The organism is Cystobacter fuscus DSM 2262, from assembly GCF_000335475.2.
Lineage (GTDB): Bacteria > Myxococcota > Myxococcia > Myxococcales > Myxococcaceae > Cystobacter > Cystobacter fuscus.
On the sequence record NZ_ANAH02000015.1, the window covers coordinates 226505 to 341346 of the forward strand.

Consider the following 114842-nt stretch of genomic DNA (forward strand, 5'->3'; position numbering starts at 1 on the left):
CAGCCGCACCTCCTTGCCACTCGCGCGCGCCGCCTCGCGCGCCCCCCGCGCCGACTCCTCCAGGAAGGGCTGCAAGGGCATCAACCGCAGCTCGCGAATCCCCTCCTCCAGCGCCGCGTCCACCCCCGCCTCGTGCGCCAGCAGCGCCGGCGCCTCGCGCGCCACCGCCGAGAGCGCCTGCCACGCCCCCCTCATCGCCGGGCCACACGCGTCCCGCGCCGCCTTCAGTCCCGCCCACTGGGCCCTCGGCAACGTGCGCTTGCACGGCTCCAGCCGCGCCCCCAGCTCGCGCCACCGGTCCATCGCCTCGCCCAACTGGTCGCGCGCCGACACGAGCCGCCGCGCCAGCGCTTCCTGCCGCAGCCGGCCGAGCACCAACTCCCCCACCAGCGCCTGCAACGCGTCCACCCGCGCGGGCGGCACCCGCAGGAACGCCTCCACCTCGCTCGCCGACGCTCCTCCGGCGAAGGCCATGCCCGGTGCCGACGCCGCGGCGCCCGCCGCCGCGGGCACGGGCTCCAGCGCCTCGTAGACGCGCTCGAGACCCGAGAAGAGCCCCTCCAGCCCCACCCCCTCCAACGTGACGCGGCCCGCCTGGACCCCGTGCACCATGTCCTCCAGCGCATGGGTGGCGTGCGCCACCTCCTCGTGGCGCGAGGCCGCCGCCGCGCCCTTGAGGGTGTGCAGTCCGCGCAGCATGTCCCGACAGCGCGACTCGCGCTCGGACGCATCTCCTCCGGCGAGCCCGTGCAGGGCCCGCTCCACCTGGCGCAGCAAGTCCCTCGCCTCGGTGGCGAAGGTCATGCGGATGGCCAGCTCCAACTCCTCGCGCGAGGGGGGCATGGGCAGAGGGCCTCACGCCATCCGGTACTCGGCGGACTTGGGCACCTTGGGCCTCGAGAAGGAGTCCACGAGCTGGTTGACGCTCCGGGTCAAATCGTTGAGCTGGTTGGCCGACGTCTCCGTCTGGCCGAGGCTCGTGAGCGTGCTGTTCATCGCGTCGCTGATGTCGCCCATGGCCTCGGACACCTGCTGCACGCCGGCGGTCTGCTGGCGCGCGGCGCTGGCGATGAGGCGCGCGGCCGCCGAGGACTCCTCGATGGAGCCTCCGAGCTGCTGGATGCTCTGGCCCGCGCGGTTGGCCAGCTCCACCCCGGCCTCCACCTTGCGCGTGCCCGCCTCGGAGGCCACCACCGCCGAGTTCGTCGCCGACTGGATGCTGCCCAGCAGCTTGCGCACCTGCCCCGTGGCCTGCTTGGACTGATCCGCCAGGCTGCGGATCTCCGTGGCCACCACCGCGAAGCCCCGGCCATGCTCGCCCGCGCGCGCCGCCTCGATGGCGGCGTTGAGCGCCAGGAGCTTGGACTGCTCGGCGATCTCGTTGACCGAGGCGATGATCTCCCCGATCTGCTGCGTCTGCTCGCTCAACGAGAGGATCTTGTCCGCGATGGCCTCCACCTGCTCGCGGATCTCCCGCATGCCCTGGATGCACGCCTCCACCGCCTGGCTGCCCAGGCGCGAGGACTCGATGGAGCGCTCGGACACGGTGATGACGGCCTCGGCCTTCTCCAGGGCCTGCATCGACGTGAGGCGCAGCTCGCTCAGGGTGCTCGTCACCTCGGCCACGGCGCTCGCCTGCTGCTGCGCGGCGCTGGTCTGCCGGGACGCGGCATCGAGGATCTCCCCCGAGGAGGACGACAGGCTCACGGACAGGCTCTCCAGCGCGCTCACGAAGCGGCGCACCTGGGTGGTCTCCCGGTCCGTCATCGCCTCGATATAGGTGTCGATGGCGAGCGACATGTCCAGGCAGATGATCTTCACCAGGGACTGGAGCGTCTCGGACAGCTCCTCGTTGCCCGGCTGGCCCCGCCCCAACACGATGGGGATGAGCGAGCAGAGGTACTGGCTGTAGGAGCCCACGTACCACATGGGCCCCAGGCCGATGCGCTCGTGCGCCCTGCCCACGCGCAGCCGGTCCTCCACATAGGCCGGGTCGTACTTGCCCTGGAAGAGCTCCAGGAAGTACTGGGACTGGGCGCGCTTGAGGGCCGCGATGTGCGCCTCGCTCTGGAAGTGCGCGCGCATCTCGGCGTGCGACATGAGGTGCGCGTAGAAGCGCTCGATGATGGCGTCGTTGCTCGACTCGGCCACGGGGCGCAGCTCCGCCAGGCGCCGGGCGTCGTCGTCGGTGAAGCCCAGCACGCGCCGGCGCCGCTCGAGCTCCTCGGCGGCGGAGCCCAGACGGCCATCATGGGAAGGGGGAAGGGGAGCCATGGGCGGGAGTCCTTTCGAGGTGAGCGCTAGAAGGCCCTGAAGAAGGCGGGAGTGGAGAAGAGCCGTTCGGGCTCGATGAGCAGGCGCTGGGCACCCAGCACCCCACGAAAGCACACGCCGCGCTCCCCGAGCAGCACCGGCACGGCGCCCAGCTGGCCGGCATCCCGCCGCTCGATGCCCTCCACGGCGTCGGCCACCAGCCCCAGACGCGCCCCCTGGTGCTCCACCACCACCAGCCACTCCCCGCGCGAGCGCGCGCCCGGACCCGGCTCCCGCCAGCCCGCCAGGTCATGCGCGCTGAGCAGCTCGCCCCGGAACTGGAAGACGCCCGCCACCACGGGCGAGGCCCCGGGCACGCGCGCCACATGGCCCCGCGGCCGCACCTCGCGCAAGCTCTCCAAGGGGAGCGCGTACTGGCCCGCGCCCCGGCTGAAACACAGGTGCTCGGCCACCTCGAGCGCCCCGGGTGCGCCCCGCGCCGCGTACCGGGCGGCACGCCGGCGCAACAGCGCCTCGTCCGGCTCACCCGCCATGCGCCGCCACCTCGCCGGGCTCCAGCACGCTGAAGACTTCCTCCCCCACCAGCGCCATCCGCCGCGTCCGGCCGCCTCCCACCGGGCGCGGCGCGAGCGCCTGCTCGGGAAGGAACACCACCTCGTGGGCCTCGTCCACGATGAGCCCCACCCGCGCGCCCCCGGCCTCGCGCAGCACGAGGATGAGCCGCGAGGGCTCCAGGGGGGCCTCGGGCCCATTGCCATCGAAGACGGGAATCAGCTCGCCGCGCAGGTTGAGCACGCCCCGGCACCCGCCCCACTGCCCCTCCACCTGGGCCAGGGTCATCATCGGGACCACCTCCTGCAGGTCTTCCACCCGGACGAGCCACCGCCGGCTCCCGGTGGAGACGCGCACGAGCGGTTGGTTCATCCCAGCGCCCTGGCCGTGCGGCGCAGCGCGCTGTTGATGATGCAGCGCGCGGCGTCCGGGGCGGCGCCCTTGGGGATGATGCCCACCGCGCCCACCTGCTGCGCCGCGGCCTCCATCTCCTGCCACGGCAGGCCGGAGTGGATGATGAGGGACAGGCGCCGCTGCTGGACACGGCGCATGAACGCCGCCCACTCCACCCCGGGCAGGCTCGGCATCTGCAAGTCCAGCAGGATGAGATCCGGCCGCATCGTGCTCAGGTACCCCGGCAGCTCCGACACGGTGTCGACCGTCTCCACGACATGCCCGTCGTCCATGAGGAGCCGGGACATCGACAACGCGACCGTGGGGCTGTCATCAATGACGAGGATACGGGCCATGGCTTTCCCTGGAGCGGTTCAAGCGGGGGATTCCCTTCCAAAACCGGAAGGAACTGAAGCTCCGAGAAAATTGATAACGCTCGGGACAATTGTCTGCTGCCGCCGTGCACCTACCTATCGTGCACTGACCACTGGGGGTCAATCCCGGAGCGGAGTGCCGAAGGTCCGCGGTCGCGAAGTGTTGGCTTGGCGAAACTGCGCGAACTTGCCGAAGATGGGCGCCTCGACCAGGAGCCCCGACCCGTGACCCTCCGATGGGTTGTCCCTCTCGCCGCCCTGCTCCTCGCGGACGTGGGCGAGGCCCAAGCGCCCTCCCCCCTGCCCTCCTTCGGGCTGCAGCGCCTGCACCTGGAGCCCTCCGGACTGGGCTCGCTCGTGGTGGGCACGGGCCGCACGCTGGCGCCCGGCGTCGTGCGGGTGTCGCTCCAGGCGCACTACGAGCACCTCCCGCTGAACTTCCTGCGCACCTGGGATCCCGGCGTCAACGCGACGGGGCTGGTGGAGAACAAGTTCTCCGGGCATGTCGCCGCGGCCGTGGGAGTGCTGCCCTGGCTGCAGTTCGGCGCGCACCTGCCCTACATCATCGGCCAGCGGGGACAGCGCTTCCTGGACCTGGCACCGCCCGAGGGCTCGGGCCTCGACGAGCCCTGGCTCGAGGTGCGCGCGGCGCTGTGGCGGATGAGCGAGGGGGCCCCGGTGAACGTGGCGGCGGAGCTGTCGGCCGCGCTGCCCGTGGGACGCGCGGAGCTGCTCGGCCGGGACCGCTACGCGCTGGCGCCCCGGCTCCAGGTCGGCTTCGTGGGCGAGGGCTTCCAGGTGGGCGGCGAGGTGGGCGCCCTGCTGCGCCCCCGGAATGACCTGTCCCCCTTCACCCACCGGGAGCACGACGTGGAGGGCAGCGAGCTGCGCCTGGGCGCCACCGTCACCTCGCGAGGACAGAACGACACCGCCACCCGGCCCGAGGTGAGCGTGCTGCTCAACGTGCCGCTCCAGGGCGGGCGCACCAGCGCCGAGGTGCTCATCGGCGTGCGCAAGCACCTCGGACCGGGGGTGGCGCTCTACTTCCTGGGTGGCCCCGGACTGGGCAGCGCCGTCGACATGCCCACCCTGCGGCTGCTGGCGGGCGCCGCCTTCGCCACGGGCGAGGCCGACTGACGGCCCCACCCTCTGGCGGCCCGGCGCTTCAGTGAACGGGAGAAGCCCCGGCATCGTGCGCCGGAGGAGGGGGCGCCGCCTCGGGGAGCGGGAGCGCGGGAGGCTCGGCGTTCTTGGAGAACGGCGGCAGGTTCGGCGCGTACGAGCCGGTGATGAGCCGCACGTCGCGTCCCCGGGTGAGGAAGGTGAAGGCCCAGTTGAGCATCACCGCCAGGCGGTTGCGGAAGCCCACGAGGTAGGCGATGTGGATGCCGGCCCACATCAGCCACGCCAGCGGGCCGCTCATCTTCAGCTTGTTGAAGACGAGGCCCACGGCGTAGCCCCGGCCGATGACGGCGAAGCTGCCCTTGTCCACGTAGTGGAAGGGCCGCAGGGGCTTGCCCTCCAGGCGCAGGCGGATGTTCTTCGCCACGTGCCGGCCCATCTGCATGGCCGCCGGGGCGATGCCGGGCACGGGCTTGCCGTCCTGCACGAGCGACGCCACGTCCCCCAGCACGAAGATGTCCTCGTGGCCCGGCACCGTGAGCGTGGGGTCCACCTTCACGCGGCCCGCCTTGTCGAGCGGCACGTCGAGCGAGCGCACGAGCTTCGAGGCCGCCACGCCCGCGCCCCAGAGCACGGTGCGCGCGGGGATGCGCTGCTCGCCCACGCTCACGCCCCGCTCGTCCACGCCCGTCACCATGGAGCCGGTGTGCACCTCCACGCCCAGCTTCTCCAGGTCCTTGCGCGCCGTGGCCGACAGCTCCTCGGGGTACTGGGTGAGCACGCGCGGCAGACCCTCCAGGAGCAGCACGCGGGCCTTGGCGGTGTCGATGCGGCGGAAGTCCCGGGGCAGCGAGTGGCGCAGCATGTACGAGATGGCTCCCGCCAGCTCCACGCCCGTGGGGCCACCGCCGATGATGACGAAGGTGAGCCACTCGGCCTGGCGCTCGGGATCCGTCTCGCGCTCGGCGGCCTCGAGCGACAAGAGGACACGCTCGCGGATGGCCACCGCGTCGTTGAGCGTCTTGAGGCCCGGGGCGACGTGGGCCCACTCGGGGTGGTTGAAGTACGAGTGCGTGGCGCCCGTGGCGAGCACCAGCGTGTCGTAGGGCACCTCGCCGCCGTCACACACGAGCACCTTGCGCGCCACGTCCACCGAGCGCGCCTCGGCCAGCAGCACCTGGGTGTTGCGGCCGCGCAGGATGCTGCGGATGGGCGCGGAGATGTCCGCGGGGCTGAGCACGGCGGTCGCCACCTGGTAGAGCAGCGGCTGGAAGAGGTGGTGGTTGTAGCGATCCACCACCGTCACCTTGACGGGCGCCTTCTGCAGCTTGCGCGCGGCCTGGAGTCCTCCGAAGCCCGCCCCGACGATGACGACGTGATGCTGATCCTTGTGGTCCATGGCCCCAAGAGTGGGGAGCATCGACCGAATCGACCACCTGCCGCGCCGCGTCAGGTTTATTTCCGGATAATCGAGCGCCCGCCCGCCTCCCTGTCTACAGGGTCCGCCAGGTCCCTCGCGCGGCCCCGGGCGGCCCTCAGCGCACCAGATGGAAGGCCGTCTGCCGCGGATGGGCCCAGTGCACGCGGCCCTCGGCGTCGAGGACGACATCCTCCTCCTGCGCCGAGCGCACGCGCTGCCCGTCCCACTCGGGCACGGGGCTCGTCACCTGCAGTTCGATGGAGAACCAGGAGGAGGGCATCACCCGGTGGTCCCCATTGCCCGGCACGCCCTCCTGCCGGTCCCACAGGCCAATCATCGGCCCCGCCCCGTGTCCGTTCAGCCCGATGGGGTGCGAGTACACCGTGCCGTCGAGCCCCTCGGCCTTCATGCGCTCGCGCGAGGCGCGGAGGATCTCATTGCCCGTGCGGCCCGGGCGCAGCTCCCCGACGACGATGTCCTGCAGCCGGTTGGAGCGCGCGAGCGCCTGCTTCAGCCCCGCGGGCACGTCCGTCTCGCCCTCGCGCAGCACGTAGCCCATGTGCTGGGTGTCCGTGTGGAGCCGCAGCGCCGTCACCCCGAAGTCGCAGTGCAGCACGTCACCCCGCTCGATGACGGGCGACTCGCCCAGCTCCTGCTCCGTCCTGCCCCGCCGCTGCACCTCCACCGACGGTTGGAACCACGTGCCCAGGCCCAGGTCGTTCACCCGCTGGCGCATCCACCACACCACGTCGCTCGTGCGCGTCTTGCCCGGCTGGATGACCTCGCTGGAGAACCCCGTCTGGATGATGTCCCACGCGAGCCGGGTCAGCTCCGTGTAGAAGCGCGCCTCGTCCACGCCGCGCCACCCGAGCACGTCCACCGCGAGCCCCTCGGAGGGCTTCATCCGGGACAACCACTCGGGGCCCAGCGCCCCGGCCATGCCCTCGTATTCGCCATGCGTCAGCCCGTCCGCGAAGGCGAACGTGCGCGACACGTCGATGGCGATGCTCTTGGGCTGCCGCTCCTCGAGCACCGCCTTGAGCATCTGCCATTGATCCGAGCCCCACGGCTCCGCCTGCCGCGTGGTGCCCCCTCGGTCCACCTGCTGCGCCGCGCGGCGCGACTCGTACACGCCGCCCTGCGTGCCGCCTCCCAACGCGAGCCGCTCCACACCCCGCTCCGGGCCGCGATCATGGAAGACATAGATGGTGCGACGGCGCGCGGCGAACGTCGTGGGCGCCACGAGCGCCGGGAAGACGGGATCCTCGTTGTACTCGCGCATGGAGACCACCCACATCTCCACGCCGTACTGGCGCATGAGCGCGGGCAGGGCCTGGTCCATCCGCTCGCGCAACCACGCCTGTTGCCGCTCGGCCTGCTCGCGCAGGGTGCCGAAGGGACGCTCTGGAGTGGAAGGGGAGGCCGGGCGCGCGGCGGGCGCGGTGACGGCGCAACCGGAGGAGAGGAGGAAGAGGGGGGCGAGAAGCCGGAGCCAGGGAGTCGTCATGGGCCGCGCAGCTTCGCACGGGGCCCCCGCTCTCGCGCTCACCGCGTGGTGAAGACGAGATCATCCACGTCGTCGAAGACGCCCTCGGGACACGGCGCGGCACTGCCCGCGTAGCGGAACACGCCCCGGAGCGCCTGCACCGTGCCCACCGGCAACACGTACGTGGCCGTCAGCACCTGGGCCCCCGCGCGGCCCGGCGTGAGCGTCGCGAGGTGTGTCCACTCCGGAGCGCGCGCATCCGCCGCGGCGTACAGGTCCAACCGGTTCACCCCCGGCCGCGCGTACGCCCAGACCGTGGCCTCCACCCGCACGCGCCTTCCCGGTGACAGCCCCTCCCGCTCCTCGGCGATCACCCGCAGGCCGTCGAGCGCCTCGTCCCGCGCGTGCGTGCCCCCCTGCCCGTCCGAGCACGAGCCGCCCAACGTGTTGGGCGCGTGGGGCTCCGGACCGAGCAGCCCGCGTCCCGCCAACAGGCCCACCGAGTCACACCCCGCGCCCGCCTCGCCACAGCGGGGCACGCCCAACACGGCATCGAACACGGCGCGCTCCACGCCACACCCCTCCTCGCCACACCGGGACGGCGCCTCCTCGCAGGGGCCGCACGACAACGTGCCCCCACAGCCATCCGGGGGCTCGCCACACGTGCGGCCCGCGCTCGCGCAGGTCAAGGGCAGACACCGCTCCGGCACGTACCGCTCGCTCGCGGGTGGGCCCCCCGGCAGCTCGCTCGAGCCACCCACCACCAGCACCGCGCCATCCGGCTGGGGCACCAGCACCGCCCCCCTGCGCGCCGCCCCGAGCGGCGGCTCCACGCTCCAGGTGTCCGACACCGGATCGTACGTCTCCACCGACGCGAGCGCGCCCTTCTTCATGTGGAAGCCGCCCGCCACCCGCACGCGTCCGTCCTCCGTCACCATCGCCCCATGCCCCTCGCGCGGCACGCCCGGCGACGCCACCTGCCGCCACTCACCGCTCGCGGGCTCGTACACCTCCGCCGTGGCCGCCGCGCGCGCCGTCGTGCCCCCCACCACCAGCACCCGCCCATCCGGCAGGCGCGTCACCGAGTGTCCCGAGCGGTGCGTGCCCGCCGCGCCCCCCACCGGGCCCGCCTTGCGCCACTGACCGCTGGCCGGGTCGTACAGCTCCGCGAGCAGTCCGCCCACGAAGAGCACCTCGCCGCTGTCGAGCACCACCGCCGTCCCAGCGCCCTGCCGCGACGACGCCGGCGAGCCCGTGCGCGTCCACCGGCCCGTCGCCGGGTCGTACAGCTCCGCCGAGCGCACCGGGAGCCGATCCGCGTCGACCCCGCCCGCCACCAGCACCCGTCCGTCCGGCAACACCACCGCCACCGCCTCCGCGCGCGCCTCGTTCAAGTCCGCCACGCGCGACCACCGGCCCGTCGCCGGCTCGTACACCTCGCAGCTCGCCAGCGCGCCCGAGGCCGACACACCCCCCACCACCAGCACCCGCCCGTCCTCCATCCGCACCGCGGCGGGGTGGCGCCGGGCGGTGCGCAGCGCCCCCGTGGCCCGCCAGGAGCCCGTGCCAGGCTCGTACAGCTCACAACCCGCGAGCGCCCGGCCGCCCTCCTGCCCTCCCATCGCCAGCACCCGGCCGCCCTCCAACGCCACGAGCGGCCCCCCGGCCCATGCCGGGAGGCACACCCACACCAGCGCGAAGAGCGCCGACGCGGCGCGCCCAACCCTCGTCATGACCTGGTCCTCCCCTCTTCGGGTGAAGGACGGTTGTACCCGCCGGGTCTGACATCTCCGGGGCGTACTTTCCCAGTGATTCCAATGGTTTATCGCCCGACATCCCACCCACTCCAGCGGTGGGACGAGGGGCCCTGCCGCGTCGCGTCGCCTCGCGGGAGAACACGGCGGCGCCACGGCGGAACGAGCGTCGTCCGGGCACCCATCCGGACACCGAGGAAGGGAGCGTGGAGGGCGCGGACCCATCCTGGGCGTGAGATGCGCGCGCCCTGGATGTCCGGCATGATCCGCGGTCTCGGCACGTGGGGGGATGCTTCAGACCGGAGTCCAGCAGGAGAACCGCACCCCATGAGCCTGACGGCCAAGCCCATCCGCTTTCTTCTCTCGCCCTCGCTGGGAGAGGTGAAGGAGCACGTGCGCGCCGAGCTGTTCGGCCGGGCGCTCGCTCAGCGGCTGGGGCGCCCCATCCTGGTGGAGCTCGCGCCGTCCTACGAGGTGTTGGAGGGGGAGCTGGCCGAGGAGCGGGTGGAGCTGGTCTGGGGCACCGCCGAGCAATGCACCCACTTCGAGTCACGTGCCCGGGCGGTGCTGCGCGCGGTGCGGGCCGGACAGGGCAGCTACTACTCGGCGCTCCTGTGCCGGGCGGCGCGGCCGCTCACGTTGAGCACGCTCCGGGGCACGCGCGCCGCCTGGGTGGCGCCGCGCTCCACGGGCGGCTACCTGCTGCCCACGCGCTACCTCACGGACAGGGGCCACCCGCCCGCGGACACCTTCCGCGAGGAGCGCTTCTTCGGCACCTACCGCAAGGCCCTGCTGGCGGTGCTCGAGGGCGAGGCGGACGTGGCCGCCATCTACGCGAGCCACCCCGAGGAGGACACCGTGCGGGCCTACCTCGCCGAGCACGTGGGCGCGGACGAGCGCCGGCTCATGCCCTTCGCCTTCACCCACGCCACGCCCGCCGACGGCCTCATCCTCACCTCCCGCATGAGCGAGGCGGACACGGCCACGCTGGTGTCCGTGCTCACCTCGCTCGCGGGCAGCACGGGCGGACTCGAGCCGCTGCTGGGCCTCTTCGACAGCGAGGGCTTCGTGCTCGCCTCCGAGGCCACCACGCGCGTGCCCCGCGCCGTGCGGCAGACGGACTACCTCGCGGCGGAGCTGGATGCCGAGCAGCGCTGCCTGCGGCTCTGGACGCCCACCGGCAGGGCATTCGGACGGGACGTGCGCGAGGCGGAGGGACGGCCCCTGCGGGAAGCGCTCGGCATGGAGGCGGGAGGCGCGCTGGGGGCGCTCGCGCGCTCGGCGCGGCACAGCGGTGGTGGCCGGGTGGAGTACCGCCTGGAGGTGGAGGGGGAGACGCGCTGGTTCGCGGCCGAGGCCACCCTGCGGACTCCGACGGACCCAGCGCGGGAGGCCACCACGGCGGTCCTGGTGTGCGACGTCACCGAGCTGCGCGCCCAGGAGGAGCGGCTCTACCGCCTGGCCTCCTTCCCGCTGTTGCACCCCGAGCCCATGCTGGAGCTGGGCCCGGACGGCGTCCTGCACTACGCCAACCCCGCGGCGCACAAGGCCTTCACGGATTTGTTCCCGCTCGGCCCGCGGCATCCGGTGGTGGAGGCCTCGCTCGCGGCGTCCCGGCGCGCCTCGGCGGGCGACACGCCGGGCGTCCACTGGGAGGGCCGCCACTGGGAGCTGACGGTGACGCACCTGGTGGACCCCGAGGGCCTGCGGGTGTTCGCCAAGGACGTGACGGTGCGCAAGCAAATGGAGGCGCAGCTCTTCAAGGCGGACCGGCTCGCGGCGCTGGGCTCGCTGGCCGGAGCGGTGGGCCACGAGATGGGCAATCCGCTCGCCTACATGCTGGCCAACATCGGCTTCGCGCGCGAGGAGCTCACGCGCGTGGCGGAGGCGCTGCGCTCCCAGGACCATGCCCTGTCCACGGACGTGGCCGACGTGCTCGAGGCGCTGACCGAGGCGGCCGATGGCGCCCACCGGCTGAAGACAATCGTCCAGGATCTGCGCACGCTGTCACGCGCGCCGCCGGAGCAGCACAAGACGGTGGACGTCATCCCCCTGCTGGAGCACGCGCTGGGCCTGGTGCGCGTCGAGCTGCGCCATCGGGCGCGGTTGGAGACGGACTTCCAGCCGGTGCCACGGGTGGAGGGCGATGAATCCCGGCTGACGCAGGTGTTCGTGAACCTGATGCTCAACGCCTTGCAGGCCATGGACGAGCCGGACGCGGCGAACAACGTGCTGCGGGTGTCGGCGTACACGGCGGAGACGGGCGAGCTGGTGGTGGAGATCCGGGACACCGGCCGGGGCATGTCCCCGGAGGTGGTCGCGCGCATCTTCGAGCCCTTCTTCACCACGCGCAAAACGAACACGGGCCTGGGGTTGTCGGTGAGCCACGCCATCGTGACGGGGCTGGGCGGCACGCTGCGCGCGGACAGCCGCGAGGGCGAGGGCACGCTCCTGACGGTCGTCCTGCCCGCCGCCCAGGAGATGTCCCCGTTCGAGGCCGAGTTCGGAGACGAGCCGGACCGCGCCGCCGAGGGCAAGTGACGCCGGACCCGGGGGTGGTTACAACCCGCCCATGCTGGTGCACATCCCCCACGTCCTCACGGCCGCCCAGGTCGCCCACTGCCGCGACGTCTTCGCCCAGGCCCCCTGGGAGGACGGCCGCGCCACCGCCGGCCACCAGTCCGCGCGGGTGAAGCAGAACCTGCAACTGCCCGAGGACAGCCCCCAGGCGCGAGAGCTGGGAGAGCTCGTGCTCCGAGGCCTCGAGCACAGCCCCCTGTTCATCTCCGCCGTGCTACCCCAGCGCGTCTTCCCCCCGCTCTTCAACCGCTACGAGCCGGGGATGACCTTCGGCTCGCACGTGGACAACGCCATCCGCCCGCTCGCCGGCACGCCCCTGCGCCTGCGCACCGACGTCTCCGCCACGCTCTTCCTGTCCGAGCCCGACAGCTATGACGGCGGCGAGCTCGTCGTGGAGGACACCTACGGCAGCCACTCGGTGAAGCTGCCCGCCGGAGACCTCATCGTCTACCCGGCCTCGAGCCTCCACCACGTCACCCCGATCACCCGCGGCGCCCGGCTCGCGTCCTTCTTCTGGGTGCAGAGCATGGTGCGCGATGTCTCCCAGCGCGCCCTGCTCTTCGACCTCGACATGGCCATCCGCCAGCTCAACCAGGAGCTGCCCACGAGCCCCACCCTCGTCGTGCTCACCGGCGTCTACCACAACCTCCTCCGCCAATGGGCCGACCCCTGAGCGCTCCTTCTGAGACCGAGAAGCGCCACCCTCCCCCCTCGTTGACGCCCCCAGCTTCGTGGGATATTGCTCGTCCGAGCAGAAATGAGAATGATTCTCAATTTCCCCATTGAGATGCCCCCGCCCGGCACCGACAGCGCGAGCGTCCCTCCGGTCCGTGAGCGGCTCTTCCGCATGGGAGAGGCGTCGCGAGGCGAGCGGGAGCACTGGGGTTGGGCGCTGCTGCTCGCGGCGCTCGTGCATGGGGGAGTGGTGGGAGTGACGGCGGTGGGGCTGACGCTGCCCTCCGCGCCCCGGGAGGCAGCGCCCGAGGAGCCGGAGCTGGTGTTCATGCACTTCGCGCCCCCGCCCCCACCGGCCGCCAGCGCCACGGCCACGCGCGCGGTGCAGCCCGAGCGGGTGAAGTCCCGCCCGCGCACGCCCACCCCGCGCCCGGTGTTCCCGCGCGTCATCCCCCAGCAGACCCTGCCCGAGAAGCCCGTCGAGACGCCCCCCGAGCCCGAGCCGGCCGTGTCCGAGCCGGAGACGGCCACCGAGCAGGCCCCGGCCCAGGAGCTGGCCATGGACGGCGCGGGCCTGGGCAACACCGTGGCGGGAGTGCTCGGAGGCGTGCTCCATGGCCAGGAGGGTGGACTGGTGGGCGCCACCGGGGGCGCGCTCGAGCTCAAGCAGGTGGCGAGCCCGCCGCGGGTGCTCCAGCAGATCAAACCCCAGTATCCCCGGTCCGCCCGGAACGATGGCATCGAGGGACTCGTCCTCGTGCGCGTCATCATCGGCGTGGACGGACGCATCGAGCCCGGCAGCACGCGGGTGGTGCGCTCCGTGGCGGCGCTGGATGCCGCGGCCGTCTCCGCCGTCAGCCAGTGGCGCTTCTCTCCGGCGCTGGGCCGTCAGGGCCGCCCGGTGCGCGTCATCGTCGAGATTCCCGTCCAGTTCTCCTTGAAGTGAAGCACGCGCGGGCGGGGCCCTCCCCTTTCCGCGCGCACGAGCAGCCATGCGCATCAGTGTCCACACCCTCGTCTTCTGGCCCCACCTGATCGTCGGCCTCCTCGCCGGGCTCATCATCGCGGTCATGTCCTTCACGGGCATCGCGCTCGCCTTCGAGCATGAAATCCTCGACTGGGCGGACCAGGAGACGCGGCGCGTGGAGGTGCCCTCGCCGGGCGCGCCCCGCCTGCCTGTCGACGAGCTGCTCGCGCGCGTGCGCACTGCCCGCCCCGAAGCCCAGCCCTCGGCGGTGACGGAGTACCCCGAGCCCACGCTCGCCGTGACGGTGAGCACCGGGCGCACCGGCGGCGTCTACGTGAATCCCTACACGGGCGAGGTGCGTGACTGGGGCGCCACGGGCTGGCGCTCCTTCTTCCACCTCATGGAGGACTGGCACCGGTGGCTGGGCGCGCAGGGCGACAGCCGCCCCATCGGCAAGGCCATCACCGGCGCGAGCAACGCCATCTTCCTCGCGCTCGCGGTGACGGGCCTCTACCTGTGGTGGCCGCGCAAGTGGACGTGGCGCACCGTGCGGCCCGCGCTGTGGTTCCGGCGCGGCCTCAAGGGCAAGGCGCGCGACTGGAACTGGCACAACGTGATCGGCTTCTGGCTGCTGCCGGCGCTCGTCGTCATGACGGCCACGGGCATGGTCATCTCCTACAAGAGCGTCTCGGACCTCGTCTTCAAGCTCGCGGGCGAGACGCCTCCGGCCACCGGGGGACCGCCGCCCGGGCCCACCGTCCAGGTGCCCACGCCTCCGCCGGGAAGCGCGCCGCTGCCGCTCGAGGCCGTCTTCGCCCAGGCCCGCCAGCAAGTGCCCGCCTGGGAGAACATCACCCTGCGGCTGGGCGGCGGTGGACCTCCGCGCGGCCCCGGTCCCCGGCCCGGCGGCAACGAGGGCAAGGGGGAAGCTCGCAAGCCCGCCCCCTCCGCCCTCACCCTCGCCGTGCGCGAGCCGGGCACCTGGCCTCCCTTCGCGACGACGCAGGTGTCGCTGGACCCGTACACCGCCCGGGTGCTGCGCCAGGACGCCTTCTCGGACCTGTCCGCGGGCAACCGGGCGCGCCGGTGGATGCGCTTCCTGCACACGGGTGAGGCGCTCGGGCTGATCGGCCAGTTCCTCGCCGCCGTCGGCTGCCTGGGCGGACTCTTCCTCGTGTGGACGGGCTTCACCCTGTCCTGGCGCCGCTTCTTCCCGGGCAAACGCGCCGCCTCCGCCTCCGCCGAAGACACCGCGGGTGCCGAGCGGGTCGAACCCACCGTCTGATCGCCTCTCCCCTCCAACCGTCCTGCGAAACGCCCCGCTCCACCGACGCGCCCTACCCGGCGCGAGCGGCCGGGGTGCGCCACGAAGGACCGAACTCCCCGCACGCTCAAGGACCGAACATGTCATCCAAGCTCAACCCCCCTGGCATCCGCGCGACGAAGGGCCTCGCGGGAGGAGTCCGCGGCAAGCTCTGGCCCCTGGGACAGGCCGCGGTGGGCCTCGCCTCGGCGCTCGCGACCGGGGGCGCGCTCGCCCAGGAGTCCACGCCGCCCGCCGAGACCCCACGCACCGAGAGCCCCGCCGCGCCAGCCGCCCCGCCCGAGGGCACGGAGAACACCTTCGTGCTGCCCACGGTGAAGGTGCAGGAGGCGGCGGACCCGCGCGAGTACCACACCGAGCAGAGTGGCCTCGCGCGGCTGCCCCAGCCGCTCCTCAACACGCCGCAGTCGGTGACGGTGGTGCCCGAGAAGGTCATCGAGGAGCAGAACGCGACGACGGTGCGCGATGCGCTGCGCAACGTGTCTGGCATCACGGTGAGCGCGGGCGAGGGCGGGCGCCAGGGAGACACCTTCAACCTGCGCGGCTTCTCGGCGCAGAGCGACACGTTCCGCGATGGCGTGCGTGACCTGGGCTGGTTCACGCGAGACACCTTCAACCTCGGCGGCGTGGAGGTCTTCTTCGGTCCGTCGGCCGTGCTCTTCGGCCGGGGCTCGACGGGAGGCGCCGTCAACCTCACCACGAAGCGTCCGAGCAAGCGCGCCACGAGCAGCGTGAGCCTCACGGGCGGCACGGCGCCCTCGGGCCGGCTGGAGGTGGACGTCAACAGCGTGATCAACGAGCGCGTGCAGGCGCGCATCAACGTGCTCGGGCAGCTCGCCAACATCGCGGGCCGCGCCGACGTGAGCGAGAACCGCCTGGGCTTCGCGCCCTCGCTGACGATCGCCCTGGGACAGAACACGTCGCTGGACGTGGACTACTTCTACCAGCACGAGCGGAGCGTGCCGGACTACGGGCACCCCTACTACCAGGGCGGCCCGGTGGGCATCACCTACGGCGTGGGGCGCGACGTCTTCTACGGTGTGAGGGGCGAGGACCAGGAGCGCGTGAACGCCCACGTGGCCACCGCGCGCTTCCAGCACCGCTTCGGCGAGGGGCGTGAGAACAGCCCGCGGCTGACGAACACGCTGCGCCTGGGCGGGGTGGACCGCTTCTCCCGGCCCACGTCTCCCCGCGGGCTCGTGCCGGCCATCAATCCGGAAACGATTGGCCGTGAGCGCTACCAGACGGACACGGACCACCTCTATCTCATCAACCAGACGGACCTGCGGGGCGAACTCCAGACGGGCATCGTCAAGCAGACGGCGAACATCGGGCTCGAGCTGTCGCGGGAGTCGCGCGACCAGTACCGGGACAACCTGACCGCGACGGGCGCCTCGCCGAACCTGCCCGCGGACCTGTTCGACCCGGAGCCCACGCCGGACCTGTCCACCGTCAACCGCGTCTTCTCCGGCTCCAACGAGAGCCGCCAGTGGGACGTGGGCGTGTACGCGGCGGATCAGATTTCCATCTCCCGCTTCGTGGAGGTGCTCGGCTCGGCGCGCGTGGACATCTTCCGCACGCGCTATTCGGCGGTGGACCGGGCGGGCGTGCGCACGAGCCTGCGGAACAAGGACACGCTCTTCAACTGGCGCGTGGGGCTCGTGCTGCACCCGCTGGACAAGACGAGCGTGTACGCCATGTACGGCACGTCCTCGAACCCGTCGGCGGAGGCCGGAGCGCTCGCCAACAACAACGCCACGCTCGAGCCGGAGACCAACCAGACGTACGAGATTGGCGCCAAGGCGGAGCTGCTCGAGTCGCGGCTGGGATTGAACGCGTCGGTGTTCCGCATCGACAAGACGAACGCGCGCGTGGCCAACAGCGACCCCACCCTGCCGCAGCTGGTGCTCGAGGGGGCGCAGCGGGCGCAGGGCTACAACGTGGGGGTGACGGGGCAGATCACCAGCGCGTGGAGGGTGCTCGCCAACTACACGCACACGGACTCGAAGATCCTCGAGCACACCAACCCGTACCTGGTGGGCCAGCCACTGCCGAATACGCCCAAGCGCAGCCTGTCGCTGTGGACCACGGTGAGCCTCTTGGACGGCCTGACCCTGGGCGGCGGCGCCGTGTACCAGGACGTGGCGACGGTGAACAACCCGACCTCGGCGGCGCAGAGCTACAACAAGGTGCCCAACTACTGGCGCTTCGATGCCTTCGCCAGCTACTCGCTCTGGGAGCGACTCGACCTGCAGCTCAACGTGAACAACCTCACGAACAGGTTCTTCTACGACCAGTACTACTCGGGCCAGGCCATCCCGGCCGCCGCGCGCTCGGCGTTCCTCACCGCGCGCGTGCACTTCTAAGCCCGCACGGGTAAGGCGGCGAGGCGGAAGACTGAGACCGCCTCGCCCGTCTTACACGTAGTGGTTCAGGTCGTTGGAAATCAACGCGGCCAGCAGCGTTGAGCCACTGGGTGGGCAGTGCTCGATCTCCACGTCGGGCACGACCACCAGGGCCTCTTCTGGCGAGAGCGGCTCGTAGTTGAACACCTCCTGGATCGCCCGCTCGATCAACGCGATTCCCTCGGTCACTTCAGGAGGATGCTCTCGCGGCAACACCTCGGGATCGTGCTCCAGCCCCTGGAGGCCGTAGCAGAAGAAAACCGGGGCGAGCACACTCACGCATCCCACCGCGATGAACGGCGTGCCTTCACGCAGGAGCGCCACCCTCCAAGACGGGTGCATGTACGGCACCGTGAGATCTCGCACGCGATAGGCTGGCGCGGCTCGTTCCCGCAGAAGCGCCAGCACACGTTGCCAGGGCTCCGCGTTCCGCGATGCGCGCTGCCACGCCTCACGGGCACGGAGGTACTCGGGGGTCTCGGTGTACCGCTCATCCGCTGGACTGATGCCGCGAGGATGGAATTGTCGAGCGGTTTCGATGAGCGAGGCAAGGCGGTCGCTTGTCATTGTCCATCCGGTGAAATGGGGATGACTGGGATGTCGTGCACACAGGTATTGTTGACGCGGGATCCAGGTAGACTGATTTTGAGAATTCGATTGTACTCTTCGACGAAGGCCCCGCAGAGCACAGCGGACATTACCTCGGGTGAGGCCTTCGAGAGCACGAGATATGCGGCTTGATTGGCTGCACTCGCCCCTGCTACTTGTGCCCGCTCTCTCGTGATTTCTCGCGGAGGTGGTGCACCCGGACGAAGTCGGATTGGCGTGCCAACCGTGAACGTACAACGAACGGTATTTCCTGTGTTCCCATGGATAAATGCCGCACGAAAGCAGACCGCTTGCCATCCCCCATCAACATCGACCGGGACAATTTGTCTGTCATCGAACTTTCCTGGCGTGATGAATCCCCGTACCTCATTGGGTCCTGCGCCACATAAAGCGAAGGTCATCAACAGGATGAGGAGCCACTTCAAAGATTTCATCATTCGCGCTCCAGGGGACGCAACGTGGAGAGGAAAGAGGCGAGAGTACGAAGAGTAAGGGCGGCGCGACAAGACCAGGCGCAGTTGTCCAGGACGGAATAGAGGTCAGCCCGCCTCTCCATCCTGTGAGCCGCGAGATCCCCCACCAACGAGCACGCAACCGGAGTGGGGCAGGTCGAACCTTCGTGGTACATCCCCTGCAAGTAGCGCCGAGATAGGCACCCGAGAGGAGCGACATGGCCACGAAAAGCCGGGGAAGAGCACAGCAGGCCAAGAGGGTACGGGCGGGCTCGCGCAAGCAACTCCCCTCGAGGCCCCTGCCCGTCTACCTGCTTTCGTTGACCCTCGAGAACGTCCGCTGCTTCGGGCCCTCGCAGACCCTACGGCTCGCCGATGCGCAGGGACGTCCGGCGAAGTGGACGGTGATTCTCGGCAACAACGGCATGGGCAAGACGACCCTGCTGCAGGCGCTCACGACGGTCGAACCCGAGTCGACCTCCAGTGGCGGGAACTTCTACATGCCCAAGGCATTCACCTCCCAGTGGCATCCGAATCGTCATCAAACGGATGTAGCCCGTTTGTCTGTCGAAGCCATGATGGGCGGACTCCTGGCAGGTGATGAACAAGAAGAACCTGCCCGGATGGAATGCAAATTCGGCCCCAAGGGGCAAAAATACTCATGGAAAGGTGTCTTTGAGCCCTATCTCTCGCTGGTGTGCTACGGCTACGGAGCGACTCGCCGCATGGGAGCTGGCGCATTGTCCGCGCCGAAAGAAGCCCAGCGCAACGACAGTCTCTTCTTGGAAGATGTACCCCTGAGAAACGCCGAGGAGTGGCTCCTGCAAGCGGATTACGCCGCCAGCAAGGCCTCACCCCAACGCGGAGGAGCCGCGCGAAAGCGCGACCGAATCAAACAACTTCTCATTGACCTGCTCCCAGAGGTGAGCGACCTGCGCTTCACTCCTCCCGATGCGAGCAACCCCGATGCCAGGGTGGAGGTCCAAACGCCCTACGGATGGGTCCCGATGCGCGGCTTGAGCCTGGGATACCGGACGCTCATCGCCTGGCTGGTAGACCTCGCGAGCCGCCTGTTCGAGCGCTATCCCGAGAGCCCCAACCCGCTCGCCGAACCGGCGGTGGTCCTCGTGGATGAAATCGACCTCCACCTGCATCCGACCTGGCAGCGACAGCTCATCGGCTACCTGACCGAGCGCTTCCCTCAGACCCAGTTCATCGTGACCGCGCACAGCCCGCTCGTCGTTCAGAGCGCCACGGATGCGAACATCGTGGTCCTGAGACGAGAGGGCGACCATGTCGTCATCGACAACGACGTGGAATCCATCCGGGGCTGGCGGGTGGACCAGATCCTCACGAGCGACCTGTTCGGACTGGAGACGGCCCGGCCGCCCCAGATCGAGGAACTCCTCAAGGAGCGGACCGCGCTCCTCTCCAAGCCCCGGCTGACCCAGAAGGACAAAGCCAGACTGAACGAGTTGGAGTCCATGATCGGCCCTCTTCCCACGGGCGAGACGAAGACCGAGCGCGAAGCCCTCGAACTCATCCAACGCGCCGCCGAGCGCCTGAAGGATGGCCGGAAGTGATCCGCGTCCTCAAGCCGACCGAGCCGCCCGAGGTCCTTCGGACGAAAGGAGCGCGCGCCCTGCGTGCCATGAGGGCGGCGCATTCACGCGCGCCCCGGAGCTACGAGACCGGCAAGAAGTCGTTCGAGTTCGACCCGGGTATCCATGGACATGAGACCGTCAAGGCGGCGCTCCGCAAAGCACAGCACCTCAAGTGCGCCTTCTGTGAATCGAACTTCGCCCACATCTCCTACGGGGACGTCGAGCACTTCCGCCCCAAGGCGGGGTGGCGTCAGAAGGAGAAGGAGCCCCTCGGTCGACCTGGCTATTACTGGCTCGCCTACGAGTGGACGAACCTCTTCCTGTCCTGCACGCTCTGCAATCAGCAGTTCAAGAGGAACCTGTTCCCCTTGAAGACGCCCAAGCGAAGGGCTCGCAACCACAAGGACGATGTGTCAGTGGAAGACCCTCTGCTGCTCGACCCGGCGGCGGACGATCCCGAAACCTTCATCTCCTTCCGGCAAGAAGTGCCCTACGCAGTGGAGGGCAACAAGCGCGGGGAGACGACGATTCGCACCCTGGGGCTCCGGCGGGAGGAACTGGCCGAGCAACGGAGAAAGCACCTGAGTCATGTGAAGGCGCTCCGAAGCCTCATCAGGCTCGGAGCCCCCGAAGCCCCAGAGGCACAAACTCTGCTCCAACGCATGCAGCAGGACTCCGGTGAATACGCCGCGATGACCCGCGCCTTCCTGCGCTGACGTCCGCTCCTCGCACGGCCCCGCCAGGGGGAGTTGCGCCGCTGTGCATGGGGACGACCCCTGTCTGGTCTCGAGGGAAGCGCTACAGGAGCGGGAGCCTCCGCGCCAATCCACGTGCCCTCTCGGGGTACAGCGGCCCCCCCTGCATGACCAGGACGGGCCACCGCATTCGCGGAACGGCAGGTGTTACCTCAGCGGCAATGGCCTCAGGAGCAGATGCCGCCGCGCTCGTTTTCGTTGCAGTAGCGGCCACAGAAGATCGCCGTGTTGATGCATTCGGTGCTATCGCAACAATAGAACAAGTGAAAGCCGGCTTCGGTGCGGGTGGGCTCAGCCGGCTCCACCTTCGCACCAGACAGGCCGCACTGATGTTCGCACTCGACGGCGGAACCGATACACGTGGCGCCGTTGGCGCACGAGATCTCCTCCTGTCCGTCGGACATGCCACAGCCCGCCAGCAGACCCGCCGCCATCAGCCCTGCAATGATTGCCGCTCGCATGTATTTCTCCTGGTCCTGACAGCTTTTGCTACCTTTCCAGGATATCCATTCCAATGGCGACAGGGCAAGCGCCGTTTCCGTCCTCTCCCGGCTCCCACCCTCCCGAGTTCACGTCCCGGGTAGCGGACCCTCCGTCCCTCGGATTCTCCAGCGTCCGCATCGTACCCGACAGGACCCGCCAAGGGCCTTGACTCGAGAGGTCAAGTCCGCTTCCTATCGTGGAAAAGGAGCGGCACATGGCGGACGAGCAACACGGGACGAGCATCAGATTGGGACCCTTCCACCTCGGCGCGAGCCATGACGACCTGGGACCGGGTCTCGGGCGTCTCTACGAGGCGTGGCACACGGACACGGGAGCCCCGGTGCTGCTGTTGCGGCCCGGTGGCGACGTGAACTGGCAACCCGAGGGCCCCTGGCGGGTCCAGCTCTTCTTCGACCCGAACTGGTCCTCCGTCGTGGTGAAGGTGGAGCAGGCGCCCGCCCCGCTCGATGTCTCGGACCTGGCCAACCTCCTCGTGATGACCACCGCGGCGGTCACGCGGGTGGAGGACAATCCCCAGGTGCGCGCCCACCTCGCCGCCTCGCGCGGGGGAGATGCGAAGCCCTCGGCGCCGCACACGGGCCGCAAGTCTGTCTTCAGGCAAGAAATAGCGCTCGCGGGTCTCGCCATGCTCTCACTGGGGCTGGGCGTCTGGCTGTACCTCGAGAAGCATCCCAACACTCCACCTCAGCCCACGGCCAGCCTGGATTCCGAGGTCCGCTCCCCGAAGAAGGCAGTGTACTTCATCGACTCGGAAGAGTCCGGTGCAACCGCCATTGCCTATCCCTTGCCAGAGAAGCCATTCCAGAATCAGTTGATCCCGCCCTGCAATGTCAAAAAACGAGGGGAAGTGGCAATCAACAATGGGTGTTGGGTGGCGCTCGAACAGCGTCCTCCGTGCGAGGACGATCACGCCGAGTACAAGGGCAAGTGCTACCTGCCCGTCGCGCGGAAGGACCGTCCGCCCCAATCCGCCCAACCCTGAGGTCACTTCCGCTCGCTCGGCAGACGATTCGAGCGTGTGCTCTGGGCAAGGTGCCACGCGGCCAGGGCAACGCTCCTCCGTTGCCCCGGCCGCTTGAGCATCAAGGCTGTCGTGCGCCCTGCTCAGCAGCGGTCATCACAGCGCATCGCGAACGAGCACGAAGGACCAGTGGTCGCTCCCGAGGCCCGGGTTGTCGATGCTTCCCGTCACCACCAGCTGGTTCTGCGGGCCGGCGTAGCACACGACGTTCTGCAACTGCAGCCAGCTGCCGCTCCAGGTGACGGAGCGGAGCCAGAAGCTTCCGCCGCGCGCGACCCACAGGGAGGTGCGGTCCTCGTCGCCGTTGCCACGGTCGGTGAACACCTCGGTGAAATCCCCCGTGAACACGTCCGACGTCGCGTTGTACCCGAGCGCGAACGTCGCGCTCTGGGGGGCCGCCGGCGTGTGAAGCGGAGTCGTCTCGATCTGATAGCCCTGCGCCATCGCGAAGTGCGTGAAGCCGAGGGCTCCACGGGCGGTCACGGCCGACCCGATACCCAGGACCCGCCTGCCGTCGGACCGCGAGGCGTTCAGGAAGGAATCGACGCGGGTCCCGCACGCAATGGGCGCGCTCGCGTACGCAGGTGCCGCGGACAGGACAATGGCCAGAGCAACACCCGAAATGCTCGATACGACGTTCATGTGGACTTCCTCCAAATATTTCATCGAAACTGGATGGAACCGCACTCTCACCGAGGACCCACGCGCCCCCCCTCGAGGACGACCCATCGACTCGTGGGTACCGGTGGAGTGGGCGCTTCATACGTTGGCCGCGTGATGGGCGCGTGACGGGCCGTGGCCTCGTGACGTTGGCCCGAGTGATGGGCGCGTGACCGGGGCGTGGGCGAACAGATGGCGGCTACGAGGAACTCATTCCGGTGGAGTTCGTCGCCGAGTTGCCCAAGGCGCCCACCGGCAAGGTGCAGGACTCCAAGCCACGCACCGGCGGGATTCCTGAGAGAATTCCAAGGTCCCACAGGCCCACGGCCGTGGAACGGCGGGTCCTTCGTTCCGAGCATCCTGATTAAGCGGCTTTGTCCAAGCTTCCTTGACAACCTGGATGTTGGTTTGTACTCCTATTCGGAATGAATGCGAGACGAGCGAATGGGTTGTTGCTGGCGGTGTCCCTAGCGGTCAACGTGGCGGGCTGCGTGGAGCAGGATGAATCCATGCATCCGCCCCCCTCGGAACCAGCGGGCGAGACGACACAAGCGGTCGTCTCGCAGGGGATCAAGGACAAGGTCATCGCCGGTTACCAGGGGTGGTTCTCGGCCTATGGTGACGGGTCGCCGGTCGAGCGGTGGTACCACTGGTCGGGGGGAACCTACCGGTCCAACCAGGGAATGCCCGCTCCGGGTTATCAGAGCTTCGATTTGTACCCGGACATCTCGGAGTACCCGCCCGGGTCGCTCTTCCAGACCGGCTATGCGCCGCTTGGGAACGGAGCGCCAGCGAAGCTGTTCTCCTCGTACTCGGCGGACGTCGTGAACAAGCATTTCCAGTGGATGCAGCAGTACGGCATCGACGGGGCCGCGGTGCAGCGGTTCATGACGACGGATGGCGTGTTCATGGCGCATCGCAACAGTGTCGCCACCAAGGTGAAGACCGCCGCCGAGGCGACCGGACGCCTCTTCTATATCATGTATGACATTTCCGGCATGGACGATGCCACCTTCGTCCAGATGATCAAGGACGACTGGACGAAGACGATCGTCGGCCAGCTCCAACTCACCGCCTCCCCCCGCTACGCGGTGCAGGATGGAAAACCGGTGGTGGCCATCTGGGGGGTGGGCTTCACGGACCGGTCGAACTCCGCGGCACGCTCCGCGGAGCTCATCGACTGGTTCCGCGCCCAGGGCACCTATGTCATTGGAGGAGTGCCGACGAACTGGCGCACCAGCAGCGGAGACTCGAAGCCGGGCTTCACCGAGGTGTACAAGAAGTTCCACATGATTTCTCCGTGGACCGTCGGGCGCTACAAGCACGACGTGGAGATCGACAGCTACAAGGACACCCACGTCATTCCCGACCGCGACTACTGCGCCACCCACGGCATGGCCTACCAGCCGGTCCTGTTCCCCGGCTTCGCCTGGTACAACTGGAACGGCGGGCCGAAGAACGAGATCCCCCGGCGCGGGGGTGCGTTCCTGTGGAAGCAGGCCTTCAACATCCGCAGCGCGGGCATCCCCGCGGCCTACATCGCCATGTTCGACGAGTACGACGAGGGAACGGCCATCGCGAAGGCGGCCGAGGACTCGTCGATGACGCCCACCAACCAGTACTTCCTCACGCTGAGCTCCGACGGCATCTACATCTCCTCCGACTTCTACCTGCGCCTGGCGGGCAAGGCGACGCGGATGATCGAAGGGCTCGATGCGCTCACGCCGACCGTGCCCATCCCCTACACGAACGGACCCGTCTGGTTCCGCACGGGCGGGGAGGAAACGGATGCCGCGCTCACGTGGAGCAACACCATCGACCCGACGGGAGGGGGAAGCGTGGGGGTGACAGGCCCTGGAGGCACCGGTAGCGTCGGGTTCGGCGTCGTCTCGGGCGAACGCGCCCACGGCGGAAGCAGGGCCCTGCGCATCTCCGGGCGCGATACCGCGGCCACGGGCTCCTTCGCGTACTTCAAGGCCTACGACGTCCACATCCCGGTGCAGGCCTCGACCCAGCTCTCCTTCTGGACCTACCCACAGAACAGCCTGTCCCAGCACGTGACCGTGGATCTCATCATGACGGACGGCACGTCCCTCCGGGACTCGGGCGCGACGGACGTCAACGGCCTCGGCATGCACCCGGGAGCCAGCCGCGGCACCGTCAACGCGTGGACGCAGACGAAGTCCCGGATCGGTCAGTGGCTCGCCGGCAAGACGATCGACAGGATCTTGATCACCTACGACTACGGCCCCCTGACGGGTGACTTCGTCGGGTACGTCGACGACATCGAGATCAGCAACTAGGCCCGGGTGGGTGCGAGGGCCGGGGGGCCCCCGGAAGGAGCCCCCCGGAAGGTGTCAAACACCTCGTACAGCTCAGGGCTCGGGGAAGCCGCCGCGCACCCACTCGTTGGCGACGTCTCTGTTGAACTTGAAGTTCACGGGCACGCGATGCTTCGCGACGGTCGCGCCCGCGTCGTCGACGGCGGAGAGCAGCGCGTGGGGCTCATACTCATCGGCCACGAGCTCGAGCCGAACCTCGTACCAGCGGCCCTCCCAGGCGATGGAGAGCTTCTTGGTCATGGCCTGTTCGCGCTGTCGCGCGGAGCGGTCGAGGACCTCCGAGGCCGTTTTCACGAAGGTCGCGAACGCCGTCGCATCGAAGGGCTTGGGGTTCTTCTTGTCGCGGCCCATCACCCACGGACTGATGAGGACGGGCTCGGCGAGCCCCTGCTTGCGGATTTCCACGGCCCAGCCGTCGTCCTCCTCGTTCTTGATGACCCTGGCCGTCCAGCCGTTCTTCCGCCAGAACGTGGGCTCCATGACTTCGGGCTCGGCAGGCGTGCGCTCGTCGCTCATGGGCGTTCCTCATACCCTTCGATTGCCATTTTCTCCGCATCATTTTCCACCTCGATGGCTCATCTCGTATGGACAGGGGGGCGACCCGGGTCTCGGGGAGGTGCCCACTTTGTCCGTTAACGAGTCCAACGAAGCTCGAGCTGGAGTTCGAGGATGATGAAACGGAAGATTCCCACGGCGGCACTCTTCATTCTGTGCTTCTTCGCAGCCAACTCCGCCTGGGCCCAGGCGCGGGTGTTCAATTTCACGGTGCCCGACACCATCACGGACCCGCTCAGCGGTTTCCAGGTCGAGTACACCCTGGGTGGGAGCAACTATGGTGTGGGCGCCGCCTACTCCGAACTGCGGTTCTATATCTCGGCCAGTCCGAATGGGAGCACCGGCGTGGCGCTCCTGTACTCGACGGGGGTCCACCTGAGCGGCACCGGGTGGGGACCCTATTATCCCCCTTCAGGGAAGCAGACGCGGACCATCACCCGGGGGAGCATACCCGCGAGCACGGTATCGTTGCTGGAGAACATCGCGGCGGCCTGCACACCTCAGACCTGGTACATCCTGGCGGAGCTGGGTTGGAGTGGCTACAAGTATGACGATACGGTGATGGGCACCACCAAGCAGCCCGACTTCTACTTCATCGGTGGAACGATCAGCCCAGCGGCAATCCAGCCGGGCGGCACCACGAACATCTCCTTCGACCTGCATACGCGGTGTCCCGCGAGTTCCGAGTCGGCGGTGGGCATCTACCTGGCCGATGCCAACTACCAACTGCTGTCCTTCATTGGGGCGGTCAATATCGCGAGTGGGGCGGGGACATCCACGCTGCCCCCCACGGCCATCACGTTCTCTCCGTACATGCCCACGGGCACCTACCACATCGTGCTGTTCGCCGATGAGTATGGGTCTATTGCCGAGAGCAACGAGGACAACAATGTTGGCGCCTTCCAGCTGGATGTGAAGGGGAGCGCGCTGGTGGCCGCTGACAGTGAGGGAGGCCAGTTGGAGCCGGAGCTCCAGCCTCCGTTCGCTCCCAAGACGGCGCTTTACAAGCTCGGGTCTGGCGCACCTGACAACTACGTGCGGAAGTTCGACTACGCGCCGGAGCGCTGAGCCGAGGCGAGCCGCGCGCTCCCAGGGACGGCGCGCTCGGCGTGTTCTTCACCTCGGAGAGGTACTGGGCAGCTGGATACGGACGGTGGTCGCGCTATGAAGACACGATGAGTCCAGCACGAGGAGAAGGTGTGGGGTTTGTCGGCGACTGGTCCACGCGAATCGTCACCCTCGCCCTGCCGCGTCCGAGCGTGGAGCGGATGCTCGCCCGCGAGCCGCGCCTGGGGCGAGATCTGGAGTTGCTGCCCCAAGGGCTGACTCCCGAGGGGAGCCACCCCGTGCTGTTCTCCTTCGGCACGCTCCACCGCTCGCGCATGAGCTGGTCTTCCGCGTCCTCCTCCTCGCTAACGTACGAGGAGATGGCCGTGGTGGTGCCCTTCGTGGCCTCGCGGCGGCGGTCGGCGCGCACGGGCACGCCGCTCCCGTGGGTGTATCTGCCCCGGCTGTTCCTCAATGCCACCGTGCCCACGGTGGGGGGATGGCTGTACTGGGGCTTCAACAAGGTCCTGGCGCGCATCGGCGACACACAGGAGGATCCGGGGCGCTATGACGTCCGCTCGCTCGTGGCCGGGACTCCCCTGCTCTCCTTGCGGTGGGAGGCACCCGCGCAGCCCTACCAGCCCGTCTCCGAGGTGCCTGCCTTCCAGGCCATGCAGGAGATCCACGAGCAGTCCCTGCTCGGCACGGTGGGTCCGCTGCTGACGTCCGCGCCGTGGACGAAGGATTGGAGCCAGGGCACCGTCCGCGGCCTGTCGGCGGAGCTGCGGATCTCCGCTCCGTTCGTCCCCGGACTCGAGCCGGGACATCACACCTGTGCGCCGTTGGGACCGGAGCATGTCCTGGGCGCCTACCAATTGCGCGTCCCCTTCGTGCTCTCCCTCCCCCAGCTGGAGTGACCGCGCTCCCGTGATGGGGGTTAACGTGCCAGGCGAGCACTTCAGCTCTGGGAGACAACTGACACATGCGAAAATCCAAGTTCGTCCTGACGGCAGTGTCCGCCGCCCTCCTCGCGATCGCTTGCGGTGGCGGCACCCCGCCGGGCGCTGGCAATCCTCCCGGGACGGAGCGCCCCGTGGACCCGGCCGTGCTCGCGGCACAGCCCAAAGCCTCGAACACGCCGATGGACGAGATCGTCACCCAGCAACTGCTGCCGACGATTGAGCACCTGTTCGACCAGGTGCGCGCGCAGGGACTGGACACGGAACTGCAGGGCGTGAAGGTCTTCGCTCCGAACAGCGGCGACAAGTTCCTGCCGGGCAAGGTGGCCATCGGGTTCTCGTACCTGCTGCTCAACGCATCGCCTTCGGACGCCAGGTACCAGACCTACCTCGACGGCTACCGCGCGATCTCCGACATGACGATCAACGTGACGAACGAGACCTGGGGCATCTACTACTACCTCTCGGCCCTCTGGAAGCTCAAGAAGGCGGGCCACCTCGACGGCGAGAACCCGGCCGTCAGCGCCGCCACCCTGGACAAGCTCAAGACCCGGCTCGACTGGCGCACCTTCGTCAACCCCGATTACTCGTTGATCAATCTGCCGACCAACTACTACGGCGTCGCTTTCAGCGTGGCACGTCTGCGCTACCTGCTCGGCTGGGAAGGCCCCGAGGCCAGCGAGGCCCTGCTGCAGAAGATGATCAACCACTACAAGACCTTCTCGGCCTTTGGCTTCTCGGACGAAACCGATGGCAGCGGCCGCTTCGACCGCTACAGCATCCTGCTCATCGGCGAGATCGTGCAGCGGCTGATCGAGACCGACATGCAGGTCTCGCCCGAGGATCTGGCCGCGCTCAAGGGCTGGCTGCGCCAGTCAGTGGATGTCATCAAGCTGCGCTTGAACCCGGCGGGCAACGGCATCGACTACGGCCGCAGCCTGAGCGCCTACGCGGACACGTCCTTCGCCGAGGTGCTCTCGGCGGCCGCGCACATGAACGTGCTGACGGCCGAGGAAAAGGACATCGCCTACGCCTTCGCGACACGCATCACGGCGAAGTACACCGAGTTCTGGTACGACGCCGAGACCGGGTCGCTCAACATGTGGGACAAGGGCCGCCGCACTGATGGCTACCGCGGCAAGGCGCGCATCCTGGGCGAGAACCTGAGCCTGTCGCACCAGTTGCTCTACACCAACAACCTCTGGAAGCTCAGCGGCCATGCACAGAAGCCGCCGGTGTCGACCCGCGCCTTCATCGACTACCTGGACACGTTGCCGCGCACGGCGCTCACCCGGTTCGCCGGCTTCGACGGGCAGTCCGCCACCTACGACCGCGGCCTGGTCACCTACCGCGACGGCCTGCGCATCATCAGTCTGCCGGTGGTCAACGGCGCGGCCACCTACCACCGCACCAATCCGTACTTCGCGATCCCGTATTCGTACAACATGCTCTCCGGTGTGGCCGACACGCAATGGCCGCAGTTGCAGCCGATGTTCACCCTGGCCGATACGAGCACGGGCACCCCACAGGCGCTGATTCCCGCGGCGTACCAGAAGAACCTGCGGACGCAGGAGTCCGCGGACGGCAAGGTGCTGCGGGTGAGCTACGAGCAGGACGCCATGGACCGGGTGACCGGCACCGGCAGCGGTGGCTCGCCCTTCAAGGACAAACGCATCACCTCCACCACCACCTACACCTTCGAACCTGGCCAGATCACACGCGAGGACACCTACACACCCGATGGCGCCCTGAGCCTGTCGAAGATCGAGATGGAGTTCGGCTCGTTCTCCGACGGCGTGAGCACCAGCGGCGACAAGCGCTTCAGCTACGCCAGCGGCGATGTCTACGCCTTCGAGGTGGAAGGCCTGCGAGACTGCACCGTGGCCGACGTGCGCGGCGACGCGAACTACAACACGCCCGTCGGTGCGCTCAAGACCAGCATCCGCTGCTCCACGCCGGCCCAGACCTTCAGCACGCCGCTGACCATCAAGTGGCTGCTGAAATACCACTCGCCCGGCGTGGCTTCGCTCGCGCCGCACTGAGTGTCAACCCTCCACTCGGAGCTCCTGCTCGCGACGCTCCCGCCGAGGGCGGCGGGGGCGCCGCTGTTGGGTCACCTGGCCCCGAGCATCGACCTCATGGAGCCGCACCCAGGACAGGCAGACTCAGCGGGCCGCCTGCAGCGGCTTGCGCTCCTTCACGCACACCTGGATCAGCTCGAGCACGCTCATGCTGGTGCCGCTGACGTCGAACTTGTGATCCTTGAAATCGGGATACTGGTTCTGCAGGATGCGACCCTCCGCGACGCAACCGTTGTACTGCTCGAGCGCCTCGTTCTTGCTCCCCTTGGACAGCAGGGACTTCGCCAGGGTGTACGCCTTCCTCGGCCCGTCCTCGAACCGGAGCTGCACGTCGACCTTCTTCTGGGGCTCCTGCAGCGACGCGGCCTTCTGGGCACACTGCGCCATCACGTCCTGGGGCCGCGTGGGCATTCCGCCGATGAGCACGTCGATGCCAGCGAGGCCAGCGTTCTCCTTCACCATCCTGGCGCCCTCCTCCTGGCAGGCCTTCAGCTTGTCCATCGCGTTCGCGTACAGATCCTTCTTCTTGCGCAGGTCCTTGGCGGACGCGGCCGACTCCGACGTCGCGCTGGCGGCGGCCAGGGCCTCACCGGTGATCTTCCGCAACGCCCGCGCCTGCCGCGCGAACTCGAGCGCCTCCATCAGCTTCACCATTTCGTTGCGCGCCCGCTCCGCGTACGACGCGTAGCCCGCGTCCTGCCGCTCCAGCTCCGCGCGCGTCTCGAACATCTGCATGAGCTCGTCCACGACCTTCGAGGCCGCATCGATGTCGCCGTCGGTGGAGGTAGCGGGCTTGGCGGCCTCGAGCTTCTCCTTCGCCGTGGCCAGGCGCTCGGAGAGCTGAACACGGGCGTCCGCCGCGGCCAGCACGATCTTCCGCCGGTTGACGCGATCGGTCAGCTCCGCCATGCGCTCCTTGGACTCCTTGGCGTACAGCGCGTAGTCGCGGTCCTTCTTCACGAAGGCCACGCCGGCCTCCAGCACCACGCCGATCTGCTGGATGGCCTTCTCCGCCTCCTGGATCTGCGCGTCCGAGGGCTTCTCCTTCTGGATCCCGGCGACCAGGGCCGTCGCGTTCTTGCGCGCCTCGTCGACCTTCGCGCGCTGCTGCTGCAGATCGACCTCGTACCGGCGCCGCTCGATGGTCGCCTTCCCATCCTTGAGCAGCTGGCGCGCTTCGGCGGCGGAGGGGCTGACCGCGGGGTTCTTCGTGTGAGCCGTCTCGAGCGTCTTCTGCAGGATGACCATCGCCGTGTTGGCCTCCTCGAACTGCTCGGGGGTCACGCTCCGCCTCTCGAGATTGCGCAGGGCCTGCGTGAAGTCGGCGCGAGCTGTATCGAGGCCGCGAACCTCGAGTGACACCTCCACCTCGGTGAGCGTGTTCTTCACCTCGGTGAGGTACTGGGCGATGGGCTGGCTGGCCGCGGCCTGCGGCTCGTACTTCTCCACCAGCTTGCGGACGACGAACGCCGCGGTCTTGGCCTCGGCGAACTGCTCGGGAGTCGGCTTCCGGGCACGGAGCGCCTTGGCGGCCGTGGCGAGCTCTTCCTGGGCAGGCCCCATCTCCGCCTTGACGCGCGAGACACCCGCCTGCGCCACCGACTCCTCCATCTTGCGCCGGGCCTGCGTGACCTCGGCGCGAGCCTTGTCCGCGTCCCCGCGATACGCCCTGTCGCGCTCCTCGAGCGGCTTGCCCTCGTCGAGCTGCTTCTGCAGCGCCGTGATCGCCTTGTCGGTGGCCGAGAACTTCTCGTCCGACCAGGCCTTGCCCAGCTCGGCGACCGCGGCGGCCAGCGCCTTGCGGCTGTCGTCCAGGAGTCCGCGCTGCTTCTGCGCCGACTGCGCCAACCACCGGTCATCGATCGCCTTCTGGTGACGGGCGAGGGTCGCGTCGACCTCGGAGATGTACGCGGCGAACTTCTCATCCTGCTTCGTCAGGGGCCGGCTCTCGTCCGCCAGCTTCTTGAGCGCATCGACCGAGGCCCGGGCATCGTCCATCTCCTTGGGGCCGGGTTCCTTCCCCGAGAACTTCGCCATGCGCTCGTTCAGGGTCGCGAGCGCCTCATCCATGCGCCGGCGAGAGTCGAAGATGTGCACCTTGGCGCGGCGCCCCTCGACGTACTCGCGCTGCGTCCGGAGCTCCTTGCGCGCCGCGAGGACGGCCCGGGCGTAGTCGAGATCCGCCGTCTCGAAGCTCGCGCCCGCGTCGAGCGCGCTCTTCAGCGCTTCCACCGCCGCGAGGGCCGCATCGAGGTCGGCATTGCTCGGCGGATCCTTCTGGATCCGCTGAACGGCCGTCGTGAGAGCGGCGCGAGCACTCTCGAGCCGCTTCGAGGCCTCCGCCACGGACTTCGCGGCAGCCGCCTCAGGCGGCGCGGCGGATGCGTCGAGGGTGGCGAAGGCGAGAAACCCCATGAACACCAGCACTGAAGTACGTACCATTCCCACCAACTTACTACAGTGAAGCGGCGGGCTCCCCGACATAGTGCAGGAGCCCTCCAGTCAGGAGGACAGCCCGGCGGCCCCATGCGAGGCCCCTCCCCCGCCCTGCACTCTTGCTGGGGGGGCCGTGTGCTCCCCTGGGCGCTGGACCCGAGTTCACTTCCGCTCACTCAGGGGACGATTCGACCCGAGGTGTCCGGTCGCGAGGGTCTCCCCTTCGCGCTCCTGGGTGAGCCCGGTGGCACTGGAGAGCTTCGTGTCCCCATGAGGATTGTCCGTGCGCGCCACGGACTGGGATTGCGCCCGCTCGGGGCTGGCCTCGGACAGGGGATGCGTGCTTCCCGGCCGGCCCTCCGCGAGTGTCCCGCGGCTCGGCTCGAGGTGGACGGGCTCGAAGCGCTCGCCGGACTCGCGGGGCGAGAAGAGGGCGCCCATGGGCTCGGGGAGCTCCTCGCGGAGCCGGTGCAGCGTCCCCGGGCTCAGCGCCTCCGCGAGGAACCGGCAGACGACGCCCGTGAGTTCCACGGCGCGTCCGAGCGGCACCCGCATCCGGTCCGCGACACGCGCCTGGAACTCCGCGAGGTTGAAGTCCTGGCGGTCGACCCCTTCCCTCATGCCCGCGGTCAGCGAGCCAGGAAGGTCATCCGCCACGGCCTCGATGACGGGCCAGCTCAAGCGCTCGCTCAGGACTTCGAGCACCGTGTGCACGGTGTGCTCGGCCTCCTGGGTGCCAGCTTGTCCGGTGTGCTCGGCCACATCGGATAGAAGTTCCTCGTTCATCATCGCCATCCCTCCTCGCGAGCGGTGGCACCCAGGCAGGCGAGCCACGAGAGTCGCCCGTCGGGAGCACCCACTCCGAAGATGCGCACCGACGTCCGCGAAAGCGATCAGCCCCCGTGAACCGAGGACTCGTCCGTCGGGTGGACGGTTCGTCCGTCCCAGTCAGACCAACCCCGGAAGGAACCACCCGCTACCTTATTTCAGAGGTAGGGTGTAGCTTGTTCGCATGAATGCCGAATCCAAGCGCAAGGCGACCTACGCGGACCTGGAAGCGGTCCCTCCGCACCTCGTGGCGGAGCTGGTCGACGGCGAGCTGTACGCCAGTCCCCGGCCCCCCTCCCCTCACGCACTCGCGCATAGCGCGCTGTTCGGAGAACTCTACAGCCCCTTCCACCTGGGAAGGGGAGGCCCGGGCGGATGGCTGCTCCTCTTGAAGCCCGAGCTGCACCTGGGCGACGATGTGCTGGTGCCGAACCTCGCCGCCTGGCGCCGTGAGCGCATGCCGGAGATGCCCGACGTGGTGGGCTTCACCCTCGCGCCCGACTGGGTCTGCGAGGTGCTCTCTCCTTCCACGAAGTCACTGGACCGGGAAAAGAAGATGAAGGTCTACGCCCGCGCGGGTGTGCGCCACCTGTGGCTGGTGGACCCGCTGCGGCGGTCCTTGGAGGTCTACGGGCTACACGGCGAGCACTGGGAGCCGCTGGGCACGAACACCGGTCCCGCTCGCGTGCACGCCGAGCCCTTCACGCCCCTTCTCCTGGAGCTGAGTGTTCTCTGGGCGAGGTGACTCCGCCCAGGGTGCCGCGAGCCCGGCCCCCCGAGCCCTCGCCCGCCGTATGCTCCGCGCGGACCAGGAAGGGAGGGCACATGGAGAAGCGCGTGTTGGGAAGCACCGGGGTGGCGGTCCCCGTCATCGGGCAGGGGACCTGGCAGATGGAGGAGGATGACCCGGAGAGCGCCATCCGGGCCCTCAAGGCCGGGATGGATCTCGGCCTGACCCACCTCGACACCGCCGAGCTCTACGGGCAGGGCCGCGTGGAGGAGCACATCGTGTCCAAGGCCATCGCGGGCCGGCGCGACGAGGTGTTCCTCGTGTCCAAGGTCATGCCCTCCAACGCCACCGAGAAGGGCACCCTCACCGCGTGTGAGCGGAGCCTCAAGCGGCTGCGCACCGACCGGCTCGACTGCTACCTGCTGCACTGGCCCGGCTCCCACCCGCTGGAGGGCACCGTGCGCGCCTTCGAGCGCCTGGTGAAGGACGGCAAGGTGCTCTCCTGGGGCGTGAGCAACTTCGACGTGGACGAGCTCGAGGAGGTGCTGGCGATCGCCGGCCCGGGCCGCATCGCGTGCAACCAGGTGCTCTACCACCTGGAGGAGCGCGCCATCGAGCACGCGGTCATCCCCTGGTGTGAGAAACAGGGCGTGGCCGTCGTGGCCTACAGCCCGTTCGGCAGCGGGAACTTCCCCGAGCCGGAGAGCCCGGGAGGCCAGGTGCTCGAGGCCATCGCCGGCGCCCACGGTGTCACGCCCCGCCAGGTGGCGCTGCGCTTCCTCGTGCGCCGGCCCTCGCTCTTCGCCATCCCCAAGGCCAGCCGCGAGGCGCATGTGCGTGACAACGCCGCGGCCGCCGCCCTGTCCCTCACCGCGGAGGAGCTGCGCCGCATCGACGAGGCATTCCCCCTCGGGCCCGAGCCCGCCTCTCTGCCCGTCAGCTGAACGCTCCGCGAGGCGCCACCGCCCACGGCGCGCTATGCTCGGCCCCCACATGGCACCCCGCATTGGCTCGCTCTGGGATTCAGTTGGAAACACGCCGTTGCTGCGCATCGGCTCGCTCTCGCGCCTCACCGGTTGTGACGTTCTCGGCAAGGCCGAGTTCATGAACCCCGGCGGCAGCATCAAGGATCGCGCCGCCAAGGGGATGATCCGCCGGGCGGAGGAGGAAGGGCGGCTCGTCCCGGGCAGCACGATCATCGAGGGGACGGCTGGCAACACGGGCATCGGGCTGGGGCTGCTCGGCCGCGAACGGGGCTACCGCGTCGCCGTCACCATGCCCGACAACCAGGTGCGCGAGAAGTACGAGTACCTGGAGGCCATGGGCGTGGAGGTCATCAAGGTCCCCGCGGTGCCCTTCTCCAATCCCTCGCACTTCTACCACCGCGCCCGCGCGCTCGCCGAGGAGCGCGGCTGGGTGTGGATGAACCAGTTCGAGAACACCGCCAACGGGGACTTCCACTACGAGACCACCGGGCCCGAGCTGTGGGAGCAGTGCGAGGGCCGCGTGGACGTGCTCGTCTCCTCCGTGGGCAGCGGCGGCACCCTCTCCGGCGTGAGCCGCTACCTCAAGGAGAAGAACCCCGCCCTGCGCGTGGTGCTGGTGGATCCGCACGGCTCGGGGCTCTACTGCCAGGTGCGCGAGGGGAAGATGGAGGGCTCGGGCAGCTCCATCACCGAGGGCATCGGCATCATGCGCCTCACGGAGAACTTCCGCCGCGCGCGGGTGGATGAGGCGATGCGCCTGTCGGATCAGCACATGATCGAGATGCTCTACCACCTGGCCCGCGAGGACGCGCTGGTGGTGGGCACCTCGGCGGCCCTCAACGTGCGCGCGGCCTACGAGGTGGCCCGGCAACACCTCGGCCAGGGGCTGCGCATCGTCACCCTGCTGTGTGATCACGGCAGCCGCTACAGCTCGAAGATCTTCAACCCGGACTTCCTCGCCACCCGGCAGCTCGAGGTGAAGCCCCTGCCTCCGCCCGACGCCCCGGTCTGAAGACAAGCGCGGGGCTCGGCGAGGAAACGGCGAGGGCCGCCGTGTGCACCGGAGGCCCTCGGGCGTCCGTCTAGAAGCGGCAGTAGCAGCGGCCCGAGTGGCACGCTCCGGCGCCCACGGCCCCACAGCCCGCGTCACACTGGGAGTCCCGCGCACATTCCACGAGCCCCGCCGAGGAGGGCGCCGGCGTCTCCGCCCACGCACCCGCGGTGAAACCCGTCCCCACGCCCACCACGAGCGCCGCCACGGCCCACAACCCCTTCAGCTGCTTCGTCATGTCATCGCTCCCGTGCAGAGAAGTCCGGTCATTCCGGACATACTGGATTCTACAAGGGTTCACGCCGGGGGCCACGCACCTTTCCGGCGGGGAATTCGCGAAGAATCCCTCTCATGGGTGCTCGCCCGGATGCTGGACGGCCCACGGAGCGTGAGACCGGGGCGGGTGAATCCCGGAGAATCGGTGGAACTGTTCAAGCTCCACCGATTCTGCCAGGATGGCTCCTCGCCCCCCTCCCCCCAGGTATATGGACCCCGGCCACAAAATGTCCCCGTCCGAGATGGCGGAATCCGAGGCGGAAGCATCCAGCCCGGAGGGACGCAAGGTCCTCGTGGTCGATGACTACGACGATGCCCGGGAGATGTACGCCGAGTACCTCGAGTATCTCGGCTACGAGGTGCAGACCGCTCGCGATGGACGGGAAGCGGTCGAGCGCGCGCGGGAGTCCCATCCCGACGTCATCCTGATGGACCTGTCGCTGCCCGTGCTCAGTGGCTGGGACGCCACGCAGCAACTCAAGACGGACGAGGCGACCCGCGACATCCCCGTGATGGCGCTCACCGGCCACGTCTTCGAGCCTTCGTCGGAGCGGGCTCGGGAAGTCGGCTGTGATGCCTTCGTCACCAAGCCCGCCCTGCCCGACACGGTCGCCAGTCACATCCAGGCACTCCTGAAGAAGACGGGCAGCAAGCCGCCCTCCCGGTGAACGAGTCCGCGCATCAACCCCCGGGCCCGCGCCTCCGCGGCGACTGGCAACCGCCCCCCGAGGTTGATGAGTACCGGCTGCTGCGCCTGCTGGGCCAGGGACGCACCGGGCGCGTCTACCTCGCCCAGGACACGCTGCTGGAGCGCACGGTCGCGGTGAAGTTCATCCCGGCGCTCGACGCGGACGCCCTGCCGCGCTTCCTCATCGAGGCACGCGCCGCCGCCCGCATCCAGCACCCCAACGTCGCCACCCTCTACCGCGCCGGCCAGTTCGAGGGGCACCCCTACCTCGTCTCCGAGTACATCCGCGGCACGAGCCTGGACCGGCTGCCCCGCCCCCTGCCGTGGCGGCGCGTGTTGGAGATCGGCGTGGGGCTGGCGCGCGGGCTCGCCGCCGCCCACCGCCGCAACGTCCTGCACCGCGACATCAAGCCCGGCAACGCCATCCTCGAGGAGTCCGGCACGGTGAAGCTGCTGGACTTCGGCCTGGCCAAGCTCCTCGACGAACCCGGAACGCTGTCGCCCGAGTCCGACGCGCCGGGGGAAGAGCTTCCCGCCCAGGCCCCGCCCGGGCTCGAGCTGCCCTCGCTCACCCGGGGCACGCTCGTGGGCACGCCCTACTTCATGTCCCCCGAGGCCTGGGCGCGCGAGCCCGTGTCGGCCCGCGCGGATCTCTTCTCCCTGGGCGCGGTGCTCTACGAGCTCGCCGCCGGGCAGGGCCCCTTCCGCCACGTGCCCCCCCGGGAGCTGGCCCGCGCCGTCCGGGAGCAGGACGCACGCCCCCTGCACCTGGCCTGCCCGGACGTGGACGCGCGGCTCGCCGCGGTGGTGGACCGCTGCCTGCGGCGGGATCCACTCGAGCGCTTCGCCTCCGCCGACGCGCTGCTGGAGGCGCTGGAGGACGTGCGCACCGGCGACACCCACCTGCGCGTGCCCGAGGGCAATCCCTACCGCGGCCTCAACGCCTTCCAGGAAGAGCACCGGGCGCTGTTCTTCGGCCGCCAGCGCGAGGTGCGCGCCGTGGTGGAGCGGCTGCGCGCCAGCGCCTTCGTGCTCGTCACCGGTGACTCGGGCGTGGGCAAATCCTCGCTGTGTCTGGCGGGCGTCGTTCCGCTCGTCGTCGAGGGCGCGCTGGAGGATGGCTACACCTGGCGTCCGGCGCGGATGGTGCCCGGACGCCGCCCCATCTCCCTGCTCGCCGCCGCGCTCGCCCCGCACTTCCCCCTCGGGGAGGCACGCATCGAGCAGCTCGCCCACGAGGAGCCCACCGCGCTGGTGCGGGCCCTGCGCGCCTCGCTCGGGGAGAACACCCGCCAGGGCCTCTTGCTGCACGTGGATCAGCTCGAGGAGCTGGTGACGCTCAGCGAGCCCGGGGAAGCGCTGCTGCTGGCGGAGCTGCTCGCGCAGTTCGCCTCGGGCGTGGCCGGGGTGCGCCTGCTCGCCACGGTGCGCAGTGACTTCCTCACCCGGCTGGGCGTGCTGCCCGGCCTGGGCGAGGCGCTCTCGCGGGCCCTCTACCTGCTGCGCCCCCTGGGCCGCGCCGAGGTGCGCGAGGTGGTGACGGGCCCCGCCCGCCTCAAGGGCGCGCGCTTCGAGTCCGAGGCCCTCATCGACGCGCTGGTGGACTCCACGCTGAGCGCCGAGGGAGGGCTGCCGCTGCTCCAGTTCACCCTGGCGGAGCTGTGGGAGGCCAGGGACGCGGCCCGGGGCCTCATCCCCGCCTCGGCGCTGGAGGCGCTGGGCGGCGTGAGCGGAGCGCTCGCGCGCTACGCCGACGGCATCATCGCCCAGTTGCTGCCGGACCAGCAGGTGGCGGCCCGACGGCTGCTCATGCGGCTCGTCACGGTGGACAACCCCCGCGCCCGCCGCTCCGAGGCCGAGCTGCTGGGCCAGGAGCCCGCCGCGCCCGCCGCGCTGGAGGCCCTCATCCGCGCGCGGCTGGTGGTGGCCCGCCGCTCCGAGGAGGGCTCCTCCTTCGACATCGCCCACGAGGCGCTGCTCACCGGCTGGCCCACGCTCGCCCAGTGGCTCGCCGAGGCTCACGAGGCACGCCAGCTCCACGCCCGGCTCGAGCGCGCCGCCTCCGAGTGGGAGCGGTTGGGCCGTCCCCGCGAGGCCCTGTGGGGCGCCCGTCACCTCGCCGAGCTCCAGGCCCACCCCCAGCAGGCGCTGTCCGCCCGCGAGACGGCCTTCCTCGAGGCGTCACGCGGGGCGCTGCGCCGGGGCAAGCTGCTCACGCGCGCCCTCGCCGTGGGCTTCATCGCCTCCCTGGCGCTCGTGTACGCGGGGCTGAGGGTGAACGCCTGGTACACCCTGGAACGCCAGGTGCGCGCGCGTCTGGCCGAGGCCCGCCCCTTGCTGGAGCACGCCCGCGAGCAACAGCGCGCCCTGGAGCGGACGCGGGCGGAGTCCTTCGCCCTCTTCGACGCGGGCAAGCTGGAGGACGCCTCGGCGCGCTGGGCCGAGGCGCTGCGGCTGTCGCGCGACACGGAGCGGGACTACCTGCACGCCAGCGAGGCGATGGAGAAGGCCCTGGTGCTGGCACCGGACCGGGCGGAGGTGCGCGAGGCCTTCGCCGACGTGCTCGCCGAGCGCGCGCTGCTCGCCGAGCGCGCCTTCCACCCCGGAGACCGGGACGAGCTGCTGCAACGGCTGAGCCTCTATGACACCTCGGGCACGCGGATGGCGCGCTGGAACGCCCCCATGCGCCTGAGCGTGCGCACCCGGCCCGCGGGGGCCACGGTGACGCTGGCCCGCTACACGCTCGTGGACGACCAGTACGTCCCCACCCCGGTGCCCACCCCGGGTGCGACACCGCTGGAGGGACTGGCCCTGGAGCGCGGCTCGTGGCTGGTGGAAGTGCGCGCGCCCGGCCATGTCCCGGTGCGCTACCCCCTGCGCGCCGAGCCGGGCACGGAGCGCGTCCTGGAGCTGATGCTCCCCGAGGAGCGCCAGGTGCCCCCGGGCTTCGTCTACGTGCCGCGCGGCTCCTTCCTCTTCGGCACCGCCGCGGAGGAGAGCATCCGCCGCTTCTTCAACACCACGCCGCTGCACCCGGTGGAGACGGGCCCCTACCTCATCTCCCGCACCGAGGTGACCTATCGCGAGTACCTCGAGTGGCTGGAGACGCTGCCGCCCGAGCGCTTCGCCCGGCATGTGCCGCATGGGGCCTCGGCGACGTCGGTGAACGCCGAGGTGAAGCTGACGCGCTCGCCGGAGGGCCGGTGGAGCCTGCGCATCATGCCCAACGTGGTGGCCCACGAGGCGAAGGAGGGCGAGCCCATCCGCTACACCTCGCGCCCCCGCGACGTGGAGCAGGACTGGCGGCGCATGCCGGTGGGGGCCATCGACTACGAGGATGCCCGGGCCTACGCCGCCTGGGTGGCGAGCACGGGCCGGGTGCTCGGGGCCCGGTTGTGCACCGAGTGGGAGTGGGAGCGCGCCGCCCGGGGCGCCGACGAGCGCGAGTTCCCCCAGGGCGACGTGCTCCTGCCGCACCAGGCCAACTTCGACGAGACGTACGGCAAGGTGGGCGCCAACTTCGGCCCGGACGAGGTGGGCCGGCATCCCGGCTCGCGCAGTCCCTTCGGGCTGGACGATATGTCGGGCAATGTCTGGGAATGGGCCGACTCGGTGCTGGCGCCCGGCCGGCCGGTGGCTCGCGGAGGGAGCTACTACTACGCCTCCAGCACCGCCCGGGTCACCAACCGCGAGTCCCCCGAGCCCAACTTCAGGGATTTGAGCGTGGGCCTGCGCTTGTGCGCGTCGGCTCCACCCGGAGTGCACTGACAGCCAATAGACAGTCGCAGCGTCCAATCAGCGACGCCTCACTTGTCGTTGAGTCCACGGATGACTTCCCTAGTGCCCGTCCATTGAACACCCCCTCCGTCTCCCGAGGACATCCATGCGTTCCCTCCCGACTTCTCCCTGGCTCCTTGGCGCCTTGCTGCTGGGTGCCTGCGCGGGCCCCATCGAGCCCGACAGCAACCCGGACGCCGAGCTGGCCATCGCCGCGGATCCGCTCCAGGCGGAGAACGGGGGCAACCTCAACGGCGGCAACCTCAACGGCGGCAACCTCAACGGCAACGACCTGTCCAACTTCGTCGTCAGCGTGAACTTCAATCCGGCGCGCAAGAACGGCTACACGGTGGACAACGTGTGGCTCCAGGGCACCACCTTCTATGGCTATGAGAAAGGCCAGGTCATCCGCGACCGGGAGTTCACCGGCGTGGAATTCCTGGGCAACCTGGGTGACGGCGAGGGCGGCACCGTGCGCATGCGCATCGCCGGGATGAACCAGGCGCCGGCGCCCAACACGGACATCACGCTCTACAGCGTGCAGTACTTCGACCCCACGGACTACGGCTGGAAGCCGGCCTGCCGCGATGCCGCGGGCACCGTCGTGCAAGCCATTCCCACCGCGGGCGTGTGGAACTACCAGCAGGACGTGCCCGGCGGGGGCTCGAAGTACAGCGACCCCGAGCGCTTCACCTTCGCCTGTCTGGGTGGCGCCATCGCCAAGTGCACGCTGTGGGGCTACCGGCCCTGGGCCAGCTACAACGGCACCCCGCTCGAGCAGTACCACCAGGCCTGCACGCGCCTGGTGCGCGCGGACTATTGCGGCAATGGCAAGACGTATACGGTCCCCGGCAACCGCATCAACCTCTTCGATCCGCTCGGCATCCAGCAGGACACCGAGGGCTGGTTCTTCGAGGCGGCGTGGGACGTGAACGGCGCGAAGTGCTTCTACGCGCTCAACCGCACCCACTCGTCTCTGCCATGCTTCAGCTCCCGGCAGGACCTGCTGTGCGGTCTGGACCTGGGCTCGAGCAACATGGGCATGCTGCTGGCCAACGAGACGCCCGGCACCCTGGGCATGGATCCGGGCTGGTAGTCCGCCCGGACCCGGAGGCGCTCAATCACAGTCGTACTTGAAGTCGCGGCGCACGGGACCGTCGTCCAGCCCCGGCGTCCCCGAATACTCCTCGTGCACGAGCCGTCCCTGGTCATCGCGCTCGTGGGTGCGCCGGGCATCCACGACGCCGTCCCCGTTGCCATCCCACTCGTCGAGCCAGACGATCTTCGTGCCACAGATGTACGTGAGCCGGCGGGTGGTGCGCAGGTGGGTGGTCACCCTCGGGGAGCTGGGCTGGTCCCCCGACGGCTTGGTGGTATCCTTGCCGAGCCGCTCGAGCAGCAGCAGGCCCGAGGCGTCGTAGTAGGAAGTCCTGACGAGCTCGTGCTCGTAGAGTTCCCTGCCGTCCTGCTCCCAGATCCGGAACTGACGGCCGGCCGAGTCGTGAGAGTAGACGGTGTGCCGCTGCCCCCCGACGCCGCCCTCCTCCTCGTCCACGAGGTAGCCGCGGTCATCGTATTGCCTCGTGACGCCCCAGGTCCCGGTCTCCCAACTGTCCTCGCGCAGCTTGCCGTTGGACCAGTAGGTGAAGGTCTCGCATTTGGCGACGTCCCGGTTGCAGTTGGGCTCACTGTCGATGGCCACCAACTGCCCCGCCGCGTTGTAGCGGTAGAAGATGGGCGTGTTGCGGTCGCTCGCGGGCAGGCGGTCGATGCGCTGGAGCCGGCCATCCTCGTCACGGACATACTGGTACACCACGGTGTCCTGGGACGCGGCCGTATCGGTGCGCTTCTGGAGCCTGCCCTCGGCGTCGTAGACCCACTCGCTCTGCGTCCAGGAACCATTGGGCTCGAGAGACTCGATGCGGCGGAACGTCTCGCGGCCGTTCTCCCAGGAGTGCCGCTCGAGGCGGTCCGATCGATAGGGCTGGTTGGAGATGCGCAACTCCAGCAGGCGGCTGTCGGCGTCGTAGCGGGCCACCTCGCGGTGGCCGTCCCGGAAGACCGAGGTGCCCTCGCAGGCCGTGGCGCGCTTGGGCGGAACGCGCCCCGTCCACGGCACGCAAGCCACGGGCTTCAGGGTGGGCTCGCCCTCCAGGCCCGCCTTCACGGGCGGGACATCGCCTGGTATCGGGGGCAGGGGCTGCACCTGGGGCACGGTGGGCTGCTGCGAGGGCGTCTCCGGCGTGTCCGACGGCGTCTCGCCCGTAGGGGGCGGCGGGGTGTTCGGCGTGGGCTCGGAGGGAACGGGCGCGTCCTGCCCCGGAGGCAGCTCCTCACGCGTCGAGCCACAGCCCACGAGCAGCGCACACAATCCCCAACTCAACACTCCCTTGTACCCGTGCATCACGGTCCCCCCTCGTTCGACTGACAGGGGACCAACGTGCGCACTCCGGGTGCAGGCACCAGGAGCCGGAGGAACGCCTGCCTGGTGGGCGAGCGCGGAGTTGGAGTGAGGAACCTGGTGCTCGTCGGTGCCCTGGCCGTGTGCGTCTGGGGCCAGGGCGTCGCGGACTTCATCGCGGACTGAGACCGGGCAGACGCATCATTGCGACACCCCTTGGGGGCGTATGCCTCCCCCCAGGGTGCACGGATGCGGCAGTTACGCCGCCGCAGCTGCTTCGGCCTTCCAGTGGGCCCGTGATTCACGGAGCATCATGCGCAGGGGAATGGCCTCACCCTGAGCAACCTCGGCCAGCTTCTCGAGCGGATACTCGGCAACCGGGTCGCGGACGAAGACCATCAGCCGGAGCGCCCGCTCCGCGACCGGGCTCATCTGCTTCTTCCCGGTCTCCCACCTCGAAACAGTCTCGGGCGTCACGTCCAGAACCGCGGCGAAATCCGTTCCCGAGAAGCCCAGGTACTTGCGCAGAGCCCTGACCTCTTTCGGAGTGAGGCGAGCCTTCTTGGATGCCACTTCCTGGGCGATGAGTCGATGGAGTTCGTCGATGCGCGGAATGTCCACTTCGTACTCACCACAATCGGGGCAGCGGCGAACTTCCACGTTCATGAGCGTCACGGAGTCGAGGCCACACTCCGTATAGAGGTAGTTCTCCCGGCCGCTCTTCATCTGGGCACCGCAGTTCTCGCACCTCATTTCTTCTTTCTCCAAGCCGTGACGATCTTCAGCTTGGACTCGGACACGAAGGCAACCACCACGGCCATCAGCTCCGTATGGACTCTGTACCGCCACGTACCGTTCTCCAGTTCCGGCTCCTCCAAGATCTTGCCGGCACGCAGCACGTTCCTGACATCGAACATGGTCAGATCATCCTTGGCCAGTTCCTCCTTGGCGTGCCGGGAGGACTCGACAATCCCAGTGGCACAAATTTCCTGGATGAGCTTCCTGGCTTCGTTGCGGTTGAACGGCTCCTTCATGAGAAGAACGGTAGACCGCCCCCTCGCCCCAGATCAAGCCTTGATCTCAGGTCAATAACATAATCGGTTATGGCCGTATTTGTCAATACCTCTTCAGAGGTATGGACCATGGGCACCGCCCCCCAAGGCTCGCCGAGGACCAGGAGAGAAAGCGGCCCGGCGAGCGCCCGCATCCGCGTCCAGACTCGCTCTGCCAACCTCGGCGGCACGGCTCACCACCACTCCCCCCATGCGCTGCCCGGTCTGCCCTCCGCCCTCCAGGAGCAGGCTCGAGCGGGAACTGCTCCGGTGAGAGCGGAGCCGCGGGTAGCTCGGAAGCGCCAGCGTCTACCGCTCCCGCGAGGTATGCCTTCGCGGCGCTCGGCCTGCCCCGAGGAGGATCAGGAGCACGAGAAGGAACGTGGAACTCTGCGCACCCGCCCCGCAGCCGCAGCCCGGGAGGGGCGGCCGCGGCTCCTCGACTCCCGCATCCGGCGTCGTTCCCCCATCCGCCTTTGGTGGCTCGACTCCGGCATCAGAGCCCCCATCAGGGCCCGCATCGCTTCCCCCATCGAACGGGCCCGCATCCCCGGCGAGCACCCGGATGTCCACCGTATCGACGGTTGCCCGGTTCCCCTGGCCCACGGTGACCCGGAAGGTCAGCAGCGTGTCCACGGGCACCGCGGGCGCGATGAAGGTCGCGGCGCTCTTCCCACTGTCCGCGAGCACCACGGGGGGACCCGCGACCTGGTGCCATAGGAAGGACAGGGAACCGGCCTTCGGAGAGGAACTTCCGGAAGCATCGAGGTCCACACGCCGGCCCCCCGGAACCGTCTGCTCCGGACCCGCCTCGGCCACCGGGTTGCCGGAACAGGGGCTGTTCACGGAGAAGTCCTCGACGACTCCCTTCAGGTCCACCGAGTCTCGCGCTGGAGACCTGGCACACGGCCCCGCCCCGCGGCGGGCATACGCCTCGGCCAGGAGCGCATGGTCCGTCAGGTCATTGGCGGCCGCCACCGCCAGGAGCGCCTGGAACTGCTCGGTGTAGGTCGCGTTGGCGGGGGCGAGCTTCATCGCGCCCACGAGGTAGTCGGCCATGCGTCGCCTGGCCGTCTGGAAGCCGTAGCGTGGGGTGGGAATCCGCGTGTCCCGGAGCAAGGAGATGTACCCCTCGAACAACAGGCTCGCGAAGATCTCTCCCGCGTTGTGGATCTCCGGGTTCCCTGGCACCCGGCTAGCCATGGGATGGTGGGTGGGCAAGGGCTCGCCCTCGGAGATGTGCCGCAAGCGCAAGTCATTGATGCTCTTGTTGACCGAATAGGGCACCCGGCGGAGACCGAAATAGGCGCTGTTGCCAAGCGCGACGGACGCGAAGGGGGCGACCGCGTAACTCCCCTCGAGCGAATCCCCCTCTCGAAGCATCATGTGCAGGGCGATGAAGTCCGCCCAGCCCTCGCTCATGGCGAGACACTGAATCGAGGTGCAGGAGGTCATCAGCCGCTGGTGCAGGTAGTGCCCCCACTCGTGTGCCACGAGGGTGTTGTCCAGGGTGCCGTCGCGGTTGATGACAGCTCGCCGCAGGGTCGCGGTGAGCGGGCTCTGGCGCGCCACGGCCTGCTTGAGGGCCGCACCATCTTCGTAGGTGACCGAGAGGACCGGAATCTTCACCACGATCGACGCATTGTCGTTCGACATCTTGGGCGGCGGGTCACCTGGCGTGTTGTTCAGGATGAGCACTCCCGAGGCTCCCGCCTGCTCGGCGTTCCAGACCTTGAGCGCGAGCGGGCACGTCCCACGATCGATCAACACGAGGGCCCCACCCAGGTCGGCAGTCGGGGTCTCACACCCATCATGGAGACTCGGGTTGGCGATGCCATCATTCATGAGCACGGCGCGGCGTGTGACCTGGAACATCTGTGGACCGAACAAGGCGAGGCCCGTCACGTACCGTTGGCCAGAAACCTCCACGAAGTGCTTTTCCAGGCCCGTCCAGGTGAAGACCTCCATGCGCGGTGACATCCCGTCCGCGGGAACGCTGATCGTGGCGTTGTTCGACCCCTGATAATCCTGTGCCTCGGCGAGGAGAGGATCGGCCTCCACGCCACCTCGCCCGAAGTTGTTGACCTGCGCGTTTCCAGCGGCCTCGTTGAAGCCGGAGACGTAGAAGTCATCGTGAAGCCAGTTGGTCGTGTAGAAGAGCTGGATGATGGCGGCTTGCGTCTGAGCGGTGCTCGCCCCGGGCCCCTCACTCATGTCATAGAGATGGTCGAATCGTCGGACGGCCGTGACCTTCGCACGGACATCGAGCCCAGCCGAGAACCCGTCCGGAGGCTGGAGATCGGTATAGGCATCGACGTTGTTTCCCCGGCTCTCGGTCGCATCGGACGGCAGCCAGACATCCCCTCTTCCGTTGAAACCCTCGATCGACAGCAGGCGAGGAGAGATGAACCCGGGCTCGACACCATCGGGCTTGCCCGTGGGATGAGGCGTGAAGTCGGCCTGCGGACCATCGAGTGGAGTCATGGCCCCGTCGGCCTCGGCCCAGACACGATACTGGAACGAATCCGAGCGGGTGAGATCCTCGCGAAGCAACACGGTGCCGTCCTCCGCGGAGATGACGGCGGCGGACGCACTGGAGGTGGTGCGGGCCTCCTCTCCGCGGAAGGTCTCGACGAGGTACGCGGGGACGAGCTGACCCGCCAGCGGATAGAGGACTGGCTTCGCGCGCGCGGGTGCGCTCAGGGTCATTCCGGGTGGAGGAAGGAGCACGCCGGGAGCCCATTCGAAGGAGCGAAAACCACCCTTCACCGGACCCGCTTCGCGCAGGGCCGCGGTCACGGAGGTCCGCGACACCACACCGAGCGCGTGTGCCACGGCTTCTCCATCCGACAAGCGGAAGGAGCGTGGCGCGAGGCTCGCCACTTCATGCAGCGCGCCCCCTACGGCGACCCATTGGAGATCGCGCGTGAGCAACACATCGAGCTCGACACCGAAGACATCGATGCCATCGACACGCTGGCGGAAGGAGACGAGGATGCCACCGCGCCCGGTGTCATGGACCTGATGGACGAAGGCCGTGCGGAGTGAGGCTTCGCTCAATTGATAGAGCGGCGCGAGTTGCTCCAGGTACCGAACCGCGGTGGCCTCGGGAGCGCTGGGGGTGTGCGCGGCACCATCCCGTTCCTCGCTCCACAGCAGGGTGGGCACGCCCCGCTGTGTGTCCATGGAGGTAACATGGACGCGAGGACCCGGGTCCATCGCTTGTTGGGAGGAAGAACCGCCGCATGCACCCACGGCGGCGAGCAAGAGGAGTGCGCTGGCTCCGTGTCGCATTCTCATCTCCCATCATGAAACGACGGAAGGAGCGGCACGGGACTTCCGCCGCTCCTTCCGTCACGTTGACACTCCTTCAACTACTTGACGAAGGACGAGGTCGTTCCGCAACCAGAGCCCTGGCCCTGGTTGTTCACCACGAGCATGTAGTCGTAGTAGTCCACCACATTGTCCAGGTTGAGGTCCGCCGCGGGGTTCGCGGGCGGAACGGTGAACCCGTAGTTGTTGAGGACCAGGTTGTAGTCCGTCGCATCCACGCAGTAGTCCTGGTTGGTATCACCGAACACGGGAGCGGGCCGCGAGTCCACAATCGTGGTGTAGGACCCACCGGTCTCGGCCGACAGACCCTGGAGGAACGAGAAGAAGTTCGCCATGTTCGCGACGGAGCGCGAAGCGACCAGCTCGCCCTTCTCGGAGAACTCGGGGACCGAGGAGCCGGTCCCAGCAAAGCTGACATACCCGTTCAGGACGGTGACATCGAGCACCACGGGAAGTCCGCCCGCGCCAGAACCGTCGGGCTTGCCAGTCCGAAGCTTGTTACGCACCTTCCACTCCCAGGAGTTCGGCGTGAGATTCGGGAAGTCCGTCGCGCTGGGAGGACCGTAGCATTGCGCGCTGGACGGCGTGCTGTTCTCCTCACCGTCGGAGACCAGGTGCAGCACCTTCGTGGCGACGACGGCCGGGTCGCCCTTCTTGTAGGCGAGCAGCACATCGACGGCGTCGCAGACCGCGTGGGCGAGAGGCGTCGAGCCACCGGGCAACGTCATCTGGTTCAACGTGTTGAGCGTGGTCGCGGGATCCTGGAATGCCTGCACACTGGTGTAGGTGCTCCCATGGAACATCCAGATGGAGAAATAACGGTTGATTCCCATCGGCGCACTCACGAGCTGCTTGGCTCGCCGGATCGCCTCCTGGAAGCGCGTTGTACCATCGGTCCGCACGGCCGCCATGGACCCACTCCCATCCACGACGATGAGGGTGTGCTGCTCGTTCGGAGGTCCGGCCAGGGCCTCATCAACCCGTCCGACCAGGGTGAGCACAACAGCCAACAGCGCCTGAATCATTCCTCTTTTCATCCGGTTCTTCTCCTCTTGCTCGACGTTTATCCTGACAACGACTCACAGAGGGATGGACAGCCCACTCTGAACTGAAGCTTGCTATCTGAAGGTCCTGGCACTCGTTCCACAACCCGAGCCATAGTTGTTCACGACGATGACGTAGTCGTAATAGTCGACCCAACCGTCATGGTTCACATCCGCCGCGCGAGGCGCGGGAGGAACCGTGCTGCCATAGTTGGCGAGCACCAGATTGTAGTCGACGTCGTTGACACAGTAGTCCTGGTTGGTGTCGCCATAGACGGGCACGGGGCCCGAGTCGCCAATCGCCGTGAAGGTGCCCCCCGAGTCCCTGGACACGCCCTGGAGGAAGGCGAAGTAGGCGGAGGTCAATGTGGGGTGGACGGGCGCCGCGCTCCTGCCCGTGGAAGACACCTCGCGAACCGGGCCGCGGGAGCCGGCGAAGTAGAGGTAGTCGTACAAGACGTGGACATCGAACACGAGCTTGTAGGGACCGGGATCATCCCTCAGCGGGTCCCCCGTCTTGAGCATGTTGCGGACCTTCCACTGCCAGGAATCCATCGTGAAGTGGGGATAGGGGCTGGTGCTGTCGGGGCCATGGCACTGGGAGCTGGTGGGGGTGCTGTTCTCCTCGCCATCGGACACCAGGTGGACCACCTTCTTCGCCGAGACACCTGGCCTGTATTGCAGAAGCTCGTCGACCGCGTCACAGACCGCGTAGGCCAGGGGAGTCACCCCACTCCCGACGCCCAGTCGATTCAAGGTCGCGAGCGTGGTCGCGGCATCCGCGAAGCCCTGCTCCTTGATGTAGGAGGACTCCTCGAAGGTCCAGACCGCGAACGAGCGGGGCAGGGACGAGGGCAGGTTGACATAGGCCCTGGCTTGCTTGATGGCCTCGGTGAACCGCGTCAGACGATTGCCGCGCATCGTCTGCATGGAACCACTGCGGTCGACCACGATGATGAGGTGCTCCTCACTGAAGGGTTGGGCCTCCGCCTCGCCGGCCCGTAAGGACAGCGCGAGGGCGGCGACCAGGAGCACCCGCGGGAGCAACCTGGACAGGCGCTGGCTCTTCGTCTGGCTCTTCACGTCCATCTCCTCTCAGATGCCCAGGACCCAGACGGGCACGAGGGTGTCGTTGCGCGTTCCATCCCCGAGCTGGCCCTCGCCGTTGTAGCCCCAGGCCCACACCGTGCCGTCCGAGCGCCGCGCCAGCGAGTGGTAGTCCCCGGCGACCACGGACACCACGCCGCTCAGGCCCGACACCCGCACCGGCGTGGAGCGATTGAGGAGCGACCCATCTCCGAGCTGGCCATCGAAGTTGAACCCCCAGGCCCACACCGTGCCGTCCGAGCGCAGCCCCAGCGAGTGGTAGTTGCCGGAGCCCAGGGACACCACACCGCTCAGGCCCGCCACCTGCACTGGCGCGGGCTTGTTGATCGCCGTCGAGCCATCCCCGAGCTGGCCCGAGCCGTTGTAGCCCCAGGTCCACACCGTGCCGTCCGAGCGCAGCGCCAGCGAGTGGTAGCCTCCGGCGGACACGGACACCACCCCGGACAGCCCCACCACCTGCACGGGCAGGAAGCGCCAGGAGTACGAGCCATCACCAATCTGGCCATCGAAGTTGTAGCCCCAGGCCCACACCGTGCCGTCCGAGCGCAGTGCCAGGGAATGGCTGTCTCCGGCCGCCACGGCCACGACTCCGGACAGCCCCGCCACCTGCACGGGTTGGAGCCTGTCCGTGTTCGTCCCATCCCCGAGCTGGCCGTAGCGATTGAAGCCCCAGGCCCACACCGTGCCGTTCGAGCGCAGCGCCAGCGAGTGATAGCTGCCGGCCGACACGGCGGAGACACCCGACAATCCCGCGACCTGCACGGGCCGGGTCCTGTCCGTGAGGGTTCCATCCCCGAGCTGCCCATGCTCGTTGACGCCCCAGGCCCAGACCGTGGTGTCGGCCTTGAGCACCAGCGTGTGCTTGAACCCGGCCGAGACGGCCACGCTCCCGCCCAGCCCCACGGGCGCCGCGACGAGGCTGTCGAGGCCCGTCCCATTGCCGAGCTGGCCACTGTAGTTGTCGCCCCAGGCCCATACCGCGCCGTTCGAGTCCAACACCACGGAGTGCAGCTGGCCGGACGACACATCCGCCCGGCCCAACGACAGCCACGACACCTTCACCGCGGAGCTCCGGGGATTGAAGGTGCCATCGCCGAGCTGGCCAAAGACGTTGTCGCCCCAGGACCACACCGTGCCATCCGAGCGCAGCACCAGCGAGTGCTTGTATCCCGCCACCAGGGTGACGCCTCCGCTCAAGCCCGACTGCACGGGCACGCGGCTGCTGGTGGTCGTCCCATCCCCGAGCTGGCGGTAGCGATTGTCGCCCCAGGCCCACACCGCGCCATCCGAGCGCACCGCCAACGAGTGGTAGTTGCCGGCGACCAGGGTCAGCACGTCGCTCAGGCCCACCTGCACCGGCTGAAACCGGGAGGTGGTCGTCCCATCTCCGAGCTGGCCATAGGCGTTGAAGCCCCAGGCCCACACCGAGCCATCCGAGCGCAGCGCCACGGTATGGAAGGAGCCGGCGGAGAGGTTCATCACCCCGCTCAGGTTGAGCACCTGCACCGGCACGGCCCTCTGGGTCGTCGTGCCATCCCCGAGCTGCCCATAGCGATTGTCGCCCCAGGCCCACACCGTGCCGTCCGAGCGCAGCGCCAGCGAGTAATAGCCTCCGGCCACCACGGCGATGACCCCGCTCAGGCCCGGCACCTGCACGGGCAGGTTGCTCCGGGTAGCCCCCACGTTGCCGAGCTGGTTGTAGCGGTTGTCGCCCCAGGCCCACACCGTGCCGTCCGAGCGCAGCGCCAGGCCATGGGAGAAGCCGGAGCCCAGGGAGACCACCCCGCTCAGGTTCTGCACCCGCACCGGCACGGGGCTGGCGCTGGCCGTCCCATTTCCGAGCTGACCGGCGGTGTTGTCGCCCCAGGCCCACACCGTGCCGTCCGAGCTCAGCCCCAGGGAGTGGTAGTCCCCGGAGGCCACGGACACCACACCACTCAGGTTCGTCACCCGCACCGGCGTGGGGCTGTCGACGAGCGTCCCATCGCCGAGCTGGCCCTGACGGTTGAACCCCCAGGCCCACACCGTCCCATCCGAATGCACCCCCACCGAGTGGTACTGGCCCAGTGCCAGCCTCGCGGCCGAGGAGCGGCCTCCCAGGGGTGAGCGCACCCGCCCCAGCGCGGGCTCCTCCACGCCGGGCCCGGGCCCACAACCCGCCACGAGCCACGCGCCGAGCAGCACCGCCCACATCAGACACCCGGCCCACGAGCCGAGGGATTGCCTGTCCCGCATGCACAGCCTCACCGGAATGGCCGTCAATGACGGCACCAGGACTGCCCCTCGGGATCCTTGCAACCTTCCAACACCCAGCGCGCGATGATGCGCCGGAGCTCCGAGGGAAGCTCCACCCCGGCCATGGGCATACCGGGCCGCGCGGCGACAAGCCCGTGCTCGGACTCCAGCGCGCGGGTCTCCAACCGCAGCCAGAACTCCTCGCCGGACTTGCGGCGCAGGTAGGCCTTCAGGCCCTCCGCATCCGCGGTGAATGCGCTCGCGGCACGTGGACTGGTCGCGTGACAATGGACACAGGTGGCGTCCCGGAAGAACGGCCCCCAGAGATAACCCAGCAGCGCGGGTGGCAGCGCCCGGGGGACGGCCGCCTCCTCCAGCTTCAACCGGGAGACGCGCGCATCCAGTTCCCGCTCCGCCTCGGCCCTCATCTCGCCGAACAGCCGGTACAGCAGTCTCGCCTCCTCGGTGGACAGGGGCACCACGGGCATGGTGCGCGCCTGCCGGGGTGAGAGGACCTTGCCCCCCGCGTAGTCACGCAGCCACTCGGCGGTGTAGAGCCCCAGCGCCACACCACTCCGGCCCGCGACCGGCCTCGGGCCGCCATGGCAGGAGAAGCAGCGGGTCGTCCACAGCGTGTCGGCCTGACGCCGCTCCGCCACCGTCAACTTCGCCGGAGCACTCTCCCGGGCCGGCTGCCGCACCCCCAGCAGGTGGGCCACGGCCTTGAGCGCCTTGGGCTGAAGGGACGGGTAGGCCATCATCCGCGGCGCCCGGCTTCCGTCCTGGGCGGACAGGTGGCTCGGACGCTTCAGGAAGGCCGCGAGCCGCTCGAAGGACACCCGGGGGACGGCCCCCTGCGCCGGCTCCACCCGCTCCGGCGCGTTCATGTACGCCAGCGGAGAGGTGACCATGGACGCCAGCTTTTCTTCCCGCACGGGCACGGAGAAGTAGCGCCGGTCCTTCAGCCCCTTCTGGCTCTGCACCGCGACCTCGTTCAGCTCCGCGTGGCAGCCGTAGCATTGGCTGTCGGTCCAGTGCCCCAGACCCGTGGCGAAGCGGGACTTCGGTTCGTCGCGCCGGGCGGTATGACACCCGACGCACTCGTCCACCTCGAGATCGCTGGCGAAGGCTCCCATGCCCAGGAGCAGGGCGAGCACGAACAAGACCTTCACGGCGCGCCTTCTCCAGGGGGGACGATGATCCGAACCAAGGAGGTGTCCGCGTCCAGCTCGGCCAGCTCCCGCACCACGGAACGGAAATCCGCGGCCGTCGCCTGCTCCGGCTCCCGCTCCCGCTGACACTTCACATAGGCATCCACCAGCACGTACCCGGACACCTTCCACTCCGTGGCCGTGGCCTCCGCGGGGGGCAAGCGTTGGAGGATGCAGGCGCGCAGCTCTCGGTTGCGCTGCTCGGGCGGCACCCCACCCGCGTCTTCACCTCCGAGCCCGCCATTGCCCGGGCACGCGGTCCACCACACGAGCCCTCCCAGCACCCACACGTACCTCGGCATGGCCAGAGTTCCCGAACCGGAGCGGCGAGGGCACCTGCCCGGGCGGCTCCTGGCTTGCTGTTGATTGAAATTCAAAAGCATCCCTCGCGTTTATCCGAACTGCAGGGTCAGCGGGTCCGGAGTGCAGATGTAGGCGGGTTGGCTCGCCGTGGTGGTGGACATCGTGGCCGTCTGGGCGTTCAGGTCCAGCGTGAAGGCTTTCATGTAGGCCTCCCAGCCCTTCTGGGGATCCGAGCTGACGAAGAGCGAGGGCGAGAGCTGGGCCAGCCGCGAGGACTCGAAGAGGACGTCCCAGCTGTTGCCCTTCAGCCCGGTGGAGGTGCTCTGCAACACCCCGTCCGTCACGAGCCGCTGGTTGATGGGGGTGAGGCTCAATTGCTGGCTCGCCTTGTCACACAGCGGGATGGAGGCGCGCAGGGTGATGACCGGGCGCGCGCTGATGATGGCCAGCACCTTCGCCTCGTCCTCACTCATGAAGAAGAGGCTCAGACTACAAGCCATGGGATAGTTGCCCCCCAGGATCTTCGGCGTGTAGCCCGCGGGCATGTAGGAGAGCAGGTTCGCGATCTCCTCCGTCGGCTGGCACGCGGTGGCCGGAGGCAGCACCTTCGCGTCGGTGATGGCATTCTGGGAGATGAAGTTGTTGTACTGGGTCACCGGCCGGTGGGCCGTGGGCCACAGGTTGACGATGACCTTGCGCATGCCACTGACATTGGTGGGCGGCCCGTTCGCGACCTGCTCGTAGCTCGTATAATAGACGGGACCGCGATTCATGCCCACGTATGGAACGAACACCATGCCGGACTGCTCGATGGTGCGCGAGTAGTCGAGCGGCGGGGATTCGGTCTGGGCGTGGGCGGCTGGCGCCACGAAGGACAGGAGGCCCAGCACGGCTGCGGAAAGGACGTAAGGAAGACGCATGGAGTATGGGGGCGGGAGGATGAGGGGGAAATGAGGGGCGGGGACTCTCCCCGTGGAGAATCCCGCCCCCTGGCTCACGTCTTGATTACGGCTGGCCCAGCAGCGCGCGGCAGCCCGGGTCGTTCATGTTCCAGTTCACGCGCCCCATCTCGAAGCCGCCCGTGAGGCACGAGACGTTGAGCATGGTGGGGAACTGCATCTCCGTCGGACCCGGATTGTACTGGATGTAGACCACCTCGTTCTTCTCGAGGATGAGCTTCTCGTAGTTCGCACGCAGGGTGAAGATGGACGTCGCCTGGTTGGACACCTGGCCATTGACGGGCGTGGTGTACTTGCGCACCTCGTTGAACAGCTCGTCCTGGAGCCGCTTCTGCACGGCATTCACCACGTTGATGAAGTTGGCGTCATTGGGCGCCGTGGGACCCCAGGTGCCGTTGGACTGCAGGTACTCGATGCGGATGCCGCACGCGTTCTCCGCCGAGCACTGCACCAGCCGCTGGAAGAAGGCGCGAACCTCGATGTCCACACACGAGCTGAGGTGGACGGCGGCGAAGGCGCTGGCCTGCTCGAAGAGGGACTTCCAGTTCACGTTGAAGCGCGCCTGGCGGGTCAGCTCGCTGGTCTTGATCTCCCAGTTGATCTCCGCCGACAGGATGTTGTCCCACTGGGCGCCCGTGGCCATCAGCGTCCGCAGCTGATTGGTCCAGCCGGGGAGCGTGGTCGCCTGGAAGGAGATGTCCTGGGCCACGACGCTGCCGCTGAGCGCGGGCAGGCTGTTGAACTTGTACATCACGTTGGTGTCGAGATCGTACGGCTGGTTGGGATCCTGGTGGGTGAAGCACTTCGGGATGGTGACCGTGCGGGTCCCCGTCGAGGTGGTGACCTCGATGGTCTCCTTCTCACACTTGATCTCGATGCGGCCATTGGGGGGCGCATAGCCCGAGAGCAGGAACTTGGTCTGGGCCTTGCTCGCCGGAGCCGGAGCGATGCGCATGCCCCGCGCGGTCGCCTCGCTCTGGAGCAGCCCGAGCGCGCCCAGGTCGCTGGTGGTGGAGAGCGAGCCACCCAGGTTGGCGAGCTCCTCACCCGCGAAGAAGCCAAAGGACGGGTAATAGGCGGCGACCTGGAAGCGCGGGATGGGCGCGGTGCTCAGCGGAGACTGCACGGCCACGCCACCGCGCCGCGGGATGTAATAGACGAGCGAGAGATCATCCGTGTCCCCCAGCAGGGTGAAGGCATCCTGCACGGTGGCGGAGAAGTACTGCGACACGTTGCGGGAGGAGGGAGACATCGGCGCGGCGACGGCCTGGCCAGCGGACCCCACAGACAGCGCGATCACGGCAGCGGACAGCAGTGCTTTCTTCATGGCTTGAAGCCTTCCTTGTTTGTAATGCATGAGTCACGATTGCCTGGAGGGCACACCACTCCCATGTCCGAGTGCCCGTGAGCGCGCGAACCTGTCGCTCGTGCCCCAGCCGCTCGTCTCAACGAGGCTCGAGCACCAAGGACCCGATGTCATCAAAAGACAAACGTACAGGGCCGCTCGCGCGGACTAGACGTCAGCGCGAACCGGTCTGGGTGACAATGTGATGAATCCCCCTCTGATCCACGGCAGAGATGCTTCGCTTGGACGTCGATACCTTACAATTCAAAAAAATGAGACTGGTAGTAAAAAATGATAAATCCGCCAGTCGCTTGGAAAAATCCACTTACGTGGAATCCTTGCCTTTCCATTGGTTCCTGGCCTCAAGCCTCTTCCCTGGTGTTTTCCTTCACATGCAGTGAAAATGGAAAAATCCGAAAAGGGAGAGTGGATGACGATGATGAGTCAAGGAGTGAGGACCGGAGTGATGCTCGTCTCGCTGGCCGTGGTGCCCACGGCGCTGGCGTCGGGTGGCAAGGGAATGACCTGGGCGAAGGTGAGCCACGCCTCGGGAATCGACCAGGTGGGCTGCTGGGGCTGTGACGCATACGTGGGCGAAACGGACTGTAGGACCGCGCTGCCCCTCTTGTGCATCCACCAGGATGGCGCGCCGACGCCGTCTGGCCTGACGGGCTATTACCCATACTGGGCGGGTGGCAACATCGCCACCACGCTCCTGGTGCCGGGGCAGGCCCTGACGAGCCTGGCCGCCGCGAACCAGTTGTGCGTGAACTTCTTCGGCACGGGCTGGCGCATGGCCGAGTTCCACGATGGGTGGGGCTGGGGATTCCACGCCTATGGCAATGTCCGCGGCGACATGCGCTTCTGGGTCTACATCGACGACACCCAGGGCAATTGCTGGAACCCGTAGTGCCCGGCATGCGAGCGGTATTCCCCACCGCGTGCATGCGCCTCCAGCCCCGCCGAGAACCAGGGGAGAGAACGGCCCGGCGAGCGCCCGCATCCGCGTCCACACCCGCTCTGCTAACCTCGCGACCCCGCCCACCACCGCTCCCCCATGCGCTGCCCGGTCTGCCACCGCCGCCTCCCCCCCGGCTCCGCCTGTCCGCTCCACGCGGAGCGGCCCCGGCTCCCCCTCGAGGAGCCCGAGCCCCTCGTGCCTCCCCACGTGCCTGGATTCCCGCTCCTCGCGCCCCTGGGCACCGGCGGCTTCTCCCAGGTCTTCTCCGCCCGCCGGGAGCAGGACGGCGCCGAGGTGGCCGTGAAGGTGGCCCTCGGCTCCTCCGCCTCGCCCCGCTTCACCCACGAGGCCGCCGCCCTGCGCCGCGTGGGCCCCCCCACCGCCCCCTCCCTCCTGGGACAGGGTGAGCTGCCCGGAGGCCGGGCCTTCCTCGTGCTGGAACGTCTGCACGGACAGACGCTCGCCGCCTGGATGGCCGCGCTCCCCGGCTCCGGCGCCGCCTCGCTCCCCCACGTGCGCGAGCTGCTCTCCGGCCTGTGCACCGCCCTGGAGCACGTCCACGGCGTGGGGCTCGTCCACCGCGACCTCAAGCCCGAGAACCTCTTCCTGCGCGAGGGCGGCGCGCTCAGCCTCCTGGACTTCGGCCTCGCGCGCTTCCTCGACGCCCCGGACGCCAGGCAGTCCGAGCCCTCCGTCCGCCTCACCCGCACCGGCGAGCGGCTCGGCACCCCCTTCTACATGTCGCCCGAGCAGTGCCTCGCCTCGCCGGACGTGGACGCGCGCGCGGACCTCTACGCGCTCGGTGTCCTCCTCTTCGAGCTGCTCACCGGCGCTCCGCCCTTCACCGGCGGGCCGGACGAGGTGCGGCGGGGCCATGTGAGCCTGCGCCCGCCCCTCGCCTCCGAGCGCGCCGCCCTGCCCCGAGCCCTCGACGACGTCCTCCTGCGCTGCCTCGCCAAGGAGCCCACGGAGCGCTTCGCCTCGGCCTCCGCGCTGCTCGCCGCCTTCGACACCGCGTGCCGCACCGCGCCCGCCACGCCCGCGCCCGCGCTTCCCCGGAGCCCCGCGCCCTCCCAGGGAGTACGGCCCGTGGCCCTGCTCGGCGTGGCCGGAGACGTGGAAGCGCCGTGGCTCGCCGCGGCCGTCGCCCCCGAGGGGGGACTGCTCGCGCGCGTCCATCCGGGCCGCTACCTCGTCGCCTTCCCCGAGCACCCCTCGGCCGAGGCGGGACTGCGCGCCGCCCTGCGCGCCGCGCGCCCCCTCTCCCGCGAGCCCGGCGTGTCCACCGTGCTCCACCTCGCCCCGCTGCGCGTGCGCCCCGGGGCCTCGCAGCTGCGGCTCGCCGGCGAGGCCCTGGACGCACCCGACACCTGGTGGCCCCGCGAGGGCCTCACCCCCGAGGCCGCGCTCGCGCTCGGCGAGGGCGCCACGGCTCCCGGCCCGGAAGACACCGCCCCCGAGGCCGAGCCCCCTCCCCTGTTCGGCCGTGACGCGCTGCTCGACACCCTGTGCGCGGACGCGGCGCGCGCCTTCTCCGGCCCGGGCCCGGGGCTGACCGTGCTCACCGGCGAGCCGGGACTCGGCAAGACGCGCGTGCTCGACGCGCTCGCCACGCGCATGGAGGCGCAGCCCGGCGTGCGCGTGGTGCGCCTCGCCGCTCCCCCACCCGACACGACGCCAGGGGATGCCCTGCTCCACGCGCTGTGGGACGCCATCGCATCCCCGCTGCCCTTTCCCGCCCCCACCCGGCGTCAGGCGCTCGCCCGCGCCGTGGCCGAGGCCCTGCGCCAGTCCGGCACCCGGGGGCCCCTCGCCCTGCTGCTGGATGACGCGCACCAGGCGGACCCCACTACCCTGGACGCGCTGGAGGTGGCCACGCTCGCCGCGCCGGGCATACCCCTGTGGGTGTGCGCCGCCGCCCGTCCCGAGCTGCGCGGCCTGCGTCCGCTGCTGGGCGAGCGCGCCGGGCACCTCGCGCACCAGGCACTGCCGCCGCTCGCGCCCGAGGCCCAGCGCGCGCTCCTGCGCCACCTGCTGCGCCCCGCCGAGTTCATCCCCGAGCCGGTGCTCGCCCGCCTGGAGCAACTGACGCAAGGCGTGCCCCTGTCCCTGGTGGAGGTGGCACGGGCGCTGCGCACCTCGGGCACGCTGCGCGCCACGGCGGACGGCGAGGGCTACGTGGCCGCGGACGAGCTGCTCCACGTCTCGGTGACGCCCCTCTTCGAGCGGCTCGCGGCGCGCGCGCTGGCGGTGCTGCCCGAGGCGCACCAGGGGCTGGCGCGGCTGTGCGCGGTGCTCGGCCAGGAGGTGACGGTGGCGCGGGTGGACGCGGCCCAGCGGCACCTGGAGAAGAAGGAGGACACCGCGCGCATGGCGGGCCTGGACGCGGGCACGGGGCTCGCGCGGCTGGAGCGCGCGGGTTTGCTGCGCGCGGTGGGGCCCGGGCGCTACGTCTTCCGTCAACCCCAGCTGCGCGAGGCGCTCGAGCGGGCACTGCCCCCCACCTGGCGCCGGGCCCTGCACCTGGCGGCCCTGCGCGCGCTCCCGGAGGGGGACACGGAGCCCCGCGCGCGCGCACGCCATGCCGCAGCCAGTGGGGCGCACGAGGAAGCCTTCACCGCCTGGTTCGCGCTCGGCGAGGCCGCGCGGCGCGCCCACCGTCACGTGGAGGCCGAGCAGGACTACACCCACGCGCTCGCGCAGCTCCCCGAGGGAGACCGGGAGCGCCGGGCGCGGGTGCTGGCCGGCCGGGGCCGGGTGCGCTACCGCACCCACCGCTTCCACGAGGCGCTGGCGGACCTGGGGCAGGCGCGCGCGCTGGCCCGGGCCCTGGGCAACACCGCCCTGGAGGTGGATCTGCTCCTGGAGGAGGCCACGCTCGTGGACTGGCTGGAGGACGCCGAGGGCTCGGCGGCGCGCACCCACGAGGCGCTGGAGAAGGCCGAGTCACTGGATGACCCGCGGCTGTCGGTGCGCTGCTCGCTGGCGCGCGCGCGGCAGTCCTGGCGGGAGGGGGACTGGGCGCGCGCCACGCGGCTGCTCACCGCCACGGTGGAGGCGGCCACGCTCGCGCGGGACACGGAGACGCGCATCATCGCGTTGATGATGCAGGGCACGGGGCTCGCGCTGGACGGACAGGAGGCCCCGGCCACGGCGGCCTTCGACGAGGCGCTCGCGCTGAGCCAGCGGGAGGGGGACGCGCTGCACCGGGCCGCGACCCTCATCAACCGCACCTTCCTGTGGCGCCTGCGCGGGGACCTCCAGGGCACCGAGAGCGATCTGCGCGAGGCCATCGCCCTGGGGCGCGAGCTGGGGCATGCGCAGGTGGAGCGCTGGAGCGTGGGGCAGCTCGCCGAGTGCCTGCACTGGATGGGGCGCGACGCGGAGGCGTTGGGGCTCGCGCGGCGGGCGCACGAGCTGGGGGTGCGCTTCTTCGGGGCGCACCCGGTGGCGGTGGACGCGGTGTTGCTCGCGCGCGTGGCCCTGGCGCTGGGGGACACACGGGAGGCGCGCGCGCTGCTCGACTGGCTCGACACCCATTGCGCGCCGGAGCGGACCCCGCCCAACACCCGGGCCCTCTGGCGTCTGGTGGCGCTGCGCGTGGCGGAGGCGGAGTCCGGCACCCGCGACGCGGCCGCCTGGCGCGCGCTCGCGGACGAGGCCGCGCCGGACACCTCGGGCGATGAGCTCACGGAGCTGCTGCACCAGGCCGCCGTGGCCGCGTGGGAGGCCGGCGCCTGGGACGAGGCCCGGCAGTGGCTCGTCCGCGCGCGCGACACCGCCCGGGCCTCCCCCCTGTGGCGCTCACGGCTGGACGCCCTCGCCGTGGACTGGGAGGCAACATCCACGCCCGAGCCCCGTGGCCTCCCCGGCAACAACCCTTCACCCCTTCCCCTTTCTCGAGGGTGAGCCCCCGGACCTCCGGCTGGTCCACCTCCTGCATCCGAGGCCGAACATGAATTTCTCGCGAGTCCAACCCTTCCAGAAGCCCATGTCCTTCCCGCTCCGGGCCCTCCTCCTGGGAGTGGCGTTGTCGAGCGGGGCCACGGGTTGTCAGCCGGAGCAGGACAGCGCGGGGGGGGAGGAGCAGACGCGCACCGGGGAGCACTCGCTGCGGGTGGCCAACTCGCTCACCACCCAGGCCCTGGTGCTCAACGCCATCACCACCAACCCCTCGGCGAGCGCGATGCTCACCAGCGGCGGCTTGCAGAACATGTTCTACCCGGCGGGGGGGAGCTACGCCTCGCTGCAGCGGCAGCTCCTGGACCCGGACGCCCAGCAGGTCATGTCCTACCTGGTGAGCTGCGCGCTGGACGCGGGCAGCCAGGTGCCGTGGACGGAGCCCACCTCGGGCACGCTGCACATCTGGAAGGGCAAGCTCGGACTGTGTCCCGAGTGGAAGACCGGAGCTCCCAGCGCGGAGTGCAAGAACCGGGTGTCGGCCTGCCTGCTCGCGCGCAACAACGCCCTGGGCCGCCGCGTGGAGTTGTCCCTGCGGGGAGAGGATCCCTCGCGGCCCAGCCTCTTCTCACTGGAGGGGGTGACGCTTCCGGTGGAGCACGATCCGAACACGGATGCCCTGGTGCCCAGCTACAGCGCCTGCGCCACGCCAAGCACCGTGACGACGCGCGATTGTGGCTGGAAGGGGGACGGCATCGGGCGGTGCGTGCCGGGGCAGTTCGTACGGCTGGGAGCGGGCGCGCGCGCGCCGGACCAGTGCGGCACGGGCGCGGTGTTGGGCTCGGCGAGCGGCGCCCCGATGATGCTGCGCGCCTGCGAGGGCATCACCGGGTGCGATGACGGGAGCGCGCGGCGTCTGGCGCTCGGCGTGGGCGCGTGCGGTACGAGCCAGCCGTCGATGAGCTTCACCTGTCCGGCCTCGGGCGTCTTCAGCGTGATGAGCCAGGCGGCCGACAGCACGCAGACGGGCACGGTGTCGGTGCAGGAGGAGACGGGCACGCCGGCGGGCACGGCTTATCCCCTCTCGGAGGCCGAGGTGTTCTCCGTGCGCGAGGGGGCCTACTTCGGCAACATCTTCGAGCCGTCGGCCCTCGGGGCGAAGGTGTACGTCGACGAGGCCGGGAAGATCCAGGGCAAGCAGCAGGTCATCCGGGGCGCGGTGTACCGCAAGATGTACTCGTGCCAGGCGGCGGGCTGGAGCGACGCGGCGGCCTACGCGGCGAACCGGCTGTGCGCGCTGCCCTCCAGCGGCGCCAACTGCGCGGCGATCCCCACGGGCACGTGCGTGAACCCGACGGCGCCCGCCTATCCGAGCTCCCGGTGCGCGTTCTCGGACGGGCCGGTGGTGGGAGGAGACATGGACTTCGAGAAGTGCCGCGACTCGACGACGGGCGCGACGTGGAACGAGCCCATCACCGTGTTCCTGCATGACGCGTGCGCCCTGATGCCCAAGGGCTCCGATGCCTGCCGGACGAACGGCCAGAAGTAGAGGGGAGACACGGCCATGACCCACAAGCGGGACGACGCCTATCCCTGGCCGGACGCCGCCGAGCCGAGCGCCCAATCCCTGTATGGAGAGGAATTGTCACCGGGGGCGCTCGTGGGGGGCTCGGTGGTCGAGGGGGTGCGCTATCGGGGCGGCGCGGCGACGCTCTACCGGGCCCGGGCGGCGCGGACGGGCGAGCCCGTGGCGCTCAAGGTGCTGCACCTCCAGTTCGCCACGGCGCGGGGCGCCCTGCGCCGCTTCCAGCAGGAGGGGGAGACGCTGCGCCGGCTGCGCCATCCGCACATCGTGGACGTGATGGAGCACGGCACGCTGCCGGACGGACGGCCCTTCATCGCCATGGAGTGGCTGGAGGGAAGGGATCTGGCGGCGGAGTTGGCGGCACGAGGTCCCCTGTCGACGCGGGAGGCGCTGGAGGTGCTGGAGCAGGTGGGCTCGGCGCTGCGGGCGGCGCACGGGGCGGGCGTGGTGCACCGGGACTTGAAGGCGCAGAACGTGGTGGTGGTGGGAGCGGGGGCGGCGGGCCCGCAGGTGAAGCTGGTGGACTTCGGGGTGGCGAAGCTGCTGGCGCCGGAGGACGCGGGCACGGGCGCGACGAGCACGGGGCTGGTGCTGGGCACGCCCTTGTCCATGGCGCCGGAGCAGATCCGCGGCGAGACGCCCGATGCGCGCACGGACCTCTATGGGCTGGGGGTGCTGCTGTACCAGCTCGTCACCGGACAGCCGCCCTTCCTGGGCCCCACGCAGGTGGAGCTGGAGGAGCAGCACCTGCACGCGCCGGTGCCGAGGGCGAGTGAGCGGGCGCCGGTGCCGGTGGGGCTGGACGCGGTGGTGGCGCGGTGCATGGAGAAGCAGCGGGAGGCGCGCTACCCGGGGGTGGACGCGGTGCTGGAGGACTTGCGGCGGGTGGTGAGGGGCGAGGGCGCGGGCCGCATCCGGCAGGTACGGGCGCTGGGGCTGTACGTGGAGGCGCGGCCGTGGGGACGGGTGGACGACACCACCCTGGACACGATGGACGCGCGGATGGAGGGCGTGCGCGCGAGGATGGATGCACAGGGGCTGACGGTGATGGTGGAAGGCAGCGGCTTCCTGTTGGGGGTGGCGGCGCTGCCGGAGGAGCCCGAGGCGGAGCGGGAGTTCCGGCGACGGGTGCTGGAGATGGCGCTGACGCTCGCGGAGGAGCCCGGGGCACGGAGGGAGGAGGCGCGGGTGTCCCTGGAGCCCACGCTTCACGTGGACCTGGCGACGCTGCGCTCGGATGGATTGGGAGGAACGGGCCTGGGCGGTGGACGGTTGATGCGCCTGTCGGCCTGGACGGGGGAACACCCGGGACGGGGCGTGCTCGTGACGAAGGAGGCGCTGACGGGCCTGGAGGCGGGCCTGCACTCACGGCCCCTCTCCAGCGGTGCGCAGCTGAGTCACGTCTGGCGCGAGGCGCACTGAGCCACGTCTCAGGCGTCCCGCAGAGCCATGGAGAGCGGATAGAGCGCCCGGTGATTGACGTTGGGATGGTATACGGCGAGATGAAACTCCCCCGCGATCAGCACCCACGTACGTAGAGGCGGATGGGATTGCGCACGCAGCCAGGCTTGCGCTTCCTCGCGAGTGGCGAACGAGGCGCTGGCCACCGGCGGGTCCTTCATTTCGAGCCAGCCGAGATAGCGCTCGAGATCCTGATTCCATGGCAAGCGCCGGAGATTCGTTTCGCGATCGTAGGCCACGTGATGATAGCGGTCACCAATCAAGATATCGGCGGACACGGGCGGGCTCGGATGGGTCCTGAGCCATGTCTCCGCCTGTGCACTCGTCTCGAACGCGGCCACGACCATGGGGGGAGCGTGAGATTCGTCACGCTGGATGAACTCCGCCAGGGAGTCGTACTGGCAGGTCGCGGAGATGAAACGAAGCGCATCGAGAACGGCGTGGATGCCTTCCTGTTCTCCGGCGGACGTGGGGTCATCGAGAAGCTCCTTGAAGAAGCTCTCCGTCTTGCTCAGGAGTTCTCTCGGTTCCGGTGCACACTCCTCCCGGGTCACGGTGGATGACCGCACCTCATGGCCTTCTCGAAAGTCCATGAAGGAGTACCATTGGCCCGTGGCGGAGATGAAGGTCAAAGCATCCCGGGCGAGGCCGAGAATCCGCGCCTGCTCTTGAGACTGCCCATCACTCCAACGCCGCCCAATCACCTGCTGTGCATCCGAGAAAACCATGAAGTTCTTCATGGATGCACCGCCAGGAATGAAGGCCCGGAAGCCGTCTCGGAAGATGCGAGAACGATGACGGGAGCGAGCAACAGCGCGCCACCACCACTCGCTCCGACAACGACGACGAACGACACGCCAGCGATCACGACAACGGCCCCCACCAACAGCTTCTCGCTATTGCGCTCAATCCAATCAATCGCGTCATCCAGGGCATGGAACTTCACGGCCTTGCCTTCAGCCAACTCCTTGAGTCTGTTGCAATCAAGGTACGGCTGCAGGCACTTCAGACGGCAATGCTCATTCTTGGCGCCGCTCGTCATATGGCTCCAATGACGGCCGCGCAGTCCTGCGAGGCACATGCGCTCACACGCGACAAGTTCCTCTTCACAGTCCCGGTTGAAGGACACTTGGATGACACGACTTTGCAAGTCGCGAGAATCCGCCAGATACTGATATTGGACCCGGAATGCCTCGATGGGCTTCCATGAATGGGTCATCCGCCCATCCGGCCCTCTTTCAACGACGAGGACGTGTTTGACCAATTCCCGAGCATCGCGAGGGGCTGGAGTCACGTGACGGGTCGCGCCACACGACAGCAGCAATACGCAGAGGCTCAAAGCCATGAGCCTTTCGGCCGCTGATGGGGGTCGCATTGAAGCTGGCGTTCTCGCACGCCCCGCACACCATGTCCACCGTCCAGGTACCCCAACGGAGCGTTCAACCACGGACGGAAGAAAGCATAGGTCTTGAGCCCCGAACCCTCGGCCATTAATCCCGAGGCCATGACGACCCAGGTAGCGGTGGTGTTTGGAGTAGGCCCGGGATTGGGCGCGGCGGTGGCCCGGCGTTTCGCGCGCGAGGGCTATACGGTGGCATTGCTCGCGCGCGGCGAGGCAGCGGCACGCGAGGTCCGCGCCGATATCCAGAAAGAGGGAGGACGCGCGGAGGTGTTCACCGCGGATGCGGGAGACGCGGGCTCGGTCTCGGCCGCCTTCTCCCGCATCCGCGCGGAGCTGGGCGCCCCCGAGGTGCTCGTCTACAACGCGGGCGCCTTCCACGTGGCGAGCGTGCTCGATCTGGATCCCGCCACCTTCGAGGCCGCCTGGCGCACCAACTGCCTGGGCGGCTTCCTGTGCGCGCGCGAGGTGCTCCCCGCCATGCTCGAGCGCGGACGTGGCACCCTGCTCTTCAGCGGCGCCACCGCGTCCTTGCGCGGCGGCGCGCGCTTCGCCGGACTCGCCGTGGGCAAGTTCGGCCTGCGGGCTCTCGCCCAATCACTTGCACGAGAAGTCGGACCCCAGGGCATCCACGTGGCCCACGTGGTCATCGATGGGATGATCGACACGCCCCGCGTGCGCGGCATGGCCCCGGAGCGAAGCGCCTCGACGATGCTCTCCCCGGAGGACCTGGCGGAGACGTACTGGCAATTGCACCGGCAACCTCCCTCCGTCTGGACGCAGGAGTTGGATGTGCGCCCCTCCGGCGAGAAGTTCTGACTGCTTCGACAGTCAGGTGTTGCTCGGACCGACCCGAGAGGAATGGGGGACGGGTTACAGTCAGTGTCCGCCCGTGTTCGAGTTCCAGAGCGGGGTCATGCCGTCTTTCGCATAGACGACGAGGTTGCCATCGTTCTGGATGGCCAGATAGGCGCCCGGATTGCCGTAGGTGATGGACGACCAGAGGGAACTGCCGACAACCGGGGTGGTCGTCGTATAGAGGACGAAGTTGCCATCGCCCTGCATCCAGGCCGACTTCCCCTGCGAGCCCCCGGTCACCGTCGACCACAGGGCACCGTGGCCGTTCCAGTAATGGACCAGGTTCCCATCGGCTTGCATGTAGAGCAAGAATCGGCCATCGCTCGACGAGATGCTCTGCCCGGAGACAAGGCCCTGTTCCGGCAGGATAGCGACGGGATAGTGCGATCTGACGCCGACGGCATCCGTCGGCGTCAGCTTGAGATCGCCGACGTTCGTGCCATTGCACTGCGGATAGTGCATCACCGAGGCCGAATCATAGGCAGTCACGGCCCGCCAGTAGGAGTCTGTCTCATTGCACGCGCCGGCCGCCGCCTCGGGCCGGACGTGCTCGTGGCGGAAACCAAGCACGTGTCCAAGCTCGTGCCGCAGGATGCCGGCCAGCGTCCAGGGGGTAATGTTCCCAAACGAGCTGACGTCGATCAGGATCTCGCGAGCTTCACGTGGATCGCCCGGAAAGAAAGCGCGGGCCAGAGTGGGCTGCATGTTGGTCACCATCCGCACATTGAAGACAACGTTGGTGGTGTTGTTGCAGTTGGAATCCAGCGACGAGGTGTGGACGAACTTGAGGCTCGCGCCAGTCGCCTTCCAGTCGGCGGCGGCGGTGTTCATCGCGCTCACCACGCTGGCGTAGTAACCGCCGAAGCTGGCCGAGTTGATGCAGTAGGTGAGGTTGAGCGCCGCGGGGATGCTCCACTTGTTGGCCCATCCGGGGAGGTTGAGGGCGGTGAGGGGCTGCTGGGTCTGGCCCACGCCCTCCTGCTCAGTCGCGGAAGCCTTCTGGCCGATCATCCGGTCGTAGAACTCGCGCAGGCGGGCCTCGTTCAGGGCGGGCTCGTCACCGTTGACAATGAATATTCCCGTGTCGGGGTCCTGAAAAGCTCGCGCACGGAACTCTTCCCAGGTCGGCTGTTGCTGCGATTGTTGTTGCAATTGCTGTTCAGCTTCACCCGCGCACCCCGCGAGGCTGAATATCGATACAAAAGCAGCACGAGCAGCCAGACTGTAAATATTGATTCGCATGGATTCCCCTTCACGAGTTGTGAGCATCGCGAGCACTTGAAGTGTAGGAACTACACCAACTCGAAAAAGGGTGCGAGGTGTTTTTTCGGCGCACGGGGTACTCTCGCCCTCCAGCACACCCCATCAGGGCCCACGCGACAGTTCGGCTCTCCGGCCGTATGGGTCAGAAATCCCCATAGGCATCCACGAAAGCCTTCAGCCGAGAGCAGCCCTGCCACGAACACCAACGAGCGCGGGGCCAGGGCGCGAAGAAACCCATGGCCGGAAATGTCCCCTTATGGTCCGCTGCGGCCCTGATGTCGGGGCCGTGGCGGGGCTATTCACCCTCACGAACCCGCCGTCCCGCTGGAGTCCGTGATGCTGAAACCCGAAGACGTGCCCCTGGCTCAATCCGCCCTGCTGGTCATCGACGTGCAGGACTCCTTCAAGGTGAGCCCACGCTGGGAGCGGCGCAGCACGCCGGACTTCGAGCGCAACGTCGCGTCGCTGGTGGACGCGTACCGGGCCGCGGGGCTGCCGGTCCTCTACTTCCTGCACACGGACGGCGACCCCGGCTTCGAGCCGGGCGGCCCGCACCTCAAGCTGATGGACTTCCTCGCCCCGCGCGCGGACGAGCCCGTGCTGATGAAGCAGACACGCAACTGCTTCACCTCCACGCCCCTCTCACCGCTCCTGCTCGCCCGCGGCGTGCGGCGCCTGGCCGTGACGGGCATCCAGATGGAGCAGTGCTGCGAGACGACGGCGCGCGTGGCCGCGGACCTGGGCTACGCGGTGGACTTCGTGCAGGACGCCACGATGACGTTCCCCATCCCCAACTGGGACGTGCCGGGAGAGGAGCTCGGCGTCGACGCCATCACCGAGCGCACGGCGTATGCGCTGCGCCGCCGCTTCGCGCGCATCACCCATGCCCGGCAGCTGGTGGCCGAGCTCGCCGCCCTCCCCCGCGCCCGGACCGCCGCGTGAGCCGGCGCGGCCCGCCCCCTTCCCCGCCGCCCCGCCCCGCCCCGCGCGTCCTCTTCGCGCTCGCGCCGGGCGTGGAGGTGATGGACCTGGCCGGGCCGATGCAGGCCTTCCACGAGGCCGCGGGCTTCGGGCACCCGTACGCCGTCGTGTCCGTGTCCCCGACGCCCACCGTGCGCACGGCGCAGGGCCTGGAGCTCGCGGGCCTCGCGCCACTGCCGAAGGACGTGGGCCCCGGTGACCGCGTCATCGTGCCGGGCTACCCGGTGGCGACGACGCGGGTGCCGCCCGCGCTGCTGTCCTGGTTGCGCGCGGCGGCGGGCGCGGGCGCGCAGGTGTGCGCGGTGTGCACGGGGGCGTTCGCGCTGGGCGAGGCGGGCCTGCTGGACGGCCGCCGCTGCACCACGCACTGGCGGCGCACGCAGGAGTTGCAGGCGCGCTTCCCGCGTGCGCGCGTGCTGGGCGAGCGGCTCTTCGTGGAGGACGCGGGCGTCGTCACCAGCGCGGGCATCAGCGCGGGGGTGGACATGGCGCTCGCGTTGCTGGAGCGCGATGGCGGGCCGCTGCTCGCCTCGAGCGTCGCGCGCGAGATGGTGGTGTACCTGCGCCGTGACGGGGCGCAGTCGCAGGACAGCGTCTACCTGGACTTCCAGACGCACCTGAACCCGGGCGTGCACCGCGTGCAGCAGTACCTGGTCGCGCACCCCGAGGCGAAGGCGACGCTGGCCGAACTGGGCCGCGTGGCCTCCATGAGCGAGCGCAACCTCACGCGCGCCTTCCGCCGCGCCACCGGCATCAGCGTGCACGCCTACCGCGAGCGCGTGCGGATGGAGCGCGCCAAGGAGCTGCTGCGCAACCCCGAGCTCACGGTGGAGGCCGTGGCCGAGGCCTGCGGCTACGCCGACGTGCGCCAACTGCGCCGCGTCTGGAACGCGGTGCACGGCGGACCCCCGCGCCGCCCTCCCGCGCGCGGCTAGGACGACTCCTCCACACCGACGTTGCTGGAGGCCCGGTCGTACACGGCCACGTCGAGCAATCCTTCCTCCCTGGCCACCAGGACCGGCACCAGCATCTGGCCGGTGACGTTGGTCAACGTGCGCATCATGTCCAGGACGCGATCGATGGCGAGCAGGTAGCCCAGCCCCTCCAGGGGCAGTCCGGCGGAGCTGAGCACCACCGTGGCCATCACCACCGCCGTCCCCGGCACGCCCGCGGTGCCGAAGCTGCCGAGCACCGAGGCCAGCAGGATGATGAAGTACTGCGACGCCGACAACTCCAGGCCGAAGTACTGCGCGACGAAGAGGGAGGCGAGGGCCGGGTAGATGGCGCCGCAGCCGTCCATCTTGATGCTGGCGCCCAGCGGCACCGCGAAGGCCGCGTAGTCGCGGTTCACCCCGAGGTTGTGCGTGACACTGCGCAGGGCCACGGGCATGGACGCGAAGCTGGATGCGCTGACGAAGGCCACCTGCATCCCGGGCGCCGCGCCCCGGAAGAAGCGCAGCGGATTGAGCCCATGCGCCAGCAGCAGTCCTCCATAGACGAACACGACGTGCAGCGCGCAAGCCACGTACAACGCGAGCACGAACCGGCCCAGCGGTAGCAGGCGCTCGAAGCCGTAGGTGCCCACCAGGGCGGCGATGAGCCCGAAGGTCCCGAGCGGGGTCAGCTCCAGCACGAACCGGGTGACCTGGATCATCGCCTCGCTGGCCTCGCCCACCAGCGCGCGCAGCCTCGCCGTCTTCTCGCCCAGCTTGACCAGCGCGAAGCCCAGCAGGCCGGCGAAGAAGATGACCTGGAGGATCTTCCCCTCGGCCAGGGCGGCGAAGGGATTGGTCGGAACCACGCCCAGCAGCACCTGCACCGGTCCCGGGACCTCGCGCGGCTTGTAGCCCTCGGCCATCACCAGCGTGCCCACGCCGAGCCCCGGGCGAAGCAGGGTGGCGGTGCCCAACCCCACGCCCACCGCCAGTGCCGCGGTCACGGCGAACCACAGGAACGTCTTGCCGCCCAACGCCGCCACGCTCTTCTGCCCGTGCAGCGCCGACACCGCGTGGATGACCGCGAAGAACACCAGCGGCGTGGCGATCATCCGGATGAGGTTGACGTACAGCGTGCCCAGCGGCTGCAGCCAGGGCCCCGCCGCTTCGCCCATTGCCCAACCCGCCAGCGCGCCGAGCACGAAACCGCCCAGCACGCGCTGCCAGAACGGAATGCGGAACCACCAGGACAGCAGTTTCATGGGCGCTGTCTAAGAACGCCATCACCCATTGTCAATGCGGGCTACTGGCGCGCGGGTGCCAATCGGCTTTTCTGTTTCCGGGCCCTACGGTGTCTCCACCAGCTCGGCCAGGTCGAAGCTCCGGAGAACCTTGCTGGGTGAACCGGAGCCTCGACAATTCACGATCATCTCCATCTGGTCTGCTCAGCGCTCCAGGCCGAGCAGGAAGAGATCCGAGCGTCCCTCGGCCTCGAGGGTTCGCGCACCCACCGTGAGCATGCTGGAGAACTGGCCCAGCACGGCGGCGAAGCCCTCCTTCGTCACCGCGAGGGAGGCGCTCTCGAGTCCGGGCGAGCCCCTATCGGGACCGCTCGCGGTGAAGCCTCGCGACCAGAGCGGCTCCCCCGTCACCCGGTTGAACTTCGCGATGTAGACGTTGGCCAACGTCGCCGGGTTGCCAGGCAGGGGCCCCAGCACCCCGAGGTCTTCACGGCCCGCCTCGTAGCTGCCCACCACCACCACGCCGTCCCGCTCATCCATGGCGACGTCCTCGACGCTGAAGCCGAAGTTCCATGCCCAGCGCTCCGCCCCATCCCGAGTGAAGGCGGCGACGAAGGCATCCTGTCGGAAGTCTCTGTTGAGGCTAGCGGTGTGCACCCGCGAAGGTGAAGGTGAGGTCGAACGTGCCCACCACCACCACCCGGTTGCCATGCGTGGCCACGCTCCGGGCGAAGCCGGCCGCCCCCTCCAACCGCCGCACCCAGCGCACGGCGCCCTCCGGCGAGAGCATGAGGACGAAGGGCTCCGGCTGGACGTCGGTGTAAACCGAGCCACACAGCAGGAGGTTGTCCTGGCTGTCCACGGCGGCGCCCAGGCCCAGGCCCTGGTGCTCCACGTCGAGGAACGTCCACAGGTTCTCGCCCGAGGGAGAGTACTTGGAGAGAAAGGCACTGGAGGTGTCGATTCCCACCGGGAACTCCCGGGTGGAGAGGGGGCCTCGCCCGAAGTCCACCGTGCCCGCCATCTCCCCGGCCAGGGCGATGTTGCCGTCCCGGTCCGTCACGATGCGGGTCAGCCCGGCTCGGTGGAGTAGCCGCGAGACCAGAGCCGGCGCCCCTGAGGGTCGAGCTTCACGAGGAGCAGGCCGGAGAGCAGCACTCCCTCCCCGAAGTCCACGTTCTCCGCGGCGAGGAAGAGAAGGATGTTGCGGTGCCTGTCCACCGCATGGCGGAAGCCGAAGGCACGGCCCTGCAGGTCCGGCCGGGCGCCGAGGACCTTCACCCACCGCAAGCGTCCCTGGACGTCGTAGCGCGCGAGCGCCACCGCGGCGCTGGACGAGCCCCCTGAGCCAGGACGGGGCCCTCGCCGAGATCGATGCGGCCGATGAAGTTCACCCTGGCGAGGAAGCCGCCGTCCCTGTCTCGGGCCAGGGTTCCGCTGTTGTCATCGGGCCCGGTGAGCAGTTGGGCCCAGCGCAGCGCGCCGGTGGGCCTCCCGGACCCGTCCGCCGCCTGGGCCACCTGCGCGGGGGCCTCGGACACCGGCTCGTCTCTCACCGTCCCGCCACACGCGGCCAATCCCGCCATCAGCAGCAGCGGCAGGACATACCCTCTCCCATTTCCGCGTCGCATGCCTTTCCCCCCCCTCCTTGAAAGCAAAAGCCTCGCGGCTCCCGCGCAGGGAATCCTGTGCACGCGGAGCACAACCGCCGATGGCTGAGGGATGGAGGCCAGCGTTCGCCAGGAGATGGAGGCGCCTGGCTGGTTGGACAGCGGCGCGAGTCCCAAACCCGCCCCGCCGCTTCGCTGGAAAGACGGCTCCCCGCTGGCTTGACGACGAGCGCAGGGCATGAGGAGGCACGCTTCGCGGTGAGACAACCTGGCGGAGTCCGGGCAGCCCCAAATAGCGACTGATTCAAACCTGCGCGCCCAGATCGGCCGGCTCCCAATGCGCTTGGACCGACTGGAATGCCATCAACTCAGACTGGCGCTTCTCCACATCCACCTCTTCCAGTTCCGCCAGGTGGTAGTCGGTCATCCGCTCCTCATGCACCACCATGAGACGCAGAACCATCTCTGCGGTCCAGCCCATGTCCTGCTTGCCCGTCTCCCACCTCGACACGGTCTCCGGCGCCACGTGCATCCGGCGCGCGAAATCTTCTCCAGAGAACCCCAGATACTTTCGCAGAAAACGGACCTCCTTGGCGGTCAACCGGACCCGCTTCCTCACCAACGTCAGCGCCAAGCTGCGGTGCAGCGCCTCCACGCGCGGCAACACCAGCTCCCACTCTCCACAGGTCGCGCAGCGGCGAACTTCCACCCCCACCAGCGTCACGTTATCCAGGCCAGACTCGGTGTATCGGTGGTTCTCCCGGCGCGTCTCCATCTTCCCGCCGCAGTTCAGGCACTCCATTGCCTTTCGTCCTTTCCTATGGATGGGGGCACCTACCTCCGCCAAGCGGTCACGACCACCATGTTCAGCTCGGGTCGAAACGCCACCACCACGACGTATCGCGGAGTGGACACGCGATAGCGCCAACTACCTCGCTCCCACTCGGCCTCCGTCTCAATGCGACCGCCACGAAGAACGTTGATAGCGTCCTGCGTGGTCATGTCGTCTGCGTCCAACTCCTCAAGGGCGTGGCGTGAGAAGGACACCTGTTCTTCCTTCAAGCAGCGCTGAACCAGCTTCATCGCCTCGTTCCGGTTCAGCCGATTCACCCCCGCCCTCCTGTCAGCACCTCGCACTTGATGTAACATCAAGGGTTGACGTACGCAAGGTGCGAAGCAGTTGCCTCCCCCACCCATGAGCACTGTAGGATACGGACATACAGTGCAGCACTGGAGCGGACCAAGTACTTGGCGCCTATTTGGTCGGGGCCGCTCCAGCATCTCGCCCGAAGAGCGACCTGCCAGGTGTAGTGCCTACCGCAAACAGAGAAACATGCGGGCTGGGCTCCCGGTGGAGAGGCCGTGCAGCCGCTTGGAGCATACGCCTGCCCAGGCGGCCCACCTTGGCGGCAGGCAACAGGGGCGTGGGCGTCTGGTGCAGCAACCCGGCCCCATCCCGTCGCGGCATCCGCTCCTGCTTCGGCTCCTTCCTGGCCGCTGTCTCAGACGCCACTCCCTCCCCCTCCTCTCCTGATGGGGGGAGTTCGGGCGGCCCCCGTCAGCGGCCCTCCTCGGCCCCTCCGCTCCAGCCCTCACTTTCAAATGGCCTCCCATCTTTTTTATGCTTCGAGGTGCCATGGCACCCTCAAATAACCCTACACGACTGAAGGCGAGGAAACTCGTGCCTTCCGAGACTGGCGCAACACGAGCCTATGCCGGGTACGAGTATCAATTGCTCGTCAGCCTCTGGGTCGCGCTGGTGCTGCTCTTCGAGGAAGAGTGCGCGGAGCAGCTCGAACTCGAGCCGGCGTCCCAGGAGGACATCGAGGTGGACCTCGGCGTGCCTTCGGAGCGTGCGTCAGCCATGATCGAGGTCACTCAGAGGATGATTCTCCAGGTCAAGCTCCACTCTTCATCTCCCTGGTCGGTGTCTGACTGAACGAATCCGATGCCGATGTCTGGATGGATGCGAGCGCTGAAATCTACGTCATGAGCTATGCGCTCACCGCTGCGGTAATGGAGCGTAGGCATCAGCAGGGCTATCAGTGGTTGTTGGAGCATCCCCGGCGAAAGAATCTCCTGGGCTACTGGCAGAGCGCGCTCACCAAGCAGATTCCACCCATCATTGAATCGAAATTGGATGATGAGGAGAGAGCAGAAGAGCAAGAGCGGGTGGAGCGGGCGCGAGAACAGCCCGTGACGGTGGAAGAATTGCGTGCCTTCTACCATTGCTGCATGCCCGACAACGCCTGGGCTCTTTGGAACTTGGTCAAGCATTTCCAAGTATCCGAACTCGTTCCGGAGTTGCTCGAAACGCTGGTGGTGGGCCCGCCAAGATACATGGGCAAGTGCCTGGAGGCGCTCTGTTCACAGGCGACGGAGAACGATTTTCGCGAGCAACTGGATGCCGCCTTGAAGCGGGCCTCTAGTACCCGCCGCGACGCCATCCTCTTCCTGAGCTACATGCACGACTGGGCCAGCGTGGCCCACTCCGAATCGGCATGGATCGTCAACCAAGCACTTGAGGAAGCGTTATCGTCTCCAGTGATGCCTGCGCTTCTCGCCTGCCGCCAGGAGGAAGAGAAAGGTGAGCCCCCACCCGAGATGCTTGCCAAGCTCGGCCCCGAGGATCGACGAGTTCTGAGGGGGTGGTCCCGCGAGACGGATTTTCGGCTCGGACGTGCCGCGCTCGTGGTACTCGCCGCGTTGGGGTGAACCCCAACGTGCTCGAACTCCGATCCCTGGCGATGAGGGGCCTCGTCGATCACCTCGCATACCAGCCTACGGCCGGGCAAACCGTGGACCTGGAGCCGCTTCTTTCCATGTCCAGCCATCCACGCGAGAGATTGGCCATCCCAGCGTGGTCGGGGTTGGCGCTCATCGGTGAGCGCGCCTGGAATGCCTGCTGTGAACTCCTGATAACCCGTGAGGAGCACACCGATGAGCAGGCAGCGCTGCTGGTGTTCATCTCGACGGGACTCGGATATCCGGTGCGACAGGGACCCATCGTTGGGCTGATTCCGGAAGACTCCCCTGTCTGGACGGTGGCAGAGTGGCTCACCCTTCAGGAGCCTACAGTAGAGGGTGCCTCCTCCATCAATCATGAACGGAATGACATGCGCGGAATCGTGGGGCGCATCTCCTCCCCCCTCACTACAGGTCATCGCGGTCAGGCTCAAGCTCCCTCAAGTGGGGCAGAGCCGAAGCCGGAAAAGGCAGGCGGGCCAGCAGAGACAGCAGTGAGGGTGGAGCCGACGAAGGAGCGTGCGCCGTGATTGGGTGAGCTACCTCATCTGCGCCAGGATGCCCGCCAACTCCTGTTCATCCGGCAGATAGACGTTCCCGAAGTCCAACACCCTGGGGTTGCCATGCAACATGGGGTTGACCGTGGGTCTGCGCACGGAGCCGTGGTACTCCCGTGCACCGGACTCCTCCATCAGCTTTCCGAGGTTGGATGAGCGGATTCCCGCCCCCGGCATGACGATGATGCGCTCGCCCGCGGCCTTCACCAACTCCCCCAGCACTCGTCCCGCTTCTGGCGCGCCACTGGCCTGACCCGACGTGAGCACACGCTCGCAACCCGCTTCGATCAGATCCTCCAGGGCCTGGAACATGTCCGGCGTCGCATCGAAGGCACGGTTGCAGGTGACGCCCATCGGCCCCGCCAGTTCGACGAACCGCTTCATCAAGTCCTTGTCGATCCGTCCATCGAGCAACTGCGCGCCAATGGAGATGCCATCGCAACCGAGCTCACGGCAGACGCGGATGTCCTGCTCGATGATGGCGATCTCGTCCTCATCGTAATAGTAGTTGCCCGCCCGGGGTCTCACGAGGGGGTAGAGCTTGATGGAGATCTTCTCCCGGGTGCGCTTGATGGCACCGTGGCTCGGAGTGGTTCCCCCTTCCGTCGGATTGTCGCAAAGCTCGACGCGAGAGGCACCGGCCTTCTCCGCGATGAGGCACGACTGGATGTTGAACGAGCAGACTTCGAGGATGGCCTTGGGCATGGAGGGCTACCGGGTCGAGCGTGGGCCGAAGGACGGCGGAGCATCCGCGGGAGCGGCACCCCATCCGCGGTCGGGCGTTGGCGAGAGTTCGAACTCCAGGACGCCGTCGCGAGCGATGAAGTCCGCCGGCAGCCAGGCCCGCTGGGAGGGCTTTCCATTGACCTTGAGGCTCCGCACATAGGGCGCGTTGGGTGCGGCGCCGGTGCCCTTGATGGTGAGGGTCGCGCCCGGGCGGGAGATCCGCGCCGACGTGAACAGCGGACTGCCGACGACCAGCTCGGCGCGCCCCGGGTAGACCGGATACAGCCCCAGGGCCGACCAGACGTACCAGGACGACATCTGCCCCAGGTCGTCGTTTCCGGAGATGCCTTCGGGTGCGTGGGTCCAGATCTTCCGCATGGCGGCGCGCACGACAGCCTGTGTCTTCCAAGGCTCGCCGGCGAACAGATAGAGCCAGGGAGCCGCGATGGACGGCTCGTTGTCCAATTCGGCGTGCAGCGGACCAGCCTTGGTGACCACCCACTCCCCCTTCTCGTCCTGGAAGAACCCGTCCAGCCGGGCCCGCGCCTTGTCACGTCCGCCCATCAGCTCGAACAAGCCAGCGGGATCGAACGGAACCATCCACAAGTAGTGGGCCCCCGACCCCTCGACGAACTCATCATCGGAGGCCGGATCGAAGGCGGGCCAGCTCCCATCGGCGTTGCGCGGCTGGATATAGCCGCCCGCGCTCGTGGCGGCGGGGTTGTACAGGTTGCGCCACCAGCCCGACCGTTCGGTGAAGCGCCGGACGTTCGTCTTGTCGCCGGCCAGGCGCGCCAGCTGCGCCATGGCGAAATCCGCCGCCGCCAGTTCCAGCGTGTCGGACGCGCTGCCCCAGCCGGGCGAGCCGACGGGCATGTAGTGGTGCGACAACCATTGATCGAGCCCCGGCCGCTGGCCCTGACAGAGGACCGGACAGCCGACGCGGCCGAGGTCCTTGGGCGTCGGAACCGTCGCGGCCTTGAGGAGCGAGGCATAGGCGCCCTTCAGGTCGAAGTCGCGTCCACCGAAGGCATGGATGGCGGCCACGGTGGGCGGCGAGGGATCGCCGTTCATCACCCCCGTCGCCCCCGTGACGTGCGTCCAGCGATCCCAGACACCGCCGTTCTGGCGGGCCTGGTTGAGCAGGGACTGCGCGAGGTCGGAGCCGACCTTGGGCTCCAACAGTGTGACGAGCTGCACCTGCGAGCGATAGACGTCCCAGCCGGAGAAGTTGGCGTATTGCGCCTTCTGGGCGCCCGAGACCTCGTGGATCCTGCCGTCCATGCCGAGGTAGCGGCCATCCACGTCGCTGTGCAGGCTGGGATGAATCAGGGAATGGTAGAGCGCCGTGTAGAACACCGTGCGGTCATCGCGGCTTCCGCCCTCGATGCGGACCTTCCCCAGCAGCTGGTTCCAGGCGTCACGCGTGGCGCCTTGCGTCCCCTCCAGCGTCGCCGAGACCGGGCTCTCGGCCTCCAGATTGGCCAGGGCGCCCGCCTCGTCGACATAGGACACGCCTATGCGCACGTTGACGACGGGAGCGGTCTTCGGCTCGAAGGAGATCCATCCGCCGGAGCCCTTGCCCGCCGGTGGGAAGCCCTGCTCGCCATAGGTGGTTCCTCCCTCCGTCGAGGTCGAGCCGGGCGTCACCACGCCATCGCGCCACGTGCCGCCCGTCGTGAAGGGCTGGTCGAACACCGCCACGAAATGAAGCGTGTAGTAGCTCTCGCGCCGGTCGGTGGCGAGGTAGCCGCAGAAGTTGCCGCTGGTCACCGAGCCCGAGACCGTTCGTTTGTCCGGCGAGATGCGGGTGACGGCGGCGGTGCTGCCGGTCTGCGAGTCGGAGGTGCGGAACAGGACGTTCGCGGGCTTGTCGGCCGGGAAGGAGAACCGGCCCACCGCCGTCCTCGGCGTCGCCGCCAGCTCGACGGTCACACCGTTCTCCATCGCCACGCGATAGGCACCGGGCGAGGCGCTCTCCTTCGCATGGCTCATCAGGCTGGAATAGGCGGTGTAGGCGTCTGGCGAGGACGGAGAGATGCGCACCGGGGTGGTGATGGGCATGAGGGGGATGTCGCCCCCTGCTCCGGCGCAACCGCTGCCCGACAGGTGGGTGAGGCTGAAGCCCCGGATTCCATTGGAGCGCCACTCGTACCCGCCGGGCGCGGCGATGGGCGCGCGCCGGCCGGGCAGGGGGCTCTGGTCGGGACTGAAAGACACCATGCCGAACGGAGCGACGGGTCCCGGAAAGACGTTGCCTCCGTTCGTCGTGCCGATGAAGGGATTCACCTCCTGGACTGGCGTCGGAGCCTGGGCCTGGGCGTCGAGGGCCAGGAGAAGGGCACCCAGCACCAGGCCGGCGCCACGGAGGGGCATGAAGAGATGGGACGACAAGGAGGCCTCCCTCTGGATGGGGCGTGACGGCTCCCCGTCCGAGGCCTCTTATCGCCCTCTTCCGGGTCTGACCACCGGGTTCGCCTCGGCTTCACCCGGCTCCCCCTCACGCGCGGCCTGTCCTCGTCCCCCTGTTCCATCCAAGCAAGGCAGGTGTCCCCACAAGGCAGGTGTCAAAGGATTTGCTCCGACACCTCACCCCGACCAGTTGTCTGGATCTCTGCTCAGACACTCTTCTGATACGTCGCGGTCCACGGCGCGGCGGCCGAAGCACAGCGCATTCACGTGCCGCAGGCGGGACAGTGGGGGCGGCCGGAGGCCAGGGGAACGCACGTCTCGCACAGCACGTGGAGCCGCTCGTCACAAAGGGCGGGCCGCTCGGTGGTACCCAGACAGCCCTCGCAGGGCAGCCGGTCGAAGACCTGGGCTCCAGCGGGCAGCCGCAGTTCCAGCTCGCGCGAGCCCTTACGCCGCCGCACGCGCATCCTCACGCGGGCCACCGGCGCGGCCACCCACAGCGCCGCCGCCAGCCGGGTGTGCACGCGCAAGGTGAAGCGGTCCGCCAGATCCCTCAGCTTGCTGTCCCGCTCCGCCACCAGGTGTCGAACCTTGGCCTCCATCGCGGCGGCGTCCACCCTCCGCCGGGGCGCCCGCGCCTCCGCCACCATCGCCGCGTAATACGCGGCCATGCGCTCGTAATCCCTCGCGTGCCTCCGGGCCGTCGCCTCCCTCACTCCTCGCAGCACCCGCTCCTCGACCTCTGGCGCGTAGCGCGCCAGCCACCGCTCCGCGCCGGGTACCACCGCCGACTCCGGCCACGGCGCCAGCGCTCCTTCCGCGCCCACGTCACACGCGGCGATGAATCCCTCGTCTGGCACCGCCCCCTCCTGGGCGTGCACCCCCAACGCCACCACCCCCTCGTGCCGCTCGTCCGCCTCGGCCACGTACGCCAGCCACGCCACCAGATACGTCGCCTCCCCCCCCGCCACCTCGAGCACCTCGGCCACGCCGTTGCGGATGACGTAACGCTCGGCCAGGCTGCGCGCGTACCCCGCCTTGGGCGACGGCTCCCGCTTCATCCGCGCCGCCGTGACCGGCACCTCTCGCCGCGCCGCCCCCACCACCGCCTCCAGCAGGGGCGTCCCCAGACCGCACGCCACCACGTCCCCGCCTCCCACCGCCGACAGCCGCACCTCCTCGGCCAGACCCATCTCCCGGGAGAGTTCCGGCGGCAGCAGCGCCAGCACCTCCCCCCCATCCTCCGCCTCCAGCAGCGCCCCTCGTCGCGCGAGCGACTGTGCCGTGAATGCGAGGGGATCCGGCACCCCCCGTGCCGCCTCCGCCCTCATGCCTCGAAGTCCTTTCCGAAGAGCGCCGCGTCGAGCGCCCGCGTCCGCTCGTACTGCCCGCGCGCCCGCGCCAGTTCCTCCGCGATGTCATCGAAGGCCCGTATCACCTCCTCCTCCCCACGGGACTCGGCATAGATGGAGAGGATGCGCTCCTCCAGGTCGCGCTCGTCGGCGAGGTTGCCCAGCACCATGTCCATCTCCCCCACCACCAGCTCGAAGAGGTGGATGCGCCGGTCCAGCACGTCCAGCACCCGGTCCTCCGCCGTCCCCTTCGCGCAGAGGTTGTAGACGCGCACCTCTTCCGTCTGTCCGAAGCGGTGCAGCCGGCCGATGCGCTGTTCAATCACCATGGGGTTCCATGGCAGATCGAAGTTCACCAGCACGTGACAGGACTGGAGGTTGTGCCCCTCGCTGCCCACGTCAGTGGCCAGCAGCACGGGCGCACCGGCGCGGAAGCGCGTGAGGGCCTCGTGTTTCTGCGTCTGGCTCATCCCCCCATGCACCACCTCGCGGGGCACTCCCGCCTCCTCCAGCACCTGCTCCACATAGCCGAGTGTCTCGCGGTAGCGGCTGAAGACAAGCACCTGCTCGCGGTGGGCGCGGAGGATGTCCACCAGGGCCCGGGCCTTGGCCGACTCGCGCACCGCCTCGGCCTGGCGCCCCAGCCGCTCGAGCTCGCGGGCGACAGTGGGCGAGCGCCCGTCCTGTCCGGTGAGGTGGCGCTCGCTCTGGCGGCGCAGGGTGCCGCGGACCGCGGCGGGGCTGGAACCCGCCTCCAGCAGCAACGTCGAGGCGGAGAGACGGGCCCGAGCCTCGCCCGCGTGGCGCTGGAGGAAGCCCCGCACCTCGGTGTAGAGGGCGCGCTCGCCCTCCAGCGGCTCCACCGCCACCGTCGTCACGTAGCGCGGCGGCAGTTTCAGCCCGCAGCGGGCCCGGGTGTTGCGGATGAGCACCTCGGACAGCAGGCGCCGCAGCTTCTCCCGGTTGCGTGGAGAGGTGGGGTCCTTCGTGTCCACGTACTGGCGCCGGAAGTCGGCGGGCGTGGCGAGCTGCCCGGGCCGCAGCAGGGTGACGAGGTTGTAGACCTCCTCCAGGTCGTTCTCCACCGGAGTCGCCGTGAGCAACAGGAGGAAGCGGCTCTTGAGCCCGTCCACCAGCTTCCAGGCCAGCGTGCGCCGGTTCTTCACGTGGTGGGCCTCGTCGACGATGACCAGGTCCCAGGGCTGTGCCTGGACGAGCGGCGCGTGCCGGGCGCTCCGGGCCAGGGCCAGCGAGGCGATGAGCACCCCCTCGCTCCGCCAGAAGGACTCGGGCGGCGTACCGGGGGAGAGGTCCGAGGTGGCCTGTGCCTCGAGACCGGCCTTGGCGACCAGCTCGCCCTTCCATTGGAGGACGAGCGTGGGCGGCACCAGCACCAGCACCCGGCGCACCATGCCGCGCAACTGGTACTCGCGCAGCACCATGAGTGCCTCCACCGTCTTGCCCAGGCCCACCTCGTCGGCGAGCAGGGCCCGGCCCCGGTGCTGGCGCAGCACTCGCCGGACCGTCTCGAGTTGGTAGACATGGGGCTCCACTCCGTGGAGGGAGGAGAAGGCGAGCAGCTCCTCGAACTGCTCGGCGGACGCGAGCGCATGGGCCCGCAGGGTGTGGGCCACGGCGGCCACTGAGTCCCTCGGCCGGGTGAGGAGCGGAGTCAATGCTTGCGGCTCGAGCGGCGCGAACTCGGCGCGCTCAAGGCCTGTCTCCCGCGAGCTGTGCATGACGTCTCCATTGAATTGGGACGGATGCCCTCCAGGACCGATGAGGAGTCCGTGATGGGCCCCGTCCGTGTCGGGGCTGCCCAGTACAGGATAATGCCCTACTCGGGAAGTTCAACCCGGAAGGTGACTTCCCAGGAAGGGACCTCCCCCAAGCGGGGGAAAAGGAGGGGCCGGAGTGAGGAGGGCCCGAGCGAATGGCGGCTCTGGAGCGCCATGTCGAGCGCGCCGAGCACCAGGCGTCGGTCGATGTTCTGGCGCATGGACCCACCCACCACCTCGCGCGAGAAAAGTTCCAGGACTACGGCCAGGTAGGGCCAGCCCTGCCTCGCCCCACGTAGGTCATGTCCGTGGCCCAGGTGCCATGGGGCTGGCCGGGGAAAGTCCTTGGCCACCTGGGGCAGGCTCATCATGGTGCCGTGCCGGGTGTCCGGTAGAGGGAGACATCACGGCCCCTTCAGCACAGCGCGACCACGAGAGTGTCCGCGCGAGCACGTGTCCTGATAAGCTCCAAGCTACAAATGCTCACACGCCTTCTCATGGAGAACTACCGCTGCTTCGAGCAGGCCGTCATCGAGCCGGGCTCGCTTGCCCTGCTCGTTGGCCCGAACGGAGCAGGGAAGAGCACTGTATTCGATGCACTCTGGAACATCCGCCAACTCGTCATCACCGGGGGAAGCGCCTCGGAACTTTTTCCCGACGCAACACGAATGCGCTGGGGGCGCCAGAGCAGGCAACGATTCGAGCTCGGTTTCCGTGGACCTGATGGGGACTACACGTATCGCCTCGTCATCCGCCATGGGAAGGGCGCGCAAAGTGGTCAGCTCGAACGCGAGGAGATTCTGTACGAGCAGCAGCCGCTCTACTCCTTCTCTCGGGAAGAGGTCTTGATCCATGCACATGACAAATCCCCGGCACACCGTTTTCCGGCGGGAAACAAGCTCTCGCCGCTTTCGAACCTGCCACTTCAAGTTCGTTCGAAGCGCCTGGACTGGTTGACGGACCGGATTTCCCGTATCTGGGTCTTCCGTCCCGTGCCTCCAAAGTTGGAACCGTTCACCGACCGCCGGAGCGACTTCCTCGAACCCGACCTCTCCAACTTCGCCTCGTGGCTCCTGGCGATGCAGAAGGTTCGTCGGAGCCTCAGTCGCACCTTGAAGCAGAGCCTACGAGTTGTACTCGACGGCTTTCTCAACTATCAGTTCGTGCCACTGGGACGAGAAACCAACGCCCTGATGTTCATGTTCTCCTCGCCACGCCGGCGCTCCGACTTCATCGCTTTCTTTTTCAATGAACTCTCTGAAGGTCAGCGTGCTCTCGTGGTTCTCTACACCTTGCTCCATGCCGTTCCGCGCGATGCCACGCTTTGTATCGATGAACCCGAGGAGTTCCTCTCGCCGCGCGAGATCCATCCTTGGCTCAACCATCTCATGGAGATGACAGAGGAGGGAGGGCAGGCGCTCCTCATTTCGCACAATCCAGGATTGATTGACCTGCTCGCTCCCTCGAATGGAATCCTCCTCGCCCGGCAGGAGGGTGGGCCCGTTCAAGTGCAAGGCGTGCCGGGTGATGGCGCTGGGCTTCCCGTTTCCGAGCTCCTCGCGCGAGGTTGGCTCGAATGAGCAGCCGGCGGGTACAGGTGGTGGTGCTTTGCGAGGGGTTGAAGGACTATAATTTTGCCCGCAGGTGCTTGGTGAGATGTGGATGGAGGCCAGACCAGATCGCCCCCAAGGTTTCGCCCGCGGGTGGTGGATCGGGATTCACCTTCGTTCTCGAGCGTTACGCGGTGGAGGTCAGGGAGAATCGTAAGGGGCATATGGCGCGCGCCCTGCTCGTGCTCGTTGACGCGGATACGGAGCCGGAGGGAGGAAGGGAGAAGGCGCTCGACAAGCGCCTTCGCGACGCGGACCAGGAGCCACGAAAGAAAGGAGAGAGGATTGCGCTCTGGGTTCCGAAGCGCCAGCTCGAAACCTGGATTCATTTCCTGACGCATGGGAAGGCGGACGAAGAGACGGACTACAAGCGCGAGCATGGGCGCAGGAGTCCGGAGTACAAGCCCGCGGCTGAACGGTTCGCTCACCTTCTTGAGAAAAGGCGGCCGCTGCCCTCCAATGTGATGCCCTCTCTAAAGAAGGCCGCGGTTGAATTCGAGCGGATCCGGACTCCTCGAAGTAAGCGGTCCACTCCCACGCGCAAGCCGTGAGGGGGACCGGGTTCGCCTCGGCTCCACCCGTGCCCTCCCCACACGCGGCCTGTCCTCGTCCCCCTGTTCCTTGCAAGCGAGTCACCGGGTGATGTTGAAGAAGCTCTTGATGACGTGCTTGCCCTTGACATCCCAGACGACGGTCTGCCCCTGGCGGATGAAGTAGCTGTCACCCTTCTTCAAGGTGCGGGTCTGCTTCGTCTCATCGGTGAGGGTGACTTCCCCCTCGAGGATGGTGGCGTGTTCGGTGAAGGGGAAGTGGATCCTCACCTTCCCGGTGGTCGACTTGAAGATGCCAGCCATCATGCCCTGCTCGCTGAAGTCGACCCGGGCGGAGAGGACGGGATTGCCTTCGAGGACCTCACCACCGATGTCCTCCGGGGGCCCCAGCGGGCGCAGGAGCGATTCGTCCACGCGCCGCCGCGGCGAGTAGACGATCATCGACTGGCCCCTGAGGGCCTCGGGCAAGGCCGTGGGCCGTTCGAGGAAGCCCGGCTCCGCCTGGCGTCCACCAAAGGCCTCCAGAATCCCATCGAGCGTGAACAGCGCCCCCCCCAACGAAAAATGACGATCGAGATGAAACATGGTTCCCCCAGTGCCCGGATTCGTTCGCGTCCAACATCAGGGACCAACCCCTGACACGCACCAAGGTGCCACACGCTGCCATTCCCGGCTGTGTTTCGTTTCACGCCGGAGGTGTGAACACCATCACATGCGGCCGGGCAATCGTTGGTCGACATCCCGAGGTATTGGAATTCTGGAGCTGGAGCGGATCCGCGCGCCCCGAAACCAGCTCAAGGCAGGGGGCTTTTGTCCGCGAAGGCTCGCATCCAGGTCAGCTCGTCCCGGGCCCTGGGTTCGCAGGACTCCTCCTGCAAGGAGGCCAGGGGCCAGCGGTAGTAGGCCGCCTGCATCAAGGACGCCTGCCATCGCCCGACGTCCACCCACACCGTGATGCAGTCGTCACGCGACGGTGAGTGCTCCATCCATTCACTGCCGAGCATCTGCAACCGGAGCCCCTGTTCCACTTCCAGGCACGAGCGCTGCTCGCGCAAGCGCGCTCCGGCGAGCCAGAGCAGACGTCCCAACCACCGCCGGTCCTCGTCGTTCAGGTGCGCCTTGCTGGCCCGGGCCCGGTGGTAGAGCCACACGCCCAGGGAGACCCCCTGCGCCAGGGTGGCCGCCGACCACGCATGATGACCCGGTGGGGGCAACGCCTCGTAATACCCACGCATCTCCACGAAGAATTGCTCGCTGGAGGGCTGCTTCCACTCAGCCAAGGTGACCAGATTCTCGAGTGTTTCCAGATCCCGTCGGGTGAAGGGCTGAGAGAACGAACTGCCGGTCAGGAAAGGAATCAAGGCCAGTTGGAGGGTGCGAGGTGAGGAGCCGGCGAGCTGTCCGATCCGCTCGTCCACGGCGGGCAACAAGCCCGGACGCGGCGGATCTTGTTCCTCGTAGGCGAGGAGGTGCTCACGCAATGCCATGAGAATGGGAAGGGAGTCAGAAGAGAGGACCAGCCCGCGCACCTCTTCCAGGTGTACCCGAGCCAGATCGGGATTCAACACCACCAGGGGCAAGCGCCGAGATTCGTGGGTTGCATCCCAGGGCGACCAGGTGTCGGCCATCAGGTGATTCCACTGCAAGGGATTGGGGAGCAGGGTGCTCTGACGGAAGTCTGGCCTTCCGAGCGACTGCCAGGCATCGAAGAAGGCATGGCGCCATCGAGACACCCCCGGCTGGCGCTCGGCGAGGTGGCGCAACAGGAGTGCCTCCGGTGACTGCCTGATCACGGCGCCTTCGAGGTAATCGAGAGCAAGGTCCCACCTGCCCACCTGCATGAACCAGCACGCCGCCAACAGTTGGGCGGGCGCATGGGTCCTGGCGGCTTTCAGCACCTGGCCGAGCAAGGGGAGCCCGCCCAGAGAGCCGTCAAAGGCATGCTCGGCGGCTTTCTGGGTGAGTCGCGCGGCCGAATCTCGCGTCTTCTTGCGTTCGTCGAACCACTCGAAGGCCGACCACCCTACCCCCGCCGAGAGGGGCAGCAGACTCAGGGACCAGAACAACACCCGACGGCGTGTCCAGTAATGAGACTGTCCGCCTTCCCGCCCCGCCTCTCCGCCTTCACCCGATGTTCCCATGAGCCCTCGGAGCCTCATGTTACCATCAGGTGCGTGGCCCTCCACTCCTCGAAGAAGGTGTCCTGGACGCTCGCCCTCCTGGCCCTGCTCCAGGTCGACTGCCTGGCGGAGTCCGACCCCGGAACAGAGAGCAACTGCGGCCCGCGAGACCTCACCCCAGAGTGCTGTATCAAACGGTTTCCAGGCCAATGGGAGCGCTGCACGGGTGCACCCGAGGCGGAGCAGGTGGTGCGCTCGCCATCCCCGGCGATGAAGCTCGCTGCCGTCAGCACAGCGACCATCGTCGCGGTGACGATGCAGCCCCGGATCAATGCCGCCGAACATCGGGGAGTGGAGCTGGCGGCGGACCTGCTCGCGAAGGTCGAGAGGGCGATCGAACGGTGCACGCGCAAGGCGGACCAGCAGGTCAACGACCACCACTTCCAAGGCCGAAGCCCGAGCGCGGAGATCTGCCAGCAACTCAAGGCGGGCGACCAGGTGACGTGGGCCGTCTATCTGGGGCTATTCAAGCACGAGCAGGCCTGGCCCTGCCTGCACAAGGAATTGGACCAGCTACTCCCGGGACGCTACTGGCTCCAACCTCGGTTCCGGCTCGATGACCGGACCGGCCAATGGGAGTTCCTGGACAAGAAGAGGGTGGAGGAAATCGTGGCGAAGCAGGGCTGGAAGGGCCTGACGGGAACCATAGAGCCCGACCTCATCCTCTTGGATGGCCAGGGTGTCATCGTCAGCGTGTACGATCTCAAGTTCCCTTGCCCAGACAGCAATATTGCCCGATGGGAGAGATATAGCAGAGGACCCTGGCGGGATTGGTTTCAAGGAGAGCTGTACAAGGCGGCACTCCAGGTCACTCCTCGCCTCGTCTCACCTCGGCAGGGAGTCATCCGGAAATAGGAAGAGCTACTCATCATGGGATACCCTCGGATAAGACACTTCAACGAACATGGTGGATTGCGCGCAAGCGATGCGGTGATTCTGAGCTTTTACCTACGGCATCCCAATGAGCGGTTCGCACCGGCCATCGTACGCGCCCTGGAACTCTTGCGAGAGAGAATACGCCCCTATTCCTTTGAACGATACGTCGGCGAAGGACAAGCCGAACCGCTCGATGAACCCTCCTGGAAGAGACTCCTCCAGCAAACGCTCGCACCAGGACCCGAGGAGGCCGTTTTTCTTGTCCTGGAGGGCAAGTCAGACGATGTGGATGAACTCCACGTGGACTACCGGGGCTTGGACGTCGTCCCGCTTCCCTGGCCAAATCGGAAACATGACGTGAGCGTCTTGTACATCCGCTTGCCCACGGAATATCTGGAAGAACGAGGCCCGGACCACGTGCGTGCCCTGGCCCTCGATCTAGCGGCGGAGTTGCCCTTCAACTCCGGATATGTGGACTTCGCGCTCTGCACGGACCCGTGGAACTTCAACGAGGTACTCCCCCTCATCCACCCACGCTTCCCGGGGATCCATCTCGCATCGAACAGCGCGGTGCTGAGCATGGACACCTGGGTGGAGGGAGTTCACTGGATGAACTTCCTCGGGCAACCCGTGCTGGGCCAGCTCGGCGGTGTGGCCGCCCTGAGGGAGGCCCTGTCCCTTCCAGGCATCACCTTGCAAGAGATGAGCGGAGACCGGGTACTCATCACCCTGGGCGAGCAGCCCGAACCGGGAGACATACTGGCCGGCCAGACACTTCCCAGACACCGCGCCCTCGCCCGGCACCTCGAGCCCTACCTGCACCGCTGGCCCGCGTCGGACTTCCGGGTAGCGACCGAGCAACTGCGTCGCTGGGAGCGCCGCTTCCTGGAATGAGCCCCCGGCAAGAGCCAGGACTCGCTCTCAAGGAGGCGGCGTGTTGAAGCGCCGCAAGAGCTCGGCGAAGGTCGCGAGTTCTTCGGTGCTCCAGTGCGCGGTCCGCTGGAGGAACACCTGCCCCTTCTGCTCGAAGGCCTTCTTCATCCGCTTCTCCCCCAGGGGCGTCAGGGACAGGATCGTCGCACGGCGATCCTCCGGATCCGGTGCCGCGCGAAGAAGGCCCACCCCCTTGAGGTCGCGAATCAGCCGGCTCACGGCGCTCTTGTCCATGGCCACCCCCTCGGCGATCGCTCCCGCATGGGCCGGGCCAAACGCATGGAGCCACCGCACGACATGGAACGCCGCGGGCTGTAGATCGGGATGGACCTGAGCCGCCGAGGCGGCCGTCAAGGCCCTGGCGGCGGAGAGCAACGCACCGAGCTGCTCTCCCACGGAGGCGAGGAGTTGTTCGCGAACGTCATCGTCGCCACGGTCCTGCTTCAGGCCAGTCACCCCCCGACCATAACCCGTGCGCGAGGACACGTCGCGCGGGTCCGGGAGCAGAGCGGGCAGCCGGAGTTCAGTTCCTGGCGACCAGTTCGGCGGTGGCTCGCCACAGACGTCGTTGCAGCTCGGCGTCACGGCACAGGGACGCCGGAGGCAGGGAGCGGAAGCGACGCGTGGAGGAGAAGAACCCTCCCGTCACCTCCTTGAACTCCGGATCGGTCGCCAGTCGAACAATGATGCGGGCGCCCCGCTCGGGACTCAGGAGCCCCCACCGGGTGAGGAGACCCGCCAACCCGTTGAACAGCTTCGATTCCCGCCCGAGCCCGCTGGCGTTGAGGCCAGGGCAACAGCTATTGGCCGTGACCCCGGTACCGGCGAGTCGAAGAGCCAGCTCCTGGGTGAACAGGATGTCCATCAGCTTCGAGCGGGCATAGAGCTCGAACGACTCCGCCATGCTGAAGGCGCCGGTGGAGCGCAGGTCCCGCTCCGGCTCGAGCGTACGAACCTGCCGGTGGGCATCGGATGCGACGTTGACGATGCGGCACGGCGCCGAGGCGATCAGCTTGTCGCGCAGCAGGTCGGTCAGCAGCCACGGAGCGACATAGTTCACGGCGACCATCTCCGGCAGCCCGTCCCCGGTCACCCGCTGGGAGAAGGCGTGCAGGCCGGCATTGTTCACCAGCACGTCGATGCGGTCGTAGTGCTCATCGAGCTGTCTGGCCACGCGGCGCACGTCGTCGAGCACGGAGAGATCCGCGAGAAAGACATCCACCACGGCACCGGGAGCCTCGCGCTGGATGTCGGCCCGGGTCTGGGCCGCCTTGGTCTCACTGCGCGCGACGAGTCCCAGGTGCGCGCCACGCCGGGCCAGTTCGATGGCGGCGGCACGGCCAATGCCATGGGTGGCACCGGTGATGACGATCACGAGAGCGTCCGACATGCGTCCCTCTTCCTCGCGGAGATTCCAGCCACTGGAAATAGTGGACTTTCATCCACCATAACACCTCGCGGGCCGTTTGTTGATATTTATCAACTGTCTGGGGCGGACAAGGCCCGGGGCGCTCCCCCGCGCGTGAGGAGGCAAGAGGCCCTACGAGGCGGGAAGAGGCCCTACTTGATGCCGTGGCGCCGGAGCAGGCGGTAGAGGTACACCCGGTCCATGTCCGCGCCCGCGGCCGCCTGGGACACCTTGCCCTGGTGCAGCGCCAGGAGCGCGCGCAGGTAGCGCCGCTCGAAGTCGTCCAGCGCCAGGCGCCGCGCCTCGGCGTACGGCACCTTCGGGTCCACCTCGGCGCGGCTGCCCTGTGGGGCCACGTCCGTGAGTTCCAGCGTGTCCTCGAAGACGAGGCAGCGCTCGAGGTAGTTGCGCAGCTCGCGCACGTTGCCCGGCCACGCCGCCTGCTCCAGCCGCGAGATGAAGCCGGGCGAGCGCAGCGCCTGGGTCCGCTCCGGCTCCGCGCCCAGCCCCAGGAGGATCTGCTCCACCAACAACTGCAAGTCCTCGGGCCGCTGGCGCACGGGGGGCAGCGGCACGCGCAGCACCGCCAGGCGGAAGAACAGGTCCGAGCGGAAGCGCCCCGCGTTCACCTCCGCGCGCAGGTCCCGGTTGGTGGCGGCGATGATGCGCACGTCCACCGGCACGTAGGCGTTGGTGCCCACCCGGCGGATCTCCCGCGCCTCCAGCACCCGCAGGAGCTTGGGCTGGAGCTCGGCGGGCAGCTCGCCAATCTCGTCGAGGAAGACGGTGCCCCCATGCGCCTCCTCGAAGGCGCCGATGCGCCGCGTGGCCGCGCCCGTGAAGGCCCCCTTCTCGTGGCCGAACAGCTCGCTCTCCAGCAGGTCCGCCGGAATGGCACCACAGTCCACGGTGAGGAAGGGCTTGTCCCGGCGGGCGCTCTCCTGGTGGATGGCCTGCGCCGCCTGGCTCTTGCCCGTGCCCGTCTCCCCCTCCAGCAGCACCGTCACGTCCCGGGCCGCCGCGCGCTCGAGCAGCGCGAAGCACATGCGCATGGGCACCGACACGCCCACGAGCGAGCCGAAGCGCGTGCGCTCGGACACCGGCAACCGGTTGCTGTCCGTGCTGTAGTCGAAGCGCACCACGGCGCGCCCCAGCCGCAGCAGGCTGCCCCCGCGCAGGGAGCCCTCGAACACCTGCACCCCATCCAGGATGACGCCGTTGGTGCTGTCCAGGTCCTTCACCCGCGCCCCTCGGGGGCCCACGCGGATTTCACAGTGGAAGCGCGACACCGTGGGGTCATCCAGCGTGAAGTCGTTGCTCGGGTGCGAGCCGATGGAGCACGCATCCGACACCGAGTCCCACACGGTCCCCGGCCCGGGCCCCTCCACCACGGTGAGCAGGAAGCGGCGGACGGCGGGCACCTCGGGCGCGTTCGGCACGTGCGCGTAGGGCCGGGTCACGCTCAGGTCCTGGGCGTCCACGGCCCCAGGCACCTCCACGGTCCCCCCGTCCTCCTTGCGCGAAGCAGGCGTTGCTCGAGTCCGATCCGACGAAGTCATGGGGCGCCACGCTAGCACGCGCGCCCCTTCGCCCAGGGTGGATGGACGTGGGTGGAAGAAAAGGCGACGCTGGGCCCGCGGAGACCCCCCGGGAATGACGACCCCCATCGACGACCGCTTCTACATCGAGCTGCTCAAGCTGCTGCTGCACGTGGCCTGGAGTGATGACGAGATCGACCCGCGCGAGGCCCAGGCGCTCGTGGGCGCGGCGGCGCGCTGGAAGGTGCCCCTGCCCGAGCTGCAACGGCTGGAGCGCTGTCTGGAGCTGGGCGAGCCCCTGCCCGCGCCGAACCTCGGCCTCTTGCGCCAGCACCCCGACGAGGCGATCGCCACCGTGCGCACGCTCATCGCGAGCGACTCCTCGGTGCACGTGTCCGAGGCGGAGATGCTCGCGCAGGTGCGCGAGATGCTCGGCCTGCCCCCGGCCTGAGGCGGCCCCACCCTACGCGTCGAGCAGGGCCGCCCAGAAGTCCGCGAGCCGCCAGACGTCCGGGGCGCCCGCCACCCGATCCATCTCGGCGTGGGTGATGAGGGGCGTGAGCAACAGGCGCACCCGCGTCCGGGGCTCCAGCACCCGCGCGAGGCGCTCGGACTCGACGGCGGGGATGACGGTGTCATCCGTGCCATGCAGCAGGAAGACGGGCGTGGGGGGCGCGGGCGAGTGCTCGGGAGACAGGGCCCGGGCGCTGGCGAAGTCCTTCACGTGCGGCAACAGCAGGGGCCCGAGCGCGGCGACGTTGCGCTCGTTCACGTGCCGCAGCAGGGTGGCGGCGGGCTCGGGCAGCGCCGCTTGCTGGCGGCGGGCCTCGGCGAAGGTCTCCGCCGCCCGCCGCGCGTCGTGCATGGCCAGGTGCGAGGCGCGCAGGAAGGTGAGGATGCCCGCGCGCAGCGGCTCCACCTGCTCCGCGGGCACGAGCTGTCCGGCCACGTTGAGCAGGAGGATGACGACGCCATAGTCATGCGGCGCGCGGTGCACGCCATCCGCCTGGACCCCCGTGCACAGGAAGGCGAGCACGCGCGTGAGGTCGCCATGTCCCCCGAGCGAGAAGGTGAAGGCCACCTTGTCCGCGAGCGCCGGCCTCCCCGCGGCCACGAGCGACAGCCCTCCCGAGAAGCTGATGCCCATGAGGCCCACCCGTCCGTCGGGCGCGAGCTCCGGCCGCGCGGAGGCCCAGAGCGCGGCGTCCTCGATCATGTCCGGCTCGCGCGGGGTGAGCTGGTAGCGCAGCAGGTCCGGCAGCTCGAGCGTGAGGACGGTGAGCCCCCCGGTGGCGAGCTGCCCCGCGAGCGCGCCCAGACGGGGCTCGTCGATGCCCTCCGCGTGCACCCCGGGAATGAGCAGGACGGTGCGGCCCTCGGGCCGCGCGGGGCGGAAGACGCGGGCGCGCAGGGGCCCATGGCGCGAGGGCACCGGGGTGTCCTCCACGGTGAAGGACTGGGTGTCCCACCGCGCCAGCTGCCCGGCCAGGCCCTCGTCCCGACCGGAGGCGCGGGCCACGAGCGACAACCCCCGGAGCAGGGGATGAAGAGAGAGCGGGACCGAGAGCAGCATCGCTCCCAGCAGGGCCAGGAGCGTCACGCGGCGGAAGGGCAAGGGCAAGCGCATCGGGGGGCGCATTCAACCAGCGAACGCGCACCCACGAAACCCGCGGGCCCGGGGCTCGCCCGCTCCGGGCTCAGCCGGAGATGATGCGCTGCAGTTCCTGCTTGTCGCCGGAGAACGAGAACGAGCCGTTGAGCTGGTAGCCGTTCTGACGATCCAGCACGCGCGGCCACAACATGCGCACCACGGACAGCCGGTCCGCGGAGAAGGAGAACTGGTCGACCGCCCGCGCCACCTGGCTCACGAGGAAGTAGTCCCCGCGGCTGGCCGTCTCGAGGACACGCAGCTTCTCCGAGGAGAAGGACTCGCGCGACACGGCGTTGAGGATGTCGCGCAGCCGCTGCTCCGGGATGGCGGAGACCGCGGGCGAGGGCGGCGCGGGCGGACGCGACGGCGGGCCGTTGTAGCCGCCACGCGCCTCGGGCGCGCGGGCCACCACCTGGCGCAGGGCGGAGAGCTCCTGGTACGCCTCGTTCAGGCGGCCATCGCCGCGCCGGCCGCGCTCGGACTCCTTCAGCAGCGACTCCAGACGGGCCAGGCGCCGCTCCAGGTCCTCGCGCTCGACCACCACCTGAGTACTCCTGCCCCCGCCGCGCCAGGACTCGGCGTCACCGGAGCGCGCACTCGCGGACGCACCCGGAGGCGCCAGACCCGTGGCCTCACCCGAGGGCGGAGGGGTCTGGGCGGAGGCGGTGAACGCGGTGAGCAGGGCCAGGGCGGCGAACAGGGCTTTCATGGAATCATCTCTCGGAGGAAAGGCGGAAGCTGGAACTGGCCTGCTCCGACGTGGCCTCCCCCGGCCCCATTCAAACCTTCCGCTCCGGAGGACGCTCCAGGGGCCGCCTGTAGAGCAGGCGGACCAGGGCACCCCACATCCACCTTCCGCATGGAAGAGAAAACGGACCGAGCGCGTTTTCCAGCAGATCGTGATCCCCACCCGACTGTCGTGAAAATGCCGCTGGGAGATTTCCTGGCTCGACTTCACGGGGGGGCGGGTTATAGGTCCCGATCAACGCTCGCGAGAGCGAACAGTTTGGCGATTGGACGCCCTGCTGTACCGGAAAGCAACAAGTCAATGGCAACTGGCACCGTGAAGTGGTTCAACGATTCGAAGGGCTTCGGTTTCATCGCGCAGGATGGTGGCGAGGATGTGTTCTGCCACCACACCGCCATTCAGTCGGACGGCTTCCGCACCCTGGCCGAGGGCCAGCGGGTGGAGTTCGACGTGAAGCGCGGCCCCAAGGGCCTGCAGGCCGAGAACGTGCGCGTTACCGGCTGATCCGCCGCACACCACACCTTATTTTTCAGTCATGAGGCCCGGCCTCCCCAGAGGCCGGGCTTCTTTTTTCCTCTTTCCCCGGAGCAACCATGCAGGGAAGGTCCACGAAGAGACAGAAGGAAATGGCCCGTCAGCAGAAGCAGCGCGACAAGGAGGCCAAGAAGGCCGAGCGACAGCGCGACCGGGACACCAAGCCCGCTCGGCTGCCCGGTGAGGAGGATCCCGATATCGCGGGCATCGTCCCCGGTCCCCAGCCGCCGCTGGAGATGTGAAACCGAGTGAATTCGAGTGAAACCGCTTGATGGGCGCCGGTGGCGGCGACCGGGCCTGGAATCGATTGGAGATTCCGGTCCCACGCTGTCCCGGGAGCCCTCGGCCTCTCCCCCCCATACCGCCCCTACACCGCGGCGCGTCGCGCGCGGCCCGCTCCTCGAAGGTGAAGAGCCGAGGGCCCGCGACCCCCGCCGTCCCAGGGAGTCCTCGTCCGCCCGGCTGTCCTGTCCCGCCGTCCATCCTCGGGCAAGGGACTTGGCACTATGCCCCCAAACCCTTCCGCCTCCACCGGCGGGGCAAGCGGGCCCCGGGGTGGAAACGCTGGTCTTTCAACGACCTGCGTACCAAATCATACATGTCACCCAGTGAGCGGACGAAGAACCGGTCATGAAGTGGTGTGCCCGGACGGCCCTCCTGGTCGAGGCGAAACGTTCTCACCGCTGCGACGTGAAAGGGACCGGTGCGGCCATGAGCACCATTTTGCTAGTGGATGACGAGACCGAACTGCTCGATCTCTATACGGAGATCCTGGAGCTGATGGACCATCGGGTCCTACGCGCCCGGGATGGACGCGAGGCGCTGCACCTCGCCCAGCAACGGCATCCGGATCTGGTGGTGACCGACTGGCAGATGCCGCGCATGACGGGAGTGGAGTTGTGCCAGCACCTCATCCAGGACGAGGAGCTGCGCGACATTCCCATCATCATGCACAGCGCCGCGACGGACCCGCACGCCCCCGGGGTCACCGCCTTCCTCTCCAAATGCGCGGAGCTGAGCCAGTTCGAGGAAGTGGTCAACCAGGCCCTCATCGACTCCGGCGCCGAGGCCCAGGGCCCTCCCCATGGCCCCAGTCCGGGCGAGCTGTCCCGCGCCTCCCGAGAGACCCTCTGGCAGCGTGATGAGGTGTGCTCGCTCATGCAGTGAACCCGAGGAGCCGCGCGGATCCACGCCGGCTCCTGCCTCGCCCACCAGGCGAGCCGCCCCCACTGACCTGCCGACATGTGCGGCGTGTGTAGCTTCAGCGTCACACCACACACGCAGTACGGAGGGGTTTTCCCATGATGACACCCGTTCTCACCACCAGCGCCTATGTCCTCCACAACCTCGGCCTCGCCGTGGGCTTTGGTGGCTCGCTCTTCGGCCAGGCGGCCCTCAATCCGTCGGTCAAGCTCATCAGCGACAAGCAAGAGCGCGCCAAGCTCGTCAACACGGCGTGGAACGGCTACAACATCATCAATGCCCTGAGCATCGGAACCGCCGCCATCACCTGGCTGGTGGGCCGCACCGCCATCAGCGGCCGCTTCATCTCGGCCGAGACGCGCAGGCTCGTCATCGCCAAGGACTTCCTGATGGGCGCCACGCTCGTCAGCGGCTTCGTCAACCTGCTGAGCGGCGGCTTCCTCGCCAAGCGCGCCCTCAAGGATGGCATCCCCATGGACTCGGGCTACAAGGCCTCGCCCGAGGCGCCGCAAGACGTCAAGAACGCCACCCGCCTCGTCAACGGCCTGGGCCTCTTCAGCATCATCAGCATGGCGGGCCTGATCGGCGTGTCCACCTGGCTGGACAACCAGGCCTCCACCAGCACCCGGTGGAACCTGCTCGCCCGCATCCTGCCGTGAGACCCCGGCACATCTGAGGCCATCCAGCCTCCTCCCGTCCACGTGATGGGGGGAGGTTGTCTCGTTTTCCAGGTTCCCGGAACGCGATTCCGACGCGGGTGCATCTCCCCATCCGCCGGGAGCGTGCACACCCTCTGGACGCGATCGGAGGGGTGGGTATGGGCGGATATGGACGAACGCGGTGGGCGGTGTGGACGTGGGCGCTCCTGATGGTGGGATGCGGGCCGTCGGACGGCCCCGCCGTGGAGCCCCCCATCGCCGGAGAGGAGCCGCCCGCGCTGGAGGCGCCCACGCCGCCCCAGGAGCAGCCCCTGCCAGATGTCATCGTCGTGGCCCCGGTGCGGCCCGATGACGAGCAGGCGAGCGATCCCCGCCCCGCCCCGCCGATGTTCCAGCCTGGCTTCCATCAGGCGCTGCGCTGGTCCTACGGCACGTCCCAGATGACCAGTGGCACCCTCACGGTGCGTCTGCGCGTGCCGGTGGGGCGCCCGGGCCAACGCGTGCGGCTCACCTTCCGCTCGGGAGACGGCTCGCTGACGCTGAGCAAGGCCACGGTCGCCAAGGCGGGAGCCAATGGCGCGCTGGCCTCGAGCCCGGTGGCGGTGACGTTCGCGGGTTCCGCGGGCTTCTCCGTGGGCGCCCGCGCGCTCGCGGTGTCCGATCCCATCCCCTTCACCGTGGGCTTCCGCGACGAGCTCGCCATCTCCTTCGAGGTGAAGGGCGCCCTGGGCGCCAGCGCCATCGAGACGCTGCCCGGCAGCTACCTCCGGTCGGGCTCCTACGCGAGCACCGCCGGCGCCCTGGGCGGCACGGCGTCGGGAGTCGGCCTGGGGCTGGCCACCGTGGACGTGGAAGGCCCGCCCTCCCGCGCCTTCGTCGCGATCGGCGACAGCATCACCGAGGGCTACATCTCCGAGCGGGACGACACGCGCAAGGCCTGGCCCTCGCTCGCCGAGGCCCAGCTCGGCGTCCCCGTCGTCAACTCGGGCGTCTCCGGCCAGGGCTTCTACGAGGAGCTCGAGCATCTGGATCAGGAGGTGCTCTCGCTCCAGGGCATCACCGACTGCATCGTGCTGCTGGGCACCAACGACTTGAGCTCACTGGACATGGGGGGGTTGCAGAAGCGCATGGAGACGCTCGTCACGCGCCTCCAGCCACGGTGCCGCACGTGGGTGAGCACCCTGCTGCCCAAGGAGAAGAGCAACCACGGCGACTACGAGGTGGTGAAGCGGGATCGGCTCGCCTTCAACGCCTGGCTGCGCACCACCTACGGCACCTCGCTCATCGACCTCGAGGCGGTGACGCGCCAGCCCGGCAACGTGCACCTCTTCCTCGATGGGTTGGAGGTGGATGGCATCCACCCGAGCGCCAAGGGCCACCAGGTCATGGCCGCCGAGGTGACGCGCGTGCTGCGCGCGGCGGGCGTGCAGGCCGCGGAGGGGGTGCAGGTGCAAGCGCCCACCGAGGATGCCTCGAGCGACGCTCCGCCCTCGCCTTCCGCCCCCTGAGGCACCTCAGTCCCCGTCGAAGCGGACTCCGGCCGCCTTCGCCTCGGCCACGAGGGCGTCCACCTTGCGGATATACGCGTCCATGTCCGCCTTGCGCTCCAGTCCCCCCGCGGACATGTAGCGCACGGTGCCGAAGATCTCCCGCCGGGCCCAGGGCCGGTCATGCAGGCCGAACACCCAGCCCGCGTTGGCGTAGGAGTTCGCGTCCCGCCCATCCAGGAAGTAGGTGTTGTTGAGCGTGAGCAGCGTGCGGTACGCGTGCTCCGGGGTGCTGCTCCACTCGAGGATCTTCTTCCCCCAGTACATGCGCATCGCGTTGTGCATGTAGCCCGTGTAACGCATCTCCCGCATGGAGGCGTTCCAGTACGGGTCATGCGTCCGCGCCCGCTCGAGCTGCGCCAGGCTGTACTGGTGCTGCCGCTCGTCGCCGCGGTGCTGGTGCAACGTCTCGCGCGCCCACTTGGGCAGGCAGTCGTAGGTGTCGTAATGAGGCGTGAACTCGCAGAAGTTCTGCGTCAGCTCGCGCCGGACGATGAGCTCCTCCAGGAAGCTCTCGCGCTGAGGGTCCGCCGCCTTCGCCGCGCGCGCCGCGAGCGCCACCACCACCGGGCTCACCTGCCCGAAGTGCAGATACTTGCTCATGTGCGACACGTGCCCGCTCTCCGGATGCGGCCGGCTCTCCTTGTACTCGGGCAGGTGGTCGGTGACGAACGCGCGCAGCAGGCGGAGCGCCTCGCTCGTGCCGCCCCGGAAGCAGTGGTGGACGGGAGGCACGCCGCGATCCACCTTCAGCTTGCCGAGCAGCGCATCCACGTCCTCCAGGTCCAGTCCCTTCACCTCCAGGCGCGTCGAGTCCGTCCGGAGCGGCGTGGGCGCGAGCGGCACCAGGTAGGCGTCCCACGCCCGGTGGAGCTTCGGCCGCAGGGTGCGCGCGGCCCACTCGGCCTTGTTGGAGGCGATGTCCACGGGCACCACCACGTCGCCCTCCACCTGGAACACCGGACAGGCCGCCTTGTCCGCCAGCGTGCGGCGCCACTGCTTCTGGTGACGCAGGTAGCCCCGGTCCGCCACCACGAGCGCCGCGCGCCGCGCGAGCTTGAGCGCCACCACCTCCGGACTGCCCCGCTGGACGACGAAGGGAATCCTCCGGCGCGCGAGCGCACGCGCCGTGTCGCGCAACCCCTCCAGCAGGAAGCGGTAGTGGCGCGCGTTGGCCTCGGGGTAGTCATCCATGAGGCCGAAGCCCACGAGCAGCGGCAGCTTCGCCTCGTTGGCGCGCTGGATGGCGAACTCCAGCGCCGGGTTGTGCTCGGCCCGCGCGCTCTGCTGCATCCAATAGAGGACGTAGTCGCCCTCGCTGGACTCCCGGGTGTTGAGCCGTTGGATGCGGCCGGCCTCGATGCGTGTGTTCGCCATGGTTCTCCCCTGCGCTCCGCGCGCTAGACTCCCACGTCATGGCTCGCCGCAAACAGGCCGATGAAACCACCCTCCGCGTGCGCAACCTGATCGCCCTGGATGCCGCGGGCCTCATGCGACGGCTCGAGGCGCGCCGCGGCGAGATGTTCGTCCTCTTCTCGCGCCTGCGCAGCCGCGAGCCCATGCTCCAGACGCTCGCCACGCGCTACACCAGCGCCACCTTCCAGGAGCTCGTGCACCTGCCCGTGCGCGAGCAATCCGTCGTGGACCACTTCTACGAGTGCCTCGACACGATGCGTTGGTACTTCACCTACACCGAGGACATGCCCAGCACCGCCCAGCAGACCTTCACCACCCTGCACCGCCGCCTGGAGGAGGCCCACCGCAAGCTCGTCGCCACGCTCGGTCCGCCCGCCTCCCCCGATGGGGTCACCGTGGTCGAGGGCGAGGTGTTGCGCCGCGAGGACAAGGCCCTCCCCTGAAGGGCGGGGAAGCAGGCGGCCCTCTCGAGGCCGCGCCCTGGCCGCTTCCTGTGTCGGCCCGGGGCTTTCGTCTAGAGTTCGCGCCCGAATGATCGACGCATCCCGTGACCAGCGGTGGAGGCTCCTCCCGCTCGTCCCCCTTCTCGTGTGCGTGCTCGCCTGGGCGCCCACGCTGCCCAAGCCCTCGCCCCGCGCGCTCCAACTGGCCGCGCTCGGCAAGAAGCTCGGCACCCGGCCGCCCCGGCTGGAGAACCCCTGCGTCACCCCGGCGGACGGCTCCTGCGAGCGCACCGCCCTCGCTCCCTTCTTCGAGTCGCTCAACGCCCTCGCCACGGGCACCGCCTCCGCCCCCACCGTCATCGCCGCGTTCGGCAACTCGCTCATCGCTGGAGACCGCATCGTCGACATCCTGCGCGAGGAACTGGGCGCCACCTTCGGCGACGCGGGCCGGGGCGTGCTGCTCGCGGATCGGCTCGCGTCCTATGGGCCCCGCGTCCGCTCGGGTCTCGCCCAGGGCGGTTGGGAGCCGCGCACGCTCGGGGAGATGAAGCTCGCCGAGCTGCCCTTCGGCATCAGCGGCGTCTACCACCAGGCCGCCTCCAAGGCCCGGAGCCGCTTCGCGCTGGAGGGTGAGGCCCAGGCCACCCTGTGGTGGTTCGATGCGCCCGGCAGCGGCCCGCTGTACGTCCACGTCGACGGCCAGCCCCTCACCACCACCCTGCCCCTGGGCACCGGCGAGGCCCATTCCCAGCGCTTCAAGCTCCCCGCGGGCGCGCGCTCCCTCGAACTCGTCGCCGAGGGCGGGGGCGCCGTGGTGCAGGGGCTCGTCCTGCAGCACTCCCGCCCCGGCATCGTGCTCGACACGCTCGGCGTGCCCTCCGCGGACGCGAACCTCTTCCTGCGCGCGCGAGAGGACCTCTTCCGCGCCCAGCTCGCCGAGCGCGCCCCGCGCCTGCTGCTCTTCATCCTCGGCGGCAACGAGGCCAAGCGCCTGGAGTGGCGCCGCTCGGAGCTCGACGAGGTCGAGACGGGTCTGCGCACCCTGGTGCGCCGCTCGCGCGCCGCCGTGCCGGACGCGGCCTGTCTCGTGGTCGGCCCCATTGACGCGGTGCGCGGAGGCACCGGTCCCCAGCGGCTCGTGCAGCGGCCCTTCCTGGACGAGGTCATCACCCTGGAGCGGAAGATCGCCCTCGACGAGGGCTGTGCCTTCTTCGACATGTTCTCCGCCATGGGCGGCTCGGGCGCCATCTCGCGCTTCGCCCAGGCCGGGCTCGTCCACGACGACCTCGTCCACCCGCGCGGCAAGGGGTTGGACCTGCTCGGACAACTCCTCACCGACGCGCTCCTGCGCGCCTGGGTGGACGCGGGCCCGGCCCCGGAACGTCCACCCGAGCCCCCCGCAGAGCCCCCTTCAGAGCACTCCACGGAGAGCCTCCCATGAAGAAGACGTTGCTCACCGCGCTGCTGCTGCTGAGCGTCCCGGCCCAGGCGGCCCCTCGGGCAGCCCCCCGCGTGGCCCGTGCGTCCGTTTCCGCCGAGTCCGCCACCGAGTCCATCCTTCCCCCGGCCCCGCCCTTCTCCGAGGACATCCAGCGCGCGTTGGATGAGCTGGTGCGCGCCGAGCTCGCCCGCGGCCCCCACGCGGGGCTGTCGGTGGGCGTGCTGCACGCGGGCAAGCGCTGGACGCGGGGCTATGGGTGGAGGGACCTCGCCCACCGGCTGCCCGCCACGCCCCGGACGACCTACCGGATGGCGTCCATCACCAAGTCCTTCACCGCCGTGGCCGTGCTCCAGCTCGCCCAACAGGGAAAGCTCGGGCTCGACGCGGAGATCCAATCGCTCGTGCCGGCCTTCCCCCCGAAGGAGTGGCCCGTCACCGTACGCGAGCTGCTCGGGCACCTGGGCGGCGTGCCGAACTACGACGGGCCCGAGTCCTCCAACAACGTGCGCCACCTGGACACCGCGGGCGCCCTCGCGCTCTTCGTCCAGAAGCCCCTGGTGGCCGAGCCCGGCACGAAGTTCGTCTACACCACCTGGGGCTACAACCTGCTCGGCGCCGCCGTGGAGACGGCCTCGGGCCAGGGCTATGGCGACTACCTGCGCGAGCACGTCTTCGAGCCCGCCGGCATGCGCCACGCGGCGCTGGACGACTACCGCACGCGCGACCGGCAGCACGCCGTGGGCTACCGCCTGGAGAAGCGGCAGCTCCTGCCCTCGCAGTACCTGGATGTCTCCAGCCGCTTCGCCGGCGGAGGCACGCGCGCCTCGGTGGAGGATCTGCTCGCCTTCGGGCAGGCCATGCTCCAACACAAGCTCGTCACCGCGGACACCGCGCGCCTCATGCAGACGTCCATGAGCACCCGCGAGGGCCAGCTCACCGACTATGGCATGGGCTTCGCCGCCTACCCGCTGCGCGGCCACTACACGGTGACGCACGCCGGCGGGCAGCCCGAGACGAGCACGCTGCTGGTGCTGCTCCCCGCCGAGGACGTCGTGCTCGCGCTCGCCACCAACCTGGAGAACGACGCGAAGCGGCTGCGGCGTGTGTCCAGCCGCATCCTCGAGACGCTGCTGGAGGACGGGCAGGTGCGCCGCGAGGCCTCGCTGGAGGATCCGGTGGACGCCGTGGTGCACGAGGGCCTCGCCCGGCTCTTCACCTATGGGCTCGCCTACCACCAGTGGGCGACACGCGGGCCCGGCGTCCTCCCCGAGCCGGGTGACTTGAGCGCGGCCTTCACCCAGGTGAGCACGTTGCTCGACCGCGCGCGCATCTCCGAGAACCCCCAGGAGGCGATGGCGCGCGTGCGCGAGGGCCATCACCCCCTCGCGGACTCACTCCTCATCCGCGTGGGCGCGCACATGGCCCGCACGCTGGAGCAGGTGGAGGGAGCCCAGGCACTGCTCGACCAGCCCCGGCGGGGCCCGCTCGCCTTCTTCAACGCCTATGTCGCCGCGTGCGAGCGGGTGAACTGCCCCGCGCCGCTGCGCTTTGGCGAGTCCCTGCGCGAGGACGCGCGGCGCTACGAGCAGGACTGGCGGCGCTCGCAAGTGTCCGAGTTGCTGCACGTCCGGCTGGACGAGGTGGCCCGCCCCGAGACGCTCTGGCCCACGCTGGAGGCGGCCACGGCGGGCGTGTCGACCCACCCGGACTACGTGGAGGAGATGCTGCAGGTCGCCGCGCTCCAGGGCCGCCTGGGACTGCGCGAGAAGCAGCGGCGCTGGCTCGAGCGCGCCGTGGCCCTCCACCCGCGCTCGGACGAGGCCCGGCAGGCGCTCGCGAAGCTCGTGGGACAGGACAAGCCGGCCCCCCGGAGCACCCCTCCCCGCGCGCCTCCGGTCGCGGTTCCCGTGGACCCCGTGCCGGACAACGCCGGGCGCCTGCCGAAGCGCGCCGCCCAGTTGGAGTAGTCCGGCGAGCCGGCGACGACAACGCGCCACGGGACTGATATCCACGAGGCTTCCCCGCGGGAACGGAAACGAGGGACTGAGCGCGTGACGCGGCAGATCGGCAAGTATCAGCTCATCCGCAAGCTCGCCACGGGCGGCATGGCCGAGGTGTATCTCGCCAAGGCCGCCGGGCCCATGGGCTTCGAGAAGACCCTGGTGCTCAAGCGCATCCTGCCCCAGCTCGCCGAGGAGCCTTCCTTCGTGAAGATGTTCCTCTCCGAGGCGAAGCTCGCCGCCCGGCTCACCCATTCGCACATCGCGCAGATCTTCGACTTCGGCGAGGCGGATGGCGCGTACTTCCTCGCCATGGAGTACATCGACGGGCCCAGCGTCGGCGAGCTCATCAAGAAGGCCGCGCGGCGACAGCAGGCGCTGCCGTTCACCCTGTGCGCCCGCATCATCTCCCATGCCTGCGAGGGGCTCGCCTTCGCCCACGGCTTCAAGGATCCGGAGACGCGGCGGCCCCTGCACCTCATCCACCGGGACGTCAGCCCGGACAACCTGCTGCTGTCGCACCAGGGCGAGGTGAAGGTGGTGGACTTTGGCATCGCCAAGGCCGCCGGGCAGAACCACCAGACGCAGGTAGGACTCATCCGGGGCAAGCTCTCGTACATGGCGCCCGAGCAACTCCGGGGAGAGACCCTGGACCGGCGCGCGGATGTGTACTCGCTCGGGGTGGTGCTCTATGAGCTGCTCACGGGACACCGGCCCCACGAGTCGAAGGCCAAGGCCGATCTCATGCGCGCCCTGCTCCAGGACGCGCCCACCCCCGCGGTGACGTTCCGGCCCGATCTCCCCGAGCCCCTGCGGCGCATCCTCGATCAGGCGCTCGCCCGCGACCCCGGGCTGCGCTACCAGGACTGTGTCGCCTTCCAGGCGGACCTGGAGGAGTTCATCGTCGAGTCCGGCAAGCCGGTGACGGCGCAGCACCTCGCCCAGCTCATCACCCAGCTCGACGCCGAGCCCGAACTGCCGCAGTACCCCCGGCTCGACACCGCGGTCCACCACAGGCTCGCCCCCGAGACACCAGGGCTCGTGCCGCGGCCCGGCGACGCGCTCCCGGAACTCCCTCCCCTGTCCACGGGGAGCCACGAGCCCGTCCCCCGGGTCGCGCTGGGAGAGGATTCGACGGACGAGACGATGGTCGCGCCCCGGACCCAGGAGACGCGAGCTCCTGAAGAGTTCTCCGGGGAGCCCTCCGGAGAGTCCCCCGCGCGCGGCCGCCCGGTGATCCCCCCCGCGCCCTTGTCCCTGAAGGTCCGCTCCGCCGCGCGAGCCGTCGCCGAGGCCCACACTCCTCCGAGGCGGATCCGCCCGTGGATGCTGGCACTGGCGGCGGTCGCGCTGCTCGTGATCGTGGAGCTGCTCCTCTGGTGGGCGACGCTTCCGTCCTGACATCAGATACATGGGGACATTGCTCTCGGGGAGCGCCATGAAGCTCTGCGGAATCGTCGCGCTGCTGCTGCTCGCGTCAGGATGTGCAACGACACGAGTCGTGAACCTGGACACGGGACAGGGGACGCCGATCGTCTACCAACCTGTTGATACCGACCCGATCGAGCTTGATGAAGCAGGGTTCAAGAGAGCTGTCGCGCAGCTCGTGCTCGACATGAACCTGAACGTCATGAAGGAGGAGTCCGAACAGGACACCCGGCTCTCGCTCCTTGCTTCGGCTCGAGGGGTGGCTGACTGCGCTCAGGGGTGCACGATGGCCTGGTCGTATGCGCGGATGGGCCAGCAGCGGAGTGACCCCAGATGGAGCCTGAATCCGCTCGCGAGAGGTTTGGCGCTGGAGCCATCGGAGCCGCGCATGATGGCGCTCTCCTTCGCATTCGATACGGTATGGGAAGGCGTCGAGGACGCGATAAAGGACTTGTCGAACCCGGCCGCCCTGCGCGCAATGGTTGTATCCATGGTTGGGACCGCACTTGTGATGTTGGTTGCACCCGAACCCATCACCAAGCTCGTTGCGATTGCGTTGACGGCATCATTGATCGCGTATCTCGGCACCGGCCCCGTGTGGAACCTCGGGCAGGGATTCCTGCGACTCATGGAGGAATCAAGAAACGCCCGTACCATTCCTGAGTTGGAGGTGGTTGGGCACCGTTTCGGGAAGGTGCTCGGGGACAACGGAGCTCGCGTCCTGGTCATCGCCGCCTTGGCCGTTCTCGGTGGCCAGAACGCGACAGCCGCGCAAGGTTCCAAGCTGCCGGGTGCTGCACAGGCCACGCTGAGGGCCCAGGTCGAAGGCGGATTCAAGCTATCCGCGGCGTGGGCAGGCGAGGTGCAATCGATCGCCCTCCCTTCGGCGGGCGTGCTGAACGTCGCGCTTGCTCCTACTGCCGTTGCAGCGGTTGCCATGGGCCCTGGAAACACCATACAGGGAGACCCCGAAGGCGATATCCACCACATCTGCACGAACAAGAACGAAATTTCTGAAACCTCCGGTGGCCCCTGGACACCTCTCTTTCAGCAAGTATTCGACCGGGCCAGGATGAGCCTCGACGACGTCGCGAACAAAGTGCGTATCCAAGGGCACAAGGGACCGCACCCGGCCGAATACCATAAAGAAGTGCTCAGACGTATCGATCAAGCCACGCTGGGATGCCGAGGCCCCGCGCAGTGCCGAGCCGCGTTGGTTGAAGAGTTGGTAAAGATTGCGCGAGACCTCACAACAGAGGGGACCAGGCTGCGTAAGCTCATCACGAAAAGTTTAAAGGGGTGACATCATGGAACGGCGCTTCTTTGATCTGAACATCGACGTCTACGTGCCAGGGCGTTGGTATCTCACGGATCCGACCCACCTCTCTGGAGACGAGATCGACGACATCTGGCGGTTTTCCAATGGCCGGCCAGTAGAGCTTCACGAGCGGCTGCGCATTCCAATCTACCATCCTGGGAAGCCGCTGGACTTCACTACCGCGGGAGCAGGGCGAACTCCGATTCTCAGCGAGAGGGCCGCATCCGTGTTCCGTGCGCTGGCACCGAGCGACACCCAGCTCTTCCCAGTCGAGGTCGAGGGAGAGACCGAGCCCTATTATCTGCTCAACGTGGCCAGGCAGATTCGTTGCATCGACGACGCGGCTTGTGAAGAAGTCCAGTTCTACACTGCGGAGGGTGTGCAGGCGCATCGGGCCGGTGAATACCGCTCCGTTTCCGGCCTACGTATCGACAAGTCGAAGGTGGGCGAGGCTCGCGTGTTCCGTCTCTGGGGCTGGCACCCGCCGATCATCGTCGATGGAGAGGTCAAGGAAGCGCTGGAGCGAACCGGCATCGTGGGTGGGCGGTTCGACGAGGCCTGATGAAAAGAGATGGGGTCGCACGGCCTCGTTCACTGTGACGCGTCGTGCAAGGCGCTTTCACGAGCGGGCACCTCACCCCGAGTGTGAGGGGGCGGCTGGCGTGCCGGCGTACGGATGACAGCAGGTCGTGTACACTCGCGCGCCGGTCCATTCGCGAACCGGGCACCGGGCCGGTCAGGTGTTCGCCGCGTGGACTGATGTGCCCTCCCCCTTCATCTGGTTGCTCCATGTCCGAAACGAACCGCTTCACCCCCCGCGCCACGCGCTGGCTCTCCGTGTTGGCCCTGTTGCTCGCCACGGGCTGCGAGGATCCGCCCGAGCCCCCTCCCGAGCCCCAGCCACCAGCCCCCCGCTACCAGGCGACCATCTACCGCACCGAGTATGGCGTGCCCCACATCCGCGCCGACAACCTGGCCGGCGTGGCCTTTGGTCAGGGCCATGCCTTCGCCCAGGACCAGGCGTGTGGCCTCGCGGAAGCCGTGCTCCGGCTGCGCGGCGAACAGGCGCGCTACCGGGGTCCGGAGTTCGTCGGCATCGACATCGCCCACCGGTTGCTGGATCCGCTGGGCCGGGCCGAGCAGCTACTGCCCCAGCAACCGCAGCCCGTGCGGGATCTGCTCGGTGGCTTCGTCGCCGGCTACAACCACTACCTGGCACGCGTGGGTCCGGCGAACGTGCCGGGCTGGTGCCACGGCGCGCCGTGGGTCGCCCCCATCACCGAGACGGAGTTGATGGCGCATCACCTGACGCTGGGGATGCTCGCCAGCAGCCTCCAGCTCCTGCCCGGCATCGCCGCCGCGCAGCCGCCCGGCACCACCACCCCGAGCCAGACCCCGCCCCCGGCCCTCAACTCCCTGGCGATCGCCAAGGGCAAGGACTTCGGCAGCAATGGCTGGGCCCTGGGACGCGAACGCACGCGGAGCGGCCGCGGCATGCTCGTCGCCAACCCGCACTTCCCCTGGGAGGGTGAGCTGCGGCTGTGGGAGAGCCACCTGAGCGTCCCGGGCATGCTCGACGTCTACGGCGCCTCGCTGCTGGGCTTTCCGGGCATCCTCATCGGCTTCAACCCGAACGTGGCGTGGACCCACACCTTCTCCTCGGGCCAGCGCTTCAACCTCTACCTGCTGCCGCTCGTGCCCGGCAAGCCCACCCGCTACTACTACGGCAACGAGGAGCGCGAGATGGTCGCCAAGGCCATCACCGTCAAGGTGCTGCAGCCGGACGGCTCGCTCGTGGACGTGACGCGCACCGCCTACAGCAGCCACTACGGCCCCATCCTCTCCCTCGAGGGGCTCGAGTGGAACCCGCAGTTCGCCATCTCCTACCGGGACGCCAACCGCGACAATGGCTCGATGGTGGCGCAGTACCTGGCCATGGCCCAGGCCGACTCGCTGCAAGCGCTCCAGCAGGCCCACGCCACCTATCAAAGCCTGCCCTGGGTCAACACCATCAGCGTGGATCGCCAGGGCCATACCTGGTTCACGGACTCGTCGCGCACGCCCAACCTCAGCACCAAGTCCCTCACCCGCTGGCAGGAGCAGGTGGGCGCGGGCGACACCCCGGCGGCGCTCGTCTACCAGAGCTCCGGCGCGGTGCTGCTGGATGGCTCGGACCCCTCCAACGAGTGGCTCGTCGAGGCCGGCGCCGGCCAGCCAGGAGTCATTCCCTTCGCGCGCTCGCCCCAGTTGTCGCGCAACGACTTCGTCTTCAACTCCAATGACAGCCATTGGCTCACCCACCCGGCGGCCCCCTTGGAGGGCTTCTCCCCGCTGCAGGGCATCGAGCGCACGCCCCAGATGCCGCGCACGCGCATGAACCTCACGCTGCTCACCGAGGTGCGCGAGGGCGGCGCCTCTGGCGCGGATGGGAAGTTCACCCAGCCGGAGCTCAAGGAGGCCATCCTCGGCAACCGGGCCTTCACCGCGGAACTGCTGCGCGAGGAGCTCGCCGCCCGCTGCCAGGCCCATCCCTCGGCCACCGTCGAGGGCCAGACCGTGGACCTGACGCGCGCCTGCGCCACGCTCGCCGGCTGGGAAGGGCGCTTCGACCTGGGCAGCACCGGCGCGGTGCTCTGGCGCGAGTTCCTCGGCACCTTCTCCTTCTCGCAGACGTTCGACGCCGGGGCGCTGTTCGCCACGCCGTTCGATCCGGCCCACCCCCTCACCACCCCCGCGGGACTGCGGCCCGCGCCCGCCACCGGAGAGGATCCGCTGCTCACGCGGCTGGGCCGGGCGGTGCGCATCCTGGAGCAGGCGAATCTCGCGCTCGACGTGCCACTCGGCCAGGTGCAGAACGCCCCGCGCGGCGGCAAGCGCATCCCCCTCCATGGAGGCCGTGACATCGAGGGGACGGCGAACATCGTCGGCCGCAACGGCTCCATGCTGTCCATGGAGCCCCGCGCCCCTCAGGGCACGGTCATCAACCGCTCGACGAACCTGACCACCCAGGGCTACGTCATCAGCATGGGCACCAGCTTCCTCATGGCCCTGGAGTACACGGAGAACGGCGTGCGCGCCGAGGGCCTGCTCTCGTATGGCGAGTCCGAGGACGCCCAGTCGCCCCACTACAGCGACCAGACGGAGCTGTTCTCCGCGAAGCAGTGGCGCCCGATGCGCACCGACTGGCAGGACATCATCGACCACGCGGGCTCGAGCGTCGAGACCATCTCCCTGCCGTAGCAGCGACCTGGCCCTTTCCCGGCCGCGCCGGCCGCTGGAATGCCCCCCAATGGGGCGTCCCGGCCGGCGCGGACCCGTGAGGGAGCCCCGAAGGGTCCGGAAGTGGAGGAAACACGGCGCGGCAGCCCCGGTTCCGCACCAGCCGGAAAACGACAAGAGCGGCGCCTCCTGCTATTCATTCGCCCCGTCCGCACGCCGCACGGGCGACACCCCGTGATGCTCCGCGGGCCGCCAGACCGGATGTGGCGGAGGGGAGTGCGCTCGTGATGCAACAGGTTGGCAAGTACCAGCTCATCCGCAAGCTCGCCACGGGAGGCATGGCCGAGGTGTACCTCGCCAAGGCCGCGGGTCCGCGGGGCTTCGAGAAGACCCTGGTGCTCAAGCGCATCCTGCCCCACCTGGCCGAGGAGCCCACCTTCGTGGAGATGTTCCTCTCCGAGGCCATGCTCGCCGCTCGGCTCTCGCACCCCCACATCGTGCAGATCTTCGACTTCGGCGAGGCGGACGGCGCGTACTTCCTCGCCATGGAGTACATCGACGGGCCCAGCCTGCGCACGCTCATCAAGCGCGCCGCAGCCCAGGGCCTGCCGCTGCCCACCACCCTGTGCGCGCGCATGGTCTCCCAAGCGTGCGAGGGACTCGCCTTCGCCCACGACTTCACCGACCCGGACACGGGCAAGCCCCTGGGCCTCATCCACCGCGACATCAGCCCGGACAACATCCTGCTCACGCGGCAGGGGGCGGCGAAGGTGGTGGACTTCGGCATCGCCAAGGCGGCGGACCAGGGGCACCGCACGGCCAGCGGCGTCATCAAGGGGAAGATCTCGTACATGCCGCCCGAGCAGCTGCGCGCCCAGGAGCTGGACCGGCGCGTGGACGTGTACGCGCTCGGGGTGGTGCTCTACGAGCTGCTCACGGCGCGCAAACCCCACGAGTCGACCTCCGAGGTCGGCCTGATGCAGTCCATCCTCTTCGAGCCCGCGGTGCCCGCGACCAAACACCGGTCGGACCTGCCCGAGGCCCTGCGCCACATCCTCACCCGAGCGCTCTCGAAGGAGCGCGAGCAGCGCTACCCGGACTGCCACGCGTTCCAGTCGGACCTGGAGGACTACATCCTCTCGGCGGGCAAGCCCGTGACGGCACAGCAGGTGGCCCAGCTCATCACCCATGTGACGAGCACCGACACCCACTCGCTCCCGACAACCACTCTGGCCCCGCGGGGGCCCCAGGCGCCCGGTACGCCGACCCACACGCCGCATCCCGCCCGGCTGGGCCTCGACCACGAGCCCTCCGTCGACGTGGAACCCACGATGCAGTCGCCCCGGTCACAGCCCACGAGGATGGAGACTCCCCAGCCGAGGTCTCTCGATTCGTCCCTGAGCGCGATGACGCCCCCCCCGGAGCACCTGCCCTCGGGGACGAGGATTCGCGCCGCGGCCCACGAGCCGCCCGATTCCCAGACGACGAAGGTACGGACCCCCCGCCCGCTGCGCACCCCGGTACAGCCGCTCCCGGCGGCGAAGCCCTCCGCCTCCAAGGCCGTGGATGCACGGCGGGAGACGGCGCCCGACACATCCCGCGGAGCGGGCCGCTGGGTCCTGGGGGTGTGCGTGGCCGCGCTGCTGCTCGGCGGAGGCGGCGTCCTGCTCGTGAAGACGAATTCCGCCCCCGAGCGGCAGGAGCCGCCCGCCGCGGCCACGCGGCCCGAAGTCCCTCCCGCCGCGGAAACGACGCCTCCGCGACAGGCCGAGCCCCCGACGTCCACGCCGTCTCCGGCCCCTGGGACAGGGAACACCCCGCCCACCGGGACCGTGGCGGAGGCCCCGCCCGCTGGGCTCCAGGAGACGCCGGCAGAGAAGAGCCCCACTCCTGCGGAGCCGGAGACCTCCGAGCCCCAGGTGGCCACGCGTCCCGAGGAGGAAGCGAAGCCGGTGAGCCCGGAGCCCACTCCCGCGACTCCGGAGCCCGTCGCGGAGAAGACAGTCCCCGCCCCCGCGAAGCCAGCGACGCAGGACCCCAAGCGAGCCGCGCCTCGCGCGAAGTCCGCCGCGAAGGGCATCCTGGAGTTCCGCATCCGGCCCTACGCCATCGTCTATGTGGACGGGAAGAAGGTGGGCGAAACGCCCCTGGCGCCCCTCGAACTGCCCGCGGGGCGCCACAGCGTGAGGCTCGTCAACGAGGAGTCCGGGGAGAAGAAGTTCGATAATGTCGAGATCGAACCCAACAAGCCCTACCTCCTCAAGTTCAACTTCCTCGAGTAGGCCGCCCGGGCGGCGCGGTGCCCCTCATGGGGAGCATTCGGTCACTGGACGCCGAGGTGGGCTTTCGTCTGGAGCTTACGGAGAGGCGGTCACCGAGGAAGCGGTCACCGGCAGCTCAGCGGGCACCACGGTGGAAGGACTCTGCTTCTCCGGCACAGCCTGAACGGGGCGCTTCTCCGAGACGGGAGCGGTCTGCTGCTCGGGATGCACCTGGACGGGGCCGTCCTGCTCCTCGGTCTCCTCGTCGTCCTCCTCTTCTTCCTCTTCTTCACTGGGAGCCGGAACAACGGCCTTCTGTCCCGTGACCTCCAGCCGGATGGCCTCGAAGAAGAGAGCAACCTTGGGGGCAACATCCTCGGGAAGCTCCGCGCCGGGCCGCATCAAGAGTGCTTCACGGAACGCCGCCCGAGAAGGACCCAGGAGACCCATCTCGCACAAGATGATGCCCTCATACAGCGACAGCGTCACCTCGCCATCAACTCCCCGGGGCAGCCGCCGCGCGCCCTGGATCAGGGTGAAAGCCTGCTCATACTCGAGTTTCTCGTAGAGCTGGCTGATCTCGTAGACGGCGTCCCAGATTTTGTCGTCGTCCTCCGCATGTCCTACCGCGGGGGGCAGCACGACCAAGGCGAGACATGGAAATCCCACCAGAAAGGACTTCCAGAAGGAGTGGCGCATGTGGGGTGACCTCGTTTTCTCAACCTAAGCACACTGACAGTGTTGGGCTCAAGTGAAGAAATCGGGTGCCAGCAGAGGATGAGATATCCCACCCGCCTGTCCTGCTGCGTTACCACGCACCACCGAGACAAAGGAAAACAGGCAATGGCCGCCAGGTGCGAGCACGGCCACGAACCAGGGCAAACATATCAATCCGACACCATCGGAACTCGAACGGGGGAAGGACTGCCCATGACGAAATCGTAGCCCCGCGCCCAGACAGTTCCGTCACTGTCCATGAACACCGAAGGCCGAGCACCCGCTTCCAACAGGGCAACATCCAACCAGTCCCGGCGGTGATGGATTTCACATTGGCCAGTTTCGGAATCTGCATTGGAAAGACACTGGCGCCACGCGCGCCAAGACCCAGTTGACCCAGATCATTCTTGCCCTAGGCTACGCGCTCATGGCGCGAGACCGTAGGCACGCCCCGGGGGAGCAAAGCTTCTCCTCCCGACGCGAAGTTCTCCCTGTCGATTCCCTTTGCTCATACCTGAACGGGGCGAGCCCGGGAGGTGACTCCAAGGCCCATCTCACTATACTCAGCGTATATCGGGACGATTCAGGTCACTGACATATCAGTGACGCGTCGTGGCTGAAACACTGTGACGGTGGCTTTCTTCTCCATGGAACTGGCGCCGCGTGTTTCGCTGATCGTGAGTTCGGCAATGTCTGCCAAGCATGATGGCCAGTGTGAGCAAAGCCCAGGTAACCGGGAAGGAAGGAGTGGAGGAGCAGCTCCAACCATAATGGCTTCTTTTCAACACGGTGTCTCGAACCAAGAAGGTATTGGTATAAGATTCGCCGCTGGCATTGCCCCCTGCGTCCGTGGCCAGTGCCTTCACCGTGTGGCTGCCCTCCGACAGTTCCGTAGGCTGCGCGAAGTTCCACGTCCCCGAAGCATCGGCCTTCGTGCTGCCCACCGCATTCCCGTCCACGAATACCGTGACAGTGCTTCCCACCTCCGCCCTCCCGCTGTAGGTCGGCTGGGTGTCCTTGAGCGCCGAACCGTCGGCTGGGGTGTCAACTACCGGAGCGGCCGGAGGCGTGATGTCCACCATGAAGGTGTTGGTGTGCGAGTCGGTGCTGTCATTGCCTCCTGCATCCCTGGCTCGCGCTCTCACTGAGTGGTTGCCCTCCGACAGTTCCGTAGGCCGCGCGAAGTTCCACGTCCCCGAAGCATCGGCCTTCGTGCTGCCCACCGCATTCCCGTCCACGAATACTGTGACAGTGCTTCCCACCTCCGCCCTCCCGCTGTAGGTCGGTTGGGTGTCCTTGAGCGTCGAACCGTTGGCTGGGGTGTCAACTACCGGAGCAGCCGGAGGCGTGATGTCCACCATGAAGGTATTGGAGTTCGATTCGAGGCTGTTGCTGCTCCCTGTATTCGTGACCCGCGCCATTACCGTGTGGCTGCCCGCCAATAGCTCCGCAGGCTGCGCGAAATTCCACGTCCCCGAAGCCTCGACCGTCGTGCTGCCCACCGCCTTCCCGTCCACGAATACTGTGACAGTGCTGCCCGCCCTCGCCATCCCTTCATAAATCGGTTGGCTTTTATTGATCGTCGAACCATTGGCTGGGCTAACCATCAAAAGCGAAAGATATACCTCCGTACCAGCGAGGCGGGCTGGGCCATCGCCTCCAGTGACCAACACCATACCTGAGCGCAACAGCGTCGCCGTGTGACCAGTGCGGCCTGCGGCAAGAAAGCCCGCAGAACTCCACTGCCCCGTAAGCGGGTCGTACACCTCCGCGCTAGCAAGATACTCGCTTGAGCCCCAGCCTCCAGCGGCCAGCACCCTACCGTCAGGCAACAGCGTCGAAGTGTGCCAATAGCGGACTTGGGCCAGAGAACCTGTTGGGCTCCACTCCCCCGTGCGTGGGTCGTACACCTCCGCGCTGGCGAGAGACCCGCTTGCGTCCCTGCCTCCGGAAACCAACACCCTGCCGTCAGACAACAGCGTCGCCGTATGATCGTAGCGGCCCTGGGCAAGAGCACCCGTTGAGCGCCACGCCCCCGTTTGCGGATCATACACCTCCGTGCTGGAGAGAGAGCCGCTTGGGACCCAGCCGCTTGAGCCCCAGCCGCCTGTGACCAGCACCCTACCGTCAGACAACAGCGTCGCCGTGTGATTATGGCGGGCATTGGACTGCGAGCCCGTCGGGCTCCACGCACTCTTGGCCGGGTTGTATATCTCTGCGCTAAAAAGATAGCCCTGGGGACCAATACCTCCGGAGACCAGCACCTTGCCATCATCCAACAGCGTCGAAGTGTGCGAGAGGCGAGGCGTAGCCATGGGGGACGTAGAGTTCCACACAGCCGTGCCCGGGTCATAAACCTCCGCGCTGGAGAGGTGAATGCCGCCTCGGCCTGTACCTCCGGAGACCAGCACCTTGCCATCATCCAACAGCGTGGCCGAGGGCTCTATACGAGCCGTGGCCAGAGCGCCTGTCGGACGCCACCCTCTCGTGTCCGGGTCGTACATCTCCACACTTGCGAGGGGAGCATCGTTAGCAGCTCGCCCCCCAACGACAAGCACCTTGCCACTCGGCAGTAGCGTCGCGGTGTGTTGGGAACGGGCCGTGGCCAAAGCGCCGGTGGGTATCCACGCCCCATTGAACATGGCTTGAAGAGCCTTGGACTCGAGCCACTCGCGGTACAGCGCTCCATCCCTGCCCTGCGGAACCTCACCGCAAGCCAGCCACAGCAGCGCTGAAGCCATGACCACACGTGCAACGCGCTCCACCCTGGTTCCAGGTAAGGACGACATGGATACCTCCAGATGTAAGGTATTCTGCAACTTCTCACCAGAAACACCTACTGGCGCCCTGCAGAAGTCACGTTGCCACGTAAACCGTGTTGGCTCTGTGATACGCCTCACTCCAAAGGAGAGATCTTCCTCATACCCATCTTCCAAAAGAAGGCTTGGGTTCACTTCCAAAAAAGGAACAGCCTTCATCGCCAAGGTGGGCTCGGCGTGAAGTTCGAACTCATTGACACGCGGAAGACTCATTCCCTTTGGATTTCATGCCAGCAGTTGGGCGTGTTCCTTTCGGGCACCACTCTTGCCATGGGAGGAAATGGACTCGAGCATGGCCGATGCTCTCTTCCGCCTCGGGTGAAGTCACGAACGAGCAAGACGTCAAGTCAAGGTTCCGGAGGTTGCCCAGGCCCCGAAGGCGGTGCACCCTCCCCGTCCACGACCATGCTCCCACTGCGTGTCTGCATCGATGTCGACGACCTCGACCGGGCCCTCGCCTTCTACACCCAGGCCCTCGGTCTGACGCCGGGCCGCCGCCAGGGCTCCGACTGGGCCGAGCTGCTCGGGGCCTCCTCCCCCATCGACCTGCTCGCCAAACCCTCCGGAAGCCCGCCCCACCCGGGCGCCTCCTCCACGCGCGACTACCGCCGTCACTGGACCCCCGTCCACCTGGACTTCACCGTCACCGACCTCGACGCCGCCGTGCTCCGCGCCCAGGCCGCCGGCGCCACCGTCGACGTGGGCATCCAATCGTTCCCCTGGGGCCGCATGGCCAACCTCGCGGACCCCTTCGGCCATGGCTTCTGTCTCCTGGAGTTCCACGGCCGGGGCTATGACGCGCTCGCCGACCCCTGAACGAGGAGCGAGCACCCATCCAGGCCCCACCTCGCCCTGGATTGCCCACACCCGCGCTCCTGGACTATCCCCATCCCCGATGCCCG

At 68.5% G+C, this 114842-nt stretch carries 99 protein-coding genes and 2 pseudogenes (2 of these 101 running past the window's edge); 49 read left to right on the top strand and 52 right to left on the bottom strand.

Annotation, left to right across the window (positions count from 1 at the left end):
* The 5 genes in view from D187_RS26420 to D187_RS50390 are tightly spaced (at most 26 nt apart) and all read right to left on the bottom strand, a layout consistent with a single transcriptional unit that may run on beyond the window.
* A protein-coding gene (locus D187_RS26420; RefSeq protein WP_002629401.1) for a hybrid sensor histidine kinase/response regulator crosses the window boundary here: on the bottom strand, nt 1-843 show its 5' end (the start). 1326 nt of this gene lie to the left of the window's left edge; only the first 843 of its 2169 coding nucleotides appear in the window; its start codon is at nt 841-843; its stop codon lies off the left edge, out of view.
* 12 nt (nt 844-855) lie between these two features.
* On the bottom strand, nt 856-2274 hold the full coding sequence (locus D187_RS50380; RefSeq protein ID WP_002629402.1) for a globin-coupled sensor protein: 1419 nt from the start codon (nt 2272-2274) through the stop codon (nt 856-858).
* Between the two features lie 26 nt (nt 2275-2300).
* Nucleotides 2301-2807, bottom strand: coding sequence for a chemotaxis protein CheW (locus D187_RS50385; RefSeq protein WP_002629403.1), 507 nt, complete (start codon nt 2805-2807; stop codon nt 2301-2303).
* On the bottom strand, nt 2797-3198 hold the full coding sequence (locus D187_RS26435; protein WP_081713871.1) for a chemotaxis protein CheW: 402 nt from the start codon (nt 3196-3198) through the stop codon (nt 2797-2799). Before D187_RS26435 ends, D187_RS50385 begins: the two co-directional genes overlap by 11 nt.
* Nucleotides 3195-3575 (bottom strand): response regulator, encoded by a 381-nt coding sequence (locus tag D187_RS50390; protein WP_002629405.1) that lies wholly within the window; start codon nt 3573-3575, stop codon nt 3195-3197. Before D187_RS50390 ends, D187_RS26435 begins: the two co-directional genes overlap by 4 nt.
* A gap of 243 nt (nt 3576-3818) precedes the next feature.
* Here D187_RS50390 and D187_RS26445 point away from each other — a divergent pair, with 243 nt between their 5' ends.
* On the top strand, nt 3819-4730 hold the full coding sequence (locus D187_RS26445; RefSeq protein ID WP_002629406.1) for a hypothetical protein: 912 nt from the start codon (nt 3819-3821) through the stop codon (nt 4728-4730).
* Nucleotides 4731-4758: 28 nt separating this feature from the next.
* On the opposite strand, the gene D187_RS26450 is transcribed toward D187_RS26445, so the two are convergent.
* The 3 genes from D187_RS26450 to D187_RS58140 form a co-directional block, all read right to left on the bottom strand.
* Nucleotides 4759-6135: an NAD(P)/FAD-dependent oxidoreductase gene (locus tag D187_RS26450; protein ID WP_002629407.1), complete on the bottom strand. Its 1377-nt coding sequence runs from the start codon at nt 6133-6135 to the stop codon at nt 4759-4761.
* Between the two features lie 115 nt (nt 6136-6250).
* Nucleotides 6251-7642, bottom strand: coding sequence for a M24 family metallopeptidase (locus tag D187_RS26455; protein ID WP_002629408.1), 1392 nt, complete (start codon nt 7640-7642; stop codon nt 6251-6253).
* A 38-nt stretch (nt 7643-7680) separates the two neighbouring features.
* A complete protein-coding gene (locus tag D187_RS58140; protein ID WP_002629409.1) occupies nt 7681-9354 on the bottom strand; it encodes a Kelch repeat-containing protein in 1674 nt (557 codons plus the stop codon).
* A gap of 348 nt (nt 9355-9702) precedes the next feature.
* Between D187_RS58140 and D187_RS26465 the strand changes: the two genes are divergently transcribed.
* The 5 genes from D187_RS26465 to D187_RS26485 all read left to right on the top strand — a co-directional run bounded on the left by D187_RS26465 (nt 9703) and on the right by D187_RS26485 (nt 17287).
* Nucleotides 9703-11916, top strand: coding sequence for a sensor histidine kinase (locus D187_RS26465; RefSeq protein ID WP_002629410.1), 2214 nt, complete (start codon nt 9703-9705; stop codon nt 11914-11916).
* A gap of 31 nt (nt 11917-11947) precedes the next feature.
* The gene (locus tag D187_RS26470; RefSeq protein ID WP_002629411.1) at nt 11948-12628 is read left to right on the top strand and encodes a Fe2+-dependent dioxygenase; all 681 of its coding nucleotides are present in this window, start codon (nt 11948-11950) and stop codon (nt 12626-12628) included.
* Between the two features lie 90 nt (nt 12629-12718).
* The gene (locus D187_RS26475) at nt 12719-13576 is read left to right on the top strand and encodes a TonB family protein (protein ID WP_245591832.1); all 858 of its coding nucleotides are present in this window, start codon (nt 12719-12721) and stop codon (nt 13574-13576) included.
* A 46-nt stretch (nt 13577-13622) separates the two neighbouring features.
* Entirely contained in the window at nt 13623-14882 is a 1260-nt protein-coding gene (locus tag D187_RS26480) for a PepSY-associated TM helix domain-containing protein (protein WP_002629413.1), read from the top strand.
* Nucleotides 14883-15001: 119 nt separating this feature from the next.
* Nucleotides 15002-17287: a TonB-dependent receptor gene (locus tag D187_RS26485; RefSeq protein WP_002629414.1), complete on the top strand. Its 2286-nt coding sequence runs from the start codon at nt 15002-15004 to the stop codon at nt 17285-17287.
* Nucleotides 17288-17338: 51 nt separating this feature from the next.
* On the opposite strand, the gene D187_RS26490 is transcribed toward D187_RS26485, so the two are convergent.
* Nucleotides 17339-17668, bottom strand: coding sequence for a hypothetical protein (locus tag D187_RS26490; RefSeq protein WP_155893586.1), 330 nt, complete (start codon nt 17666-17668; stop codon nt 17339-17341).
* A gap of 937 nt (nt 17669-18605) precedes the next feature.
* On the opposite strand from D187_RS26490, the gene D187_RS26495 reads away from it, so the two are divergent.
* Nucleotides 18606-19970 (top strand): AAA family ATPase, encoded by a 1365-nt coding sequence (locus D187_RS26495; RefSeq protein WP_002629416.1) that lies wholly within the window; start codon nt 18606-18608, stop codon nt 19968-19970.
* Complete coding sequence (locus tag D187_RS26500; RefSeq protein ID WP_002629417.1) at nt 19967-20707, top strand: HNH endonuclease family protein; 741 nt, start codon at nt 19967-19969, stop codon at nt 20705-20707. The genes D187_RS26495 and D187_RS26500 overlap by 4 nt, the downstream gene beginning before the upstream one ends.
* A 206-nt stretch (nt 20708-20913) precedes the next feature.
* On the opposite strand, the gene D187_RS26505 is transcribed toward D187_RS26500, so the two are convergent.
* The gene (locus D187_RS26505) at nt 20914-21207 is read right to left on the bottom strand and encodes a hypothetical protein (protein ID WP_002629418.1); all 294 of its coding nucleotides are present in this window, start codon (nt 21205-21207) and stop codon (nt 20914-20916) included.
* A gap of 236 nt (nt 21208-21443) precedes the next feature.
* Here D187_RS26505 and D187_RS26510 point away from each other — a divergent pair, with 236 nt between their 5' ends.
* Complete coding sequence (locus tag D187_RS26510) at nt 21444-22232, top strand: hypothetical protein (protein ID WP_002629419.1); 789 nt, start codon at nt 21444-21446, stop codon at nt 22230-22232.
* Between the two features lie 135 nt (nt 22233-22367).
* On the opposite strand, the gene D187_RS26515 is transcribed toward D187_RS26510, so the two are convergent.
* The gene (locus tag D187_RS26515; RefSeq protein ID WP_043431575.1) at nt 22368-22913 is read right to left on the bottom strand and encodes a hypothetical protein; all 546 of its coding nucleotides are present in this window, start codon (nt 22911-22913) and stop codon (nt 22368-22370) included.
* A gap of 527 nt (nt 22914-23440) precedes the next feature.
* Between D187_RS26515 and D187_RS26520 the strand changes: the two genes are divergently transcribed.
* Nucleotides 23441-25234: a glycoside hydrolase family 99 protein gene (locus D187_RS26520; protein WP_245591833.1), complete on the top strand. Its 1794-nt coding sequence runs from the start codon at nt 23441-23443 to the stop codon at nt 25232-25234.
* Nucleotides 25235-25306: 72 nt separating this feature from the next.
* On the opposite strand, the gene D187_RS26525 is transcribed toward D187_RS26520, so the two are convergent.
* Nucleotides 25307-25789, bottom strand: a complete 483-nt coding sequence (locus tag D187_RS26525) for a hypothetical protein (RefSeq protein ID WP_002629422.1) — start codon at nt 25787-25789, stop codon at nt 25307-25309.
* A gap of 153 nt (nt 25790-25942) precedes the next feature.
* Between D187_RS26525 and D187_RS26530 the strand changes: the two genes are divergently transcribed.
* From D187_RS26530 to D187_RS26540, 3 genes are all read left to right on the top strand, one after another.
* Nucleotides 25943-26896, top strand: a complete 954-nt coding sequence (locus D187_RS26530) for a hypothetical protein (protein ID WP_043431576.1) — start codon at nt 25943-25945, stop codon at nt 26894-26896.
* Between the two features lie 131 nt (nt 26897-27027).
* Nucleotides 27028-27792: an acetoacetate decarboxylase family protein gene (locus tag D187_RS26535; protein WP_002629425.1), complete on the top strand. Its 765-nt coding sequence runs from the start codon at nt 27028-27030 to the stop codon at nt 27790-27792.
* Nucleotides 27793-27857: 65 nt separating this feature from the next.
* On the top strand, nt 27858-29876 hold the full coding sequence (locus D187_RS26540) for a hypothetical protein (protein ID WP_002629426.1): 2019 nt from the start codon (nt 27858-27860) through the stop codon (nt 29874-29876).
* A 123-nt stretch (nt 29877-29999) separates the two neighbouring features.
* Here the strand turns inward: D187_RS26540 and D187_RS26545 are convergent, their stop codons facing one another.
* Complete coding sequence (locus D187_RS26545; protein ID WP_043431577.1) at nt 30000-32357, bottom strand: hypothetical protein; 2358 nt, start codon at nt 32355-32357, stop codon at nt 30000-30002.
* 156 nt (nt 32358-32513) lie between these two features.
* Entirely contained in the window at nt 32514-33140 is a 627-nt protein-coding gene (locus D187_RS26550) for a DUF2267 domain-containing protein (protein WP_002629428.1), read from the bottom strand.
* Between the two features lie 223 nt (nt 33141-33363).
* On the opposite strand from D187_RS26550, the gene D187_RS26555 reads away from it, so the two are divergent.
* The 3 genes from D187_RS26555 (at nt 33364) to D187_RS26565 (ending at nt 35907) form a co-directional block, all read left to right on the top strand.
* Nucleotides 33364-33924 carry a Uma2 family endonuclease gene (locus D187_RS26555; protein WP_002629429.1) on the top strand — a complete coding sequence of 187 codons (561 nt, stop codon included), beginning with the start codon at nt 33364-33366 and terminating at the stop codon, nt 33922-33924.
* 80 nt (nt 33925-34004) lie between these two features.
* Complete coding sequence (locus tag D187_RS26560; protein WP_002629430.1) at nt 34005-34853, top strand: aldo/keto reductase; 849 nt, start codon at nt 34005-34007, stop codon at nt 34851-34853.
* 49 nt (nt 34854-34902) lie between these two features.
* Entirely contained in the window at nt 34903-35907 is a 1005-nt protein-coding gene (locus D187_RS26565) for a cysteine synthase A (protein WP_043431644.1), read from the top strand.
* A gap of 70 nt (nt 35908-35977) precedes the next feature.
* Here the strand turns inward: D187_RS26565 and D187_RS26570 are convergent, their stop codons facing one another.
* Entirely contained in the window at nt 35978-36184 is a 207-nt protein-coding gene (locus D187_RS26570) for a hypothetical protein (protein WP_002629432.1), read from the bottom strand.
* A gap of 265 nt (nt 36185-36449) precedes the next feature.
* On the opposite strand from D187_RS26570, the gene D187_RS26575 reads away from it, so the two are divergent.
* The 3 genes from D187_RS26575 to D187_RS26585 all read left to right on the top strand — a co-directional run bounded on the left by D187_RS26575 (nt 36450) and on the right by D187_RS26585 (nt 41783).
* A complete protein-coding gene (locus tag D187_RS26575) occupies nt 36450-36890 on the top strand; it encodes a response regulator (RefSeq protein ID WP_002629433.1) in 441 nt (146 codons plus the stop codon).
* A complete protein-coding gene (locus D187_RS26580; RefSeq protein WP_002629434.1) occupies nt 36887-40678 on the top strand; it encodes a bifunctional serine/threonine-protein kinase/formylglycine-generating enzyme family protein in 3792 nt (1263 codons plus the stop codon). The genes D187_RS26575 and D187_RS26580 overlap by 4 nt, the downstream gene beginning before the upstream one ends.
* A 115-nt stretch (nt 40679-40793) precedes the next feature.
* Complete coding sequence (locus D187_RS26585) at nt 40794-41783, top strand: ADYC domain-containing protein (protein WP_051256543.1); 990 nt, start codon at nt 40794-40796, stop codon at nt 41781-41783.
* Nucleotides 41784-41804: 21 nt separating this feature from the next.
* On the opposite strand, the gene D187_RS26590 is transcribed toward D187_RS26585, so the two are convergent.
* Entirely contained in the window at nt 41805-43091 is a 1287-nt protein-coding gene (locus D187_RS26590; protein ID WP_020918292.1) for a hypothetical protein, read from the bottom strand.
* A gap of 36 nt (nt 43092-43127) precedes the next feature.
* Between D187_RS26590 and D187_RS55495 the strand changes: the two genes are divergently transcribed.
* On the top strand, nt 43128-43274 hold the full coding sequence (locus D187_RS55495) for a hypothetical protein (RefSeq protein ID WP_002629437.1): 147 nt from the start codon (nt 43128-43130) through the stop codon (nt 43272-43274).
* A 72-nt stretch (nt 43275-43346) separates the two neighbouring features.
* Here D187_RS55495 and D187_RS26595 read toward each other — a convergent pair whose 3' ends face one another.
* The 10 genes from D187_RS26595 to D187_RS26640 all read right to left on the bottom strand — a co-directional run bounded on the left by D187_RS26595 (nt 43347) and on the right by D187_RS26640 (nt 55658).
* The gene (locus D187_RS26595) at nt 43347-43841 is read right to left on the bottom strand and encodes a type II TA system antitoxin MqsA family protein (protein ID WP_002629438.1); all 495 of its coding nucleotides are present in this window, start codon (nt 43839-43841) and stop codon (nt 43347-43349) included.
* Nucleotides 43838-44122, bottom strand: coding sequence for a DUF4258 domain-containing protein (locus D187_RS26600; RefSeq protein ID WP_002629439.1), 285 nt, complete (start codon nt 44120-44122; stop codon nt 43838-43840). Before D187_RS26600 ends, D187_RS26595 begins: the two co-directional genes overlap by 4 nt.
* Nucleotides 44123-44449: 327 nt before the next feature.
* Nucleotides 44450-47326, bottom strand: a complete 2877-nt coding sequence (locus D187_RS26605; protein ID WP_051256544.1) for a M36 family metallopeptidase — start codon at nt 47324-47326, stop codon at nt 44450-44452.
* Between the two features lie 188 nt (nt 47327-47514).
* Nucleotides 47515-48510 (bottom strand): VWA domain-containing protein, encoded by a 996-nt coding sequence (locus D187_RS26610; RefSeq protein ID WP_002629441.1) that lies wholly within the window; start codon nt 48508-48510, stop codon nt 47515-47517.
* Between the two features lie 81 nt (nt 48511-48591).
* On the bottom strand, nt 48592-49605 hold the full coding sequence (locus D187_RS26615) for a VWA domain-containing protein (RefSeq protein ID WP_002629442.1): 1014 nt from the start codon (nt 49603-49605) through the stop codon (nt 48592-48594).
* Nucleotides 49606-49611: 6 nt separating this feature from the next.
* Nucleotides 49612-51858, bottom strand: coding sequence for an RCC1 domain-containing protein (locus D187_RS26620; RefSeq protein ID WP_020918293.1), 2247 nt, complete (start codon nt 51856-51858; stop codon nt 49612-49614).
* A 23-nt stretch (nt 51859-51881) separates the two neighbouring features.
* Nucleotides 51882-53030 carry a hypothetical protein gene (locus tag D187_RS26625; protein ID WP_002629444.1) on the bottom strand — a complete coding sequence of 383 codons (1149 nt, stop codon included), beginning with the start codon at nt 53028-53030 and terminating at the stop codon, nt 51882-51884.
* Nucleotides 53027-53371, bottom strand: a complete 345-nt coding sequence (locus D187_RS26630; protein WP_002629445.1) for a hypothetical protein — start codon at nt 53369-53371, stop codon at nt 53027-53029. The genes D187_RS26625 and D187_RS26630 overlap by 4 nt, the downstream gene beginning before the upstream one ends.
* A 90-nt stretch (nt 53372-53461) precedes the next feature.
* On the bottom strand, nt 53462-54292 hold the full coding sequence (locus tag D187_RS26635; protein ID WP_043431580.1) for a hypothetical protein: 831 nt from the start codon (nt 54290-54292) through the stop codon (nt 53462-53464).
* Between the two features lie 85 nt (nt 54293-54377).
* Nucleotides 54378-55658: a hypothetical protein gene (locus D187_RS26640; RefSeq protein ID WP_002629447.1), complete on the bottom strand. Its 1281-nt coding sequence runs from the start codon at nt 55656-55658 to the stop codon at nt 54378-54380.
* A 448-nt stretch (nt 55659-56106) separates the two neighbouring features.
* On the opposite strand from D187_RS26640, the gene D187_RS26645 reads away from it, so the two are divergent.
* From D187_RS26645 to D187_RS26660, 4 genes are all read left to right on the top strand, one after another.
* Entirely contained in the window at nt 56107-56586 is a 480-nt protein-coding gene (locus D187_RS26645; protein WP_245591835.1) for a flagellar hook-length control protein, read from the top strand.
* 246 nt (nt 56587-56832) lie between these two features.
* Nucleotides 56833-60546, top strand: coding sequence for a serine/threonine-protein kinase (locus D187_RS58875; protein ID WP_002629449.1), 3714 nt, complete (start codon nt 56833-56835; stop codon nt 60544-60546).
* Nucleotides 60547-60592: 46 nt separating this feature from the next.
* The gene (locus D187_RS26655) at nt 60593-62086 is read left to right on the top strand and encodes a hypothetical protein (RefSeq protein WP_002629450.1); all 1494 of its coding nucleotides are present in this window, start codon (nt 60593-60595) and stop codon (nt 62084-62086) included.
* Between the two features lie 15 nt (nt 62087-62101).
* Nucleotides 62102-63544, top strand: coding sequence for a serine/threonine-protein kinase (locus D187_RS26660; RefSeq protein ID WP_002629451.1), 1443 nt, complete (start codon nt 62102-62104; stop codon nt 63542-63544).
* An 8-nt stretch (nt 63545-63552) separates the two neighbouring features.
* On the opposite strand, the gene D187_RS26665 is transcribed toward D187_RS26660, so the two are convergent.
* Together D187_RS26665 and D187_RS58155 are read right to left on the bottom strand one after the other, a co-directional pair.
* Nucleotides 63553-64323 (bottom strand): hypothetical protein, encoded by a 771-nt coding sequence (locus D187_RS26665; RefSeq protein ID WP_002629452.1) that lies wholly within the window; start codon nt 64321-64323, stop codon nt 63553-63555.
* Nucleotides 64320-64928, bottom strand: coding sequence for a hypothetical protein (locus tag D187_RS58155; protein WP_245591836.1), 609 nt, complete (start codon nt 64926-64928; stop codon nt 64320-64322). The genes D187_RS26665 and D187_RS58155 overlap by 4 nt, the downstream gene beginning before the upstream one ends.
* Nucleotides 64929-65087: 159 nt before the next feature.
* Here D187_RS58155 and D187_RS26675 point away from each other — a divergent pair, with 159 nt between their 5' ends.
* Nucleotides 65088-65801, top strand: a complete 714-nt coding sequence (locus D187_RS26675; protein ID WP_043431582.1) for an SDR family NAD(P)-dependent oxidoreductase — start codon at nt 65088-65090, stop codon at nt 65799-65801.
* Nucleotides 65802-65861: 60 nt separating this feature from the next.
* Here the strand turns inward: D187_RS26675 and D187_RS26680 are convergent, their stop codons facing one another.
* Nucleotides 65862-67082 (bottom strand): M57 family metalloprotease, encoded by a 1221-nt coding sequence (locus D187_RS26680; RefSeq protein WP_081713874.1) that lies wholly within the window; start codon nt 67080-67082, stop codon nt 65862-65864.
* Between the two features lie 357 nt (nt 67083-67439).
* On the opposite strand from D187_RS26680, the gene D187_RS26685 reads away from it, so the two are divergent.
* Both D187_RS26685 and D187_RS26690 read left to right on the top strand, forming a co-directional pair.
* Entirely contained in the window at nt 67440-68045 is a 606-nt protein-coding gene (locus D187_RS26685; protein ID WP_002629457.1) for an isochorismatase family protein, read from the top strand.
* On the top strand, nt 68042-69019 hold the full coding sequence (locus D187_RS26690) for a GlxA family transcriptional regulator (RefSeq protein WP_002629458.1): 978 nt from the start codon (nt 68042-68044) through the stop codon (nt 69017-69019). Before D187_RS26685 ends, D187_RS26690 begins: the two co-directional genes overlap by 4 nt.
* Here the strand turns inward: D187_RS26690 and D187_RS26695 are convergent.
* The 7 genes from D187_RS26695 to D187_RS26710 form a co-directional block, all read right to left on the bottom strand.
* Nucleotides 69016-70281: a dicarboxylate/amino acid:cation symporter gene (locus D187_RS26695; RefSeq protein WP_002629459.1), complete on the bottom strand. Its 1266-nt coding sequence runs from the start codon at nt 70279-70281 to the stop codon at nt 69016-69018. The two genes, D187_RS26690 and D187_RS26695, sit on opposite strands and share 4 nt — an antisense overlap.
* Before the next feature lie 183 nt (nt 70282-70464).
* A complete protein-coding gene (locus D187_RS58160) occupies nt 70465-70800 on the bottom strand; it encodes a hypothetical protein (protein WP_245591837.1) in 336 nt (111 codons plus the stop codon).
* 103 nt (nt 70801-70903) lie between these two features.
* A complete protein-coding gene (locus D187_RS58165; RefSeq protein WP_002629461.1) occupies nt 70904-71323 on the bottom strand; it encodes a hypothetical protein in 420 nt (139 codons plus the stop codon).
* An 8-nt stretch (nt 71324-71331) separates the two neighbouring features.
* Nucleotides 71332-71541, bottom strand: a complete 210-nt coding sequence (locus D187_RS58170; protein WP_002629462.1) for a hypothetical protein — start codon at nt 71539-71541, stop codon at nt 71332-71334.
* Entirely contained in the window at nt 71538-71891 is a 354-nt protein-coding gene (locus D187_RS58175) for a hypothetical protein (RefSeq protein WP_002629463.1), read from the bottom strand. The genes D187_RS58170 and D187_RS58175 overlap by 4 nt, the downstream gene beginning before the upstream one ends.
* Before the next feature lie 283 nt (nt 71892-72174).
* Entirely contained in the window at nt 72175-72672 is a 498-nt protein-coding gene (locus D187_RS26705) for a type II TA system antitoxin MqsA family protein (RefSeq protein WP_002629464.1), read from the bottom strand.
* A 32-nt stretch (nt 72673-72704) separates the two neighbouring features.
* Entirely contained in the window at nt 72705-72980 is a 276-nt protein-coding gene (locus D187_RS26710) for a DUF4258 domain-containing protein (protein ID WP_155893589.1), read from the bottom strand.
* Between the two features lie 571 nt (nt 72981-73551).
* Here D187_RS26710 and D187_RS26715 point away from each other — a divergent pair.
* Together D187_RS26715 and D187_RS26720 are read left to right on the top strand one after the other, a co-directional pair.
* The gene (locus tag D187_RS26715) at nt 73552-73809 is read left to right on the top strand and encodes a hypothetical protein (RefSeq protein ID WP_002629465.1); all 258 of its coding nucleotides are present in this window, start codon (nt 73552-73554) and stop codon (nt 73807-73809) included.
* 50 nt (nt 73810-73859) lie between these two features.
* Nucleotides 73860-74585 (top strand): hypothetical protein, encoded by a 726-nt coding sequence (locus D187_RS26720; RefSeq protein ID WP_155893590.1) that lies wholly within the window; start codon nt 73860-73862, stop codon nt 74583-74585.
* 569 nt (nt 74586-75154) lie between these two features.
* On the opposite strand, the gene D187_RS26725 is transcribed toward D187_RS26720, so the two are convergent.
* From D187_RS26725 to D187_RS59575, 5 genes and pseudogenes are all read right to left on the bottom strand, one after another.
* The gene (locus D187_RS26725; protein ID WP_002629467.1) at nt 75155-75877 is read right to left on the bottom strand and encodes a copper homeostasis protein CutC; all 723 of its coding nucleotides are present in this window, start codon (nt 75875-75877) and stop codon (nt 75155-75157) included.
* A gap of 6 nt (nt 75878-75883) precedes the next feature.
* A complete protein-coding gene (locus D187_RS26730; RefSeq protein WP_002629468.1) occupies nt 75884-78292 on the bottom strand; it encodes a GH92 family glycosyl hydrolase in 2409 nt (802 codons plus the stop codon).
* Nucleotides 78293-78573: 281 nt separating this feature from the next.
* Complete coding sequence (locus tag D187_RS26735; protein ID WP_002629469.1) at nt 78574-79617, bottom strand: RING finger protein; 1044 nt, start codon at nt 79615-79617, stop codon at nt 78574-78576.
* Between the two features lie 20 nt (nt 79618-79637).
* A complete protein-coding gene (locus tag D187_RS26740; protein WP_002629470.1) occupies nt 79638-81401 on the bottom strand; it encodes a DEAD/DEAH box helicase in 1764 nt (587 codons plus the stop codon).
* 197 nt (nt 81402-81598) lie between these two features.
* A pseudogene (locus D187_RS59575) lies at nt 81599-81777 on the bottom strand (DDE-type integrase/transposase/recombinase); the annotation flags it as partial.
* A 160-nt stretch (nt 81778-81937) separates the two neighbouring features.
* Between D187_RS59575 and D187_RS50400 the strand changes: the two are divergent.
* Nucleotides 81938-83020 (top strand): AAA family ATPase, encoded by a 1083-nt coding sequence (locus D187_RS50400; RefSeq protein WP_162159688.1) that lies wholly within the window; start codon nt 81938-81940, stop codon nt 83018-83020.
* Nucleotides 83017-83601 (top strand): hypothetical protein, encoded by a 585-nt coding sequence (locus tag D187_RS50405; protein WP_155893592.1) that lies wholly within the window; start codon nt 83017-83019, stop codon nt 83599-83601. The genes D187_RS50400 and D187_RS50405 overlap by 4 nt, the downstream gene beginning before the upstream one ends.
* 81 nt (nt 83602-83682) lie before the next feature.
* Here the strand turns inward: D187_RS50405 and D187_RS26760 are convergent, their stop codons facing one another.
* Nucleotides 83683-84186 carry a cupin domain-containing protein gene (locus D187_RS26760; RefSeq protein WP_002629473.1) on the bottom strand — a complete coding sequence of 168 codons (504 nt, stop codon included), beginning with the start codon at nt 84184-84186 and terminating at the stop codon, nt 83683-83685.
* Between the two features lie 209 nt (nt 84187-84395).
* Complete coding sequence (locus D187_RS26765) at nt 84396-85670, bottom strand: hypothetical protein (RefSeq protein WP_002629474.1); 1275 nt, start codon at nt 85668-85670, stop codon at nt 84396-84398.
* A gap of 105 nt (nt 85671-85775) precedes the next feature.
* On the opposite strand from D187_RS26765, the gene D187_RS26770 reads away from it, so the two are divergent.
* Together D187_RS26770 and D187_RS58880 are read left to right on the top strand one after the other, a co-directional pair.
* Complete coding sequence (locus tag D187_RS26770) at nt 85776-86636, top strand: hypothetical protein (protein ID WP_002629475.1); 861 nt, start codon at nt 85776-85778, stop codon at nt 86634-86636.
* A 15-nt stretch (nt 86637-86651) separates the two neighbouring features.
* The gene (locus D187_RS58880) at nt 86652-87551 is read left to right on the top strand and encodes a type VI immunity family protein (protein WP_081713875.1); all 900 of its coding nucleotides are present in this window, start codon (nt 86652-86654) and stop codon (nt 87549-87551) included.
* Between the two features lie 27 nt (nt 87552-87578).
* Here the strand turns inward: D187_RS58880 and D187_RS26780 are convergent, their stop codons facing one another.
* The 3 genes from D187_RS26780 to D187_RS26790 all read right to left on the bottom strand — a co-directional run bounded on the left by D187_RS26780 (nt 87579) and on the right by D187_RS26790 (nt 90497).
* Nucleotides 87579-88046: a MarR family winged helix-turn-helix transcriptional regulator gene (locus D187_RS26780; RefSeq protein WP_002629477.1), complete on the bottom strand. Its 468-nt coding sequence runs from the start codon at nt 88044-88046 to the stop codon at nt 87579-87581.
* Nucleotides 88047-88113: 67 nt separating this feature from the next.
* Nucleotides 88114-88980 carry an SDR family oxidoreductase gene (locus tag D187_RS26785; RefSeq protein WP_002629478.1) on the bottom strand — a complete coding sequence of 289 codons (867 nt, stop codon included), beginning with the start codon at nt 88978-88980 and terminating at the stop codon, nt 88114-88116.
* A 170-nt stretch (nt 88981-89150) separates the two neighbouring features.
* Nucleotides 89151-90497 (bottom strand): sigma 54-interacting transcriptional regulator, encoded by a 1347-nt coding sequence (locus D187_RS26790; RefSeq protein ID WP_002629479.1) that lies wholly within the window; start codon nt 90495-90497, stop codon nt 89151-89153.
* A 154-nt stretch (nt 90498-90651) separates the two neighbouring features.
* On the opposite strand from D187_RS26790, the gene D187_RS26795 reads away from it, so the two are divergent.
* Nucleotides 90652-90987, top strand: a complete 336-nt coding sequence (locus tag D187_RS26795) for a TerB family tellurite resistance protein (RefSeq protein WP_002629480.1) — start codon at nt 90652-90654, stop codon at nt 90985-90987.
* A gap of 12 nt (nt 90988-90999) precedes the next feature.
* Here D187_RS26795 and D187_RS26800 read toward each other — a convergent pair whose 3' ends face one another.
* Together D187_RS26800 and D187_RS26805 are read right to left on the bottom strand one after the other, a co-directional pair.
* Complete coding sequence (locus D187_RS26800; RefSeq protein WP_002629481.1) at nt 91000-92163, bottom strand: alpha/beta hydrolase family protein; 1164 nt, start codon at nt 92161-92163, stop codon at nt 91000-91002.
* A 70-nt stretch (nt 92164-92233) separates the two neighbouring features.
* Entirely contained in the window at nt 92234-92896 is a 663-nt protein-coding gene (locus D187_RS26805; protein WP_002629482.1) for a proline and serine-rich protein 1 family protein, read from the bottom strand.
* A 339-nt stretch (nt 92897-93235) separates the two neighbouring features.
* Between D187_RS26805 and D187_RS26810 the strand changes: the two genes are divergently transcribed.
* The 5 genes from D187_RS26810 (at nt 93236) to D187_RS26830 (ending at nt 96839) form a co-directional block, all read left to right on the top strand.
* Complete coding sequence (locus D187_RS26810; protein ID WP_002629483.1) at nt 93236-93439, top strand: cold-shock protein; 204 nt, start codon at nt 93236-93238, stop codon at nt 93437-93439.
* 89 nt (nt 93440-93528) lie between these two features.
* Nucleotides 93529-93711, top strand: coding sequence for a hypothetical protein (locus tag D187_RS26815; RefSeq protein ID WP_002629484.1), 183 nt, complete (start codon nt 93529-93531; stop codon nt 93709-93711).
* 469 nt (nt 93712-94180) lie between these two features.
* Nucleotides 94181-94636, top strand: a complete 456-nt coding sequence (locus D187_RS26820; protein WP_081713879.1) for a response regulator — start codon at nt 94181-94183, stop codon at nt 94634-94636.
* A 134-nt stretch (nt 94637-94770) separates the two neighbouring features.
* Entirely contained in the window at nt 94771-95331 is a 561-nt protein-coding gene (locus D187_RS26825) for a hypothetical protein (RefSeq protein WP_002629486.1), read from the top strand.
* 158 nt (nt 95332-95489) lie between these two features.
* Nucleotides 95490-96839: an SGNH/GDSL hydrolase family protein gene (locus tag D187_RS26830; protein ID WP_002629487.1), complete on the top strand. Its 1350-nt coding sequence runs from the start codon at nt 95490-95492 to the stop codon at nt 96837-96839.
* Between the two features lie 6 nt (nt 96840-96845).
* On the opposite strand, the gene D187_RS26835 is transcribed toward D187_RS26830, so the two are convergent.
* A complete protein-coding gene (locus tag D187_RS26835; protein ID WP_002629488.1) occupies nt 96846-98255 on the bottom strand; it encodes a deoxyribodipyrimidine photo-lyase in 1410 nt (469 codons plus the stop codon).
* 38 nt (nt 98256-98293) lie between these two features.
* On the opposite strand from D187_RS26835, the gene D187_RS26840 reads away from it, so the two are divergent.
* The 8 genes and pseudogenes from D187_RS26840 (at nt 98294) to D187_RS26875 (ending at nt 110425) form a co-directional block, all read left to right on the top strand.
* A complete protein-coding gene (locus D187_RS26840) occupies nt 98294-98737 on the top strand; it encodes a hypothetical protein (RefSeq protein WP_020918301.1) in 444 nt (147 codons plus the stop codon).
* An 88-nt stretch (nt 98738-98825) separates the two neighbouring features.
* Nucleotides 98826-100178, top strand: a complete 1353-nt coding sequence (locus tag D187_RS26845) for a GDSL-type esterase/lipase family protein (RefSeq protein WP_002629490.1) — start codon at nt 98826-98828, stop codon at nt 100176-100178.
* Nucleotides 100175-102145: a serine hydrolase domain-containing protein gene (locus D187_RS26850; protein ID WP_002629491.1), complete on the top strand. Its 1971-nt coding sequence runs from the start codon at nt 100175-100177 to the stop codon at nt 102143-102145. The genes D187_RS26845 and D187_RS26850 overlap by 4 nt, the downstream gene beginning before the upstream one ends.
* Nucleotides 102146-102283: 138 nt before the next feature.
* A pseudogene (locus tag D187_RS26855) lies at nt 102284-103135 on the top strand (serine/threonine protein kinase); the annotation flags it as partial.
* A 481-nt stretch (nt 103136-103616) separates the two neighbouring features.
* Entirely contained in the window at nt 103617-104909 is a 1293-nt protein-coding gene (locus tag D187_RS26860; RefSeq protein ID WP_020918303.1) for an AHH domain-containing protein, read from the top strand.
* 4 nt (nt 104910-104913) lie between these two features.
* Entirely contained in the window at nt 104914-105486 is a 573-nt protein-coding gene (locus D187_RS26865; RefSeq protein WP_002629494.1) for an imm11 family protein, read from the top strand.
* Between the two features lie 227 nt (nt 105487-105713).
* Nucleotides 105714-108164, top strand: a complete 2451-nt coding sequence (locus D187_RS26870) for an acylase (protein WP_002629495.1) — start codon at nt 105714-105716, stop codon at nt 108162-108164.
* A gap of 266 nt (nt 108165-108430) precedes the next feature.
* Nucleotides 108431-110425, top strand: coding sequence for a serine/threonine-protein kinase (locus D187_RS26875; RefSeq protein ID WP_002629496.1), 1995 nt, complete (start codon nt 108431-108433; stop codon nt 110423-110425).
* A 75-nt stretch (nt 110426-110500) separates the two neighbouring features.
* Here D187_RS26875 and D187_RS50410 read toward each other — a convergent pair whose 3' ends face one another.
* From D187_RS50410 to D187_RS52690, 3 genes are all read right to left on the bottom strand, one after another.
* Entirely contained in the window at nt 110501-111103 is a 603-nt protein-coding gene (locus D187_RS50410; protein ID WP_002629497.1) for a hypothetical protein, read from the bottom strand.
* 109 nt (nt 111104-111212) lie between these two features.
* Nucleotides 111213-111521 carry a hypothetical protein gene (locus D187_RS59295; RefSeq protein WP_368665056.1) on the bottom strand — a complete coding sequence of 103 codons (309 nt, stop codon included), beginning with the start codon at nt 111519-111521 and terminating at the stop codon, nt 111213-111215.
* 199 nt (nt 111522-111720) lie between these two features.
* Entirely contained in the window at nt 111721-114153 is a 2433-nt protein-coding gene (locus D187_RS52690; RefSeq protein ID WP_002629498.1) for an Ig-like domain-containing protein, read from the bottom strand.
* Between the two features lie 192 nt (nt 114154-114345).
* Between D187_RS52690 and D187_RS26890 the strand changes: the two genes are divergently transcribed.
* Together D187_RS26890 and D187_RS26895 are read left to right on the top strand one after the other, a co-directional pair.
* Complete coding sequence (locus D187_RS26890; protein ID WP_002629499.1) at nt 114346-114756, top strand: VOC family protein; 411 nt, start codon at nt 114346-114348, stop codon at nt 114754-114756.
* 79 nt (nt 114757-114835) lie between these two features.
* Nucleotides 114836-114842, top strand: the start of a protein-coding gene (locus D187_RS26895; protein ID WP_002629500.1) for a glycoside hydrolase family 3 N-terminal domain-containing protein. 1085 nt of this gene lie beyond the right edge of the window; 7 of the gene's 1092 nt are visible here — the first part of the coding sequence; the start codon lies at nt 114836-114838; the stop codon falls past the right edge of the window.

What these genes read in the sequence shown, in the direction of transcription:
- D187_RS26835 (WP_002629488.1), bottom strand. Translation starts at nt 98,255, where the DNA reads ATGGCGAACACACGCATCGAGGCCGGCCGCATCCAACGGCTCAACACC.
- D187_RS26600 (WP_002629439.1), bottom strand. Translation starts at nt 44,122, where the DNA reads ATGAAGGAGCCGTTCAACCGCAACGAAGCCAGGAAGCTCATCCAGGAA.
- D187_RS26810 (WP_002629483.1), top strand. Translation starts at nt 93,236, where the DNA reads ATGGCAACTGGCACCGTGAAGTGGTTCAACGATTCGAAGGGCTTCGGT.
- D187_RS26545 (WP_043431577.1), bottom strand. Translation starts at nt 32,357, where the DNA reads ATGGTACGTACTTCAGTGCTGGTGTTCATGGGGTTTCTCGCCTTCGCC.
- D187_RS26610 (WP_002629441.1), bottom strand. Translation starts at nt 48,510, where the DNA reads ATGAAAAGAGGAATGATTCAGGCGCTGTTGGCTGTTGTGCTCACCCTG.
- D187_RS26615 (WP_002629442.1), bottom strand. Translation starts at nt 49,605, where the DNA reads ATGGACGTGAAGAGCCAGACGAAGAGCCAGCGCCTGTCCAGGTTGCTC.
- D187_RS26585 (WP_051256543.1), top strand. Translation starts at nt 40,794, where the DNA reads ATGCGTTCCCTCCCGACTTCTCCCTGGCTCCTTGGCGCCTTGCTGCTG.
- D187_RS26725 (WP_002629467.1), bottom strand. Translation starts at nt 75,877, where the DNA reads ATGCCCAAGGCCATCCTCGAAGTCTGCTCGTTCAACATCCAGTCGTGC.
- D187_RS26695 (WP_002629459.1), bottom strand. Translation starts at nt 70,281, where the DNA reads ATGAAACTGCTGTCCTGGTGGTTCCGCATTCCGTTCTGGCAGCGCGTG.
- D187_RS26840 (WP_020918301.1), top strand. Translation starts at nt 98,294, where the DNA reads ATGGCTCGCCGCAAACAGGCCGATGAAACCACCCTCCGCGTGCGCAAC.
- D187_RS26595 (WP_002629438.1), bottom strand. Translation starts at nt 43,841, where the DNA reads ATGAGGTGCGAGAACTGCGGTGCCCAGATGAAGAGCGGCCGGGAGAAC.
- D187_RS26555 (WP_002629429.1), top strand. Translation starts at nt 33,364, where the DNA reads ATGAATGCCGAATCCAAGCGCAAGGCGACCTACGCGGACCTGGAAGCG.
- D187_RS26645 (WP_245591835.1), top strand. Translation starts at nt 56,107, where the DNA reads ATGACGATGATGAGTCAAGGAGTGAGGACCGGAGTGATGCTCGTCTCG.
- D187_RS26635 (WP_043431580.1), bottom strand. Translation starts at nt 54,292, where the DNA reads ATGCGTCTTCCTTACGTCCTTTCCGCAGCCGTGCTGGGCCTCCTGTCC.
- D187_RS26830 (WP_002629487.1), top strand. Translation starts at nt 95,490, where the DNA reads ATGGGCGGATATGGACGAACGCGGTGGGCGGTGTGGACGTGGGCGCTC.
- D187_RS58155 (WP_245591836.1), bottom strand. Translation starts at nt 64,928, where the DNA reads ATGGCTTTGAGCCTCTGCGTATTGCTGCTGTCGTGTGGCGCGACCCGT.
- D187_RS58140 (WP_002629409.1), bottom strand. Translation starts at nt 9,354, where the DNA reads ATGACGAGGGTTGGGCGCGCCGCGTCGGCGCTCTTCGCGCTGGTGTGG.
- D187_RS26485 (WP_002629414.1), top strand. Translation starts at nt 15,002, where the DNA reads ATGTCATCCAAGCTCAACCCCCCTGGCATCCGCGCGACGAAGGGCCTC.
- D187_RS26680 (WP_081713874.1), bottom strand. Translation starts at nt 67,082, where the DNA reads ATGCGAATCAATATTTACAGTCTGGCTGCTCGTGCTGCTTTTGTATCG.
- D187_RS26660 (WP_002629451.1), top strand. Translation starts at nt 62,102, where the DNA reads ATGACCCACAAGCGGGACGACGCCTATCCCTGGCCGGACGCCGCCGAG.
- D187_RS26845 (WP_002629490.1), top strand. Translation starts at nt 98,826, where the DNA reads ATGATCGACGCATCCCGTGACCAGCGGTGGAGGCTCCTCCCGCTCGTC.
- D187_RS26665 (WP_002629452.1), bottom strand. Translation starts at nt 64,323, where the DNA reads ATGAAGAACTTCATGGTTTTCTCGGATGCACAGCAGGTGATTGGGCGG.
- D187_RS26655 (WP_002629450.1), top strand. Translation starts at nt 60,593, where the DNA reads ATGAATTTCTCGCGAGTCCAACCCTTCCAGAAGCCCATGTCCTTCCCG.
- D187_RS58175 (WP_002629463.1), bottom strand. Translation starts at nt 71,891, where the DNA reads ATGCGACGCGGAAATGGGAGAGGGTATGTCCTGCCGCTGCTGCTGATG.
- D187_RS26435 (WP_081713871.1), bottom strand. Translation starts at nt 3,198, where the DNA reads ATGAACCAACCGCTCGTGCGCGTCTCCACCGGGAGCCGGCGGTGGCTC.
- D187_RS26525 (WP_002629422.1), bottom strand. Translation starts at nt 25,789, where the DNA reads ATGAGCGACGAGCGCACGCCTGCCGAGCCCGAAGTCATGGAGCCCACG.
- D187_RS26590 (WP_020918292.1), bottom strand. Translation starts at nt 43,091, where the DNA reads ATGCACGGGTACAAGGGAGTGTTGAGTTGGGGATTGTGTGCGCTGCTC.
- D187_RS26820 (WP_081713879.1), top strand. Translation starts at nt 94,181, where the DNA reads ATGAGCACCATTTTGCTAGTGGATGACGAGACCGAACTGCTCGATCTC.
- D187_RS26865 (WP_002629494.1), top strand. Translation starts at nt 104,914, where the DNA reads ATGGAACGGCGCTTCTTTGATCTGAACATCGACGTCTACGTGCCAGGG.
- D187_RS26550 (WP_002629428.1), bottom strand. Translation starts at nt 33,140, where the DNA reads ATGATGAACGAGGAACTTCTATCCGATGTGGCCGAGCACACCGGACAA.
- D187_RS26450 (WP_002629407.1), bottom strand. Translation starts at nt 6,135, where the DNA reads ATGCTCCCCACTCTTGGGGCCATGGACCACAAGGATCAGCATCACGTC.
- D187_RS26825 (WP_002629486.1), top strand. Translation starts at nt 94,771, where the DNA reads ATGATGACACCCGTTCTCACCACCAGCGCCTATGTCCTCCACAACCTC.
- D187_RS26875 (WP_002629496.1), top strand. Translation starts at nt 108,431, where the DNA reads ATGCAACAGGTTGGCAAGTACCAGCTCATCCGCAAGCTCGCCACGGGA.
- D187_RS50400 (WP_162159688.1), top strand. Translation starts at nt 81,938, where the DNA reads ATGGAGAACTACCGCTGCTTCGAGCAGGCCGTCATCGAGCCGGGCTCG.
- D187_RS26685 (WP_002629457.1), top strand. Translation starts at nt 67,440, where the DNA reads ATGCTGAAACCCGAAGACGTGCCCCTGGCTCAATCCGCCCTGCTGGTC.
- D187_RS26620 (WP_020918293.1), bottom strand. Translation starts at nt 51,858, where the DNA reads ATGCGGGACAGGCAATCCCTCGGCTCGTGGGCCGGGTGTCTGATGTGG.
- D187_RS58880 (WP_081713875.1), top strand. Translation starts at nt 86,652, where the DNA reads ATGGGATACCCTCGGATAAGACACTTCAACGAACATGGTGGATTGCGC.
- D187_RS26570 (WP_002629432.1), bottom strand. Translation starts at nt 36,184, where the DNA reads ATGACGAAGCAGCTGAAGGGGTTGTGGGCCGTGGCGGCGCTCGTGGTG.
- D187_RS26860 (WP_020918303.1), top strand. Translation starts at nt 103,617, where the DNA reads ATGAAGCTCTGCGGAATCGTCGCGCTGCTGCTGCTCGCGTCAGGATGT.
- D187_RS26805 (WP_002629482.1), bottom strand. Translation starts at nt 92,896, where the DNA reads ATGAAAGCCCTGTTCGCCGCCCTGGCCCTGCTCACCGCGTTCACCGCC.
- D187_RS26490 (WP_155893586.1), bottom strand. Translation starts at nt 17,668, where the DNA reads ATGCACCCGTCTTGGAGGGTGGCGCTCCTGCGTGAAGGCACGCCGTTC.
- D187_RS26495 (WP_002629416.1), top strand. Translation starts at nt 18,606, where the DNA reads ATGGCCACGAAAAGCCGGGGAAGAGCACAGCAGGCCAAGAGGGTACGG.
- D187_RS26815 (WP_002629484.1), top strand. Translation starts at nt 93,529, where the DNA reads ATGCAGGGAAGGTCCACGAAGAGACAGAAGGAAATGGCCCGTCAGCAG.
- D187_RS26720 (WP_155893590.1), top strand. Translation starts at nt 73,860, where the DNA reads ATGAGCTATGCGCTCACCGCTGCGGTAATGGAGCGTAGGCATCAGCAG.
- D187_RS26475 (WP_245591832.1), top strand. Translation starts at nt 12,719, where the DNA reads ATGATTCTCAATTTCCCCATTGAGATGCCCCCGCCCGGCACCGACAGC.
- D187_RS26630 (WP_002629445.1), bottom strand. Translation starts at nt 53,371, where the DNA reads ATGCCGAGGTACGTGTGGGTGCTGGGAGGGCTCGTGTGGTGGACCGCG.
- D187_RS26800 (WP_002629481.1), bottom strand. Translation starts at nt 92,163, where the DNA reads ATGCGCTTGCCCTTGCCCTTCCGCCGCGTGACGCTCCTGGCCCTGCTG.
- D187_RS26470 (WP_002629411.1), top strand. Translation starts at nt 11,948, where the DNA reads ATGCTGGTGCACATCCCCCACGTCCTCACGGCCGCCCAGGTCGCCCAC.
- D187_RS26540 (WP_002629426.1), top strand. Translation starts at nt 27,858, where the DNA reads ATGCGAAAATCCAAGTTCGTCCTGACGGCAGTGTCCGCCGCCCTCCTC.
- D187_RS26870 (WP_002629495.1), top strand. Translation starts at nt 105,714, where the DNA reads ATGTCCGAAACGAACCGCTTCACCCCCCGCGCCACGCGCTGGCTCTCC.
- D187_RS52690 (WP_002629498.1), bottom strand. Translation starts at nt 114,153, where the DNA reads ATGAGTCTTCCGCGTGTCAATGAGTTCGAACTTCACGCCGAGCCCACC.
- D187_RS50405 (WP_155893592.1), top strand. Translation starts at nt 83,017, where the DNA reads ATGAGCAGCCGGCGGGTACAGGTGGTGGTGCTTTGCGAGGGGTTGAAG.
- D187_RS26760 (WP_002629473.1), bottom strand. Translation starts at nt 84,186, where the DNA reads ATGTTTCATCTCGATCGTCATTTTTCGTTGGGGGGGGCGCTGTTCACG.
- D187_RS26575 (WP_002629433.1), top strand. Translation starts at nt 36,450, where the DNA reads ATGTCCCCGTCCGAGATGGCGGAATCCGAGGCGGAAGCATCCAGCCCG.
- D187_RS50380 (WP_002629402.1), bottom strand. Translation starts at nt 2,274, where the DNA reads ATGGCTCCCCTTCCCCCTTCCCATGATGGCCGTCTGGGCTCCGCCGCC.
- D187_RS26515 (WP_043431575.1), bottom strand. Translation starts at nt 22,913, where the DNA reads ATGAACGTCGTATCGAGCATTTCGGGTGTTGCTCTGGCCATTGTCCTG.
- D187_RS26465 (WP_002629410.1), top strand. Translation starts at nt 9,703, where the DNA reads ATGAGCCTGACGGCCAAGCCCATCCGCTTTCTTCTCTCGCCCTCGCTG.
- D187_RS26505 (WP_002629418.1), bottom strand. Translation starts at nt 21,207, where the DNA reads ATGCGAGCGGCAATCATTGCAGGGCTGATGGCGGCGGGTCTGCTGGCG.
- D187_RS26795 (WP_002629480.1), top strand. Translation starts at nt 90,652, where the DNA reads ATGACGACCCCCATCGACGACCGCTTCTACATCGAGCTGCTCAAGCTG.
- D187_RS26705 (WP_002629464.1), bottom strand. Translation starts at nt 72,672, where the DNA reads ATGGAGTGCCTGAACTGCGGCGGGAAGATGGAGACGCGCCGGGAGAAC.
- D187_RS26510 (WP_002629419.1), top strand. Translation starts at nt 21,444, where the DNA reads ATGGCGGACGAGCAACACGGGACGAGCATCAGATTGGGACCCTTCCAC.
- D187_RS26890 (WP_002629499.1), top strand. Translation starts at nt 114,346, where the DNA reads ATGCTCCCACTGCGTGTCTGCATCGATGTCGACGACCTCGACCGGGCC.
- D187_RS26455 (WP_002629408.1), bottom strand. Translation starts at nt 7,642, where the DNA reads ATGACGACTCCCTGGCTCCGGCTTCTCGCCCCCCTCTTCCTCCTCTCC.
- D187_RS26560 (WP_002629430.1), top strand. Translation starts at nt 34,005, where the DNA reads ATGGAGAAGCGCGTGTTGGGAAGCACCGGGGTGGCGGTCCCCGTCATC.
- D187_RS26530 (WP_043431576.1), top strand. Translation starts at nt 25,943, where the DNA reads ATGATGAAACGGAAGATTCCCACGGCGGCACTCTTCATTCTGTGCTTC.
- D187_RS26740 (WP_002629470.1), bottom strand. Translation starts at nt 81,401, where the DNA reads ATGCACAGCTCGCGGGAGACAGGCCTTGAGCGCGCCGAGTTCGCGCCG.
- D187_RS26565 (WP_043431644.1), top strand. Translation starts at nt 34,903, where the DNA reads ATGGCACCCCGCATTGGCTCGCTCTGGGATTCAGTTGGAAACACGCCG.
- D187_RS26640 (WP_002629447.1), bottom strand. Translation starts at nt 55,658, where the DNA reads ATGAAGAAAGCACTGCTGTCCGCTGCCGTGATCGCGCTGTCTGTGGGG.
- D187_RS50410 (WP_002629497.1), bottom strand. Translation starts at nt 111,103, where the DNA reads ATGCGCCACTCCTTCTGGAAGTCCTTTCTGGTGGGATTTCCATGTCTC.
- D187_RS50390 (WP_002629405.1), bottom strand. Translation starts at nt 3,575, where the DNA reads ATGGCCCGTATCCTCGTCATTGATGACAGCCCCACGGTCGCGTTGTCG.
- D187_RS26785 (WP_002629478.1), bottom strand. Translation starts at nt 88,980, where the DNA reads ATGTCGGACGCTCTCGTGATCGTCATCACCGGTGCCACCCATGGCATT.
- D187_RS26480 (WP_002629413.1), top strand. Translation starts at nt 13,623, where the DNA reads ATGCGCATCAGTGTCCACACCCTCGTCTTCTGGCCCCACCTGATCGTC.
- D187_RS50385 (WP_002629403.1), bottom strand. Translation starts at nt 2,807, where the DNA reads ATGGCGGGTGAGCCGGACGAGGCGCTGTTGCGCCGGCGTGCCGCCCGG.
- D187_RS26850 (WP_002629491.1), top strand. Translation starts at nt 100,175, where the DNA reads ATGAAGAAGACGTTGCTCACCGCGCTGCTGCTGCTGAGCGTCCCGGCC.
- D187_RS26520 (WP_245591833.1), top strand. Translation starts at nt 23,441, where the DNA reads ATGCATCCGCCCCCCTCGGAACCAGCGGGCGAGACGACACAAGCGGTC.
- D187_RS26675 (WP_043431582.1), top strand. Translation starts at nt 65,088, where the DNA reads ATGACGACCCAGGTAGCGGTGGTGTTTGGAGTAGGCCCGGGATTGGGC.
- D187_RS26605 (WP_051256544.1), bottom strand. Translation starts at nt 47,326, where the DNA reads ATGGACACACAGCGGGGCGTGCCCACCCTGCTGTGGAGCGAGGAACGG.
- D187_RS58160 (WP_245591837.1), bottom strand. Translation starts at nt 70,800, where the DNA reads ATGGATGAGCGGGACGGCGTGGTGGTGGTGGGCAGCTACGAGGCGGGC.